The sequence below is a fragment of the Pseudonocardia autotrophica genome (assembly GCF_003945385.1).
In the GTDB taxonomy this organism is placed as follows: Bacteria; Actinomycetota; Actinomycetes; order Mycobacteriales; family Pseudonocardiaceae; genus Pseudonocardia; species Pseudonocardia autotrophica.
This window is the reverse complement of record NZ_AP018920.1, coordinates 513,383-624,793: the sequence shown is the minus strand read 5'-3', so window position 1 is coordinate 624,793 and position 111,411 is coordinate 513,383. Positions and strand designations below refer to the sequence as shown.

General features: G+C 71.7%; 115 protein-coding genes, 1 tRNA gene and 8 pseudogenes (2 of these 124 only partly in view). 66 read left to right on the top strand and 58 right to left on the bottom strand.

Annotation, left to right across the window (positions count from 1 at the left end):
* The 4 genes from Pdca_RS36650 to Pdca_RS03075 all read left to right on the top strand — a co-directional run.
* Positions 1–46 carry the final stretch of a nucleotide triphosphate diphosphatase NUDT15 gene (locus Pdca_RS36650; RefSeq protein ID WP_158092359.1) on the top strand. It extends 395 nt beyond the left edge of the window, so only the last 46 of its 441 coding nucleotides appear in the window; the start codon falls outside the window, past its left edge; the stop codon is at positions 44–46.
* A 44-nt stretch (positions 47–90) separates the two neighbouring features.
* Positions 91–435 carry a hypothetical protein gene (locus tag Pdca_RS03085; protein WP_085916535.1) on the top strand — a complete coding sequence of 115 codons (345 nt, stop codon included), beginning with the start codon at positions 91–93 and terminating at the stop codon, positions 433–435.
* Positions 436–1,376: 941 nt separating this feature from the next.
* Complete coding sequence (locus Pdca_RS03080) at positions 1,377–2,147, top strand: EAL domain-containing protein (RefSeq protein ID WP_158092360.1); 771 nt, start codon at positions 1,377–1,379, stop codon at positions 2,145–2,147.
* Between the two features lie 190 nt (positions 2,148–2,337).
* Complete coding sequence (locus tag Pdca_RS03075) at positions 2,338–2,727, top strand: DUF4870 domain-containing protein (RefSeq protein WP_085916538.1); 390 nt, start codon at positions 2,338–2,340, stop codon at positions 2,725–2,727.
* A gap of 301 nt (positions 2,728–3,028) precedes the next feature.
* Here the strand turns inward: Pdca_RS03075 and Pdca_RS36645 are convergent, their stop codons facing one another.
* Positions 3,029–3,220, bottom strand: coding sequence for a M15 family metallopeptidase domain-containing protein (locus Pdca_RS36645; RefSeq protein WP_232021393.1), 192 nt, complete (start codon positions 3,218–3,220; stop codon positions 3,029–3,031).
* 545 nt (positions 3,221–3,765) lie between these two features.
* Here Pdca_RS36645 and Pdca_RS03065 point away from each other — a divergent pair.
* From Pdca_RS03065 to Pdca_RS03055, 3 genes are read left to right on the top strand one after another with little or no spacing between them, the layout of a single operon-like run.
* Positions 3,766–4,431: a response regulator transcription factor gene (locus Pdca_RS03065; protein WP_085916539.1), complete on the top strand. Its 666-nt coding sequence runs from the start codon at positions 3,766–3,768 to the stop codon at positions 4,429–4,431.
* A gap of 11 nt (positions 4,432–4,442) precedes the next feature.
* Positions 4,443–5,555 (top strand): sensor histidine kinase, encoded by a 1,113-nt coding sequence (locus Pdca_RS03060; protein WP_197719903.1) that lies wholly within the window; start codon positions 4,443–4,445, stop codon positions 5,553–5,555.
* A 55-nt stretch (positions 5,556–5,610) separates the two neighbouring features.
* Entirely contained in the window at positions 5,611–6,378 is a 768-nt protein-coding gene (locus Pdca_RS03055; protein WP_174824410.1) for a hypothetical protein, read from the top strand.
* A gap of 122 nt (positions 6,379–6,500) precedes the next feature.
* Here the strand turns inward: Pdca_RS03055 and Pdca_RS03050 are convergent, their stop codons facing one another.
* Positions 6,501–6,986, bottom strand: coding sequence for a glyoxalase superfamily protein (locus tag Pdca_RS03050; protein ID WP_197719902.1), 486 nt, complete (start codon positions 6,984–6,986; stop codon positions 6,501–6,503).
* Positions 6,987–7,252: 266 nt separating this feature from the next.
* Here Pdca_RS03050 and Pdca_RS03045 point away from each other — a divergent pair, with 266 nt between their 5' ends.
* From Pdca_RS03045 to Pdca_RS03035, 3 genes are all read left to right on the top strand, one after another.
* Complete coding sequence (locus tag Pdca_RS03045) at positions 7,253–7,537, top strand: alpha/beta fold hydrolase (protein ID WP_125911232.1); 285 nt, start codon at positions 7,253–7,255, stop codon at positions 7,535–7,537.
* A gap of 122 nt (positions 7,538–7,659) precedes the next feature.
* Positions 7,660–8,454 (top strand): transposase family protein, encoded by a 795-nt coding sequence (locus Pdca_RS03040; RefSeq protein WP_125911231.1) that lies wholly within the window; start codon positions 7,660–7,662, stop codon positions 8,452–8,454.
* 7 nt (positions 8,455–8,461) lie between these two features.
* A complete protein-coding gene (locus Pdca_RS03035; RefSeq protein WP_166665892.1) occupies positions 8,462–9,049 on the top strand; it encodes an alpha/beta fold hydrolase in 588 nt (195 codons plus the stop codon).
* A gap of 128 nt (positions 9,050–9,177) precedes the next feature.
* Here the strand turns inward: Pdca_RS03035 and Pdca_RS03030 are convergent.
* Together Pdca_RS03030 and Pdca_RS03025 are read right to left on the bottom strand one after the other, a co-directional pair.
* A pseudogene (locus tag Pdca_RS03030) lies at positions 9,178–9,900 on the bottom strand (dienelactone hydrolase family protein).
* Positions 9,901–10,285: 385 nt separating this feature from the next.
* Entirely contained in the window at positions 10,286–10,921 is a 636-nt protein-coding gene (locus Pdca_RS03025; RefSeq protein WP_158092383.1) for a helix-turn-helix domain-containing protein, read from the bottom strand.
* Between Pdca_RS03025 and Pdca_RS03020 the strand changes: the two genes are divergently transcribed.
* Entirely contained in the window at positions 10,920–11,222 is a 303-nt protein-coding gene (locus tag Pdca_RS03020) for a DUF6506 family protein (RefSeq protein ID WP_085916771.1), read from the top strand. The genes Pdca_RS03025 and Pdca_RS03020 overlap by 2 nt on opposite strands.
* Before the next feature lie 164 nt (positions 11,223–11,386).
* Here Pdca_RS03020 and Pdca_RS03015 read toward each other — a convergent pair whose 3' ends face one another.
* Complete coding sequence (locus Pdca_RS03015; RefSeq protein ID WP_085916772.1) at positions 11,387–12,241, bottom strand: mycofactocin-coupled SDR family oxidoreductase; 855 nt, start codon at positions 12,239–12,241, stop codon at positions 11,387–11,389.
* Between the two features lie 92 nt (positions 12,242–12,333).
* Here Pdca_RS03015 and Pdca_RS03010 point away from each other — a divergent pair, with 92 nt between their 5' ends.
* On the top strand, positions 12,334–12,852 hold the full coding sequence (locus Pdca_RS03010; protein WP_085916773.1) for a nitroreductase family protein: 519 nt from the start codon (positions 12,334–12,336) through the stop codon (positions 12,850–12,852).
* A 518-nt stretch (positions 12,853–13,370) separates the two neighbouring features.
* On the opposite strand, the gene Pdca_RS03005 is transcribed toward Pdca_RS03010, so the two are convergent.
* Complete coding sequence (locus Pdca_RS03005; RefSeq protein ID WP_085916774.1) at positions 13,371–14,315, bottom strand: helix-turn-helix domain-containing protein; 945 nt, start codon at positions 14,313–14,315, stop codon at positions 13,371–13,373.
* Between the two features lie 254 nt (positions 14,316–14,569).
* Between Pdca_RS03005 and Pdca_RS03000 the strand changes: the two are divergent.
* A pseudogene (locus Pdca_RS03000) lies at positions 14,570–15,424 on the top strand (saccharopine dehydrogenase NADP-binding domain-containing protein); the annotation flags it as partial.
* Here the strand turns inward: Pdca_RS03000 and Pdca_RS02995 are convergent.
* The 3 genes from Pdca_RS02995 to Pdca_RS02985 all read right to left on the bottom strand — a co-directional run bounded on the left by Pdca_RS02995 (position 15,425) and on the right by Pdca_RS02985 (position 18,066).
* Entirely contained in the window at positions 15,425–15,631 is a 207-nt protein-coding gene (locus tag Pdca_RS02995) for a hypothetical protein (RefSeq protein ID WP_125911228.1), read from the bottom strand. It lies immediately after the preceding pseudogene.
* Positions 15,628–17,493 (bottom strand): vWA domain-containing protein, encoded by a 1,866-nt coding sequence (locus Pdca_RS02990; protein WP_158092384.1) that lies wholly within the window; start codon positions 17,491–17,493, stop codon positions 15,628–15,630. Before Pdca_RS02990 ends, Pdca_RS02995 begins: the two co-directional genes overlap by 4 nt.
* 297 nt (positions 17,494–17,790) lie before the next feature.
* Positions 17,791–18,066: a hypothetical protein gene (locus Pdca_RS02985; protein WP_125911226.1), complete on the bottom strand. Its 276-nt coding sequence runs from the start codon at positions 18,064–18,066 to the stop codon at positions 17,791–17,793.
* A gap of 282 nt (positions 18,067–18,348) precedes the next feature.
* Here Pdca_RS02985 and Pdca_RS02980 point away from each other — a divergent pair, with 282 nt between their 5' ends.
* Entirely contained in the window at positions 18,349–18,771 is a 423-nt protein-coding gene (locus Pdca_RS02980) for a helix-turn-helix domain-containing protein (RefSeq protein ID WP_085916778.1), read from the top strand.
* A gap of 77 nt (positions 18,772–18,848) precedes the next feature.
* Positions 18,849–19,556: an NsdA family TPR-like regulatory protein gene (locus Pdca_RS02975; protein ID WP_125911225.1), complete on the top strand. Its 708-nt coding sequence runs from the start codon at positions 18,849–18,851 to the stop codon at positions 19,554–19,556.
* Positions 19,557–19,713: 157 nt separating this feature from the next.
* Here the strand turns inward: Pdca_RS02975 and Pdca_RS02970 are convergent, their stop codons facing one another.
* The 4 genes and pseudogenes from Pdca_RS02970 to Pdca_RS02960 form a co-directional block, all read right to left on the bottom strand.
* Positions 19,714–20,940, bottom strand: coding sequence for an IS256 family transposase (locus Pdca_RS02970; RefSeq protein WP_125911224.1), 1,227 nt, complete (start codon positions 20,938–20,940; stop codon positions 19,714–19,716).
* Positions 20,941–21,015: 75 nt separating this feature from the next.
* Positions 21,016–21,233: pseudogene (locus tag Pdca_RS36640) on the bottom strand (hypothetical protein); the annotation flags it as partial.
* Between the two features lie 78 nt (positions 21,234–21,311).
* A complete protein-coding gene (locus Pdca_RS02965) occupies positions 21,312–22,169 on the bottom strand; it encodes an LLM class F420-dependent oxidoreductase (protein ID WP_085916924.1) in 858 nt (285 codons plus the stop codon).
* A gap of 46 nt (positions 22,170–22,215) precedes the next feature.
* A pseudogene (locus tag Pdca_RS02960) lies at positions 22,216–23,472 on the bottom strand (aldehyde dehydrogenase family protein); the annotation flags it as partial.
* A 124-nt stretch (positions 23,473–23,596) separates the two neighbouring features.
* On the opposite strand from Pdca_RS02960, the gene Pdca_RS02955 reads away from it, so the two are divergent.
* Positions 23,597–24,391 (top strand): transposase family protein, encoded by a 795-nt coding sequence (locus Pdca_RS02955; protein WP_125911222.1) that lies wholly within the window; start codon positions 23,597–23,599, stop codon positions 24,389–24,391.
* Positions 24,392–24,585: 194 nt separating this feature from the next.
* Here the strand turns inward: Pdca_RS02955 and Pdca_RS02950 are convergent, their stop codons facing one another.
* Together Pdca_RS02950 and Pdca_RS02945 are read right to left on the bottom strand one after the other, a co-directional pair.
* Positions 24,586–24,903: an EthD family reductase gene (locus Pdca_RS02950; RefSeq protein ID WP_085916514.1), complete on the bottom strand. Its 318-nt coding sequence runs from the start codon at positions 24,901–24,903 to the stop codon at positions 24,586–24,588.
* Positions 24,904–24,916: 13 nt separating this feature from the next.
* A complete protein-coding gene (locus tag Pdca_RS02945; protein WP_085916513.1) occupies positions 24,917–26,038 on the bottom strand; it encodes an NDMA-dependent alcohol dehydrogenase in 1,122 nt (373 codons plus the stop codon).
* A gap of 195 nt (positions 26,039–26,233) precedes the next feature.
* Between Pdca_RS02945 and Pdca_RS02940 the strand changes: the two genes are divergently transcribed.
* From Pdca_RS02940 to Pdca_RS02895, 10 genes are all read left to right on the top strand, one after another.
* Positions 26,234–26,860 carry a TetR/AcrR family transcriptional regulator gene (locus tag Pdca_RS02940; RefSeq protein WP_158092355.1) on the top strand — a complete coding sequence of 209 codons (627 nt, stop codon included), beginning with the start codon at positions 26,234–26,236 and terminating at the stop codon, positions 26,858–26,860.
* A 63-nt stretch (positions 26,861–26,923) separates the two neighbouring features.
* Complete coding sequence (locus Pdca_RS02935; protein WP_085916511.1) at positions 26,924–27,685, top strand: SDR family NAD(P)-dependent oxidoreductase; 762 nt, start codon at positions 26,924–26,926, stop codon at positions 27,683–27,685.
* Between the two features lie 85 nt (positions 27,686–27,770).
* Positions 27,771–29,408, top strand: a complete 1,638-nt coding sequence (locus Pdca_RS02930; RefSeq protein WP_085916510.1) for an AMP-binding protein — start codon at positions 27,771–27,773, stop codon at positions 29,406–29,408.
* 23 nt (positions 29,409–29,431) lie between these two features.
* The gene (locus Pdca_RS02925) at positions 29,432–31,348 is read left to right on the top strand and encodes a flavin-containing monooxygenase (protein WP_232021390.1); all 1,917 of its coding nucleotides are present in this window, start codon (positions 29,432–29,434) and stop codon (positions 31,346–31,348) included.
* 42 nt (positions 31,349–31,390) lie between these two features.
* Positions 31,391–32,704 (top strand): MFS transporter, encoded by a 1,314-nt coding sequence (locus tag Pdca_RS02920; RefSeq protein ID WP_085916509.1) that lies wholly within the window; start codon positions 31,391–31,393, stop codon positions 32,702–32,704.
* Positions 32,701–33,801, top strand: a complete 1,101-nt coding sequence (locus Pdca_RS02915) for a CaiB/BaiF CoA transferase family protein (RefSeq protein ID WP_085916508.1) — start codon at positions 32,701–32,703, stop codon at positions 33,799–33,801. Before Pdca_RS02920 ends, Pdca_RS02915 begins: the two co-directional genes overlap by 4 nt.
* Positions 33,798–34,580, top strand: a complete 783-nt coding sequence (locus tag Pdca_RS02910) for an aldolase/citrate lyase family protein (RefSeq protein WP_085916507.1) — start codon at positions 33,798–33,800, stop codon at positions 34,578–34,580. The genes Pdca_RS02915 and Pdca_RS02910 overlap by 4 nt, the downstream gene beginning before the upstream one ends.
* Positions 34,581–34,680: 100 nt before the next feature.
* Complete coding sequence (locus Pdca_RS02905; RefSeq protein ID WP_125911221.1) at positions 34,681–34,902, top strand: hypothetical protein; 222 nt, start codon at positions 34,681–34,683, stop codon at positions 34,900–34,902.
* Positions 34,903–34,913: 11 nt separating this feature from the next.
* Positions 34,914–36,941, top strand: coding sequence for a hydantoinase/oxoprolinase family protein (locus tag Pdca_RS02900; RefSeq protein ID WP_085916505.1), 2,028 nt, complete (start codon positions 34,914–34,916; stop codon positions 36,939–36,941).
* A 61-nt stretch (positions 36,942–37,002) separates the two neighbouring features.
* Positions 37,003–38,898, top strand: a complete 1,896-nt coding sequence (locus tag Pdca_RS02895; RefSeq protein ID WP_085916516.1) for a hydantoinase B/oxoprolinase family protein — start codon at positions 37,003–37,005, stop codon at positions 38,896–38,898.
* 199 nt (positions 38,899–39,097) lie between these two features.
* On the opposite strand, the gene Pdca_RS02890 is transcribed toward Pdca_RS02895, so the two are convergent.
* The 7 genes from Pdca_RS02890 to Pdca_RS02860 all read right to left on the bottom strand — a co-directional run bounded on the left by Pdca_RS02890 (position 39,098) and on the right by Pdca_RS02860 (position 44,486).
* The gene (locus Pdca_RS02890) at positions 39,098–39,709 is read right to left on the bottom strand and encodes a tyrosine-type recombinase/integrase (protein WP_085916504.1); all 612 of its coding nucleotides are present in this window, start codon (positions 39,707–39,709) and stop codon (positions 39,098–39,100) included.
* On the bottom strand, positions 39,643–40,107 hold the full coding sequence (locus Pdca_RS02885; RefSeq protein WP_085916503.1) for a hypothetical protein: 465 nt from the start codon (positions 40,105–40,107) through the stop codon (positions 39,643–39,645). The genes Pdca_RS02890 and Pdca_RS02885 overlap by 67 nt, the downstream gene beginning before the upstream one ends.
* Positions 40,108–40,599: 492 nt before the next feature.
* On the bottom strand, positions 40,600–40,860 hold the full coding sequence (locus Pdca_RS02880) for a hypothetical protein (protein ID WP_085916502.1): 261 nt from the start codon (positions 40,858–40,860) through the stop codon (positions 40,600–40,602).
* A 75-nt stretch (positions 40,861–40,935) separates the two neighbouring features.
* Complete coding sequence (locus tag Pdca_RS02875) at positions 40,936–41,469, bottom strand: hypothetical protein (protein WP_085916501.1); 534 nt, start codon at positions 41,467–41,469, stop codon at positions 40,936–40,938.
* 328 nt (positions 41,470–41,797) lie between these two features.
* Complete coding sequence (locus Pdca_RS02870; protein WP_085916500.1) at positions 41,798–42,202, bottom strand: hypothetical protein; 405 nt, start codon at positions 42,200–42,202, stop codon at positions 41,798–41,800.
* Positions 42,203–42,364: 162 nt separating this feature from the next.
* Positions 42,365–43,480, bottom strand: coding sequence for a flavin-containing monooxygenase (locus tag Pdca_RS02865; protein WP_085916499.1), 1,116 nt, complete (start codon positions 43,478–43,480; stop codon positions 42,365–42,367).
* A 112-nt stretch (positions 43,481–43,592) separates the two neighbouring features.
* The gene (locus tag Pdca_RS02860; protein ID WP_085916498.1) at positions 43,593–44,486 is read right to left on the bottom strand and encodes a helix-turn-helix domain-containing GNAT family N-acetyltransferase; all 894 of its coding nucleotides are present in this window, start codon (positions 44,484–44,486) and stop codon (positions 43,593–43,595) included.
* Positions 44,487–44,601: 115 nt separating this feature from the next.
* Here Pdca_RS02860 and Pdca_RS02855 point away from each other — a divergent pair, with 115 nt between their 5' ends.
* The 3 genes from Pdca_RS02855 to arsM all read left to right on the top strand — a co-directional run bounded on the left by Pdca_RS02855 (position 44,602) and on the right by arsM (position 48,188).
* On the top strand, positions 44,602–45,939 hold the full coding sequence (locus Pdca_RS02855) for an NAD(P)-binding domain-containing protein (protein ID WP_085916515.1): 1,338 nt from the start codon (positions 44,602–44,604) through the stop codon (positions 45,937–45,939).
* Positions 45,940–46,013: 74 nt separating this feature from the next.
* Positions 46,014–47,327 (top strand): MFS transporter, encoded by a 1,314-nt coding sequence (locus Pdca_RS02850; RefSeq protein WP_085916497.1) that lies wholly within the window; start codon positions 46,014–46,016, stop codon positions 47,325–47,327.
* Between the two features lie 21 nt (positions 47,328–47,348).
* Positions 47,349–48,188, top strand: coding sequence for an arsenite methyltransferase (gene arsM, locus Pdca_RS02845; RefSeq protein ID WP_085916496.1), 840 nt, complete (start codon positions 47,349–47,351; stop codon positions 48,186–48,188).
* A 59-nt stretch (positions 48,189–48,247) separates the two neighbouring features.
* Here arsM and Pdca_RS02840 read toward each other — a convergent pair whose 3' ends face one another.
* Positions 48,248–49,102 (bottom strand): hypothetical protein, encoded by an 855-nt coding sequence (locus tag Pdca_RS02840; RefSeq protein WP_085916495.1) that lies wholly within the window; start codon positions 49,100–49,102, stop codon positions 48,248–48,250.
* Between the two features lie 197 nt (positions 49,103–49,299).
* On the opposite strand from Pdca_RS02840, the gene Pdca_RS02835 reads away from it, so the two are divergent.
* The 3 genes from Pdca_RS02835 to Pdca_RS37920 are packed head-to-tail and all read left to right on the top strand — an operon-like array spanning position 49,300 to position 51,575.
* Positions 49,300–49,683: an ArsR/SmtB family transcription factor gene (locus Pdca_RS02835; RefSeq protein WP_085916494.1), complete on the top strand. Its 384-nt coding sequence runs from the start codon at positions 49,300–49,302 to the stop codon at positions 49,681–49,683.
* The gene (gene arsB / locus Pdca_RS02830; protein WP_125911220.1) at positions 49,680–50,804 is read left to right on the top strand and encodes an ACR3 family arsenite efflux transporter; all 1,125 of its coding nucleotides are present in this window, start codon (positions 49,680–49,682) and stop codon (positions 50,802–50,804) included. The genes Pdca_RS02835 and arsB overlap by 4 nt, the downstream gene beginning before the upstream one ends.
* 33 nt (positions 50,805–50,837) lie before the next feature.
* Complete coding sequence (locus Pdca_RS37920) at positions 50,838–51,575, top strand: arsenate reductase/protein-tyrosine-phosphatase family protein (protein WP_085916703.1); 738 nt, start codon at positions 50,838–50,840, stop codon at positions 51,573–51,575.
* Positions 51,576–51,680: 105 nt separating this feature from the next.
* Here Pdca_RS37920 and Pdca_RS36245 read toward each other — a convergent pair whose 3' ends face one another.
* Complete coding sequence (locus Pdca_RS36245) at positions 51,681–51,917, bottom strand: hypothetical protein (protein ID WP_197719900.1); 237 nt, start codon at positions 51,915–51,917, stop codon at positions 51,681–51,683.
* Between the two features lie 30 nt (positions 51,918–51,947).
* The gene (locus Pdca_RS36240) at positions 51,948–52,184 is read right to left on the bottom strand and encodes a hypothetical protein (protein ID WP_197719899.1); all 237 of its coding nucleotides are present in this window, start codon (positions 52,182–52,184) and stop codon (positions 51,948–51,950) included.
* A gap of 59 nt (positions 52,185–52,243) precedes the next feature.
* Between Pdca_RS36240 and Pdca_RS02815 the strand changes: the two genes are divergently transcribed.
* On the top strand, positions 52,244–52,549 hold the full coding sequence (locus Pdca_RS02815) for a hypothetical protein (RefSeq protein WP_085916702.1): 306 nt from the start codon (positions 52,244–52,246) through the stop codon (positions 52,547–52,549).
* Positions 52,550–52,594: 45 nt separating this feature from the next.
* On the opposite strand, the gene Pdca_RS02810 is transcribed toward Pdca_RS02815, so the two are convergent.
* Entirely contained in the window at positions 52,595–53,164 is a 570-nt protein-coding gene (locus Pdca_RS02810; protein ID WP_085916701.1) for a L,D-transpeptidase, read from the bottom strand.
* A gap of 520 nt (positions 53,165–53,684) precedes the next feature.
* Here Pdca_RS02810 and Pdca_RS02805 point away from each other — a divergent pair.
* The 4 genes from Pdca_RS02805 to Pdca_RS02795 all read left to right on the top strand — a co-directional run bounded on the left by Pdca_RS02805 (position 53,685) and on the right by Pdca_RS02795 (position 56,845).
* Positions 53,685–54,176 (top strand): hypothetical protein, encoded by a 492-nt coding sequence (locus Pdca_RS02805; protein ID WP_085916700.1) that lies wholly within the window; start codon positions 53,685–53,687, stop codon positions 54,174–54,176.
* A 169-nt stretch (positions 54,177–54,345) separates the two neighbouring features.
* Positions 54,346–55,383, top strand: a complete 1,038-nt coding sequence (locus Pdca_RS02800) for a PLP-dependent cysteine synthase family protein (protein ID WP_085916705.1) — start codon at positions 54,346–54,348, stop codon at positions 55,381–55,383.
* Positions 55,383–55,859: an MFS transporter gene (locus tag Pdca_RS36635; protein ID WP_232021389.1), complete on the top strand. Its 477-nt coding sequence runs from the start codon at positions 55,383–55,385 to the stop codon at positions 55,857–55,859. The genes Pdca_RS02800 and Pdca_RS36635 overlap by 1 nt, the downstream gene beginning before the upstream one ends.
* Entirely contained in the window at positions 55,745–56,845 is a 1,101-nt protein-coding gene (locus Pdca_RS02795) for an MFS transporter (RefSeq protein WP_232021616.1), read from the top strand. The genes Pdca_RS36635 and Pdca_RS02795 overlap by 115 nt, the downstream gene beginning before the upstream one ends.
* 88 nt (positions 56,846–56,933) lie before the next feature.
* On the opposite strand, the gene Pdca_RS02790 is transcribed toward Pdca_RS02795, so the two are convergent.
* From Pdca_RS02790 to Pdca_RS36620, 11 genes and pseudogenes are all read right to left on the bottom strand, one after another.
* The gene (locus Pdca_RS02790; protein ID WP_125911219.1) at positions 56,934–57,857 is read right to left on the bottom strand and encodes a F510_1955 family glycosylhydrolase; all 924 of its coding nucleotides are present in this window, start codon (positions 57,855–57,857) and stop codon (positions 56,934–56,936) included.
* 398 nt (positions 57,858–58,255) lie between these two features.
* Complete coding sequence (locus Pdca_RS02785) at positions 58,256–58,924, bottom strand: DUF305 domain-containing protein (protein WP_232021388.1); 669 nt, start codon at positions 58,922–58,924, stop codon at positions 58,256–58,258.
* Positions 58,925–59,011: 87 nt separating this feature from the next.
* Positions 59,012–59,458 carry a DUF6153 family protein gene (locus Pdca_RS02780; RefSeq protein ID WP_125911218.1) on the bottom strand — a complete coding sequence of 149 codons (447 nt, stop codon included), beginning with the start codon at positions 59,456–59,458 and terminating at the stop codon, positions 59,012–59,014.
* 53 nt (positions 59,459–59,511) lie between these two features.
* Positions 59,512–60,831, bottom strand: a complete 1,320-nt coding sequence (locus tag Pdca_RS02775) for an NADH-quinone oxidoreductase subunit N (RefSeq protein WP_232021387.1) — start codon at positions 60,829–60,831, stop codon at positions 59,512–59,514.
* 228 nt (positions 60,832–61,059) lie between these two features.
* Positions 61,060–62,565 carry a complex I subunit 4 family protein gene (locus Pdca_RS02770; RefSeq protein WP_085916694.1) on the bottom strand — a complete coding sequence of 502 codons (1,506 nt, stop codon included), beginning with the start codon at positions 62,563–62,565 and terminating at the stop codon, positions 61,060–61,062.
* Between the two features lie 9 nt (positions 62,566–62,574).
* Positions 62,575–64,407 carry a proton-conducting transporter transmembrane domain-containing protein gene (locus Pdca_RS02765; protein ID WP_232021386.1) on the bottom strand — a complete coding sequence of 611 codons (1,833 nt, stop codon included), beginning with the start codon at positions 64,405–64,407 and terminating at the stop codon, positions 62,575–62,577.
* A gap of 3 nt (positions 64,408–64,410) precedes the next feature.
* The gene (locus tag Pdca_RS02760; protein WP_307724086.1) at positions 64,411–64,629 is read right to left on the bottom strand and encodes an NADH-quinone oxidoreductase subunit NuoK; all 219 of its coding nucleotides are present in this window, start codon (positions 64,627–64,629) and stop codon (positions 64,411–64,413) included.
* Between the two features lie 79 nt (positions 64,630–64,708).
* Positions 64,709–65,269: an NADH-quinone oxidoreductase subunit J gene (locus tag Pdca_RS02755; protein ID WP_085916693.1), complete on the bottom strand. Its 561-nt coding sequence runs from the start codon at positions 65,267–65,269 to the stop codon at positions 64,709–64,711.
* On the bottom strand, positions 65,270–65,410 hold the full coding sequence (locus Pdca_RS36630) for a hypothetical protein (protein WP_232021385.1): 141 nt from the start codon (positions 65,408–65,410) through the stop codon (positions 65,270–65,272).
* Between the two features lie 56 nt (positions 65,411–65,466).
* Positions 65,467–65,691, bottom strand: a pseudogene (locus tag Pdca_RS36625) (NADH-quinone oxidoreductase subunit H); the annotation flags it as partial.
* A gap of 164 nt (positions 65,692–65,855) precedes the next feature.
* Positions 65,856–67,619 (bottom strand): IS1634 family transposase, encoded by a 1,764-nt coding sequence (locus Pdca_RS36620; protein ID WP_085916931.1) that lies wholly within the window; start codon positions 67,617–67,619, stop codon positions 65,856–65,858.
* Positions 67,620–67,980: 361 nt separating this feature from the next.
* Here Pdca_RS36620 and Pdca_RS02740 point away from each other — a divergent pair, with 361 nt between their 5' ends.
* The 4 genes and pseudogenes from Pdca_RS02740 to Pdca_RS37425 all read left to right on the top strand — a co-directional run bounded on the left by Pdca_RS02740 (position 67,981) and on the right by Pdca_RS37425 (position 69,570).
* Positions 67,981–68,670 carry a hypothetical protein gene (locus Pdca_RS02740; protein WP_145993365.1) on the top strand — a complete coding sequence of 230 codons (690 nt, stop codon included), beginning with the start codon at positions 67,981–67,983 and terminating at the stop codon, positions 68,668–68,670.
* A complete protein-coding gene (locus tag Pdca_RS02735; RefSeq protein WP_170205946.1) occupies positions 68,667–69,011 on the top strand; it encodes a hypothetical protein in 345 nt (114 codons plus the stop codon). The genes Pdca_RS02740 and Pdca_RS02735 overlap by 4 nt, the downstream gene beginning before the upstream one ends.
* Positions 69,002–69,451 (top strand): annotated as a pseudogene (locus tag Pdca_RS02730) (cell division protein FtsK); the annotation flags it as partial. The gene Pdca_RS02735 and the pseudogene Pdca_RS02730, both read left to right, overlap by 10 nt.
* Positions 69,448–69,570, top strand: coding sequence for a hypothetical protein (locus tag Pdca_RS37425; RefSeq protein WP_269462835.1), 123 nt, complete (start codon positions 69,448–69,450; stop codon positions 69,568–69,570). The pseudogene Pdca_RS02730 and the gene Pdca_RS37425, both read left to right, overlap by 4 nt.
* Positions 69,571–69,601: 31 nt before the next feature.
* Here the strand turns inward: Pdca_RS37425 and Pdca_RS02725 are convergent, their stop codons facing one another.
* The 3 genes and pseudogenes from Pdca_RS02725 to Pdca_RS38160 all read right to left on the bottom strand — a co-directional run.
* Positions 69,602–70,474 carry an IS3 family transposase gene (locus Pdca_RS02725; protein ID WP_085916922.1) on the bottom strand — a complete coding sequence of 291 codons (873 nt, stop codon included), beginning with the start codon at positions 70,472–70,474 and terminating at the stop codon, positions 69,602–69,604.
* A 53-nt stretch (positions 70,475–70,527) separates the two neighbouring features.
* Positions 70,528–71,679, bottom strand: a complete 1,152-nt coding sequence (locus Pdca_RS02720) for an IS30 family transposase (RefSeq protein ID WP_125911214.1) — start codon at positions 71,677–71,679, stop codon at positions 70,528–70,530.
* Positions 71,680–71,819: 140 nt separating this feature from the next.
* A pseudogene (locus tag Pdca_RS38160) lies at positions 71,820–71,990 on the bottom strand (transposase); the annotation flags it as partial.
* Between the two features lie 95 nt (positions 71,991–72,085).
* Between Pdca_RS38160 and Pdca_RS37740 the strand changes: the two are divergent.
* The 4 genes and pseudogenes from Pdca_RS37740 to Pdca_RS02700 form a co-directional block, all read left to right on the top strand.
* Positions 72,086–73,066 (top strand): annotated as a pseudogene (locus tag Pdca_RS37740) (replication initiator); the annotation flags it as partial.
* 92 nt (positions 73,067–73,158) lie between these two features.
* On the top strand, positions 73,159–73,611 hold the full coding sequence (locus tag Pdca_RS37735) for a replication initiator (RefSeq protein ID WP_331852685.1): 453 nt from the start codon (positions 73,159–73,161) through the stop codon (positions 73,609–73,611).
* Complete coding sequence (locus tag Pdca_RS37730) at positions 73,505–73,822, top strand: helix-turn-helix domain-containing protein (RefSeq protein ID WP_085913680.1); 318 nt, start codon at positions 73,505–73,507, stop codon at positions 73,820–73,822. Before Pdca_RS37735 ends, Pdca_RS37730 begins: the two co-directional genes overlap by 107 nt.
* Positions 73,822–74,985 carry a tyrosine-type recombinase/integrase gene (locus tag Pdca_RS02700; RefSeq protein ID WP_085913559.1) on the top strand — a complete coding sequence of 388 codons (1,164 nt, stop codon included), beginning with the start codon at positions 73,822–73,824 and terminating at the stop codon, positions 74,983–74,985. Before Pdca_RS37730 ends, Pdca_RS02700 begins: the two co-directional genes overlap by 1 nt.
* 67 nt (positions 74,986–75,052) lie before the next feature.
* Here the strand turns inward: Pdca_RS02700 and Pdca_RS02695 are convergent.
* Positions 75,053–75,125 (bottom strand) — tRNA-Lys (locus tag Pdca_RS02695).
* A 143-nt stretch (positions 75,126–75,268) separates the two neighbouring features.
* Complete coding sequence (locus Pdca_RS02690) at positions 75,269–75,484, bottom strand: hypothetical protein (protein WP_125911212.1); 216 nt, start codon at positions 75,482–75,484, stop codon at positions 75,269–75,271.
* Positions 75,485–75,578: 94 nt separating this feature from the next.
* On the opposite strand from Pdca_RS02690, the gene Pdca_RS02685 reads away from it, so the two are divergent.
* From Pdca_RS02685 to phoU (Pdca_RS02655), 7 genes are all read left to right on the top strand, one after another.
* A complete protein-coding gene (locus tag Pdca_RS02685) occupies positions 75,579–76,172 on the top strand; it encodes a superoxide dismutase family protein (protein ID WP_085913561.1) in 594 nt (197 codons plus the stop codon).
* A 154-nt stretch (positions 76,173–76,326) separates the two neighbouring features.
* Positions 76,327–77,388 carry a tRNA dihydrouridine synthase DusB gene (dusB, locus tag Pdca_RS02680; RefSeq protein WP_232021615.1) on the top strand — a complete coding sequence of 354 codons (1,062 nt, stop codon included), beginning with the start codon at positions 76,327–76,329 and terminating at the stop codon, positions 77,386–77,388.
* A 152-nt stretch (positions 77,389–77,540) separates the two neighbouring features.
* Positions 77,541–78,419, top strand: a complete 879-nt coding sequence (locus tag Pdca_RS02675; protein ID WP_085913562.1) for a GGDEF domain-containing protein — start codon at positions 77,541–77,543, stop codon at positions 78,417–78,419.
* An 84-nt stretch (positions 78,420–78,503) separates the two neighbouring features.
* Complete coding sequence (locus tag Pdca_RS02670) at positions 78,504–80,633, top strand: LCP family protein (protein WP_125911211.1); 2,130 nt, start codon at positions 78,504–78,506, stop codon at positions 80,631–80,633.
* 100 nt (positions 80,634–80,733) lie between these two features.
* Positions 80,734–81,390 carry a phosphate signaling complex protein PhoU gene (phoU, locus tag Pdca_RS02665; RefSeq protein ID WP_085913564.1) on the top strand — a complete coding sequence of 219 codons (657 nt, stop codon included), beginning with the start codon at positions 80,734–80,736 and terminating at the stop codon, positions 81,388–81,390.
* Positions 81,391–81,470: 80 nt separating this feature from the next.
* Entirely contained in the window at positions 81,471–81,668 is a 198-nt protein-coding gene (locus tag Pdca_RS02660; RefSeq protein ID WP_085913565.1) for a dodecin family protein, read from the top strand.
* Positions 81,669–81,750: 82 nt separating this feature from the next.
* Entirely contained in the window at positions 81,751–82,410 is a 660-nt protein-coding gene (phoU, locus tag Pdca_RS02655) for a phosphate signaling complex protein PhoU (RefSeq protein ID WP_085913566.1), read from the top strand.
* Positions 82,411–82,474: 64 nt separating this feature from the next.
* Here the strand turns inward: phoU (Pdca_RS02655) and pstB are convergent, their stop codons facing one another.
* From pstB to Pdca_RS02625, 6 genes are all read right to left on the bottom strand, one after another.
* Positions 82,475–83,254: a phosphate ABC transporter ATP-binding protein PstB gene (pstB, locus tag Pdca_RS02650; RefSeq protein ID WP_085913567.1), complete on the bottom strand. Its 780-nt coding sequence runs from the start codon at positions 83,252–83,254 to the stop codon at positions 82,475–82,477.
* 11 nt (positions 83,255–83,265) lie between these two features.
* Complete coding sequence (gene pstA / locus Pdca_RS02645) at positions 83,266–84,381, bottom strand: phosphate ABC transporter permease PstA (RefSeq protein ID WP_125911210.1); 1,116 nt, start codon at positions 84,379–84,381, stop codon at positions 83,266–83,268.
* A 1-nt stretch (position 84,382) separates the two neighbouring features.
* Entirely contained in the window at positions 84,383–85,327 is a 945-nt protein-coding gene (gene pstC, locus Pdca_RS02640; protein ID WP_085913568.1) for a phosphate ABC transporter permease subunit PstC, read from the bottom strand.
* Between the two features lie 142 nt (positions 85,328–85,469).
* On the bottom strand, positions 85,470–86,570 hold the full coding sequence (gene pstS, locus Pdca_RS02635; RefSeq protein ID WP_085913569.1) for a phosphate ABC transporter substrate-binding protein PstS: 1,101 nt from the start codon (positions 86,568–86,570) through the stop codon (positions 85,470–85,472).
* Positions 86,571–86,778: 208 nt separating this feature from the next.
* The gene (mshD, locus tag Pdca_RS02630) at positions 86,779–87,675 is read right to left on the bottom strand and encodes a mycothiol synthase (RefSeq protein ID WP_085913570.1); all 897 of its coding nucleotides are present in this window, start codon (positions 87,673–87,675) and stop codon (positions 86,779–86,781) included.
* Between the two features lie 31 nt (positions 87,676–87,706).
* A complete protein-coding gene (locus tag Pdca_RS02625; RefSeq protein ID WP_085913571.1) occupies positions 87,707–88,501 on the bottom strand; it encodes a winged helix-turn-helix transcriptional regulator in 795 nt (264 codons plus the stop codon).
* 214 nt (positions 88,502–88,715) lie between these two features.
* Here Pdca_RS02625 and Pdca_RS02620 point away from each other — a divergent pair, with 214 nt between their 5' ends.
* The 6 genes from Pdca_RS02620 to Pdca_RS02600 all read left to right on the top strand — a co-directional run bounded on the left by Pdca_RS02620 (position 88,716) and on the right by Pdca_RS02600 (position 91,858).
* Positions 88,716–89,543, top strand: coding sequence for an LmeA family phospholipid-binding protein (locus Pdca_RS02620; RefSeq protein WP_158092193.1), 828 nt, complete (start codon positions 88,716–88,718; stop codon positions 89,541–89,543).
* 15 nt (positions 89,544–89,558) lie between these two features.
* Positions 89,559–89,987: a thioredoxin family protein gene (locus Pdca_RS02615; protein ID WP_085913573.1), complete on the top strand. Its 429-nt coding sequence runs from the start codon at positions 89,559–89,561 to the stop codon at positions 89,985–89,987.
* Between the two features lie 19 nt (positions 89,988–90,006).
* Positions 90,007–90,144, top strand: coding sequence for a putative leader peptide (locus Pdca_RS37910; protein ID WP_408635049.1), 138 nt, complete (start codon positions 90,007–90,009; stop codon positions 90,142–90,144).
* A gap of 68 nt (positions 90,145–90,212) precedes the next feature.
* Positions 90,213–90,680, top strand: coding sequence for a DUF4395 domain-containing protein (locus Pdca_RS02610; protein ID WP_085913574.1), 468 nt, complete (start codon positions 90,213–90,215; stop codon positions 90,678–90,680).
* Between the two features lie 40 nt (positions 90,681–90,720).
* On the top strand, positions 90,721–91,557 hold the full coding sequence (locus Pdca_RS02605) for a sulfurtransferase (protein ID WP_085913575.1): 837 nt from the start codon (positions 90,721–90,723) through the stop codon (positions 91,555–91,557).
* Between the two features lies 1 nt (position 91,558).
* Positions 91,559–91,858: a DUF1416 domain-containing protein gene (locus Pdca_RS02600; RefSeq protein WP_085913576.1), complete on the top strand. Its 300-nt coding sequence runs from the start codon at positions 91,559–91,561 to the stop codon at positions 91,856–91,858.
* Between the two features lie 78 nt (positions 91,859–91,936).
* Here the strand turns inward: Pdca_RS02600 and Pdca_RS02595 are convergent, their stop codons facing one another.
* The 4 genes from Pdca_RS02595 to Pdca_RS02580 form a co-directional block, all read right to left on the bottom strand.
* Positions 91,937–92,587: a GntR family transcriptional regulator gene (locus Pdca_RS02595; RefSeq protein WP_197719898.1), complete on the bottom strand. Its 651-nt coding sequence runs from the start codon at positions 92,585–92,587 to the stop codon at positions 91,937–91,939.
* An 83-nt stretch (positions 92,588–92,670) separates the two neighbouring features.
* On the bottom strand, positions 92,671–94,290 hold the full coding sequence (locus Pdca_RS02590) for a flavin-containing monooxygenase (RefSeq protein ID WP_085913577.1): 1,620 nt from the start codon (positions 94,288–94,290) through the stop codon (positions 92,671–92,673).
* Between the two features lie 88 nt (positions 94,291–94,378).
* Positions 94,379–95,317, bottom strand: a complete 939-nt coding sequence (locus Pdca_RS02585) for an alpha/beta hydrolase (RefSeq protein WP_085913578.1) — start codon at positions 95,315–95,317, stop codon at positions 94,379–94,381.
* 149 nt (positions 95,318–95,466) lie between these two features.
* Complete coding sequence (locus Pdca_RS02580) at positions 95,467–97,026, bottom strand: FAD-dependent oxidoreductase (protein WP_166665891.1); 1,560 nt, start codon at positions 97,024–97,026, stop codon at positions 95,467–95,469.
* Between the two features lie 175 nt (positions 97,027–97,201).
* Between Pdca_RS02580 and Pdca_RS35260 the strand changes: the two genes are divergently transcribed.
* Genes Pdca_RS35260 through Pdca_RS02565 form a run of 4 tightly spaced genes read left to right on the top strand, consistent with a single transcriptional unit; the run spans position 97,202 to position 99,500 of the window.
* Positions 97,202–97,387: a hypothetical protein gene (locus Pdca_RS35260; RefSeq protein ID WP_158092195.1), complete on the top strand. Its 186-nt coding sequence runs from the start codon at positions 97,202–97,204 to the stop codon at positions 97,385–97,387.
* Complete coding sequence (locus Pdca_RS02575; protein WP_373865543.1) at positions 97,384–98,013, top strand: heme-binding beta-barrel domain-containing protein; 630 nt, start codon at positions 97,384–97,386, stop codon at positions 98,011–98,013. Before Pdca_RS35260 ends, Pdca_RS02575 begins: the two co-directional genes overlap by 4 nt.
* Positions 98,014–98,628 (top strand): 5-oxoprolinase subunit B family protein, encoded by a 615-nt coding sequence (locus tag Pdca_RS02570; RefSeq protein ID WP_085913580.1) that lies wholly within the window; start codon positions 98,014–98,016, stop codon positions 98,626–98,628. It begins immediately after the preceding gene.
* Positions 98,625–99,500, top strand: coding sequence for a 5-oxoprolinase subunit C family protein (locus Pdca_RS02565; protein WP_085913581.1), 876 nt, complete (start codon positions 98,625–98,627; stop codon positions 99,498–99,500). The genes Pdca_RS02570 and Pdca_RS02565 overlap by 4 nt, the downstream gene beginning before the upstream one ends.
* Positions 99,501–99,521: 21 nt before the next feature.
* On the opposite strand, the gene Pdca_RS02560 is transcribed toward Pdca_RS02565, so the two are convergent.
* The gene (locus Pdca_RS02560; RefSeq protein WP_085913582.1) at positions 99,522–101,279 is read right to left on the bottom strand and encodes a hypothetical protein; all 1,758 of its coding nucleotides are present in this window, start codon (positions 101,277–101,279) and stop codon (positions 99,522–99,524) included.
* Between the two features lie 43 nt (positions 101,280–101,322).
* Positions 101,323–103,149 carry a hypothetical protein gene (locus tag Pdca_RS02555; RefSeq protein WP_085913583.1) on the bottom strand — a complete coding sequence of 609 codons (1,827 nt, stop codon included), beginning with the start codon at positions 103,147–103,149 and terminating at the stop codon, positions 101,323–101,325.
* Between the two features lie 248 nt (positions 103,150–103,397).
* On the opposite strand from Pdca_RS02555, the gene Pdca_RS02550 reads away from it, so the two are divergent.
* From Pdca_RS02550 to Pdca_RS02535, 4 genes are all read left to right on the top strand, one after another.
* A complete protein-coding gene (locus tag Pdca_RS02550; RefSeq protein WP_269462833.1) occupies positions 103,398–103,904 on the top strand; it encodes a Fur family transcriptional regulator in 507 nt (168 codons plus the stop codon).
* Positions 103,901–105,076, top strand: a complete 1,176-nt coding sequence (gene ygfZ, locus Pdca_RS02545; protein WP_085913584.1) for a CAF17-like 4Fe-4S cluster assembly/insertion protein YgfZ — start codon at positions 103,901–103,903, stop codon at positions 105,074–105,076. Before Pdca_RS02550 ends, ygfZ begins: the two co-directional genes overlap by 4 nt.
* A gap of 223 nt (positions 105,077–105,299) precedes the next feature.
* Complete coding sequence (locus Pdca_RS02540) at positions 105,300–105,503, top strand: DUF3073 domain-containing protein (protein WP_085913585.1); 204 nt, start codon at positions 105,300–105,302, stop codon at positions 105,501–105,503.
* Between the two features lie 208 nt (positions 105,504–105,711).
* Positions 105,712–106,428 carry an NUDIX hydrolase gene (locus Pdca_RS02535; protein WP_085913586.1) on the top strand — a complete coding sequence of 239 codons (717 nt, stop codon included), beginning with the start codon at positions 105,712–105,714 and terminating at the stop codon, positions 106,426–106,428.
* A gap of 6 nt (positions 106,429–106,434) precedes the next feature.
* Here the strand turns inward: Pdca_RS02535 and purM are convergent, their stop codons facing one another.
* From purM to purL, 4 genes are all read right to left on the bottom strand, one after another.
* A complete protein-coding gene (gene purM, locus Pdca_RS02530) occupies positions 106,435–107,532 on the bottom strand; it encodes a phosphoribosylformylglycinamidine cyclo-ligase (protein WP_085913587.1) in 1,098 nt (365 codons plus the stop codon).
* A gap of 59 nt (positions 107,533–107,591) precedes the next feature.
* Positions 107,592–109,130: an amidophosphoribosyltransferase gene (gene purF, locus Pdca_RS02525; protein WP_085913685.1), complete on the bottom strand. Its 1,539-nt coding sequence runs from the start codon at positions 109,128–109,130 to the stop codon at positions 107,592–107,594.
* A gap of 106 nt (positions 109,131–109,236) precedes the next feature.
* On the bottom strand, positions 109,237–109,599 hold the full coding sequence (locus tag Pdca_RS02520) for a sterol carrier family protein (protein WP_085913588.1): 363 nt from the start codon (positions 109,597–109,599) through the stop codon (positions 109,237–109,239).
* Positions 109,596–111,411: the 3' portion of a phosphoribosylformylglycinamidine synthase subunit PurL gene (gene purL / locus Pdca_RS02515; protein WP_232021384.1), read on the bottom strand. The gene runs 515 nt beyond the window's last position; 1,816 of the gene's 2,331 nt are visible here — the last part of the coding sequence; its start codon lies beyond the right edge, outside the window — the gene reads right to left on this strand; its stop codon occupies positions 109,596–109,598. The genes Pdca_RS02520 and purL overlap by 4 nt, the downstream gene beginning before the upstream one ends.

Here is a 111,411-nt window from a genome sequence, read left to right as displayed (position 1 = left end):
CGGCACCGGGCTGGCGGGCTGGGACCTGCACCCGTTCGCTCGGTAGCGCTGCGGATCCGCGGGTGCCAGCGGATCCGGGATCGTCGGCGCATGCGGATCCCCGGCCCGGCCTCGGCGGCCCTGCTGACGGTGCTCGTTCTCGGGGCGGGCGTCGTGCTCCTCCTCGCCCACTGGCTGTTCCGGGTGCAGGAATGGGAGGGCGAGGTGCCCGCCGTCGTCGCCGGGTTCGGGCGCGACCACATGTACGTCGCGCTGGTCGAGCCCGCCCCGGACGGCACGCTCCCCGGATCGCCCTTGCCCGGCTGGCTGCCGGCCGACCCGCTCGACGGGGTGCAGCGGGGTGCTCCGCTGACCTGCCTGGTGCGGCAGACCTACCAGGTCAACCGGCACCTGGCCACGGGCGCGCGCACCGAGGTGCTCTCCTGCCGGGCCTGATGCGCTGCTCCCGCACCCGGCCGACGAGCTGCTGGGTCGCGACGAGCGTGCACGCCGGCAGCGCCGGCATCTCGTCGTGCTGACGATCGAACAACCGGACACGGCGGGCGCGCCGGTGGACACCGAACGCAGCTGAGCCGACCGAGCACGGAACTCGGCCGCGCACCGGCGTGAGGATCACCGGCCCGCCGTGTCACACGCCAGAGGAGAACCACCACCGGTCCTCCCGTCGGTCCCCCGGGGACCGCATGCCACGCCGAGTCCAGGAAGGACGACCATGGACCTGGGCGCGCACCTCCTCCCGACCGGGCGCACGACATGAACATGGGATGGGCGGACGATCCGGATGAGCCGGACGACGTCACCGACCCCGCCGGCGACCCGTACTGGCGCGACGAGCGGAGCGTTCCCCGTGTCGTGGGCTGCCTTCTCGCCACCGCCGCCGGGGCCGGACAGATCATCCGGCGGAGCAGCGCCGCCACCCTCCTGACCTGCTGGCGGGCACTCACCCTGCTGCGACGGGAGGAGCCCGAGCTCTGTACAGGGTCCGGCGGCGCCTGCTCGCTCGCCGGCCCGGGGAACCCGACGACGTACCCTCCGCACGGACCGCTGGTCTCCCGCCGGCGCCGGCGGCGGCGCCGGACCCACACGCGATCCGGGCCGGTACCCCGGCGGAGCGATTCGTCAGCCGACTGAGAGGCCCGGGCACCGATCGCCGGCGCACACCCGGGTGGGACGCCGGCGGCCGGTAACGGCCCGTCCGGCGCACCCGATGTGATCACCGCACCGTTCCGTTCCCGCTTCGACCCCGCATCAGGGGGATGCTTATGTGAGGATGTCGCGTCCGGTGACCGATGCACCGCGCGGCACGGCCGGACGGTGCAACCCGACGGCCGTCGGCGTCGCCCCACAGTCGTCGACGAGAGGCAGGAAGAGCGACGATGCACGAGGCGACGATCGATCTCCCCGGGCGCGCCGCGCTGATCACCCGGCGGCTGTGCCGGCCGGACTTCCTCGCACACGTCCGGTTCGCCTACCAGCCCATCGTGAGCCTGGCGGGCCGGACCACCGTCGGGTTCGAGGGCCTCGCACGCTGGACGGATCCGCAGCTCGGCGAGGTCTCCCCGGTCGACTTCGTACCGATCGCCGACGACACCGGCAGACTCCCCGGACTCACCACGCGCGCGCTGATGGACGGGATGCACGTCGTCCGCGGTGGCGGCTTCCTCTCGATCAACGTCGACGTCGCCGGGTTCTGCGACCCCAGCTTCCCGGGCCGCGTCCTCGACGCGTGCACCATGCGGTCGTTCCCGCCGGACCGGCTGCTCCTCGAGGTGACCGAGACCGGCGTGATCCGTGACCCCGTCTGGTTCCGCGCGGCGATGACGACGCTGCAGCAGGCGGGGGTCCGGATCGCCGCGGACGATCTCGGTGCGGGCCTGAGCACACTCGCGAGGGTCGTCGAGTATCCGTTCGACGTCGTCAAACTGGACCGCACGCTGATCCGGCTGATCCACACAGCACGCGGCCGTCGCGTGCTGTGCCGTGCGTTGGAGCTCGTGCACGAGCACGGCGCGGTGACCGTCGCGGAGGGCATCGAGGACATTGCGACCGCGGAGCGGTGCCTCGGCGCGGGGGTGGACCTCGGCCAGGGATGGTTGTTCGGCCGACCGGCGTTTCCCGAGGTCTCCGGCCACGCGCCGGTGGCCTGAGCGGCACCCCGCCACGAGTCGGAGGCGCGACCGGATCGGTGCACTCGTCCGGGTGATGGCGGCTCGACCCGGTGTCCGCCGATTCCCGATTCCGGGCCGGCGACTGGCAGGGTGGCATTCACCGACGGCCCCGTCCCGCTGTGCCGGCGCGCAGCCGACCGGGGCTCGCGGACCAGAAGAGAGGACCTCGATGTCGCAGCAGTACCCCGGCCATTCCGGGCCCCCGCCGTCCGACAGCAGCCGGATCGCAGCAATCCTCGCCCATCTCTCGGCGCCGATCGCCGCGGTACTCAGCGCAGGACTGCTGAGCCTGCTCGGCCCGCTGCTGGTCTGGCTGGTCAAGAAGGACGATCCGTTCGCGCGCAGGGCCGCGGCCGGGGCGTTCAACTTCAACCTGATGTTCTGGGTGCTCTTCATCGTCAGCTGGCTGCTGATCCTGACCGTGATCGGCGTGCTCGTCGCCGTCCCACTCATGATCGTTCTGTTCGTGGTGTCCGCGTGGTGCCACATCAAGGGAGCGATCAAGGCGTCGAACAACCAGTCCTACGACTACCCGTTCCAGCTCCGCATGTTGTCGTGAGCCCGCAGGGGCGGCGGGGACCGGCTCGGTTGCCTGCCGCTCGGGCCGCCAGGCCCGCAAAGTGTGCCGGCCCTGAGGAAGCCGAGCCGGGGCTTCCGAGATTCTGCGCGAACACGACGTGTTCGCCGATTCGGACGAAGGTCGCGGGACAGACCGTCCCGGCCCACCCGAGATCGCGCAGCCGGCGCAATCCGCCATCCCGGACACCGCAGAAAGGGCCGGGATCCACGGTTCTGATGAGCGGTCCGCGCTCTCCGGGCGTCGCCCCCAGGTGTCCCGCGCCGACGTCCGGGCCGGTCTGTCACCGCTGCATCCTCGGGTCGTGGGTCGGGTCGGCGTACCGGGCCGGGCAACCGTCGTCGACGGCGTCGGGGCGGAGTTCGAAGTGCCACGGCTCGTTGTCGTAGATCCGGCACAGCCCGTGGTCGGCGCCGTGGCGCGACAGCCATGACGCAGCATCGGGGTGTCCGATGTCGACGGCGTTGCCGGACACGTGCTGTGAGGTGTCAGCGGTGGCGACCCAGCGGGCGCTTCCCGCTGCGAGCCGTGCTGCGCGACGGCGTCGCGCAACAGCTGCCCCTGGAATGCCGGTGCCCGCCAGCCGCTGGTGACGTACACGGTGATCCCGTCGCCGGCCGCGTCGTCCGTCGCTTCCCGCAGCGCCTCGCGCAGATCCGGATCGAGGCGGGTGACGGCCGGGACGTCGTCGTCGACCGTGGTGCCGTCCGGGACGGCACCGTCATCCGTACCGAGCGCGCCGAGCCGGGGGCCGACGGCGGAGCTGTCGCCGTGTGGGGGCGGCCGGTCCAGGCTGCCCTCCCACCAGCGGGCCCCGGATGCGGCGGAGGAGGCGGGCGACGGGGCCGTCGTCACCCCGATGCCGAGGGCGCAGAGCGCTGTGACGGCGACGAGTGCCAGGATCGGGCGAACCGGTGAGTGCTGGGTCATGACGCGCAGTCAAGGCAGCCCGGTGTTGCCGCACCGTCTCCGGAAATCGATACGCCGACGACAGGTCGCGGCTCGTAACCTCTGGGAACTGTGCGCGTGCTGATCGTCGAGGACGAGCTCCACCTGGCCGAGGCCATCCGCGACGGCCTGCGCCGGGAGGCCATCGCCGCCGACATCGCCGGCGACGGCGACACGGCGCTGGAGCTGCTCGCGGTCAACGCCTACGAGATCGCGGTCCTCGATCGGGACGTCCCCGGGCCGACCGGCGACGAGATCGCGGCCCATATCGTCGCGTCCGACAGCGGCATGCCGATCCTCATGCTCACCGCGGCCGACCGGCTCGACGACAAGGCCGCAGGTTTCGAGCTGGGCGCCGACGACTACCTCACCAAGCCGTTCGCACTGCGCGAGCTCGTGCTGCGGCTCCGGGCGCTGGACCGCAGGCGGGCGCACGCCAGGCCTCCGGTGCGCGAGATCGCCGGCCTGCGGCTGGACCCGTTCCGCCGCGAGGTCCACCGGGACGGCCGCTACGTCGCGCTCACCCGCAAGCAGTTCGCCGTCCTGGAGGTCCTCGTAGCGGCCGAGGGCGGTGTCGTCAGCGCCGAGGAGCTGCTCGAACGTGCCTGGGACGAGAACGCCGACCCGTTCACCAACGCCGTCCGCATCACCGTGTCGGCCCTGCGCAAACGCCTGGGTGAACCCGGGATCATCGCGACGGTGGCCGGGGCCGGCTACCGCATCGACATCCCGGTGTGAGGGAGGGAGCCGTGACCCGCAGGCCCGGTATGAGCGTCCGGCTCAAGCTCACCCTCAGCTACGCCGGGTTCCTGCTGCTCACCTGCACCCTGCTCGGCGCCGTCTGGCTGTTCCTCCTCCCGCGCGAGGCGTCCGTCGGGTCCCTCGTCCCGGACCTCACCAACGTCCCGCGGATCTTCGACCACACGAACTTCGGACCGGTCGTGTTCAGCCCGGCGGCCGCGCTGATCCTCGCCTTCCTGCTCGTTCTCGGGCTGGTCGGCGGATGGTTCCTGGCCGGCCGCATGCTCGCCCCGCTGACCCCGATCGCCGAGGCCACCCGGGTGGCCGCCGGCGGATCGCTCACCCACCGGATCGAGCTGACCGGTCGCGACGACGAGTTCCACGAGCTCGCCGATGCCTTCGACGCCATGCTGGCGCGCTTGGAGGCGCACGTCGCCGAGCAGCGCCGGTTCGCCGCGAACGCCTCGCACGAGCTGCGCACCCCCTTGGCGATCACGCAGGCGTTGCTCGACGTGGCCCGCGCCGATCCCGACCACGACCACGACCACGACCACGACGAGCTCCTCGACCGTCTGCTGGCCGCCAACACCCGGGCGATCGAGCTCACCGAGGCTCTGCTGCTGCTCAGCCGTGCCGACGGGCGGGCTTTCACCCGCGAGCGGGTCGACCTGTCTCTCGTCGCCGAGGACGCGGTCGAGACGTTGCTGCCCCTCGCCGAACGGCGCGGCATCGACATCGAGGTCGAGGTCGAGGTCGCCGGCGACGCCGTGTCTGCCACCGGCTCGCCGGCGCTGCTACGCCAGCTGGCGATGAACTTGGTGCACAACGCGATCGTGCACAACGTGCCGGTGGGCGGGACGCTCCGGGTCGGTATCGGAGCCTGCACCGGTTCGGCGCTGTTCACCGTCGAGAACACCGGGCAGGAGCTGACCCCGCAGCTGACCGCCACGCTGGCCGAACCCTTCCGACGCGGCACCGAGCGGGTCCGCGACGAGCACGCCGGTGTCGGCCTCGGACTGGCGATCGTCCGGAGCATCACCGAGGCGCACGACGGCGAGCTGCGGCTCGCCCCGCGGGCGGGCGGTGGGCTCCGTGTGGAGGTGCGACTGCCCGCCGGATGAGCGAGAGCGGCTCCGCATCTGGTGCGGTCCGTCACCGGCTACGTAGCCTCGAGCCGTGCACAACCCGCTGCGGGGCCTCGACTCCACCGGCGCGGACCGCCTCGTCCCCTACCAGGACGCCGTGCTGGCCCTCGGCCGCGACGGCGACATGATCGAGTATCCGGACGACATCCGGGTCGACCGCATCGTCGGCACCGTCGGCCGCGCCGACGACTTCGACGCGGAGTTCCGGCTCCGCAACCCGGACCTGCAGGGGCGCTGGAACAGCGTCGCCGACCTGATGGCACGGCCCGACACTCCGTTGCCGCGGATCGAGCTGATGCGCCTCGGCGAGATGTACTTCGTCGTCGACGGCCACCATCGCGTCTCGGTCGCCCGCGCACGGGGACATCTCGTCATCCCGGCCCGGATCCGGTGGGTCTGCACCGTCGCCTACGCCATGGCCTGCCTGCGCGCGATGCACCTGCCGAGCAAGGCCGCCGAGCGGGAGTTCCTCGCCCGGATCCCGCTCCCGAACGACGTGCGCACCGAGCTCTGGCTGGACCGCTCCGCCGACTGGATGCGGCTGGCCGACGCCGCCGAGGCCTGGGGATATCGCGAGTCGCTGCACGGGGCGCCGCCGCGCGACCGCCGGGCACTCGCGGCGCGGTGGTGGAAGCACGAGGTGGTCCCGATCGTCCACCATCTCCGGCGCGCCGGGATCGGTGTCGGGCTCCGCGACATCCAGCTCTATGCCGCGGCCACCGCGACCCGTGACCGGCGCGGCGTGAGCGCCTGGCCGGCGCTCCGCGCGACGTCGGTCGATGCCCCGGGTGGCGGCTGACCCGGCTGCGGCGATCTCAGACCTGCGGTAGTCCCTGGTCCCGGGCGGTGTCGGTCATGGACGGAGCCCGGGTCAGGTCTGTTGGCAGAACCTCAGCGAGTTCCCGAAGGGGTCGATGACTGTCAGGGTCGGCCACCCGGTGCGTCCTGCTCCACACCGGGACGCACCGACGGATAGTCCTTCTGTTCCAGTTCCTCGTGGAGCGCGCCCACGTCGGCGACCGGGATCCAGACCGAGCTTCCGGGCGTTCCGTCGCCGTGGTGCTCGGACAGGTCGAGGCACATGTCGCCGCGGGAGAGGCGGACGTAGAGCGGCATGCCCGGCTCGAAGCGGTGCTCCCACTCGATGTGGAGACCGAGATAGCCCAGATAGAAGTCCCGGGCGTCCTCGAAGCGCTGCACCCGCAGGATGGGGACGGGCGTGCCGAGACCGGCCGCGTCGGCACGGGGTTCGCCGAGGGAGGCACCGGCGGTGTTCCAGTCCCGGTAGCCGAGCTGGTGGGCGACCGTTTCGAGGGCAGCGCTGTGACTGATCGTGATCTGCCGTTCGGCCAGATCGGCTCGCAGCATGCGTGCTGCGGCCTTGGCGTCGCTGGTGGTGAGGTCCATCGTCGGCCCGTGTCCCGGTGTCGCGTGTCCAGTGCCCGCGTTGCTGGACCGACACCGTGTGAAGGCAGACGGTCACGACCGTGATCGGCGTGTTCACCGTGCCTTGCGGCTGCGGGCGGCGGGCCACGCCGGGCCCGGCCCCGACGGTAGCGCTCGACCGATGACGTGGGCCAGTGGTGGCGGTGGCCTCCCCTGGTCCGCCGAGCCGTGTCGGATGTGCGCGGAGCCCACGGACTTTCGTACGGTGAGACGTGCATGACGGCACCATGATTCGCCTGAGCGATGGCGCGATGCTGTGGGTGGACGCCGAGGGCCGCCCCGAGGACCGGCTACCCGGGTTGGTTTTCCTGCACGGTGGCGCCGGAATGTGGGACTACCTGGGGCCGGTGGCCGACATGGCCGCCGGCCCGTTCCGGACGCTCCGCTACGACCAACGAGGCTGCGGACGATCCTCACCGAACGAGAACTACAGCCTGGCCCGCTATGTGGCAGATCTCGACGAGCTACGCGAACACTTCGGGTACGAGCGCTGGTACGTATTCGGTCATTGAACGTTTTCCAACCTGGTGATCATGAGGTCGGTCGGCCTGCGGCGTGGTGTCACTGAAGTAGGTGAAGCTCCTGGTAGATGGGTGATTGCCTAGATCAACCCGTCCCAAACAGGAGCTTCAGGGTGCTTGTCTACCCCTCGTCGATGCCCGTGTCCAACCGCGCCCTGCACACCCTCTCCGACGCACTACGCCGACACCGCAAGAACCTCGGCAGTAGGTGGCGCCGACTCCCGCCCGGGCAACAGGCCCTGCTGGTGCTCGCGTACCTGAACAAGGGCGAGACCTACACCGCTCTGGCCTGCGGCTTCGGGATCGGCACCACGACGGTGTTCCGCTACGTCCGCGAAGGCGTCGACGTCCTCGCCGCGGCGGCACCATCGCTGGACGAGGCGCTCGGCGTGGCCCGACGTAAGGCGTTCGTGATCCTCGACGGCACGCTGCTGGCGATCGACCGGGTCGGCATGGGATCGGGCTACGACCGGGCGTTCTACTCCGGGAAACACAAGCGCCACGGCGTGAACGTGCAGGTCCTCGCCGACCCGGCCGGTCGACTGGTGTGGGCATCACCCGCGCTGCCCGGTGCCCGCCACGACATGGGCGCAGCCCGCGAAAACGGTCTGATCGACGCCCTGTCCGAGCACGCGATCCAGGTCGTCGCCGACACCGCCTACCAAGGCGGCGGTCCGGCGATCCGGGTCCCACAGCGTCGTCGCCGCCTCGACCCGGACACCGGCCGCTACCGACCGCTGTCGCAGGCGCAGAAGCAGGTCAACGTCGCGCACGCACGCCAGCGCGGTCCCGGAGAACGAGCCAACGCCCAGCTCAAGTCGTGGCAGGTGCTCCGCAAGATCCGCAGCTGCCCGAAGCGAGCAACCGCACTGGTCCAGGCCGTGATGGTCCTGATCCAGGCTCGCTGAGATCAAGTTGGAAAGCGTTCATTCCTTCGGCGCCACCCTCGGTATCGAGTACGCGGCGACGCACGGGCACAGGGTGGCCGGCCTCATCTACTGCAGCGGGCTCGGCATCGGATGGTCGATCCACCGGGCCACCTACAAGGCCCGGCAGGCGCAGCGGCTCACCGCCGCCGAGCGGACACGATCGGACGAGCTGGCGGCGAGGAACCGCACGTGGGACGAGGAGGTCGAATGGCGCACCCTGTCGTGGCTGCCCGACTTCGTCGACCCCGGCAGGGCCCGACAATGGGCTGCCTCTGACGCGAGCACGCCGCTTGCGCTCAACCTCGCGTGCAACCGGGCCTTCAACGCGGAGACCAGCGCATGGACCGCCGACGACGAGATCAGCCGCTGGAGCGCCGTCACCTGCCCGGTGTGGATCGTTCATGGCGAGGGCGACCCGAGACCAGCTGACGGGCCCCGAACGCTCGCCTCGATCCTCCCGGACGCCGGGATCCATGAGATAGCCGACGCCGGCCACCAACCCTGGCGGGAACGCCCGGACGTGGTCGCGCAGATCCTCACCGCTGTCGCGGCACATGCATCGGGGCCTTCCTGAGGAGCAGTGGGGCAACGGCCGTCGGGCCGAGGAGCCGGCCCCGCACCGCCGGAGGCACCTCGAACGTCACTGTCCGGAAAACCGGTGGCCAGTTCGTGCTGCCCCGACGTGAACGCTCTCCGTCGGTCTCAGCTCCTGGTCAGAGTGCGGTCGAGGAGAGGGAGCAGGCGGTCCCAGTGGCGTTGCAGCGCCGAGGGGTTGAAGGCGTCGGTATCGGACATGGTGAAGCCGTGGACGGTTCCGGGGTAGATCTCGGAGGTGTGGTCGACGCCCGCAGCCGCCAGGGACTAGTTGAGCTCGCTGAGGTCCTCGGGAGTCAGGTCGCCTTCGGCGTGGCCGAAATGGACCTGTGCCGAGAGCCCGGCGTAGCTCTCGGGCCCGTCGGCGCCCACGGGAGCGTGGAATGCGGCGAGGGCCGCCACCTGGCCGGGACGGGCCGTGGCGGTCCGCATCGCCAGGAGGCCGCCTATGCAGTAGCCGGTCACCGCGACCGGTCCGGCACCCACCTCGGATCGAGTGGTGAGGAAATCGAGGTAGGCGCCGGCGTCGTCAACGGCGCGTTCAGCGGTGTGCCCCTCGATCAGCGGCATCAGCTGGGCGAAGACCGCAGGCCGGGCCTCTTCTCCGATGTGCTCGGGGAGATCGATGACCGGCGCCGGGCCGTGTCGGTAGAAAGGATTGGGAACGAGCACGTAGTAGCCGTGCTCGGACAGTTCACGAGCCATCTCGCGCACAACGGGTCGGATACCGAAGCCGTCCGCGTACATCAAGACCCCTGGGTGCGGCCCGGCACCGTCGGGGAAGGCGGCGAAAGCGTCGGCATGGCCGTCTGTAGTGGGGATGTGCAGCATGGTGGTGGGCATGAGATCTCCTGTCGTGGTCGACGTGTCGAGCTGCATCAGCGCGACAGGAGGCGGGGCCCGCGCAGTGCCAGGGCCTCGATCCGGCTGCGGGCCGGCAACGGCCCGTACGGCGCTCAGAGAAGCACCGGGTCACCGATCCGTGTGTGGCGAAATGCCGTCCCGGTAGACACGCCCGTAAGCGTATCCGTCGGACAGCGCCGACGCCACGGCGCCATTGTGGACCTGTGGATCTCCATCGGAGCCTGTGCGGCCGAATCTGAACGATTGCCGGTCACGTGCCGTGCCGATTCGCCCTCGGAATCAGATGCCTCCGTGGCGGCAACACCTTGACGCGGGAGGACCGAGCGAAGGCCGCACATCGCAGACCGTCCAACTACGGCGCGGAGTAGTCGATGACCAGGAAGTACATCGCCTCGTCGTCACCAGGATTCGAGATCCGATGCACCAGATCTCCGACGAAGCTGACGGCGTCACCGGCCTCCAGCTCGACCACCTCGGAGCCGACCGTGATCCGGAGCCGACCATGTTCCAGGGCCAGCCACTCACGCGACCCGGCGGCGTGAGCCGGGAACTCGGGCCCATCACAATTCGGGGGCGCGACGACCCGGACGACCTGGGTCGAGCGATCCGGGAGCGCAGGCGACAGCAGACGCCAGGTCCAGCCGTCCTCGACCTCCACTCGCTGGTCATCCGCCCGGATCACCACCGCCGACTCGCTGCGATGCCCATCGAGCAACTGCGCAACAGATGACCCCAACGCCCCGGCGACCCGATCCAGCACGAGCACCGTCGGCATCTTCGCGCCTCGCTCGATCTCGGACAGCATGCTGCGGCTGACCCCCGCAGCGTCGGCGAGCCCCTGCAGCGTCAGACCACGCCGCTGCCGACCCTCGCGAACGCGACGCCCCAGCTCGCTGACCGGCAAGCCGCTCGAGAAGCGGTCGACATCAGAGCTCCTCTTTGGTGGAATCACTCCGCGATAGTAGACACCGTCACAGGAGGAGAGCATGGCACTGGCACGCTGGGGTTTCCTGTACACGGCCGCGGGCGCCGATCCGGGACGCGACATCACCGTCGTCGACACCGGCTCGTGTCGCACCGTCCTCATCGGTATGGAGCGCCCCGATCAGGGCGTCGAGGCGGCACGGAGACTCGTCGAGCAGCACGACGTGCAGCTGATCGAGCTGTGCGGTGGCTTCGGTCCTGTCTGGACCGCCCAGATCCTTGACGCGACCGGGCACAAGATCCCGGTCGGTGCGGTCGCGTACGGCCCGGAATCGGTGGACGGGATCCACGACATCTTCGCTTGAGTGGATGCCTCGGAGATGTACGGCCGCTGGGGAAATGTCGCCCACGCGGAACGCCGGCGATCCGACATCCTCCCCGCTCTGGCCGCCGTCTCGGCGCGCCGTGAGGAGATCGCCGCACTCCCCCGCTCTCCGAGCGGTGCCGGGTGTGAGCGGAGCCCAGAGGTTCAGCGGACCAGCATGCCCGCGTCCACCGGCAGGGCGACGCCGGTGATGTAGCGGGCCTCGTCGGACGCCAGGAAGGTGACCGCGGCGGTGACATCCTCGGGCTGCACGAGGGAGACGTCGAGGAGGTTGGCGACGTCGTCGGTGGACTTGGGCTGTTCGGGCGGGGTGCCGCCGCCGAAGAGCGCCTCGACCGCGGGATTGAGGATCATCCGGGTCGCCACGCCGGAGGGGTTCACGCAGTTGACCCGGATGCCGTGCGGGGCGAGCCAGGTGGCGAAGGTGCGCATGAGCCCGACGACCCCGTGCTTGCCGGCCACGTAGCCGTCGCTGCCGCCCTGGCCGTCGCCGCCACGTCCGGTCAACCCGAAGACGGAGCTGGTGAGCACCATCGCCCCGCCCTTCCGCTGCTCGATCAGGTGGGGCGCGGTGGCCTGGACGGTGTTCCAGACCCCGGTCAGGTTGACGTCGAGCTGGTCGCGGAACGCCGCGGGACCGTCCCCGCCCTTCATCAGGCCGATACCGGCGTTGGCGAGCACGACGTCGGGCACCGCGAGTTCGGCGCAGGCCCGGGTGACCGTCGCTGCCAGGGCCTCCGCGTCCCGCACGTCGACCGGGAGCCCGATCGCGCGCCGTCCGACGCCGCGGACCTGTTCGACGGTCTCGTTCAGGTCGGCCTCCGTTGCGAGGTCGTAGGCGACGGTGTCGATGTCGTGGCAGATGTCGAGGGCGATGACGTCCGCGCCTTCGGCCGCCAGGGCCAGTGCGTGGCTGCGGCCCTGGCCGCGGGCGGCTCCGGTGATCAGAACGGTGCGGCCCTGGAAGCGTCCGGTGGTCCTCGGCTGGGGGGTGCTCATGCGACTGCCGACCGGCGGGGTGTGGCGGACTCATCGGTCGCGGTGCTCGGGCATCCCTTCCGGCGGCACGGGGGCTCGGTAGCGTCAGCGAGGTGACCGGGTCCGATCGAGAGCCGCTACGCCGTCTGGTCGCGGCTCGTGCCGTGCGCACCTTCAGCGATCAGCCTGTTGCGCCGGAGGTCGTGCGCTCGCTGATCGACACCGCGCGGTGGACCGGCTCGGCCCGCAACCGGCAGCCGTGGCGCTTCCGCATCGTCACGGACCGCCACACCTGCCGGGAACTTGCCGGGCTCGGCACCTACGCCCGGCATCTCGCCGATGCGCCGTCCGTGTTGGTGCTGTTCGCCGCGGACGACGGGCGTCGGGACACGCTGTTCGACGTGGGACGGATCGCGCAGAGTGTCGTGCTCGCTGCCGCCGACGTGGGCCTGGGGTGTTGTCCGGCGACGATCTATCCGGACTCGAACGTCGACCGAGCGGGGGAGATTCTCGGCGTCGAGAGTTCCTGGCGAGCACGTTGGTGTTTCTCACTGGGTCATCCGGGTCGGGCCGCTACAGGGACGTCGGCTGTGCCCGTCGGCCGACGCTCCGTCGAGGACCTGTTGATCTGACGCTCCGCGGATCCTCCGCCGCTCGCGGGCCGGGTTGCCTGGCACGGCCCCGTAAACGGGTCGACGAACCGCGAACTGCTCGCCGCGGACGGCACCCGCGTGTTGGACTCGGCCCGATGACGCGACTGCTGCTGATCAACGGCCTGCCCGGCGCACGGGGAAGTCGACCCTGGCCGGCCGTTATTGCGCGGACCGGCCGCTGTCGCTCTGCCTCGACATCGACGTCGTCCGGGGGCTACTCGGCGGCCGGCACGACCATCCCCTCGAGTCCGGGCTGCTCGCACGCCGAATCGCCCTGGCGATGATCCGCGAAGCCGTCCCGCAAGGACACGATGTCGTCGTCCCTCAGCTGCTGGCCCGAACCCGGTTCATCGCCGAGCTCCAGACCACCGCTGACCTGCTCCAGGCGGACGGACCAGCGAGGTGCGACGGTAGTAGGAGCACATCGGCCGGTCGACCTCGTTTCGCCGAGGCTCGGCCACCGGACCAGCGAGCCGGACCGTCCGACCCCGGCGGACTCAGGCGGGCCGGAACGTCGCCCGGTACACGGTGGGCGCGATACCCAGGGCGCGGTGGAAGTGGCGCCGGAGGGTGGCGGCCGTGCCGATTCCGCAGCTCGCGGCGATCTGGTCGACCGAGGCGTCGGTGCGTTCGAGCAGTTCCTGGGCGCGGGCGATGCGCTGGTGGTGCAGCCAGTCGAGCGGACCGGTCTGGCACTCGGCGTGCATTCGGCGGGCGAGTTGGCGGGTGCTGAGGTTGGCGTGTTCGGCCAGGTCACGCACGGTCAGAGGCTTGTCGAGACGGGCCCGGGCCCAGTCGAGGGTGGGGGTGAGTCCCTCGGAGCCGCGCGGCTCGGCAGGTGGGGTGATGAACTGGGCCTGCCCGCCGCGGCGATGCGCCGGCACGACCAGCTGTCGCGCGAGACCGGTGGCAGCAGCGGCGCCGAGGTCGCGCCGCACCAGATGGACGCACAGGTCGAGCGCCGCGGTCTTGCCCGCCGAGGTGAGGAGATCGCCGTCGTCGATGTAGAGCACCCCGGGTCGGACATCGATCCGGGGGTAGCGCTGCCGGAGCTCCTCGGCGTGCATCCAGTGGGTGGTCGCGGTCCGGTCGTCGAGCAGACCGGCGGCGGCGAGCAGGAACGCGCCCGTGCACAGCGAGGCGATCCGGGTGCCCCGCCGGTGGGCAGCGCGAAGTGCCTCGAGGAGCGCCGGGTCGGGATCGTCGTCGAGATCGTCCGACGACGGCACGACGATGGTGTCGACGTCGGCGATCTCGGCGTAGGACACGGTGGAACGGTGTGCCAGCCACGGGTGGGGCGCACCGTCGGCGGTTCCGACGACCAGCTCGTACCACGTGCCGGTGCGCGACAGCTCCGAGCGGTCGACGCCGAAGATCTCCGAGGCGATGGCGACCTCGTAGAGCATCGACGAGCCATGCATGAGGAGAGCCGTCCGCAGCATGTCCGAAACTATACGTACGTCGTCGTTTCAGACGCTCGTGTCGGGTTCGGCGTCACGCCGACGATGGTGGCGTGAATACAACCGAACGAGTCCTGGTCTACGGCGCCTCCGGTCACACGGGCCGCTTCGTCGTCGATGAGCTGCTGCGACGTGGCCTGACCCCCGTGCCGGCCGGTCGCAGCGCCGACGGTGTCGCCCGCATCGCCAGGTAGGACGCACTCGATCGACGGGTCGGGCGCACTGACGACCCCGGCGGACTCCGTCGGGCGATCGAGGGTGCTGCGGTGGTGATCAACTGCGCTGGACCGTTCCTCGACACCGCGCTCCCGCTCGCCCGCGCCGCCGTCGAGGCCGGTGCTCACTACCTGGATGTGACCGCCGAGCAGCCGGTCGTGCAGGCTCTGTACAACGAGCTCGACGCTCCCGCCCGGTCGGCGGGTGTTGCCGTGGTCCCGGCGATGGCCTTCTTCGGCGGTCTGGCCGACCTGCTCGTCACCGCTGCGCTCGGGGGCGGATCGCAGGCCGACGAGGTCGAGATCGCGATCGGCTTGGACCGATGGTGGCCGACGGCCGGCACCCGGGCCACCGGCGCCCGCAACACCGCGACCCGCCTCGTGATCCGCGACGGGACGCTGACCGCACTGGACGATCCCGCTCCGACGGGCACCTGGCCCTATCCCCCACCGTTGGGCGTCCAGCCGGTCGTGGAGCTGCCGTTCTCGGAGGTCGTCACCATCGGGCACCACCTGAAGGTCGGCGAGCTCCGCTCGTACCTGAACACCGCCCCGCTCGACGATCTCCACGATGCGCGGACCCCGGCGCCGCCCGCGGCCGACGAGGAAGGGCGCTCGGCCCAGCAGTTCGTCGTGGACGTCGTCGTGCGTCGCGGGACCGAGACACGCCGGATCGTCGCCACCGGGCGTGACATCTATGCGGTCACCGCGCCGATCGTGGTCGAGGGCGCCGTTCGACTGATCGAAGGGCGCCACCGCCACCCCGGCGCCGGCGCCCCGGCCGAGATGTTCGACGCGGCCGGCGTGCTCAGCGCCCTCGCTCGGAACGGTCGTTCGATCGCCGTGCGATCCGATCCATGCCTCGCCGGGGAGTGATCAGGATGCCGGGGCCGAGAGCAGGGTCCCCATCTGTTCGAGCTGTCCGACACCGGTCTCGACGTCGTGAACGACCGGGTCGAGTCGAACGTGGTCGGCGCCGGCGTCCCGGTGCGCGCGGACCTGGCGGGCGACGTCCGCCGGGGTGCCGAACGCCACCACGGCCCCGACCACGGTGTCGGCCCCGTCGCGGACGTCCTGGGTCACCGCCGCCGGCGCCACCTCAGCCAGGCGAACACACCGATCACCGGTATCGCCCCCGCGGCGACGGCGAACGGTAGGAACCACGCACCATCGCGGGTGTCTCCGCCGTCGTCGGCACGGCCGTCCGCATCGGCCTGGCCGGCCGCCGGGCCGGGCGTAGCCACCGCATAGGCCGGGCCCGGTTCGACGGCGCCGCCGACGCTGAGGTCCAGCCGCACCGGAACCGGCGCGGCCGATGCGCTGCGCTCGTCCCGCGGGGGTGAGACCTGGACGCCGATGTAGAACCAGCCGGGCACGCTCTGGGGCCGGACGGCGACGTCGGTCGACTCCCGGTTGAGGTAGCGGACCGGGTGCGTCGACAGCGCGGGCCGATCGTGCGGGAGGACGCTCGCCGCACCGTTGTAGGAGGTGAACACCTGTCCGATCTCCTCCCGGCTCGGCGCGTAGAGCACCGTCCGGGCGAACGAGACGTTCGCCGGCCCCCGGCCGGGGGTCTCGGCCAGCGTCACCCGGTAGGCCAGCGACTGCCCCCACTCCAGTCGAACGCGGTAGAAGACGAACTCGCCGCGCCGCACGACGTCGGTGTAGGCACCCGGCCCGGCGAGCTCGGCCGCCGAGCCGAACGTCGCGCCCGCGGGCACCGGGACCGGTTCGGTGCCCCCGGGGGTGAGCTCGGCGGCCGGGAGCACCCCGGGCGGGCCGGGATCGGTGACACCCGGCTCGACCGCCAGTGACAGCTCGACGGGCAGCCGGGCGGGGACCCCGGCGGACACCCGTCCCCACTCCAGGGAGAACACGTACCGGCCCGGGCCGGTACAGCCGTCCGGACCGGTGGCGGTCGGTTCCGCGCCGTCCCAGACGGTGGCGACGGTCAGCGGTGCCCCGTCGCTGGACCGGTTCTGCTGCTCGGTCGACGACCGGAGGCAGTCGCGTCCGGTGGCGCCGAGGGTGCGCAGGATCAGACTGTTGAAGTCGTCGATCGTGTCCACATCGGGCACCCGCGGGTACGCGACCGTCGCGCTGAACCGCGCGGTCGCCCCGGCCGGGACGTCGAGGGCGTAGAAGCGTGTCTCTCGTTGTCCGATCGTGTCGAGATAGTCGCCGGGGCCGGCGGTGGGCGCCGCGACGGCGTCGGGCCCACCGGTGATCGGTGCCCCGGTCGGCTCGTAGTTGCGCAGCGCGGTGGCCGCGACGCGGGGCAGGACCCGTTGCAGGTCGGAGCCCTCGGGTGCGTCGGTGTAGGTGCCGCCGGTCGTCCGGGCGATGCAGCCGAGCTGCTCGCGCGCAGGGTCGTCGACGCCGAAACCGACCGTGTGCACGACGAGATCGACGCCGCTCTCCGCGAGCGTGCGAGCGACCTCGCACGGCTCCGGCGGGGCGCAGGTGTCCTCGCCGTCGGAGACCAGCACGACCGAGCGCGGCCCCTCGGACGGCAGCTGCTCCGCCGCGACCTGCAGGGATCGGCCGATCGGCGTGTAGCCGCGCGGCGTGACCCGGTCGACCGCACCGAGCAGTTCACCGCGGTCCAGCGCCAGCGGTCCGCGCACGACCGAGACGTCCTGGCAGCCGCGGTCGCGCTCCTCGGGCGCGTTCCCGGTCCCGGTGCCGTAGACCGCCAGGCCGAGCGGGGCGCCGTCGGCGGTGCCGTCGACGAGCGCGTGCACCGCCTGCCGCGCCGCGTCGATCTTCGTGCCGCCCGACGGGTCCGGCCCGGTCATCGACCCCGAGCCGTCCAGCACGACCATCGTCGGAGCGAGCTCGCCCGGCGGTTCCGGAGCCGGAGCAGCCACCGCCGCCCCGGCCGCCGCGGGAACGAGCCCGGCGACCAGCAACAGCACCAGCGTGAGCCGGCACAGGAGCGGCACGGTCCGCATCGTCGGCTCCGACACGTTCGGCACCCACCTCGCCTGCCGGAACCCGTCTCGAGGGCCACCGGCCGGCGAACGGCAGCACTCCGGAAGAAGATCACACCGGGGTGGCGGGGTGCCGCTCGATTCCACATTTCTTGAAGCTTGCGCCGGAACTCCGGCGGGGAACCGCGCCGCGGGCCGTGGTCCCGCTGCGCAAGAAGCTGGTGACGTGTGTGGTGTACGTGCGCCGCGGCTCGTGGTGTCCGGGCCGGTCCACCGCCTCAGGTCCGGCGGCGGTCGGTCGGCGCGGCATCATCGCAGGACCGCCGCGGTCATCGTTGCGGCGCAACCGATCAGCAGTCGCGTCATCGGAGCGCCCCGTTCGGTGAGCCGGAACTCGGCGCGCCCGGCCGACGGGCGGCGCCGTACCCGCTGCCGTCGCGAGATGACCAGGCCACGACGGACCATGCGCACCAGTACCGTCCGCACGGCGGTCACAGCCAGCCCCGCCGACCGGGCGATCTCGGTCGCGTCCAGCCACTCCGGGCGATCCAGCAGGACCGGCACGACCAGGCGCTCGTGCTCCACGCCGACGCGGCACCGTTGACGCCCGCACACCACCGGGGCCGCAGCGCCGGCCGACAGGCCGACGGCCGCCGCGCACACGTGGCACCTACTGCGCACCTCCACCGCACTCACCTCCTCGGCGAACTCCGTTGCTGTTCATCGGCACCAGGAGACCCGTGACGACCTGCGGAAACCAGGAACCGAAACCTCCACCGCCCCCTACCGAAACCCCCACCGGAACCCAGCCCGGGCGCTAAACTCCACCGTCGAGAACCCGAGTGCCGGACAGGGGAGTCACCGGAGATGGCCCGCCCGAGAAGCCCACGGCTCACTCCGACGCTGGCCGACCGCAGGCGCGCGCTCGGGCTCACCCAGGAACAGGTCGGCGAACGACTCGGTGTGTCGGTCGAGATGATCAGGCGCCACGAACGTGGGGCCGCGCGACCGGGCGAACGCCTGCGGCGCGGCTACACCCGCCTGTACCGGGCGTCGGAGGTGGACCTCGGCCTGACCGAGCCACCGCCGGCCGGGGACGGGGGTGTGGTCACTCCGGAGCCGTCCATCCTGAACATGCCGGTGGCGATCCAGCCCGGTGACCGCATCGGCCCGGAGAACCTGACCGAGATCCACCGCCACATGCGCCAGCTCGTCACGCTGGACAACCAGTTCGGCGGGACCGACCTCGTCCGCGTCGCAGGCCGGTTCCTCCGGTCCCTGACACGCTAGGTCGGCGCCGGGCTGTTCGAGCCGGGGATCAAGACCGACCTGCTTGCAGCCACCGGGGAACTCGCCGAGATCACGGGATGGCTCGCCTACGATGCCGCTCGCCACGATCTCGTCCGGCGCATCAGGAATCGCTCTACTACAGCCGCCTCGTCGGTGACACCACCGTTGAACTGCTCACCGTCCAGAACGCGAGCATGCACGCCGGGTACCTGGCCCGTCCCTTCGAGGCCTTGCACCTTGCCGAATCGGTGTTGGAAGGCCCATACCGCCTGTCTCCTCGAGTGCGCGCCCTGTTTCTCGTCCGGAAAGCCCGTGCTCAGGCTCAAGGTCGCGACGACGCGGCACTCGTGACCTTCCGGGAAGCGATGTCGCTGTACGGCGACGGCGTCGGCCCGTCCGACCCACCGTGGGCATGGTGGGTGGACGAACGAGAACTCTGGTGGCACGAAGCGATGTGCCGCTCAGATCTCGGCGACGTCGCGGGCGCGCTGAACGCATTCGAGCGCTCCGCCGACGCGGTGCCGGACGGCGAGACGCGCAGCAAGTTCATCCACCGGGCGAACCTGGCCCGAGCGCAGGTCAGAGCACGATCATGGGATCAGGCGCGCGACACACTCGCGCACCTGCAACCACTGGCGCTACAAGTGGCGTCCGGGCGCACGGGGGCCGTCGTCACGTCGACGATCGAGGCCCTGCGCAAGCACGGGTCCGCCGCGCCCGCAGGCGTGCTGTGTCAAGCAGTCGCGCTCAGCGACACGATGGCTGACGAGTTCGGAGCGATGTAGATCGGTGGACGACAGCGCGGTCGCTCTCGCCGAAGTACCCGGCATCTGAGCGTCCTGCGCGACACCGTAGAAACGAGGGACGGATTCCAGAATGGGAACCGCCGGTGACGTCCCCTCGGGTGGTGTAAGTCGTTCGCGAGGGTCTCTGCAGGTCAGATCATGCCGTGATGAGTTCGGGCTCGGCTACCTCCTCCGCCGGGGTGGGGGCGAGCAGCGCCATGGTGGCCTCGCTGAGGTAGCGGCGGTCTCCTGCCTGCCATTCGTCGTGGGCTTCGACCAGCACGGCACCGGCCAGCCGGAGTAGGGCTTCGGGGTTGGGGAACACGCCGACGACGTCGGTGCGACGTTTGACCTCCTTGTTCAACCGCTCCAGGGGGTTGGTCGACCAGATCTTCTTCCAGTGCGCGGCCGGGAAGTCGGCGAAGGCCAGCAGGTCCGGGGCGGCGTCGCGCAGCATCGTCTCGACCTTCGCTGATTGGCGGCCGAGCATGGCCGCGATCACGTTGAGCTGGTCACGGACCATGTCGGCCTTGGGTTGGGCGAAGATCGTGCGGATCGCGGCGGCGACCATCTCGGCGTTGCCCTTGGGGACCTGGGCCAGGACGTTGCGCAGGAAATGCACCCGGCAGCGTTGCCACGCCGCGCCGAGCAGGACCGCGGAGATGGCCTGGGTGAGACCGGTGTGGGCGTCGGAGATCACCAGTTGCACTCCGCCGAGGCCGCGGGCTTTGAGGCTGCGCAGGAACGCGGTCCAGAACGCGCCGTCCTCGCTGTCGCCGACGGCGAACCCGAGGACCTCCCGCCACCCGTCGGCCCGGACGCCGGTGGCGATCACCACCGCCTGCGAGACGACGCGGTGGTCGACGCGGGCCTTGCAGTAGGTGGCGTCGAGGAACACGTAGGGAAACGCCTGGTCTGCCAGGGAGCGGTCGCGGAACGCTCCGACCTCGGTGTCGAGGTCGGCGCAGATCCGGGAGACCTCGGACTTGGAGATCCCCGAATCAGCGCCCAACGCTTTGACCAGGTCGTCGACCTTCCTCGTGGACACCCCGTGGAGGTAGGCCTCCATCACGACCGCGAACAGGGCCTGGTCGACCCGGCGGCGGCGTTCGAGCAGGGACGGGAAGAACGACCCGGTACGCAGTTTCGGGATCCGCAGTTCCAGGTCCCCGGCGGTGGTCGACAGGGTGCGGGTGCGGTGCCCGTTGCGTTGGGCGGTGCGGGACTCGGTGCGTTCGTGGCGGCCGGCGCCGATCGACTCGGTGAGCTCGGCCTCGATCAACGCCTGATAGATCGTCTCCGCGGCGACGCGGACACGGTCACCGACATCGGCGGTCTTGAGTGCGTCGAGGACTTCGAGCAGGGCAGACTGGTCCAGGGCCATCGCGTGATGTCCTTCCTTCTGCATGTTCCTTGGCGGGTTCATACAGAGACTCACGCGATGGCCCGTCCTACGTGCTCAGCCACGCCGGACAGGGGCCGCTACTTCCACCACCGGCGGGGACGCCACCGGAACCGCCACCGCAGGCAGTGTCTCGAACCCGACGGGAGTGAGACGTCCGAGGGTGTCCTGGCGTCGTCTGCGGTGGTGAGTGCTCGCGATCCAGGACACGATCACCAGCTGGAGCCTGGTGCGGTGGTCCAGCGACGGCAGTCGAGGACGTTCTTCTGCCGCAGGTCGATGACGATGCACGGCTGTGTTCAGGCGGTCATGCCGAGGTGCCCCAATGTGGGGGGCTGGCAATAGTGCCGATCTCATCCGTCTGTGTGCTCGGCCAGTTCCGCCATGATGTCCAGCTCGGCCAGCACGGGCGGCGCCGGGTCTGCGCCGGAAGACCCGGTGAGAGTGATGAGCAGCCGGTCGACGCCCGCTGCGGCGTAGTCCTCCGCCACGCTCCGTTCCGGCATCCCGCCGTAGAGGGTCACCGGGATCCTGCAGCGGCCGGTCTCGGCCGCACGCGAACGCAACTCGGCGATCCGGTTGCCGAAAGAACCCAGCTCGCGACGCGGGATGCGCAGCGGGAGCCATCCGTCGCCGTGCGACAGAACACGGTCGAGCACAGTGGGTCCGGTTCCGGCGATCAGCACCGGCACCGGCGCCGTCGGCTTGGGCCAGCACCAGACAGGGTCGAAGTCCACGAACTCTCCGTGATGCTCGGCCTCGTCCTGTGCCCAGAGGGTCCGCACGGCATCGAGGTGGTCGAGCATCCGTGCAGTACGCCACCGCGGGTCCACACCGTGGTTGCGCATCTCCTCGGCGTTCCAGCCGGGTCCGACGCCGAGTTCGACTCGGCCGGGTGCGAGGCGCTCGACGCTGGCGACCTGTTTGGCCAGGGTGATCGGGTGCCGCTGATTGACCAGTGTCACCGCTGTACCCAACACGATGCTCTCCGTCACCGCGGCCATTGCACCGAGCGCGACGAAGGGGTCGAACGTATGGCTGTACTCGCGGGGCAGCTCACCCCCGCCGGGCCAGGGCGATCGACGGTTCACCGGAATGTGCGTGTGTTCGGTGACGAAAAGTGCGGCGAGGCCGCGGTCCTCCACCGCCCTGGCCAACTGCACCGGATCGATCCCGTCCTCCGTGATGAACGCGGCAACCCCGATCTGCACGAACGGTCCCCTCCTGATCAGTGTTCGACGGTCAGTCCATACCGGGTCAGGCCGGAGTCCGGAAGACGGCCCGTTCGTGGGACAGCTCGCGGAACCCGTGCACGGAGTGATAACGCCCGATACCGCTCGCTCCGGTCCCGCCGAACGGGAGTGCGTCGTCGAAATAGTTGCCGGACCAGTTGTTGACCGACACACCTCCCGACGACGTGTGGGCGAGCACGGTCCGCACGAACTCGTCGTCCCGGGAGAAGACGCACATGCCCAGCGGCTTGCCGTGCGAGTGGATCAGCTCGAGGGCTTCGGACAGGTCGTCGTAGCCCACCACGGCCACGATCGGTCCGAAGATCTCCTCGCGCATGAGGTCGCTGTCGAGCGGGGCACCGCTGACCACCGTCGGCTCGAGCACCAACCGGTCGGCGTCGGAGCCGCCGCCGGCATGGACGGTCGCCCCCTTCGCGACGGCGTCGTCCAGGTAGCCGGTCACCCGCTCGAAGTTGCGCCGGTCGACGAACCGGGCTCCCGCGTCGGCCCGGAACTCCCCGTCGGTGTAGAAGTCGGCGCTGAACGCCGCGGCGATCCTGCTGATCAACTCGTCCTTCATGGCGTTCGGGACCAGGACGTAGTCCGTGCTCAGGCAGACCTGACCGCCGTTCATCGTCCGCCCGGTCGCGAGCTGGCGGGCGGCGAGCTCCAGATCCGCGGTGCCGTCGAGGATCGCGGGGTTCTTGCCTCCCAGCTCGAGCGTGACCGAGGCCAGATGCTTCGCAGCCGCCGTCATCATGACCTTGCCGACATTCGGGCTACCGGTCATGAACATGTGGTCGAACGGCTTCTCGAGCAGTGCGGTGGCAACCGGGATGTCACCCTCGAAGACCGCCACCTCCTCCTCGGGAAAGACGTCACGGATGATCCCGGCTACCAGCGCGCTGGTAGCCGGGGCCATCTCCGACGGCTTCACGACGACGGTGTTGCCCGCGGCGATCATCGCGACGAGCGGCTTGACGATCAGGTGGAAGGGGAAGTTCCAGGGACCGAACAACAGCACGGTGCCCTTCGCCTCGTAGGTCAGGAAGGCCTCCGCACCGGGGGTGGGCACCGTCAGCTCGACCGGTACCGGGGCCATCCACGACTCGAGCTCCGCCACGGTCTCGTCGACCGCCGCGAGCGAGACCTGCAGGTCGAACGGCTGGTCCTCGTACGGTCGGCCGAGATCGTCGAACAGCGCGCGGCCGATCTCGGGCCCGATATCGGCGAGCCTGTCCCGCAGCCGGGTCAGCCGCGCGATCCGGGTCCGGGCGTCACTGAACGTTTTCCAACCTGGTGATCATGAGGTCGGTCGGCCTGCGGCGTGGTGTCACTGAAGTAGGTGAAGCTCCTGGTAGATGGGTGATTGCCTAGATCAACCCGTCCCAAACAGGAGCTTCAGGGTGCTTGTCTACCCCTCGTCGATGCCCGTGTCCAACCGCGCCCTGCACACCCTCTCCGACGCACTACGCCGACACCGCAAGAACCTCGGCAGTAGGTGGCGCCGACTCCCGCCCGGGCAACAGGCCCTGCTGGTGCTCGCGTACCTGAACAAGGGCGAGACCTACACCGCTCTGGCCTGCGGCTTCGGGATCGGCACCACGACGGTGTTCCGCTACGTCCGCGAAGGCGTCGACGTCCTCGCCGCGGCGGCACCATCGCTGGACGAGGCGCTCGGCGTGGCCCGACGTAAGGCGTTCGTGATCCTCGACGGCACGCTGCTGGCGATCGACCGGGTCGGCATGGGATCGGGCTACGACCGGGCGTTCTACTCCGGGAAACACAAGCGCCACGGCGTGAACGTGCAGGTCCTCGCCGACCCGGCCGGTCGACTGGTGTGGGCATCACCCGCGCTGCCCGGTGCCCGCCACGACATGGGCGCAGCCCGCGAACACGGTCTGATCGACGCCCTGTCCGAGCACGCGATCCAGGTCGTCGCCGACACCGCCTACCAAGGCGGCGGTCCGGCGATCCGGGTCCCACAGCGTCGTCGCCGCCTCGACCCAGACACCGGCCGCTACCGACCGCTGTCGCAGGCGCAGAAGCAGGTCAACGTCGCGCACGCACGCCAGCGCGGTCCCGGAGAACGAGCCAACGCCCAGCTCAAGTCGTGGCAGGTGCTCCGCAAGATCCGCAGCTGCCCGAAGCGAGCAACCGCACTGGTCCAGGCCGTGATGGTCCTGATCCAGGCTCGCTGAGATCAAGTTGGAAAGCGTTCACTGCTCTTCACGGTCCACTGGTGCGCCTTCTGCAGCGCGAACACCCGATCGATCTCGGACTGGGTGCTGGGCATGGGATTCTCCATCATCGGCAGGTGGGTGAACAGGAGGGCGCGACGAGGGCGCGGTGTCGGTCCGCGCCCCCGCCGCACGACAGGGGGCCGGCCGGGCCGCTAGGGCCGCGGGACCTCGACGGTGACCTCGCCGAACTGCATCTCGCAGCCGGCGTCGGCGAAGTTGGCCAGGTCGGCCACGGCTCGCTGACCGACGTCGGAACCGAGCGATGCGATCGCGACGTCCTTCGACTCCCAGCCGATCACCGCGGCGAGGAAGAAGGGAGGTGTCGAGCCGTCGAGGGTCTCGCACACGTGCCAGTCGTAGAAGGCCGCGCCGGGAAGCTGTGCGGCGATCTTCGCGTGGGTGTCCCGGTAGTGGGCGACGAACGACTCGGGATCGGCAGGGTGGGCGTACACAGCGGTCAGCTGATACATGGCTGAGCTCCGATCAGTCGAAGAGGATGACGCCGCGGACGTTCTTGCCGGCGTGCATGTCCTCGTACGCGGTCACGATGTCGTCGAGCCGATAGGTCTGCGTGATCAGCTCGTCGAGCTTGAGCTGCCCGTTGCGGTACATCCCGATCTGCTTCGGGATGTCCGCGGCCGGGTTGCTCGCCCCGAACAGCGCGCCCTGGAGCCGCTTCTGCAACATGGTGAGCAGCCAGGGGTTGATCGGGATGCCCTTGGTGTCGTTCATGTCGCCGATGCCGGTCACGACCACCGTGCCCGCCTTCCGGATCGCGTTGAACGCCTGTGCGACGTGCTCACCGGTCGTGACCCCGATGGTGACGACGGCCTTGTCGGCGCCCTGCCCGTCGGTGATCGACTTTGCGAACTCGTCGGCCTCCTCGATCGACGAGAACGAGTGCGTCGCACCGACCTCCTCGGCGATCTCGCGCTTGAGGGCGACCGGGTCGACGGCGATGACCGTGCCGGCACCGGCGTGCGCCGCCCCCTGCACCGCGTTGATGCCGATCCCGCCGACACCCATCACGATCACGACGTCACCCGGGCCGACCTCGGCCGCATAGACCGATGACCCCCAGCCGGTGCCGACACCGCAACCGAGCAGGCACGCCTTGTCCAGCGGGAGATCCTTGTCGATCTTGATCGCGGACAGGGTCGATACCAGCGTGTGCTCGGCGAAGGTGCCCAACCCGCACAGCTGGCCGACGGGCTGCCCCTGGTAGCTGAACCGGAAGCTGTCCAGGTCGTCCCAGCGCGCACCGCGCAGGGTGTACGCGCCGAAGTTGCACAGGTTCGTCATCCCCCGCGCACACCAGGTGCACCGTCCGCAGCTGGGCAGAAACGAGAAGATGACGTGGTCACCGACCTCCCAGCCCGGAGTGTTCGGGCCGACCGACTCCACCACACCGGCGCCCTCGTGCCCGGCCACCATCGGGTAGTGCTCGACCGGGAGATCGCCGGTCTGCAGGTGGTCGTCGGAGTGGCAGAGCCCGGTCGCGGCGAGCTTGACGCGGATCTCGCCCTGGCGAGGGTCGTCGAGGTCGATGTCGACCACCTCGAACTTCCCCGGCGTTTCACGGATGATCGCGGCACGAGTCTTCACGGATGCCTCCTTGCATCGACAGTTCCCACCGGGCGGCCACCAGAGCAGCCCGCCGCATTTCATACCATCTAGTCGGAATGCTGCACAGGCCCTGGGGCGGACCGAACGCCTTGCCGGTGGTCGTGAGGAGGCGGGATACCATCCGGTCGGAACGCGCCGAACCGCGACCATCACCGGACGGCCAGGGAGGATTCCGTGCCCCGCAAGGCCCCCGAGCGCAGCTACGACCCCGTCGAGACGCGACGCGTTCTACTCGACGCCGCGCTGAACCTCTTCGCCGAGAAGGGGTTCAGCCGCGCCTCGATGCAGGACGTCGTGCAGCGGGCCGGGGTGACCAAGGGGGCCTTCTACCACCACTTCGCCACCAAGGAGGACGTCCTCCACATCATCCACGACGAGTTCATCGACCGGGCACTGGAATCTCAGGAGGCCGCTCTCGCCGGCTACGACTCCCCCACGGAGCAGCTGGCGCACATGGCGTACTCGACCACCCGCATCTGCATCGAGTACCAGAAGCACGTGATGGTGTTCTTCCGCGAGCTCCACGTCCTCGACGGCGAGGTCCGATCGGCGATCCTGGACAAGCGCCGCCGCTCGACCGCGATCTTCAAGGACGTGGTCCGCCGCGGAGTGGCCGGCGGCGACTTCGACGAGGGGATCGACCCCGACGTCGCAGCGCTGGGCATGCTCGGCATGTGGATCTGGCCCTACCAGTGGTACGGCGAGGGCGGGTCCCGCACCCCGGACGAGATCGCCCGCCAGCTCGCATCGATGTCGTTGCAGAGCGTCGGCGCGAAGGTGACCGCGGCGGCCGTCCTCTGACTCTGGCGGGTCGGCCCGCCGTTCGGTATCACTATCATTCCGACCAGATGGAATGGAGTGGCAATGACACCGGTACTCGAGGGACGCGTCGCGCTGGTGACCGGCGCCTGCGGTGGACTGGGGCGCGCGATCTCCGCGCGCCTGCGCGCCGCCGGAGCGCGTGTCGCACTGTCCGACCTCGACAAGAGCGCGCTCGACTCCGCCGTCCACGAGCTGGGGAGCGGTGACGACGTGGCCCCCTTCGCACTCGACCTCACCGACGACGCCCGAGCCGAGGCGCTGCCCGACCGGGTCCGGGACAGGTTCGGCCGCCTCGACGTCCTGGTGAACAACGCCGGGACCAGACAGGTCGCGCCGATCCTGGAGCTGACGCCCACGCAGTGGCGAGGAACCCTGGACATCGACCTCACCGCACCGTTCGTGCTCTCCCGCGCCGCGATCCCGGGCATGATCGACCAGGGCCACGGGAAGATCGTCAACATCGCGTCGATGGCCGGACACATCGCCTTCGGCGACCGGGCCGCCTACTGCGCGGCGAAAGCCGGCGTGATCATGCTGACCCGGACGATCGCCTACGAGTTCGGCTCTCGCGGCATCTGGTGCAACGCGATCGCACCCGGCGTCGTGGAGACCCCGCTGACCAGCGAGTACTTCCGGTCGGACGAGATGACCCGCACGATCCGCACGAACGCCCCGATGGGCAGGTGGGGCCAGGCCGACGAGATCGCGGGCCCTGTCCTGTTCCTGAGCGGCCCCGACTCGGACTACGTCAACGGGACCACCCTCTTCGCCGACGGCGGCTGGACCGCCGGCAAGGGCTACTGACCTTCACGGTCTTGCCGGGACCCCGGCACTCATCTACATTCATACCGACTAGTCGGTTTGTCCACGACGACGTGGAAGGAGTCGGATGACCACGATGCACGCGCCCGGTTCGGGTATCACGACCGGGCCGCTGGCCCGGATCCCGTTCCCCGAGCGCACCCTCAGCGACCTTCTCGGCCGGGAGGCCCGCCGCCGGCCCGACGACGTCCTGTTCACCCATGAACGACGGGACCACACCGTCGGTGAGCTCGACGCCCGAGTCGAGGCCGCCGCACGCAACCTCGCCGACCGCGGGATCGGCCCGGGCAGCCGGGTCGCACTCCTGATGGCCTCGACACCCGAGTACCTCGTCAGCTGGTTCGCGGTCGCCCGCCTCGGTGCCGTCGAGGTGCCGATCAACACCGCGTACCGGGGCGAGCTGCTGCGCTACCAGCTGAACACCGCCCGGGTGGACCTCGCGGTGGCCGACACCGGTCCGCTGCTGGACGCGGTCGAGTCCGTCCGGGCGGAGGTACCCACCCTCGGCGAGGTCCTGGGCTTTCCGGGCACGTACTCCGACGTCCTGGAGGCCGCACCGGTCCGGGGCCGGACACCCGGACCGGGTCCCGCCCCGGACGACATCGCGAGCGTCCTCTACACCTCGGGCACCACCGGTCCGTCCAAGGGCGTACTGCTCACCCACCACCAGCAGCTCGCGTTCGGCCACCTGTTCACCGAGATCACCGACCTCGGTCCGGACGACGTCCTGCTGAACTACTCCCCGTTCTTCCACATCTCGGGCAAGTTCGCGACGCTCGGCTGCCTGCTGACCGGCGCGCGGATGGTGCTGCGCTCCCGGCTGTCCATCGAGCGCTTCTGGGACGAGGCGCGCGAGTTCGGGGTCACCGCGTTCATCGCGATCGGCGGTGTGTGCCACATGCTCCACGGCCGCGCGCCACGGCCCGACGACGCCGACAACCCGGTCCGGGTCGTCTACGCCGTCCCGGCGCCGGCCGAGATCTACCACGACTTCGAGAAGCGGTTCGGGCTCACGCTCGTCGAGGCCTACGGGTCGACCGAGACGAACCTGATCGTCAACTCCGCGCTCGACGAGTCCCTCCCGGGCTCCTGCGGCCGGCCCAACCCGATCTTCGACGTCCGCGTGGTGGACGAGGACGGAGCCGAGGTCGACGCCGGGATCCCCGGCGAGGTCGTGGTGAGCTGCCCCGACCCGTTGCTGCTCTCCGCCGGGTACGACGGCATGCCCGAGATCACCGCCACGGCATGGCGGGGCGGCCGGTTCCACACCGGCGACCGCGCCGTGCGGGACGCGACCGGGGCGCTGTGGTTCAAGGACCGGATCAAGGACTCGATCCGCCGTCGCGGCGAGAACATCTCGTCCTACGAGGTCGAGCGCCTCGTCAACGGCCACCCCGCGGTCGCCGAGTCGGCGGCCGTCGGCGCCCCGTCCGAGCTCGGCGAGGAGGAGGTCCGCGCCGTCGTCGTGCTCCGCGCCGGCGCGAGCGTCTCGGCCGAGGACCTGTTCCTGCACTACGCCGAATCCATGCCCTACCACATGGTCCCGCGCTTCATCGACATCGTCGCCGAGCTACCGCGCACCCCGACCGACAAGGTCGAGAAGTACAAGCTCCGCACCCAGGGCGCCGGCGAGAACTCCTGGGACGCCGTCGCGGCCGGCTGGCGGATGACCCGCGAGGGCCCGGTCCGGGCCGACCGCGCCTAGAACCCGATCGAGGAGATCCATCCGTGCCTGTCCTGTGCACCCCTCAGCGCCCGCTCGACGAGGCCCGGCTGCGGACCGCGGTCGCATCGGCGAACCTGCCGACGCTGGCCATGGTGACCTTCCACCTCACCGGCGACCGTCGCTGGCTGCACCCCCCCTACCGCCCGGTGCGCAGCGCCGGTCTCGGCCCCAACGACGACGGTGGTCTCGACGAGGCCGTGGCCGCCGATCTGCGGGCCGCGGCGGTCGAGGCCCTCACCGCCTGGTCCCGCGGCGCGGAACCGGCGGTCCCCGACCCCGACCCGGACCTGCTGCGCACCATGCTCTCGACCGCCGTCGGGGAGGAGGTCCCGGACGAGTACGAGCGGCTCATGCGGGAGGAGATGGGGTTCACGCCCGACCCCGGTCCCCGCCCGGTCCGCCACGACCGCGACTTCTCGGTGGTGATCATCGGCGCCGGGATCTCGGGGATCGCGGCGGCGGTGCGGCTGCAGCGCGCGGGGATCCCCTTCGTCATCCTGGAACGCAACGACGACGTCGGCGGCGTATGGCTGACCAACACCTACCCCGGCGCGGGCGTCGACACCCCGAGCTACCTGTACTCGTTCTCCTTCTTCCCGCGGAACTGGTCGACCCACTTCGGCAAGCGCGACGAGATGGCCGCCTACCTCGCCGAGGCCGCCGACCACTTCGGCCTGCGCCGCCACATCGAGTTCGGCGTCTCGGTCGACTCCGCGACCTGGGACGACGACGACCAGCACTGGACCGTCACCGCGGGCGGGCGATCGTGGCGGGCACCCGCGGTGATCAGTGCGGTCGGGCTGTTCAACACCCCCAAGGTGCCGAACCTGCCCGGGCTCGACGAGTTCGAGGGACCGATCTTCCACACCGCCGACTGGCCGGACGACATCGACCTCACCGGGAAGCGGGTCGCGGTCGTCGGCACGGGCGCGAGCGCGATGCAGGTGGTGCCCGCGGTGGCCGGACGCACCGGCCACCTGACGGTGTTCCAGCGCTCGCCACAGTGGATCGCCCCCAACGCGGAGTACTTCGCCCCGGTCGGCGACGACGTGCACTGGCTGATGAGCCACGTGCCCTACTACCACGACTGGTACCGCTTCCGGCTGGCCTGGGTGTTCAACGACCGCGTCCACCCGTCGTTGCAGGTCGACCCCGACTGGCCGCACCCGGAGCGCGCACTCAACGCGGTCAACGACGGCCACCGTCGCTTCTTCACCCGCTACATCGAGCAGCAGCTCGACGGACGGCCGGACCTGATCGAGAAGTGCCTGCCGGACTACCCGCCGTTCGGCAAGCGGATGCTGCTCGACAACGGGTGGTACGCGGCCCTGCGCCGCGACGACGTCGACCTGGTCACCGCCGGCGTCGCACGGATCACCGCGACCGGCGTCACGAGCGACACCGGCGAGGAGTACGACGCCGACGTCGTGGTGCTCTCCACGGGGTTCGACGCGCAGCACTTCCTGCCCGGCATCGACGTCCGCGGTCGCGACGGCACCGCGCTGCACGACGTGTGGGGCGAGGACGACGCGGTCGCGCATCTGGGGATCAGCGTTCCGGGTTTCCCGAACCTGTTCCTGATGTACGGCCCGAACACCAATGCCGGCGCGGGCGGCAGCTTCATCTTCGTGGCCGAGGCACAGACCCGCTACATCGTCGACCTGATCACCACCATGACCGAGGACGGGATCGGCGCCGTCGAGGTCACCCCCGAAGCTCTGGACCGGTGGGTCACCGACGTCGACCGGCGGCACGCCCGGATGGTGTGGAGCCACCCCGGGATGACGACCTACTACCGCAACTCCCGGGGCCGGGTCGTCACGAACTCGCCCTACCGCGTCGTCGACTACTGGTCGATGACCCGCGACGCCGACCTCGCCGACCACCGGACCACCCCGGTTCCCGCCCGCGCCGTCTGACCGGCGAACCCGATCAACGACGATCACATCCGAGGAAGCCCGATGTCCCTGCGCAAGATCCTGATCGTGGCCGGAACCGGCTCGGCGATCGACTGGTACGACTTCTTCATCTACGGCGTCGCCGCGGCGCTCGTGTTCAACGTCCTGTTCTTCCCCACGGGCGACCCGGTCGTCGGCACGCTGCTGGCGTTCAGCACGTTCGCCGTCGGCTTCGCCGCCCGGCCGCTCGGCGGCGTCATCTTCGGCCACGTCGGCGACCGGATCGGCCGCAAACCGGCGCTGGTCACCACGCTGTTCCTGATGGGGACCTCCACCACCGTGATCGGCCTGCTCCCGACCTACGACACGGTCGGGGTCGCGGCGCCGATCATGCTGGTCGTCCTGCGGCTGCTGCAGGGCATCGCGGTCGGGGGGCAGTGGGCGGGCGGAGCCCTGATCGCCACCGAGAACGCGCCACCCGAGAAGCGCGGTCTGTACGGCAGCTTCGCCCAGGTCGGTGTGTCGGCCGGGCTGTTCCTGGCCACCGCTGTGTTCCTGGTGGTCGGCAATCTGCTCGACGAGCAGGCCTTCCTCGCGTGGGGCTGGCGCATCCCGTTCCTCATCAGCATCGTGCTGGTCGGCATCGCCACCTACGCCCACTTCGCACTCGAGGAGACGACTCCCATGCAGGAGGTCCGGGAGGGCGACGGTCCGTCCCGGTCCCCGGTCATCGAGGCGGTGGTGCACCACTGGCGGACCGTGCTGCTCGGCGCCGGCTCGATCGTGGTCATCGGCGCCAGCTTCTACCTCTACGGCACCTACCTCCTCTCCTACGGAACGACCGTCCTGGGCCTGCCACGCTCGCTGATGCTCGACGCCGTGCTCATCGGAGCGGTGCTGCAGTTCGTGGCCATCCCACTCTGCGGCGCCCTGTCCGACCGGATCGGACGGCGGCGGGTGTTCCTGAGCGGCGCCGTCGCACTCGGGATCTGGGTGTGGCCCGCCTTCCTGTTGCTCGGCACCGGCTCCCCGGCAGCGGTGATCGTCGCCGTCGCCGTCGGTCTGGTCCTGGTGGCGCTGGTCTACGGCCCGCAGGCAGCCCTGTTCGCCGAACTGTTCACCGCGCGCGTGCGCTACTCCGGCGCGTCGATCGGCTACCAGCTCGGAACCCTGATCGGCGGCGCCTTCACCCCGCTGATCGCCACCGGCCTGTACGTGGCGACGGGCAGCTTCGTGCCGGTCGCCGGCTGGATCGGGCTCACCGCGGTGGCGTCGTTCGTCGCCGTCGTCGTGATGTCGGAGACCGCGCGGTCCGAGCTCGACTCCGGGCCGCGCCGTGACACCGACGCGGCCACCGAGGAGGTGGGGCCGGCGTGAGCGGTCCCCTGAGCGGGCTCCGGGTCGTCGAGCTGGGCGGCATCGGTCCCGTCCCGCACGCCGCGATGATCCTCGGCGACCTCGGCGCGGACGTCGTCCGCGTCCAGCGCCCCGGCGGCTTCGAGATCGTCTCCCCGGACCGCGACCACCTGCTGCGCAGCAGGCGCACCCACCTGCTCGACCTCAAGGATCCCGACGACCGGGCCCGGGTCACCGACCTCGCCGAGCACGCCGACGTCGTCCTCGAGGGGTTCCGGCCCGGCGTGGCCGAGCGGATCGGCGTCGGCCCCGACGACCTGACCGCCCGCAACCCACGTCTGATCTACGGACGGATGACGGGCTGGGGACGGACCGGCCCGCTCTCCGACGCCGCCGGCCACGACATCAACTACATCGCGCTGAACGGGACCCTGCACGCGATGGGCCCGCACGACGGCCCGCCCTCACCACCGCTGAACCTGGCCGGCGACTTCGGTGGCGGTTCCATGCTGCTCGTCACCGGAGTGCTCAGCGCGCTGTGGGAGCGGGAACGCTCGGGGCGCGGCCAGATCGTCGACGCCGCGATGGTCGACGGGTCCGCGCTGCTGATGCAGTCGATCTGGGCCTGGCGCGGGATCGGGTTCTGGGACGACGCACGGGGCACGAACATGCTCGACGGCGGCGCCCCGTTCTACCGCACCTACCGGTGCGCCGACGGCGGGTACGTCGCGGTCGGGGCGATCGAGCCGCAGTTCTACGGCGATCTCCTCAAGGGGCTCGGGCTGGCCGGCGAGGCGTTGCCCGACCAGAACGACCGCACGGGCTGGCCGGAACTCACCTCGGTCTTCGCCCGCGTGTTCGCCGAGCGCACCCGCGACGGCTGGACGGAGGCGTTCCGTGGTCTCGACGCCTGCGTGACACCGGTCCTGTCCTTCGACGAGGCGGTCGCGCACCCGCACGCAGGGGAACGGAACGCCTTCCGCGAGCTCGACGGGATACCCCAACCGGCACCGGCACCGCGGTTCTCGCGCACCCGACCCGCCGATCCGACGCCACCGGTCCCGCCCACCCCGGTCGGGGACACCCTGGACCGGTGGAACGGGGGGACCACGTCATGACGGCCGCAGCGATCACCGGCGCCCTCGATGCCCGCGACCGTGCGATCGGCACCTGGCTGCTGATGGACAGCCCGGAGACCGGGGAACTGGCCGCCGCCGCGGGATTCGACTTCGTGATCGTCGACATGGAGCACGGCGCGCTCGACCTGCCCGCGGCGGTGCGGTGTGTCCGGGCCGTCCAGGGGCGCGGCGCCGACGCCGTGGTCCGTGTCCCGTCCACGGACCCGGCGGAGATCGGCCGGGTGCTCGACGCGGGGGCCCGCGGTGTGCTCGTCCCGGGCATCACCTCACCCGAGGCGGCCACGGCCGCAGCACGGGCGGCCCGGTTCGCCCCGCACGGCGACCGCGGCGCCTGTCCCTTCGTGCCCGCCTTCGACCACGGGCTCCGGAGCTGGGACGCACCACAGGACCTGCACGTCTGGTTGCTGATCGAGCACCCGGACGCGATCGAGACGATCGACGCCGTGGCCACTGCCGCGGCGGAGGCCGGAGCCACCGCGCTCGTGCTCGGCCCGTTCGATCTCGCCGTGGCGACGGGGCACGGCGGGGACCACCGTCACCCCGAGGTCCGGCGGGCACTCGCGGCCACTGTCGCCGCGGCGCAGGCGGCAGGGCTCGACTGCGTCGCGGTGACCCTGGAACCGGACGCCGACGCCAGCGCGGCCGCCGTGTCGTCCTGGCGATCGACCGGATGCCGCCTCGCCACCGTCCTGCTCGACCGGCACGTCCTCGGGCACGCCTACCGGTCGACGCTGCAGGCGGTACAGAGCTCCCCCTGACACGGGGTTGCGCATACCGGTCACACCACTATCGTGCAAACATTCCAACTGGTCGGAACTACACGTTCTGTCATCACTGTCGCCGACGAAGGAGCCGTTCATGCCCCCTTTCGCACGACCACAGGAACCGACGGTGTCGCTGGTCAAGACGCCCGTCGAGGGGACCTGCCCCCGGTGCGGTGCCGATGACCTGCGGCGCTACCCGGTGAATTCCGAGGGCGGCTGGTTCGAGGTCGTCAAGTGCCAGTCCTGCCTGCACTCCGTAAGCCGCGAGCGATGGCACCTGCTGGGTTCGCTGCAGCTGCTCTCCGACACCATCTGAGGGGCACCACCATGATCGCAGTCGATGTGGGCGGCACGTTCACCGACGTCGTCGCACTGGACGGCGGCCGGATCCGTACCGCCAAGGTCTCCACCGACGTCACCACCGCCTACGAGCCGGTGCTCGCCGGCGCCGAGGAGCTCGACGTCTCGCGCTCGGCGGTGTTCAACCACGCGAGCACCCACGGTCTGAACGCCGTGATCACCCGGAACCTGCCCAAGATCGGGTTCCTGACCACCGACGGGCACCGGGACATCCTCGACCAGGGGCGCACCTGGCGCCCGGCCGAGGCGATCCTCGACCCGCGCTGGCGGCGCAGCTTCGGCGACGCCGGCCGGCCGCTGGTGCCCCGGTACCTGCGCCGCGGCATCCAGGAGCGGATCATGGCCTCGGGCGAGGTCCTGTTCGAGCTCGACGAGACCCAGGCCCGCGCGCAGCTCGCCGTGCTGCGTCGCTGCGGCGTGACGGGCGTGGCGATCTGCCTGCTCAACGCCTACGTCAACCGCTCCCACGAGGAACGGCTGCGCGAGCTCGTGCGCGAGGAGCTCGGCGAGGTCGCCTGCTCGATCTCCAGCGAGGTCTCCCCGCTGGCGAAGGAGTACGCGCGGTCGTCGACGACGGTGATCGACACCTTCATGAAGATCATCTACAGCGACTACTCGGAGAAGCTGAACAAGGGCCTGGCCGAGCTCGGCTTCACCGGTCAGCTGAACTACGCGGACTGCGCCGCCACCCTCATCCCGGCCGAGCGCGCGATGGAGCAGCCCTTCCGGATCGTCTTCTCCGGCCCGGCCGCCGGCACCGTCGCGTGCGCGCACTTCGGCGAGCTGATCGGCGAGCGGAACCTGCTGTGCGCCGACGTCGGCGGCACCTCGTGCGACATCAGCGTGGTCACCGACGGCGAGCCGTTCGTGAACACGACGTTCGAGCTCGAGCACGACCTCATCGTGAACTCGCTGGCGATCGACATCTCCAGCATCGGAGCGGGTGGCGGCAGCCTGGTCACCGTCGGCACCGCGGGTGAGATCCAGGTCGGCCCCGGCAGCGCCGGCGCCGAGCCCGGACCGGCCTGCTACGGCCGTGGCGGCACCGAGCCGACCACCACCGACACCTGCCTGATGGCCGGGATCCTCGACGGAGACCACTTCGCCGGCGGCCGGTTCCAGCTCGACGTCGAGAGGTCCCGGGCTGCGTTCGAGGCGCTGGACTGCGACTTCACCCTGGCCCAGCGGGTCCGCTACGCCTACGAGATGGGCGTCAACAACATCGCCGAGGGCGTGTTCAACATCGCCATCAAGAACGGCGTCGACCCCCGTGACTACAGCCTGGTCGCCTACGGCGCGGCCGGCCCGATGCTGTTGCCCGCGGTCCTCGACCTGATCAAGTGCAAGCAGGTCGTCGTCCCGCCGTACCCGGGTCTGTTCTCCGCCCTCGGGCTGCTGTCGACCGACCAGGTCTTCACCGCGAACCGCAGCGCCTACACGGTGCTGACACCCGGGGCCGCGGGCACCGTCGACGCGCTCTTCACCGAGATGGAGGAGCAGCTGCGGGCCCGGATCACCCCGGGCCGCTCGGTCACCTTCGCCCGCAGCTTCGACGGCCGGCTCGTCGGCCAGAGCTGGGAGACCCCGTTCGTCGCCATGCCGGACGGCACCATCGACGGCCACTCGGTCAGCACCATGATCGAGAACTTCCACGAGGCATACCAGGGGCGCACCGGCAACCGGTTCGACGCGATCCCGGTCGAGGGCGTGACGTTCCGGGTCCGGGCCATCCTGGACACGGACAAGGTCGAGTACCCGGTCGTCCCGGCCCGCACCGACGCCGACGGCCCGCTGACCCCGATCCGCACGACCGTCCTGCGGTACCTGACCGACGACGACCAGGATGCCCCGGTCTACGACCGCGCCGCGCTCCGCGCCGGCGACGTCGTCGACGGTCCGGCCATCGTCGACGAGAGCCTGTCCACCACGCACGTCGGTGCCGGTCAGACCGCCACGGTCGGCAGCCACGGCGAGCTCGTCATCACGAGGAAGTGAGGACCCGGTGACGACCACCACCTCCGCACCCCACACGATTCCGACCGTATCGCTGCGCGACATGAGCGACACCGAGTTCACGCAGCGGTACGGCACCGACCGGTTCACCGCATCGGTGATCACGAACCGGCTGCACTACGTCGTCGAGCACATGTCGACCGGCTTCCTGCGCGAGGCGTTCTCCCCGATCATCCGCGACTGGTACGACTTCGCCTGCACCATCAGCGGGCCACCCGAGCAGGACTACCCGATGTCGGTGGTCAGCAACAGCCTGGTGGTCTTCCTCGGCACCATGGGCGACGCCGTCCGCAACACCGTCATCGAGTACGGCCCGGAGAACCTCCGCCCCGGCGACGTGCTGATCGGCAACGACCCCTACCGGACCGGGACACACGTCAACGACGTGCTGTTCATCTACCCGGTCTTCCGCGACGACACGATCGTCTCCTTCGTCAACATCCGGGCACACCAGCTCGACATGGGCGGCACGGTCCCCGGCGGGTTCTCCGGCACCAAGAACAACAAGTACGAGGAGGGCCTGACCATCCCGCCGGTACTGCTCTACCGGCAGGGCGAGCCGGTGCGATCGACGTTCAGCCTGATCTTCGACAACTCCCGGTTCGGCGACATCCTGCTGCCCGACTTCAAGTCGATCTACCAGCAGCTCCATCTCGGAGCACGGCTGATCGGCGAGAACATCGACCGCTACGGATCCGGCGCGTTCCTCGGCACCCTGCAGTACGCGGTCGACACCTCGGCCGAGCGGATGCGCGAGGCGATCGGACGGATCCCGGACGGCGACTACGTCGGCACCGGGCTCGTCGACGCCGACGGGCTGGACGAGACCGAGGAGTTCCGGATCAAGGTCACCCTGATCAAGCGGGGTGAGAACATCGAGGCGGAGCTGTCCGGGACCTCCCGCCAGGCCCGGACCTCGATCAACGCCAGCATGCTGGACTCCAAGACCGCGGTCGGGGTCGCGATCACGATGCTGCTCGCCCCGGAGACCCCGTTCACGAGTGGCACCTGGCGCAACATCGACATGGCCTGCCCACCGGGGTCGCTGTTGAACTGCATGCCGCCCGAGGGCGCCAGCATGATGTTCTGGGAGATCACCACCACGCTGGTCACTGCGGTGTTCGACGCGCTCAACCCGGTGCTCGGCGAGCGCGCCGTCGCCGGGGACTACGGCTCGCTGAATCTGCACAACGCCACCGGCGTCCTGGACGACGGGACCCCGTGGGCCACCGCCGCCCAGTGCGGCGGCGAGCACGGCCCCTGGGGCGCGACGAGCGACGGGGACGGCGACAGCTACACCGTGCTGTTCATGCTCAACAACCTCGACCCCGCGACCGAGGCGATCGAGCACGACGTGCCCGTGGTGCTGCTCCGCAAGGAGGCAGCCACCGACACCGCCGGTGCCGGGTTCCACCGCGGCGGGGCCGCGACCCTCCGGGACAGCCTCTGGCTCACCGACGCCTCGGCCTACAGCTCCCCGTTCCGCACCAAGATCCCCAGCGGTCTCGGCGCGAACGGCGGGGACACCGGTCGTCTCGGCGCGGTCTGGATCTTCCCGGCGGAGACGGCGAACATCCGCGAGCGCGGAAAGCTGATCCCGCACTCCCCGGAGGTCTACGCCGACACGGTCCCGGTGGGCGGCATGCTCGATGCCCGGACCAAGGAGCTCGACCCGGACGGCCGCTACTTCTACTTCGCGTCCCAGCCGTCGTGGGACACCAAGGCGGGAGCGATGTTCCGCTACCTCACCAACGGTGGTGGCGGGTGGGGCACGCCGTTCGAGCGTGACCCCGAGCGCGTCCTGCGCGATGTGCGGGACGGCTACGTCAGCGTCGAGGGCGCCGCCCGCGACTACGGCGTGGTCGTGCTCGGCGACCCGGAGAACGACCCCGAGGGGATCACGGTCGACACGGCCGCCACCCGTTCGCTCCGAGCTTGAGCCGGACCGCGCCACATCCGGCGCACACGGCGACGGCTTGTGGCCGTCGCCGTGTGTCGCCTGGGGTGGGCCAGCCCCGCCGAACCGACCCGTTGTCAGACAGAGGTCCTCGAAGTCGCCGCCCGAGGAGGGGGCGAACCAGCAAATCAGCGAACACCTGTTCACCAGAACCGCAGCCGCGAACTCCACGCCATGGCGCTCACGCGAAGTTCCGTATCGCGAACCGCACCGAGTCGGCCTTCGTCGCGACGGCGAGCTTGCCGTAGCGCTGGGTCGCCGAGTCCGGGAGCAGGTGCGTCGAGCCGTCCGGCGAGCGGGAGTACACGAATGCGTCTCGACCGAGCGTCGCGCCGACCTGCTCCGCATTGCACCGGCACAGGTCCTGGTGGGCGCGCAGCAGCCCGACGGCGTGCTCGTCGAGGGTGAGCCGGCGCTGCTGGTGGGTCTTGGTGTCCTTCTCCCAGACCTCACCGTCGCGCTGGCCGATGCTGCGCGCCAGCGTCAGCGCCCCCCGGTCGAGGTCGAGTTGCCGCCACCGGATGCTGCACAGCTCCCCGCGCCGCTGCCCGGTGACCATCACCAGCCAGACGAGCACACCCCACGCCGGGTCCCGCTCCCACGCCGCGGCCAAGATCTGCGCCGCCTCGGCCGCGCTGGGCGGCTGCGGGTTCGGCCGCGGCGCCGACGGCGGCTCGGCCTCGACGATCGGGTTCGTCGCGATCCAGCGCCAGCGCACCGCGCGCTTCAACGCGCCGCTGAGGATGAAGTGGATCTGCCGGATCGTTCCGGCCGGCAGGCGTGCGGACGGCATCGGGCATCGCACTCGTGGCCACGGTCGGTGCGGTGCTCGGTGAAGGGCCGGCGGTCGCAGTGCGCCCGCCCGCGGCGCAGCTCGGCGTAGAACGAGTCGAACAACGCCCCGTCGATCACGCCGACCTTCGTGGTGCCGATCAGCGGCCGGACGTGGCGGTCGGCGTACCCGCGGTAGGTCGACAGCGTATCGCGGTCCAGGTCGGCCAGCTCGAAGTGCTTGTCCAGCAACTGATCCACCGTCGCACCGGTGCGCGGGCTGCGCCGCTCGTCGACCTGGGTCGCGAGCCGCCGCATGACCTTCTCGGCCTCACGCTGGGCGCTCGGGCCGGCCGGGACGGTCTCGCGCAGGTAGCGCCGACGCTTCGACACCGGGGCGATCCCGGCACACACGGCCACGCACAGCGACCCCGCGCTACATCTGATTCCACAAGCCTTGCGTTCGAGCTGCGGTGCGAGGCTGTCGTCGCAGCTCATAAGGTGTGGGCCTCCGGGGGATCGAACCCCGAACCCGCGGATTAAAAGGACGCATGAACTCGCGCACACCATCATCTACCTGCGCCAATGGTCGCGCTGCGCGTAACTCCACGCATCACGAACCGCACCGGGTGCCGACGGTTCGCACCACGATTGATCCCACGAGCACCTCGCGGGCGGCCTCGCCGCTCGCCTCCATTCCTGGAAGGGAGCGATGAAGTATCGACGCGTCGATCACTCCGGGTGGTCGCCGTAAGCGACGGACGGAGATCCTCGCCCAGCGTGCGTACCAACGAAGAACCGATGAGACGCGAGCCACACTGGGCGGGATGACCGCCACAGGCGTCCACCCCGAGCGCACGGCCGGCGCGGCCCTGAGCGCACCGCGGCTCCGAGGCCCTCGGCGGCTCGCGGTCAGTGCGAGTAGTACTGGCGCGGCAGGACGTCGCGGATGATCGACAGGTCCAGCTCGCCGTCCTCGGTCACCCCCGGCCACGAGTACCCCTCCTGTTCCCCGACCTGAATCCGGTACTCCTGACGCCCCTCCAGCACTGCGCGCTCATACAGCGCGTCGACCGCGGCGTCGCGGGCGCTCTGCCAGTTCACCCCTGTGCCGTGGTCGGTCCAGACCACGTTCTCCACCCCGGACCGCAACACCCCAACCCGCCACTCCATGACCTGAGCCTGACGTGCGGCGGCCCGGCCGCGCCAGCGGCCGGGCCGAGTAATCCACATTCCCACCGCTGCGGCTCACACCGGCGGGTTATCTCCACAGGGCGCGGCCAGCAGGTCGGCGGCGATCCGCCACGCGCTGAGCATCGACGAGTACGCCGCCGCGTCGGCCAGCTCCCACGTGACCGGACCGACCTGGATCCGCAGCATCGTCGGCAACTCCCGCCCCGGCTGCGCGGTCAGCACATCAGCGTTCACCGTCGGCATCCCGGCGAAGCGGACCATCGCCGAGAGCAGCCACGGGCCAGACGCCATCGCGCCATGCCGCCCAACCGGCAGCACCTGCGACAGACCGCGGGCCATCGGCGCGGCCGCGGCCCACTTGTCCGCGATCGCCTGGGCCGTGAGGTGGGTGGACATGTAGGCCAGGATCGTGCCGAGGGAGATCCCGAGCTGCTGCTGCGGCGTGCCCGCGAACCGCATATCTACCCTGGTCGGCACCATCCCGGCGACCCGGACGGCGATGTTGCCGACCGAGGAGAACCCGCCCCGTGCGGCCTCCGCGGCCATCGCCCGCTCGGTGCTCGTGCTGGTCTGGTTCCTGCTGCCCATGCTGGCCTCCGATGAACGTGGGGCCTGTCGGCCCGGGTACCCGCTTGCGGGTGGCGGGGCGCTGTCCCCCGCTGCCCGTAAGGGCGACCCAGCACGGCCGGCGAGGCTCATGGTCCACGGGCAGCCCGAAGGGCTGTCGCGCAGCGACGCGGAGCGCCCTTGACCGTGAGACCGGCCGTGCAAAGCCACCGGGCCGGCAGGCCACGCCGTAGGCGTTCCGATCGACGCTCGGCCGCGCGGCCATGAGCGGGCCTGGTGTCGGACAGATGATCTTTTGACCCGTAGTCAGCAGTTCGTGGACGAGCTCGTGGACTGCGACCAGGATCGATCACCGCCTGGCCACCACGGCGGGCAGGCTCCGCTCGGTCTCCGTGTCCAGACAACGTCGCAACGAGGCGATGACGGCGTCCAGCAGCACGATCGTGGCACGCGGAGAAAGCAGCCGAGCAGCGAGGCAGGGATCGAGGTAGTTGACCAGGTGAAAGGGACAGCGGGCCGCGTTCAGGGCGGTGGCAAATCCTCGGCTGTAGCCGAGGCGGCCGAGCGTCCGCACCAGGGGAAGCAGCATCCGGACGACCCCGAATCCGAGGACCATGTGGAACAACAGCTGCCGGTTCGTCCACCGCGTGCCGTGGGTCGGGCGGTGCAGGTGCTCCCGCGAGGCCGTGGCGATGAGCTGGTGGAAATCGGCCTGGGCTCGCCGCATCTCCTCGCCGATGTCGTACAGATCCATGCGACCGCCTCCGGCGACCGATGCTACGGCCGTCGCGGCGGGCCGGGAGCACACTTGGGATGCGGGCGGAGCTGCTGGTGGTGCCGAACTGCTCCTCCCGGGAAGCAGGCGCCGTCAAGGGGTCCGCCATCAGCGTTCGACCCCCGGTTCGGGCCGGCCATCTCAGACGGCGGCCGACAGCTCGCAGCACCGAACGGCAGGCGGCGCCGTGCGGTGGCGGAGCAGGCGGGTGACGACGTAGCGCGCGTCGCGCCCGACCCCGCGCAGGGTGGCCGAGGCGAGGCTGCGCTGCCATTCGAGCCCGACGTAGCCGAGCCCGGGGTGCGAAGTCGACAGTCCACGGATCTGGCGTGGCCGGCCGTGGTGGTCGAGGGCGCCGAGGTCGGCGAGGTAGGGCAGGTCCGGTCGGTACCCGGTGGCCAGCAGGATGGTGTCGACCTGCTCGGTGCGCCCGTCGGGCCAGGTGACGCGGGTGCCGTCGATGTCGGTGAACATCGGGGTTCGGCCGGGTCGGCCGGCGTCGATGGTGGCGCGGTAGGTGCCGTCGTCGACCACGGGCACCGACGGCGTGCTGCGCAGGTAGGGCCCGACGGGCAGGTGGTCGAACCCGAGGGTGGTCGACCACCAGTGCATGTCGCGGCCGAGGATGACCTGCGGGGCGTACGTGACGGGTGCCCGGGTGGCGAGCGTGACTCGAGCGTGGCGGGTGAGTTCGACGCCGATCTGGGCGGCGGAGTTCCCGGCGCCGACGATCACGACGTGCTGGCCGGCGAACTGCTCCGGTCGGCGATAGTCGGCCACGTGCAGGGTCTGGCCGGTGAAGGCGTCGAGACCGGGTAGGGCGGGCCGGTACGGGTTACTGAAGCCACCGGTGGCGGCGATGACCAGCGGGGCGGTGAGCGTCTGCTCGCCGGCGTTGACCTGGTAGCCGCCGGGCGTTGCGGTGATGGTGTCGACCCGTGTTCCGGTGCGGATGTCGACGTCGAGGTGGGTGGCGTAGCGGCGCAGGTAGTCGGCGACCTCGTCGCGGTGGGGATACCGGTCGGGGTCGCCGGGGAACGGCAGCCCGGGTAGCGAGCTGTAGCGGGCCGGGGAGAACAGGGTGAGGCTGTCGTAGTAGTGCGGCCAGGAGCCGACGGGTTCGGGCCCGGCTTCGAGGACCACCGGCGCGAGACCGGCCCGGTGCAGGGCGTGTGCGGCGGCGAGCCCGGATTGGCCCGCACCGATGACGATCGCGTCGCACGAGCCGGACGTGCCGGGGTGAACAGAGCTGGACATGGCACCTCACAGGGACGGTCCTCCGTCGGGAGGAACGCGGGCAGGAGTGATCAACCGGCGACGCGTACGGGGTCGGCGGTGAAGGTTGTGGCGCGGGTGGGTCGCCGCGCGGTTAGTCGGGGTCGGTGGCGGTGCGGCGTTCGAGGAAGACGGTGTCGCGCCAGACGCCGTAGTGGCGGCCGATGCGTTCGCGCAGGCCGAGGGTGCGGTAGCCGGCGGACTGGTGCAGCGCGACCGAGGCCCGGTTCTCCGGGAAGATCGCGGTCTGCAGGGTCCAGAGCCCGGCGGCGTCGGCGGCGGTGACCTGCTGGTGGATCAGCGCCTTGCCGATCCCGCGCCCGCGGGAGCCGTCGGCGACATAGATCGAGGACTCGGCCACGCCGGCGTAAACCGGCCGCGTCGAGACCGGCGCAAGGGCCGCCCAGCCGACGATGTGGCCGTCGAGCTCGGCGACCCACCGGTGCTCGGGCAGCCATCGGCGGTCGAGCTCGCGTCGTTCGGGAACCTCGGTGTCGAAGGTGGCGTGGCCGGTGGCGATGCCCTCGGCGTAGATGCGCCGCACCGCGGCCCAGTCGCCGGCCTGCATGGCGCGGACGGTGACGTCGGCGGGCAGGTCGGTGGGGCAGCACGGGCGCGGCCCGAGCATGCCCATGACGGCGTCGGCGGCATGCGGGAGCCCCGTGCAGCAGGCCGGATGGACCGAGACGAGGGTGGCGGTCTTCTCCTTGTGCAGGCTCACGAACCCGACGTCGGCGAGCTTGCGCAGGTGGTGGCTGCAGGTGGACTGGGAGATCCCGAGCTGCTCGGCCAGTTCCCCGACCGCGACCGCTCGTGCGGCGACCGCGACCGCGTGCAGCAGCCGCACCCGGGTCGGCTCGGCCAGGCAGGCGAACCAACCGGCGTAGGTCTCGGCGTCGGCGACCGGCAGCTGTGCCGGCGTGGCCGACACGTCGGTCAGCACCGGCAGCGGTGTGCCGGTGCTCTGCTGGGCCGCGGTGGTGCTCATGCCGCCCAGTATCGACACACATCGATGGTTGCGTCAATCGATGACCGTCGATACAGTCCGGCCAGCGCATCGACGAACGTCGATGAAGACACGGTGCCGGTCCCTGGAGGTCGTGATGAGTGAGAACACGTTGCCGGTCGTGGTGGTCGGAGCCGGGCCGGTCGGGCTCGCCGCCGCCGCGCATCTGCTCGACCGCGGCCTGGAGCCACTGGTGCTCGAAGCGGGTGAGCAGGCCGGGGCGCAGGTGCGGCAGTGGCACCACGTACGGCTGTTCTCCCGATGGGCCGAGGTGGTCGACCCGGCGGCGGAGAAGCTGCTGGCCCCGACCGGATGGACGCACCCGGACCCGCAGACCTACGCGACCGGGCAGCAGTGGGCGCAGCACTACCTGCAGCCCCTCGCCGAGGTACTGGGGAGTCGGGTGCGGTTCGGCACCCGAGTGTCCGGCGTGGCCCGGCGCGGGCGGGACCGGGTGGTCGACGCCGGGCGCGAGACCGAACCGCTGACCGTGCACGTGCAGACCGCGACGGGAGAGGAGCGGATCCTCGCCCGCGCCGTGGTGGACGCCTCCGGGACCTGGGGCTCGCCGAACCCGCTCGGCGCGGACGGGCTGCCCGCCGCGGGCGAGCGCGCCGCGGCCGACCGCATCGCCTACCAGGTGCCGGACCTGGCCGACCCGGCTGTGCGGGCCCGCTACGCCGGCAAGCGGATCGCGGTAGCCGGCAGCGGGCACTCGGCACTGACCGCACTGGTGGCCTTCGCCGAGCTGGCCGAGGCCGCGCCGGACACACACGTGGACTGGCTGCTGCGCCGCGGACAGGTCGGCGACACCTTCGGCGGTGGCGAGGCCGACCAGCTGCCCGCCCGTGGAGCCCTGGGCCGGCGCGCCGCGGCCGCGGTCGAGGCCGGACACATCAGCACCGTGACCGGGTTCCGCACCAGCGCGGTCGCCCAGACTGGCGACGGGCTCGTGCTCGAGTCCCTCGACGGGCGCCGGCTCGCCCCGGTCGACGAGGTCGTGGTACTGACCGGGTTCCGCCCGGACCTGTCGTGGCTCGCGGAAGTACGGCTGGACCTGGACCCGACCCTGCAGGCCGCCCGGGCACTGGCCCCGTTGATCGACCCGAACGTGCACTCCTGCGGCACGGTCTACCCACACGGCGCCCGCGAGCTGACCCAACCCGAGCCCGGGGTGTTCGTGGTCGGGATGAAGTCCTACGGCCGCGCACCGACATTCCTGGCGATGACCGGCTACGAGCAGGTCCGCTCCGTCGCCGCCGCACTGGCCGGGGACCACGAGGCCGCCGAGCGGGTCGAACTGGTACTGCCCGACACCGGGGTCTGCGGCGGCGCAGGACTGTTCGACGACCCCACCGACGCCACCGCGGAGGCCGAGGGCGGCTGCTGCGGCCCGGCCGAACCGGTCGAGCAAACCGCACAGGCGCGAGACTGACCGACCGACCGCTGTCCAGCCCGGCGCGACCCGCTGCCGCAGGCCGTGCCGGGCCTGCCGGAAGGCCACCGCGAATGCCCCCTGTGGAAACGACTGCCACGCCCGGGACGCTGAGCCCGGGCGGGCTGCGCCGGGTGCTGGTCGTGCTGTGCGTGACCGAGATCGTCAGCTGGGGCGTGCTGTACTACGCCTTCCCCGTGCTGGCCCCGGCCATCGCCGCCGACACCGGCTGGTCGATCTCGATGATCACCGCCGGATTCTCCACCGGGCTGGTGATCTCGGCACTGGTCGGGATCCCGGCCGGGCGATGGCTGGACCGCATCGGGCCGCGCCCGGTCATGACCGCCAGCTCGATCTTGGGGCCGCCCGCTGTCGTCGGGATCGCATGGGCGCCGACCCTGCCGCTGTTCTTCGCCGCCTGGGTGCTGGCCGGGATAGCGATGGCCGGCACGCTCTACCCGCCCGCATTCGCCGCCCTGACCCGCTGGTGGGGACCCCGGCGGGTCCGCGCGTTGACCGCACTGACCCTGCTGGCCGGACTGGCCTCCACGATCTTCGCCCCGCTCACCGCGGGACTGCTCGGCGGGCTGGGCTGGCGCAACACCTACCTCGTCCTCGCCGGCGTCCTCGCCGTGATCACCGTTCCCGCGCACCTGTTCGGTCTACGCGGGCCCTGGCCCGACCACGACCCCACAGCCGAGAGCGACCAGGCCGCCGGTTCCGCGCACGCCCCGCGCGAGATCGTACGCAGCCGCGCGTTCTGGCTGCTGGTCCCGGCCATCGCGCTCGGCACGTTCTCCGCGTTCGCGGTCGTGGTCAACCAGGTCCCGCTGCTGATCGAACGCGGCCTGTCCACCACCGAGGCCGCCTGGGCACTGGGACTCGGCGGGCTCGGCCAGGTCCTCGGCCGCCTCGGCTACGGGCGCCTGGCCGCCGCGTTGTCGGTGCGGATGCGGGCCGTGGTGATCCTCGCCCTGTCCACTGTGGCGACCCTGCTGCTCGGGCTGCTGCCCGGCCCCGAGGTTCTGCTCGTCGCCGCGGCGATGCTCGCCGGCGCCGCCCGCGGCGTGTTCACCCTGCTGCAGGCCACCGCGATCAGCGACCGCTGGGGCTCGGCCCACTACGGACGACTCAACGGGCTGCTCTCCGCACCGGCGATGATCGCCACCGCCCTCGCGCCCTGGGCCGGTGCCGCGCTCGCCGTCGCCCTCGGTGGATACCCCGCCGTATTCGTCCTGCTCGCCGCCATCGCCGCCCTGGCCGCGCTCCTGGCCATCGGCACCGTTCCCCGCCCCATCAGTACCGACGACACCGTGCCCCGACACGCCGACGTCTCGTCCCCGCAGCCGACCACGACGACCGGCCCGGACGAGGTGGATCACCGCTGATCCGACCACGGAGGCACCGCCATGTCCCAGCACACCACCCCACCCGCCGACCGATCCGCTTCCTCGGAGCCGCCCATCCGGGAGCGGGTGCGTGAGCACTACGCCGCCGCCGCGCGCCATTCCGCCGCAGGAGACTTCGAGCAGGCGCTGCAGGCCGAGCAGCAGTTCGACCAGCCCGGATTCGAGGCCGGCTGCTGCGGCCCCACCGGGACCACCGCCATGTACGGCGGCGATCTCTACGGCGACAAAGCGACCGGGGCTCCGGCTGCCGCGGTGGCGGCGTCGCTGGGCTGTGGGGTGCCGACCGCGGTCGCCGACCTGCACCCGGGCGAGACGGTGCTCGACCTCGGCTCCGGCGCCGGCACTGACGTCCTGATCTCCGCGGGCCGGGTCGGGCCGCGAGGCCGGGCGATCGGACTGGACATGCACATGACCCCGCAGATGCTCGACCTGGCCCGCCGCAACGCCGCCGCGGCCGGCGCCGACAACGTCGAGTTCCTGGAGGGCTACCTCGAGCAGATCCCACTGCCCGACGACTCGGTCGACGTCGTCCTGTCCAACTGCGTGCTCAACCTCGCCGCCGACAAGACCGTCGTGCTCACCGAAGCCGCCCGCGTCCTCCGCCCGGGCGGGCGGTTCGCCGTCTCCGACATCATCACCGACACCGACATCGGCCAGACCACTCGCAACGACCCACAGCAGTGGACCGGCTGCATCGCCGGCGCACTCACCCACCGGCAGTTCACCCACGCGCTGCACACGGCCGGGTTCGTCGACGTCGAGATCACCGAGACCCACCGGGTCCACCCCCACGCGGTCGCCGCGATCGTGCGCGCTCGCACCCCCGAGGAGCTGGGGTGATCGCCCGGCGAATCCAGGGATCCCGAGGGCGCGGAGCCAGCGTGTGACCAGCAGGGCGGCTATCTGTCGCTCGGTCGCTGCCGGGCGTGCTCGAACAACTCGATCGCCCGTTTGATGAACAACGCCAGCGCCGCGGCGACCATCGATAGCCCTTCCTCGCCTCCGGCCGTGATGCGTACCGCGGCGCCTCCTCGGGCGAAGGGCCCCATGAGATCGCTGTGCCACAGCGCGGCCCACCGCAGCGCGTGCGCGTTCCCGCTGTGCATGCGCCAGTTCAACCGGTAGGCCGTGACCAGGGCGGCGTCGTCGGTGGACGATGCGCCGATGTAGTCCTTGGCCACGTGGTCGATCACGGTGGTGTCATCGGGCGCGCGTGCAACATCCTTGGCCGTCATATCCAGCGTTGCGCCAGCGGCGATGGCCTTGGCCATGAGGTCGTCACAGCGGTCGACCTGACGCTGCCAAATGGCCCGCCTCACCGGTGCGACCGGGGCCCCGGGGGTCGACTCGACCTCGTACAAGGCGGTGCGCTCTCGCGCAGCTTCCAAGTGCGCCATCCTCAGCCCTCGCCGCTGCCGTTCGTCGCGTTCGCCGGGGCTGAGCATCCACAAGGCGTGGGCCGCCGCGATCACCCCGGAGCGCGCGACGGTGTTCGGCGCCGTCGGAAACCCGGCCCCACCGTTCACCAGCGGGTACAGGAAGAACTCCAGGTGCTCGACCGCGTGCGCGATGCGGTAGGCGACCAGGTGGCTCGGCGGCGACTCCGGCAAGACCGCGTCGTCGAAGTCGAGGATGCTGCCCGGAGCCGCGACCTGTGGGGACTCGCGGTATCGCTTCCAGTACTCGCACTGCTCGGCAATCCAGTTCAGCCGCTGCTGCGCGGTGAGCCGCAACGGGGACGGCATGTCCGACATGTCGGAGACGCTAGCGACCGGTCCCGACAGACCCGGATCGCCCGGTGACAGCCGCCGCTCCGTGGCCGCTCTGGGAGCGGCGGGCAGGCGTCACACCCGCTCGCAGTGCGGGCGGGCGAGCTAGCTGATTCGATGTAGGTCGAAGTTCACACGCCGTCGGCTTGCGCTGTTGGTTCGATGCTGATGAAGATAGACGAGTGTCGAATCTGTCGCCGTTGTTGGTCTCGTCCGCGGCCACCCGCGCTGCGCTCAGCTCGGCGGAAGCCGCCGAGGTCGCCCCCGCGTTCAAGGCCCTCGGTGACCCCGTGCGGCTGCGGCTGCTGTCGTTGATCGCCGCCCATGAGGACGGGGAGGCGTGTGTCTGCGACATCTCCGGCGCGTTCGAGCTGACCGGGCCGACGATCTCGCACCACCTCAGGGTCCTGCGCGAGGCCGGCCTGGTCACCAGCGAGCGCCGCGCCACCTGGATCTACTACCGGGTGCACCCGCAGACCGTCGCGATGCTTGCCGACGTCCTCGTCCCCGCCGGTTCCCCCCTGCGCAGCACCTGTGCCCCCGATGGAAGTGAACTGCCCGCATGAGCGCCACCCCCGACACCACCGCCGGCCAGCCCGGGCCGTCCGGCGACCCGGTCGTCACGAAGCTGTCCACCCTCGACCGGTTCCTGGCGGTGTGGATCCTCGCCGCCATGGCCGTCGGCCTCGGCGCCGGACGACTGATCCCCGGCCTGGGCGAGGCCCTGGACGCCATCACGATCGACGGGATCTCGCTGCCGATCGCGCTCGGGCTGCTGATCATGATGTACCCGGTGCTGGCGAAGGTCCGCTACGACCGCCTCGACACCGTCACCGGCGACCGCAGGCTCCTGATCACCTCGCTGGTGCTCAACTGGGTCCTCGGCCCGGCACTGATGTTCGCCCTGGCCTGGCTGATGCTGCCCGACCTGCCCGAGTACCGCACCGGGCTGATCATCGTCGGCCTCGCCCGCTGCATCGCCATGGTCATCATCTGGAACGACCTGGCCTGCGGCGACCGCGAGGCCGCCGCCGTGCTCGTCGCGCTGAACTCGGTGTTCCAGGTCGTCATGTTCGGTGTGCTCGGCTGGTTCTACCTGATCGTGCTGCCCGGCTGGCTCGGCCTGCCCGTCACCGACGTGTCGTTCTCCACCTGGGACATCGTGAAGTCGGTGCTGGTGTTCCTCGGGATCCCGCTGCTCGCCGGATACCTCACGCGCCGGTTCGGCGAGAAGGCCAAGGGCCGGGCCTGGTACGAGGAGACGTTCCTCCCGCGGATCGGGCCGTTCGCGCTCTACGGGCTGCTGTTCACCATCGTGCTGCTGTTCGCGCTGCAGGGCGAGGCCATCACCTCCCAGCCGCTCGACGTCGCCCGGATCGCGCTACCGCTGCTCGCCTACTTCGCCCTGATGTGGGCCGGCTCCTACGCCCTCGGCAGGGCGGTCGGCATGGGCTACGAACGCACGACCACGCTCGCGTTCACCGCCGCCGGCAACAACTTCGAGCTCGCCATCGCCGTGGCGATCGGCACGTTCGGCGTGACGTCGGGGCAGGCCCTGGCCGGGGTCGTCGGGCCACTGATCGAGGTCCCGGTGCTCGTCGCGCTGGTGTACGTGTCGCTGTGGCTGCGCCGTCGCATGTTCTCCACCACCGACACATCGCTGTCTCGGTCGAGCAGGCCCCGATGAGCACCCGCTCGACCGGCGAGTAGCGGACATGTCATGGACGCCTTCTCGTCCGACCCCGCGCCGGTCGTCGCCGCCATCGCGCGACGGCGCCCGGCGGGCGGCCGCAACCTCGAACACTTCGCGCTCAGCAGCCCACACGCCCGGTTCTATCAGGCCGTCGACGAGCTGCGCCGCAGATTCCACGGCACCTTCGGTCCCGAGACGGTCCAGGCCGTGGTCGTGGACGTGTTCACCGAGCTGGCGCTGACCGCTCGCATCACCACCCACCTGCCTGTCCTCGCCGCCCGCCACGCCCACGAGCGGCTCGCGACAGCAGCCCGGTCCCAAGGAGCCACCATGACCACCACAGCCGCCGTCCCCGAAGTCCTGTTCGTCTGCGTGCACAACGCCGGCCGCAGCCAGATGGCCGCCGCCCTGCTGGCCCACCACGCGGCCGGCGCCGTCCGGGTCACCTCGGCCGGATCCGCCCCGGCCGACAGCATCAACCCCGCCGTGCGCGAGGTCATGGTCGAAATCGGCCTGAACCTCGACACCGAGTTCCCAAAGCGCCTCACCACCGAGGCGGTCGAAGCGGCCGACGTCGTGATCACCATGGGCTGTGGCGACGCCTGCCCGGTGTTCCCCGGCAAGCGCTACATCGACTGGGAGCTGACCGACCCCGCCGGCAAGACCGCCGAGCAGATCCGCCCCATCCGCGACGACATCGACACCCGGGTACGCCACCTGCTCGCCGAACTGACCGGCACCCCGACCAGAGCGACGACGTCGTGACCGAACACCTGGGTAGTGGGGCGCGGTTTGTTCTGCGTCGGCAACAGCGGCAAGCCCGACATGGCTGACAGGCTCCTGCGCCAGGCCGCTGGCGCCGCGTGGCGCTCATCCTGAGGAGATCGCACCGTTCCCGGAATCCGCTGGGGGCGTGAGCGCGAGCTGGCGTCGATGGTGGTCGAAGTGCTGGGTCCCGAAGTGGTAGACATCGAGCACGCTCATCCTCGGCGTGAAGTAGGGGTCCCACCCGGTCGGCACGTGCATGCTCCAGGCCAGGCTCCGCTCAGTCTCGGCGGCGAGGCCCCGTTGCAGAGTGCCAATGACGGCGTCCAGCAGGGCCGTCATGGCACACGGGGACAGCAGGCGAGCCGCGATTCAGGGACCGAGGTAGTTGATCGCATGGAAGGGTCGGCGCCCTGCGTTGAGGCTGGCGGCGAAGCGCTGGCTGTAACCGATTCGGCCGAGCGTGCGTACCAGGGGAAGCAGCGTCCGCACGACTCCGTAGCCGAGGACCATGTGGAACAGCAGTTCCCGGTTCGTCCAACGCGTCCCGTGCGTCAGGCGGCCCAAGTCGGCGGGCGACGCCTCCTCGCTGACCTGGTGCGTGTCCATGCGACCGCCTCCGTCACGATGCTACTGCCGCCACGGCGCGCTCGGGGCACACTGTTGTGATGCGGATAGAGCTGCTGGTGGTACCGAACTGCCCGCACGAGGACATCGCCTCCACGCGTCTCCGCCAGGCCCTCGACGACACCGGACATACCGGTACCCCTATCGAAGTCCGGACCGTGATCGCCGAGACCGTCGACGCAACCCCGCAGTTCGCGGGATCACCCACGATCCTGATCGACGGAGCAGACCCGTTCGCCGAGCAGGCCACCGGGCCAGGCGCATTCTCGTGCCGCGTCTATCGCTGCGAGGCCGGGTTATCGGGCGCCCCGTCGGTGGAGCAGCTGCGGAGGGCGTTGCCTCGCTGACACCTGCCGCGGCAGCGCGCTGCCGGCACGTTCATAATTGCTTGGTCAGCCGCTCGCCGGTGCTCCGGCGCGCGCTTTCTGCTCGACGGAGGCGTTGACGACCTGGACCTTGTCGCCCTCGGCGAGGTCGTTGAAGAACGCTTCTGCCTCGGGTAGATCGAGCTTCACGCACCCGGCCGACGCGCGTTCGCGATCCCCGCCGTGGAACGCGACCCCACCGTCGGCGAAAAAGACAGCCCACGGCATCGGCGCGGGGTTGCCGTCGGGGCCGGTGAACTCGCCACTGACATGGTCCTTGTTCTTGCGATACACGCGGAACGAGTGCCCGAGCGGGGTTTCCTGCCCGGCGCCGCCCGAGGCGATCGGGACCGGGCCTCGGGTGACTTGGCCGTCGCGGATCAGCCATGCTCGCTGCGTTTCGAGATCGACACACGCGCGGGTCGAGATCGAGCACGGAGTGCCGGGCGCCGCCGGCTCGGCGTGCGCCTGGGCGGCGACGTCACTGTTCTCGGTATCGGCGAGCGCGGTACCGGCGAGGCCGATCCCGGTCGCCGTCACCAGGCTCGCCACCATGAGCCGGCCGAACCGGGTCCGCAGCGTCGCCGTGCTCCGCATTCGCACTCCTCGTGGTTGGTCGCGCTACGCCACCGGGCGTGACGGGGCGGGTGTTCTCCTGTCACGTAAGACGTCCGGCAGCGTCCGAGGTTGTCACGCAGCGGTGCCGATCCTGTCGCCGTCCGTGACTCCACCGGAGAAGACGACCGGGCGCTGATCGGTGTGCACGGTGGCTGCGGCTCGACTCGGGGCGTGCAGATGCTCCGTGGGGCCACCGAACCGCCGCCCCGGACCGGCTGTGGCCGGGCGGCCTCGCTCCATGGCGCCCGTGGGCACTGGGACTTCGGCGGGTGTCGGTTCAGGCTCAGACGCGGCGACCTCGGCGAGGAACGGCCGCACGCGCTGGGCGCTGTCGGCGCGGCCGGAGCGGATCTACTCACCCGACCGCGTCCGCGCCGGCGACGCTTTCGTCGGCGAGTCCATCTCGGCGCCGTCATCGACGATGGCGAGCGGATCGCCGGGCATGGACCGCGATGCCGCGCCCCGGCGTGCCGATCCCCGTTGATACGGTCCGGTCACTGTGAGCGACCCCGTCGACGAGCTGAAGACCCGAGCACCGGGTGTCGGCGTTCGCCGGTTCGTCCTTTTTGTCGCTCTGGCCGCGGTCGCGCTGATCTGTGGACTGCACCCGGTCGCGTCGGCGCACGGGCCTGAGCTCGTGGTCGGAGGGCCACCGGCGCAGTCGGCGGAGCAGCAGCTGTTCGCGAGTGCCGCGGTCGATCAGTCGTCGTCGCACCATCACGACGAAGCCGGGACCGAGGGCTCCGGTGCGCCGCATCCCGACCACGATGCTCCGGTCTGCCATGACGCCGGCAGCCATGACGAGTCGACTCTGACCGCTCGCGGGGATCGCCCCGTCCTGCCCGATGCCGTCGCGGGAGCGGGCATCGACGTCCGTGTGGTGGCTGCACCTCGTGCACCCCCGTGGATGGTCGGCGCGGTCGAGACCACGCCCGCTCGCCCGGAAGGCGGGCGGCACCACCTGACGCTGGCACAGATCTCTCGGACGTAGAGGCCAGGCGACCTCGGGCTCTCACCCCTGGTCGCCGTCTCCTCCCGTCCCATCACCGCTCCCTGGCGCGGCGTGTCGCCGCGCCTGAATGAGGTCTGTCGTCATGTCTCTGCCCTTTACGACCCTCCCCCTCGATGGCCCAGGCGTCGCGCCCCGGCGTTGCGTGAAGTTGACCGACGTCGTCGGTTCCACCCCGACGGTGTGGATCGACGCGCCGTTCGCCTCCGGCGGGCGGGGCTTCTGGGCCAAGCTCGAAGGCACCAACCCCGGCGGGATCAAGGACCGCCCCGCCCTGCACATGGTCGAGCAGGCACGCGAGCGCGGTGATCTGCAGCCGGGTGGCCGGATCGTCGAGTCGACCAGCGGAACCCTGGGGCTGGGCCTGGCCCTGGCCGGGATCGCTTACGGGCACCCGGTGACGCTGGTGTCCGACCCGGGCATGGAACCGCTGATGTACCGGCTGCTGTGTGCCTACGGCGCCGAGGTGGTGACCGTGCAGAGCCCGGCGGCGTGTGGTGGGTGGCAGCAGGCGCGCCGCGAGCGCGTCGCCGAGGTGCTCGACCGGCATCCCGACGCGTGGTGCCCGGACCAGTACAACAACCCCGACAACGTGTCCGCCTACGCCCCGCTGGCAGACGAGCTGCGCAGCCAGCTCGGCCGCATCGACGTGCTGGTCTGCTCGGTCGGCACCGGAGGACACTCGGCGGGCATCTCGAGCGCGCTGCGCCGGCATCTGCCCGACCTCGAGGTCGTCGGCGTCGACACGGTGGGGTCGACGATCTTCGGGCAGCCCGCGCGGCCGCGGCTGATGCGCGGCCTGGGCTCGAGCATCCATCCGCGCAACGTCGACCACAGCATCTTCAGCGAGGTGCACTGGGTCGCCGCTCACGAGGCGGTGTCGGCGTGCCGGGCGATGGCGTGTGCCAGCTACTCCAGCGGAGGCTGGAGCGTCGGTGCGGTCGGCACGGTGGCCGGCTGGCTGGCCCGGACCCGACCGGAAGGCACCCGGATCGCCGCGATCTTCCCCGACGGGCCGCAGCGCTACTTCGACACCGTCTACAACGACGAGTTCTGCGAGGCGAAGGGGCTCACGATCAGCGGCCCGCCCGTGCACGACCCGGACGAGATCGACCGACCGGACGCGGTCGAGGTCCACCGCTGGACCCGCTGCACCACCGTGCTCGCACCCACCGGGCCGGAGAGCTGATGCGGGTCCTCGACAGGTACCGGTCGTTCGACCGGCCGGTCCAGCTGCTGCTGCTCAACCAGCTGACCATCAACCTCGGCTTCTACATGCTCATCCCGTACCTGGCCGATCACCTGTCCCAGGGACTGGGGCTCTCGGTGCTGGTCGTCGGGGTGATCCTGGGTGTGCGGAACTTCTCCCAGCAGGGCATGTTCCTGGTGGGGGGCAGCCTGGCCGACCGGTTCGGCTACAAGCCGATGATCGTGGCCGGGTGCGCCTTGCGGACCGGCGGGTTCGCGCTGCTCGGTCTGGTCGACAACGTGCGACCCTGGTCGTGGCCTCTGCCGCGACCGGGTTCGCCGGGGCGCTGTTCAACCCGGCCGTGCGCGCCTACATCGCCCGTGATGCCGGGGAACGCCGGGTCGAGGCGTTCGCGCTGTTCAGCGTGTTCTACCAGGCGGGCATCGTGGTCGGCCCGGTCGTGGGTCTGCTGCTGACCGGCATCGACTTCGCCGTGACCTGTCTGGTAGCGGCGGCGGTGTTCGCGGTGCTCACGGTGCTGCAGATCCGGGCGCTGCCGGCCCGTGGCGGCGACACCGACGGGGAACCGAGCGGATCGGCGACCGGTCCTGGGCCAGTGGCGCGACGTCGCCGCGACCCGCGGGTTCCTGCCCTTCTCCGTCGCGATGATCGGTACCTACGTCCTGTCCTACCAGGTGTATCTGGCGCTGCCGCTGCACGCCCGGACACTGGCCGGGCAGGGCGACCTGGGCACGGCGCTGGTGACCGCGCTCTACGTCGTCTCCGGCGGGGTCACCATCGCCGCGCAGATGAAGGTCACCGCGTGGTGTCGTGCGCGCTGGGGCCGGCCGGTTCGCTCAGTCGTGGCCTGGTCGTGCTCGGTGCGGCGTTCGTGCCCCTGCTGCTCGCCGATGCCCTGCTCGTCGTGCTCCCCGACGTCGGCGCCGTGGCCGCGACCGTGGTGGGGGTGGCGGCGTTGCTGATGACGGCGGCGCTGCTCGCGATCGGGACCGCCGTGGTGCTTCCGTTCGAGATGGACACCATCGTCGGGCTTGCCCGCAACCGGCTCGTCGCGACCCACTACGGCTTCTACAACACCGTGTGCGGGGTGGGGATCCTGCTCGGGAATGCGGGGACGGGCTGGGCGATCGATCTCGCCCGCTCCGCCGGGGCCCCGTATGCGCCGTGGCTGGTGCTGCTGGTGATCGGGCTGCTGTGTGGGCTGGCCCTGGCCGTGCTGTATCGGCGTGGCCTGCTCACCGCCCCCGACGACGACAGTGGGGCGGCGCCCAGTGAGCCCGCCGCCGATCCGGCGACCATCCGGCTGCGGGCGGTCGACCCGCACGACGACCGGCCGACGCGCCCGCTACCACGCGTCCGCCCAGGTGAACGCAGAGGGGCGGCAGCGTCGGCGCCGACACGCCCCCTGGCTGATCTGCCTGGCGCCGTCCGGCGCCGGTGACTCCTGCGGGGGTGGGGTCCACGACCCCACCCCCGAGGGCGGCAGGACGACCACATGCTGTGGCGTCTCGCCGATGGGCGATCGCCGGTCAGGCGAGACGCTGCAGTGTGGCGCCGCCGTCGGTGGAGCGCTCGACGCCGTCGTCGGTCACGACCGTCAGTCGGCCTCCGGGCTCGGCGGTGATCGCCTGCGGGGGGCTCGCGGTGCCGCCACGACGCTGCCAGGTCGTGCCCTGGTCGTAGCTGGCGTGCACCGTTCCATCCGGTCCGATCCCGTACACGGTGCCGTCGTCGGCCCATGCCAGGTAGGCCAGCAGCGGGCTGTCGGCGACGGTGGTGAAGGTGGCGCCGCCGTCACGGCTGGCCATGACTCCGTCCTCGGTGGTGGCCAGGATCCGGGTGCCGTCCCCAGGGGCCAGGGCGACGTCGAGGGCGGCCAGCGGGGCACGTTCCTGCCAGGTTCGTCCGCTGTCGCTGCTGGTCATCAGCAGCCCGCGGGTGGCGTCGAGGCCGACGACGGCCGTGCCGTCGACGTCGAGCGCGTGGAAGTCGACCTGGCCGTGCAGGCTGACCGGCTCCCACGTCGCACCGCCGTCGGTGCTGCGGACCAGGCCGAGCGGGTTCGGCGTGCTGGTGTCCTGGGGGGCGGGGTGGCCGCTGGCCAGATACGCCGCCGGCCCGGCGACGGTGAAGCCCATCAGATCCGGCCCACCGGCCGGCGGCGAGTCCTGCCGCGGGGCCAGTGTCCCCTCGCCGGTGAGGCCGAACAGACCGTGGTGGCCTGCGATGACGATGCCGCCGTCGGCGGGGTCGACCCCGACCCCGTGGACGTGACCGACCTGGTCGAACAGGCTCGTGGTGTCGGCAGCGGCGGGAGAGGTGCCCGGCTGAGCCGGTCCGCCACAGCCGGCCAGCAGCACGGCGATGCCGGCGGTGAGCAGGGCATGGACGGGGCGGTATCGAGTCCTGCGGCGGTGGGGGTTCGGGCGGGGTACGGGTTGTCTGTCGATCATCAGCAGCGGTCGTTCCTCTTCAGCCGGGTCGTGCTCCGGCAGCGCGGTGAGCTCGGCGGGCCGAGCCGTGAACAGGATGTGGAGACCGTCCTGGCTGCGCGGTCATCGACCGTCGCCACATGCCGCGCGGCGGTCCGCAGCGGGCGTGCGGGCAGACAGCGCTCGCACCGCGCACCCGAGCAGGCAGCGCAGAACCGCACGACCGGGCTCGGACGTGGCAGCCGCGATCACGGCAGGCAGCGGACCTCGAACAGCGGGCCGATTCGCGCTCTTCGCCATCGGACAGCCTCCATCGTCGATACGGGCGGGGGGTATGTCACGGCTTACCGTACATACCCCCCACCCGTATCGGCCAGGGGTGAGCGACCTTTCGGCGCCGGCTCCCCTGACCGGGGCTGTCAGCCGAGGAGCTCGCGCATCTCGGTGATCTCGGTTTCCTGGGCGTCGACGATCTGCTGGGCCAGTGCCGTCGCCTCGGGGTTGGTCCCGTTGGCGAGTTCGGTCTGGGCCATCTGCACCGCACCTTCGTGGTGGGCGATCATCATCTCGAGGAACATGCGGTCGAAGTCGGCGCCGTTGGCCTGCTTGAGCTGGCCCATCTGCTCGGGGGTCATCATCCCGGCCATGCCGCCGTGATCCATGCCGCCCTGTTCCATACCGCCTTGGCCCATACCGTTCTGGTCGGGGCCGTGGCCCATCGACTCGTGGTCCATCCCGGGCATGGCGCCGGGTGCGGGTGCGCCCCAGGCGGTGAGGAAGGCCTGCATCTTGGCGATCTCCGGGCCTTGGGCCTGCTCGATCTCGGTGGCGAGGCGGCGGACGTCGTCACTGCCGGCGCGGTCGGTGGCCAGCTTCGACATCTCCACGGCCTGCTGGTGGTGCGGGATCATGCCCTGGGCGAAGGCGATGTCGGCCTGGTTGTGCTCGGCCGAGATCGCCGCGCTGGGGGCGGCGGCGCTGGTTGGGGCGGGTGCCGGGTTCGCGGGCGCGGCGGCGCCGGTGGGGTCCCCGCTGCCGCAGGCGGTCAGGACGAGGGCAGCAGTCAGTGTCGTGGCCGCGGCGGCCACGTTGGTGATCTTCATGTGTGGTTCTGGCTCTCCGTGTCGGAACGGGTGATCGGGCCGGGTCCGGCGCTCTGTCGCGCCGGGGGCCGATCAGGTCCGCATCACGCAGAGCTGGGCGAGTCTTCGGGGGACGGGCGGTGGCCGCTGGGCCGGCATGCCGTGGGCCAGCTGCCGGGCCGGGGTGACCGAGACCGGGAGCGTCAGGCGTCCGAGGAACAGCCACGCCGCGAGCAGGGCGAGCCCGGCGGCGGCCAGCACCGCCAGGCACAGGTGCAGCAGGTGGGCGTCGTGCTCGCCGTGGTCGGCCGGCATCGGGTCGTGGTCGGCCGCGGCCGCCACCGGAGCAGACGGCGGCGCGGAGGCTGCGTCGGCTCGATGGTCGGTGGGTCCGGCCACGGACGCTGCGACCGCAACCTGATGCCCGGTGTCCGGGGCGGGGGCGGCCGCCGGGACGACAAGCGCGTGCATCCCGACGAGACCGAGCAGGACAGGCAGGACCAGCAGCACCAGCTGCAGTCCGTATCGCCTGTCGCTCATGTCGACCACGGTACCGGCGTCGCTGCGTGGCTCGTGCGGGCCGTGCGTGCCGCTCAGGGCGGTGTCCCGACCACGGCCAGGACCACACCGGCGCACACGCCGAGCAGCAACGACACCGCAGCGGTGCCGAGTGCCGTCCACCGCGCCCACGGGCGTGACCGGGTCCCCGATCGCTCGTGGACGACGTGGACGACGGAGCCGGTGGCGCCGTCTGTGTCGGTGTCGGTGTCGGTGTCTGTGTCGGGGGCGGTGAAGGCCGCGGCGATGACGCGCAGGTAGTAGAACAGCGAGGCGACGGTGTTGAGCACGGCGAGCACGACCAGCCAGACCAGGCCACCGTCGACGGCCGCGGTGAACACGACGAGCTTGCCGAACAGCACCGCGGTCGGCGGGGTGCCGACCAGCCCGAGCAGCGCGACGACGAAGGCGATCGCGAGCAACGGGTCGCGGCGCGCCAGCCCGCGGTGCCCGTCGATGCTGCGCTGGGCGGTGGCGGCGACCACGGCGAAGGCGGCCACGTTGGTGAAGGCATAGGCGGCTAGGTAGAACAGCAGCGCCGGCTGGGCCAGCGGTGCGCGGCCGGCGACGGCGACGGCCATGAGCAGGTAGCCGACCTGGGACACGGTCGAGTAGCCGAGTAGGCGCAGTATCGAGGTCTGGGCGAAGGCGGCGAGGTTGGCCAGGGTCATGCTCGCTGCGGCGAGGATCGCGACCAGCAGCGGCCAGTCCACGACGTCGGCGGGGATGGCGGAGTCGAGGAGCCGGTAGGTGGCGACCAGGGCGCCGATCTTCGGCAGCGTGGTGATCACGGCGGCGACCGCGGGTGGGGTGCCGTCGGCGACGTCGGGCACCCAGAAATGGGCCGGGACCGCGCCGGCCTTGAACGCCAGACCGGCGAGCACGGCGACGAGCCCGACCGCCGCGGCGCCGCCCGGTCCCCGGGTGATTCCCTCGGCGACGCCCGCGTAGCCGGTTGCCCCGGCCACGCCGAACAGCAGGGTCACTCCGGCCAGGGTGGTGACTCCGGCGAGCGCGCCGGCGAGGTAGTACTTCAGCGCCGCCTCGGTCGCGGTGCCCTGCTTCGCCCAGCCGGCCAGGGCATACAGCGGGACGCTGGCGAGCAGGAACGCCGCGAAGAGCAGGATCAGGTCGGCTGCCCCGCCGAGCAGCATCGAGCCCAGCGCGCCGAGCTGGACGAGCACCACGAACTCGGTCTCGCGGCGGTGCCCGGCGACGGTGTCGCCGCACAGCGCGATCAGGGCCAGTGTCGTGACGAGCACGATCGCCCGGGTCGTGTGCGTGGCGGTGTCGAGGACGTAGGTCCCGAACACCATCTCGGGCGGCCGGGTCGCGGCGAGGGCGGTGGCCGCCAATCCGATAGCGGCGGCGAGTGCGGCCAGTAGCCGGATGGTCCACTGGCGTCGGCGTGGGGTCCAGGCGCCGAGCAGCAGCCCGGCGACCGCGCCGAGCAGCAGCGCGATCTCGGGGAGCAGGGCGGTCGGGTCACCCGCGGCGCCGGCGTCACGGTGCGTGCGGGCCGTACGGGCGGGCGACGCCGGCCCGCCCGCCTGACGCCGGCCCGGACCATCATGTCCATGTGCTCACCGGGCGACCAGGTCGTTGACGGTACGAGCGGCCGGCTCGATCACGTCGAGCAACACCCGGGGCAGCAGGCCGAGGACGGTGGCGAGCACCAGCAGGGGCACGATCGCGAGCAGCTCCCGCACACCGAGGTCGGGGAACGGGCGCGGTGTGCCGGGCGCATCCGGCGTGCGGGTCGCGCCGGGCAGCATCCGCGCCATGGAGAGAAGGAACAGCGCCGCGGTGATCAGGACGCCGGTCACCGCGATGACCGTCGCGACCGGGGCCGCGCCCAGTGCTCCGGCGAAGATCTGGAACTCGGCGATGAACCCGGAGAACCCGGGCAGGCCGAGCGAGGCGAACGCGGCGACGGCGAACAGGCCGGCGAAGCGCGGCGTGCGGGTCGCGAGCCCGCCGTAGGCGGCCATGTCGTAGGTGCGGCCGCGGTCGTGCAGGGATCCGGCCAGCAGGAACAGCGCCGCGGTGATCAACCCGTGGCTGACCATCTGGTAGGTCGCGCCCGCGGTGGCCAGGGCGCGGGCCTGCTCGCTGCTGCCGGCGACCAGCCCGGCCGCGCCGAGCCCGAGCAGGACGTAGCCCATGTGGTTGACCGAGGTGTAGGCGATCATGCGTTTAAGGTCGGTCTGGGCGAGCGCGACCAGCGCACCCCAGAGCACCGAGACCACCCCGAGGACCACGGCCACCAGGGCGAACTGGCGCCAGCTCGCGGGCAGCAGGGGCATCGCGATCCGGACGAAGCCGTAGGTGCCCATCTTCAGCAGGATCCCGGCCAGGATCGCCGACCCGGCCGCAGGGGCCTCGGTGTGCGCGGGTGGCAGCCAGGTGTGGAACGGGAACAGCGGGGTCTTGACCGCCAGCCCGACCCCGATCACCAGCACGGTCAGCCCGGCGTACACGCCGCCACCCGCCAGGGGGTTCTGCTCGGCCAGCGCCGGGATGTCGAAGCTGACCCGCGGCCCGGCCAGGACGAGCAGGATGAACCCGAGCAGCAGCGCCAGCGAGCCCAGGAAGGTGTAGAGGAAGAACGTCAGCGCCGCCCGCCGCGCCGGGGCGCCGGTGCCCCACCCGGCGATCACGAAGTACATGAACACGATCGACAGGTCGAAGAACAGGAAGAACAGGATCAGGTCGAGCGCGACGAACAGGCCCGCGCTGACCGCCTGCAACGCCAGGAACAGCAGCACGAAGCCCTTCGGCCGGGCGATGCCGCGCAGCGTGTAGACCGCGGTCGCGGTGAACAGCACCGCGGCCAGCGCCAGCAGCGGCAGCGACAGGCCGTCGACGCCGAGGTGATACGAGACCCCGGCGCTGGGGATCCACGCGAGTCGCTCCACCGAGCCGTAGCCGGCGGCGGGCAGGCCGGCCCAGACCACGGCGATCAGCACGAGCTGCACCAGCCCGGTCGCGACCCACGCACCGGCGAACACCCGGGTCCCGGCCCGGGCCGGCACCACCGACAGCGCGACCGCGACCAGGGCGGGCCAGAACACGATCAACGACAGCAACGGGTCACCTCACAACGAGGACGAGGACGGCCAGCGCGGCGAGCAGGGCGAACCCCACCGATGCCTGCGCGTAGTACTGGTGCAGCTGCCCGGTCTGCGGGCGCCGGGCGGCCCGGCCGAGCGCGCGGGCGCCGTCGGCGATCCCGGCCACGGCACGGTCGACGCCGCGCTCGCCGTGCGCGGTGACCAGCGTGGCCAGCCGGGCGGTCGCGCGGGCCAGACCGGACGGGACGCGGGCGAGCCCGCGGTCGTCGACCCGGGCCAGCACCCCGGCCAGGACCAGCACCGGCCGGGCGAGACCGCGCTGGGCGAGCTCCTCCAGGTCGAGCCAGCGCACCACCACCCCGGGGCGAGGACCCGCTCGGCATAGCGTCGGGCCACCAGGACACCGATGCCGGCGAGTACGGCGGAGGCCGCGAGCTCCCAGGCCTGCGGGGCCGGCTGCGGGCGCAACGGCGCCGGCCCCAGCGCCAGCAGCCCGGCGGCCGCGGCAGCGACGGCGACGGCGAGCACGACGGTCGTCGCCACGGCCGGGCGGGGCAGGCGGGTCGGTCCGGTGTCGGTGACCGGCCCGGCGGTGGGGCGCCAGACCAACCACAGCGCACGTCCGGTGTAGAACGCCGCGGTCCACCCGGCGACCAGCCCGGCCACGTACAACACCGGCGAGACCGCCGGGGTCGCGGCCAGCACGGCGTCCTTGCCGACCCACAACCCGAACGGCGCCAGCCCGGCCAGCGCGAGCGCCCCGACGGTGAACGCGGCGCCGACCACCGGGTGCCGGCGCGCGGCGCCCCGCAGTCCACCGGTGAGGCTGCGGCTGCCCAGGGTGGCCAGCCACAGCCCGGCGACCAGGAACAGCAGGCTCTTCACGGCGGCGTGTGCCACAGTCTGCAGCGCCCCGGCTTGGGTCGCGGCGGTCCCGGCGGCCAGCACGATGAACCCGATCTGCGAGCAGGTGGACGCGGCGAGCAACTGTTTGAGGTCGTCCTGCACCGCGGCGACCAGGCCCAGCACCAGCGCTGTGGCCACACCCACCCACGCCACGAGTGGCGCCGCCCAGCCGGTCACCTCCAGCGCCGGGGCGGTGCGCAGCAGCAGGTAGCCACCGGCGGCGACCATGGTGGCCGAGTGCAGCAACGCCGAGGTCGGGCTTGGTCCGTGCATCGCCCCGGACAGCCAGAAACTGAACGGCAGCTGCGCGGACTTCCCGAGCGCCGCCAGCACGACACCCGCGACCGCGATGTGCAGCCAGCCGCCGTTCAGGCCCGGAAGGTCGGCGAGTGCCATCGTGCTCGCCCCACCGGCCAGCATCGCGCCCGCGGCGACATACAGCCCCAGGTCCGCGGCGCGCGTGGTCAGGAACGCGACCGTCCCGGCGCTGGTGCCCGCCCGGTCGTCGATGCGGTAGCCGATCAGCGCCCAGCTCATCGCGCCCATGACTTCCCAGGCCATGAGCAGCACGGGCAGTGTCGTGGCGGTGACGGTGGCCAGCATCGCCCCGGCGAAGATCAGCATCAGCCCGTGGAACCGGCCGGTCCGCAGCTCCGGCTCGGCCGCAGCGACGACGAGCGCGGCGACCAGCACCGCGGCGACCAGCACGACCAGCACCGCCGACAACCCGTCCACCGCGAACCCGGCCCGCACACTGGCAAGCAACGCCACCTCCGACGCCGGCCGGGTGAGCGCGGCGGCCACAGCGACCGCGAGGGTGAGCGCGGCCGACGCGACGCCGGTCGCGGTGGCACCGCGGGCCGGGCGCGCCACGAGTAGCGCCGCCCCGGCCACGGTCGGCAGGCCGATGAGCAGGGCGAGCAGCACGGCACCGGGCACGGTGCTGGGCACCGCTCAGCCCTCCAGCTCGGTGGCAGAGTCGGTCATGTCGACGCGCTTGGCCCGGTAGATCGCGGTGACCACGGCGAACCCCATCGCCATCTCGATCGCCATCGCGGTCACCACTGCCACCACGATCACCTGACCGTCGGCGGCCGGGGCGAGGAAGTACCAGAACGCGGCGGCGGCCAGGATGATCCCGTTGATCATCAGCTCCAGGCCCATCATCAGCATCAGATCGACTGCTGGGTCAGCGCGCCGAACAGCCCGATACACAACAGCGCGGCGGCCACGAGCAGGAACGCCTCGAGGATCATCGACCGACACCCCCGCCCGCCGGGTCGTCGGCCCGCTCGCCGTCCAGATCGTCGCCGAGCCGGTCGTAGCGACCGCGCCCGGTGGACAGGACCACGGTGGCCACGATCGTGGCGAACAGCGTCACGCCGAGCACCATCATCGTCAGCATGTGACCGCCCATCAAGGCCTCGCCCAGCGCGACGGTCGGGTCCGGCGCAGGCGTACCGCGGCGTTGCGGCCAGTCCACGACGAGGATCCCCGCGGCCAGCCCGGTGAACACCAGGCCCGAGATGACGGCGGCGCCGCGGGTGTTGTGGAACATCGACATCGGCATCAGCCCGGCCGGGTTCATCATGAACATGACCATGAACACCGCCATGATCACCATCTCGATGATCATCATCAGGATGATGACGATGCCGAGGTAGGCCAGCCCGGTCATCAACACCATCGCGGCGACCGCGAGGAACGACACCAGCAGGCAGAACGTCGCGCGCGCCATCGAGTCGACGCCGAACACCAGCACGCCGGAGGAGAGCGCCAACAGGCTCAGCACGCAGAACACGGCGAGAACCATTCACATCCCTCCCCGGGCCAGCACGACGATTGCGACCACGAGCGCCTGCACGATCGTCAGCGGCACCAGCACGACCCAGGAGATCTCCGCCCAGCGGTCCATCCGGATCGTCGGAAGCCGGTGGCGCAGCCAGACCAACACGCCAGCACCGCTGTGGTCTTGAGTCCCACCCAGGCCCAGGCGGGCAGCCACGGCCCGTGGCCGCCACCGAGGAACAACGGGACTGCCATTGCCGCGGCGGCCACGAGCAACAGCCGGCGGCCGGCCGCGAACAGCAGCCGGTCCACGCCGGACAGCTCCGCCGCCGCGCCCCCGGCGGTGTCGCGGGCCACCGGGGCGTCGAACGGCCCCCAGAACGCCATCGCGGCCGCGCTGAGCAGGTAGACCACGAATGCCGCCGGCATCAGCACGACGAACCACAGGCCCGCCTGGGCGTCGACGATGTCGGTGATCCGCAGGCTCCCCGCGGCCAGGCCCGGGTTCCGCAGCTGATGTTGGGGCTGGACACGGAATTTAGGGTGTGACCTGGGGGAACGCGAGAAGCTGCCTGGACAGGCGTGTGTCCAGGCGGTGGTGTTCGTGCTGGTCAGGGCGTCGTGGCCGGCCCGAGTTCGATGATCTTCTTCGGTGTGTCGATGCCCAGCTTGGTGAGGATGTCGCGTTGGGCGGCGGAGAGCTCGGTGCGTTGCCGGAAGGTGCCGGCGGGGCCTTCGAAGGTGCCGACGTGGAGTTCTTGCAGGTCGTCGCGGACCTGGTTCCAGGTGCGCCCGGTGGTGGTCTCGACGATCCGAACCAGCAGCAGCGCGAGCCAGCAGAGGATGACATGGGCGCGGATCCGGTCTTCGAGGCGGTGATAGACCAGCCGCAGTTCCAAGGTGGTCTTCATGTCCCGCCAGCCGCGTTCGACCTGCAGGAGCTGCTTGTAGCCCAGCGCGATGTCCTCCGCGGACAGGTGCGGGTCCGAGCAGCGCAGCAGGTACTTCCCGTCCAGGTTCGCCTCGGCGGTGATCTTCTTCTTGTCGACGCGGAGCAGGCCTTTCGGGGTGACGCGCAGGAACCGGTTCAGCCCTGGCATGGTCGAGATCCGCCCGCGCAGCTCGGCCCGCTTGGTCACGCTCAGCTGGTCGCTCTCGGCGATCAGGGCGGCCAGCTTGGTGGTCATGACCTCGCGTAGCGCGGCATCGCGCTCGGCCTGTTCGGGGTTGAAGCAGAGCACGAACCGTTCATCGGTAGCGATCTTGACTTCCTTGACCTGCAGGTTGTCCCGAACATGCTGGTAGCGGCCCTGCCGGGACAGCGCCGCGGTGGCCTCCGCCGAGCCCGAGCGGAGCTTCTCGCCGATGATGTAGTGCCCGCCGCCGCGACGCAGCTCGCGGCGGTTCGCCGCGGAGGAGAAGCCGCGGTCGGCGACCCACATCACTCGGGCCAGGGTCCAGTCCCGCATGTCTTCGCGGGCCTGGCGGATCAGCGCCGAGTCGGTGGTGTTGCCCGGCCAGCACCACACCCGGACCGGGATCCCGGCCCGGGTGACGGCCATGCCGATCACGACCTGGGGCAGGTCGTCACGGGAGTCCTTCGACTTGCCGTAGGTCCGAAACCCCACCCCGTCGCCTGCGGTATCCCCGCCGGACTTGTCGGTGCCGCTGTCAGCGTCGTTCTCGGTGCCGGTGTCACCCGACGGGTCGGGGGCCGGTCGGCCGCGGGTGTCACGAGTGATCGGGTCGTCGGGGCCCTCGGTCTCGAAATAGGTGGAGGTGGTATCGAAGAACAGCAGGTCGACCTCGTGATCGAGCAGGGTGGCGACCTGCCAGAACACCTCCCGCTCCAGCTCCGGTGCGATGTCGAGCAGCCAGTCCATCGCCCGGTAGCAGGCATCGTCGCTGGTCTCGGGCAGGCCGTCGATGTGCGCGCGCCGGGTGACCCACCCGGCCGCGGCCAGCTTCGTGCCCGGGTCCAGCGCCCGGTTCGCGACCAGCGCGAACAGCACCCGCTCGGTGCGCGGATCGCGCTTGCGCCCCTCGAGCAGCCGCGCCATGACGGTGTCGATCCCGAGCCGGCGCCACAACGCGTCGAGCACCAGCGTGCCGCCGACCGGGCGCGACGAGGTGAACGCCAACTCCGCCGGACCGGCACCGGACGAGGTCAGGGCGGTGGCCGGGTCGAGTAGCCGAGTCAACGACGCGACCAGACGCTTGATCGCGTCGCGGTCGAGCTGATCCTCGCGGCCGAAGCTGTGCAGCACCTTCGGCCGGGACGTCTTCGTGGCCGGGTCCCACTCGTTGTGGGTCAGCTGCAGGTACCGCACGGCCGTGCCGTCCCTGTTTCGCCGCGTTGACACCCGCACATGCACGTGTCCAGACGATACACGACAACACGCAGCTCACACGCTCGAACATCGATCGAACGTGTGTCCAGTACTTTCGTCGTTCCGGACCTACCGCGACCCACTGACCTGGGACGATACCGCGGCGTGTGTCCAGAATCGGCCATCAGCTGCGGAACGCGGGCTCCTGCTACCGCGCCCGCGATGGTCTGATCGAGATCGGATCGGTCACCTGGGCGCCGATGCGTTCGTCGGCGAAGCCACGGTCCTCGAGCTCGGCTCACGCATCGACGACGGCGGCCAACTCGGCCACACCTCCGCACTACTGAGTGGACAGGTGATACCCGCCGGCGAGCGCTGGCACGGATCACCGGCCCGCCCCGCCGGCGTGAACTACTCCACTGTCCCGCCCGCCAAGTGCGGACCGACCCGGAAGATCCTCTACACGCTGGTGCAGCTGACCCTCGTCCTGGGTGTCGCCGTGCCGCTGGCACTGGGCGGTATCGCGCTGCTGTTGCGCGAGATCCCACAGCTGACGGCGCTGCTGTTCCCCGGACCAGAGGCGTTCGTCCACTGGTACTTCTACGCCGAAATTCTCGCTCTGAGTTTCGTGCTGTTCTTCGGCGTCCTGCTGCTGGCGTTCCTGGTGATGATCACCCTTCCGCGCCTGATGGCGTACGCCGTCCGACCGGACCGGGTCTACCCGCTCTACGGGATCCACTACTTCCTGCACCAGACCGTCGCGCTGCTCACCAACAGCATCACGTTCACGATGCTGCTCGGGGACAGCTCCGCCATCCCGCACTACCTACGGGCCGTGGGCTACAAGCTCCGGCCCCTGGTACAGACCGGCAACAACTTCGGGATGCTGATCAAGCACGAGTCGCCGTATCTCACCAGGATCGGCACCGGCACCGTCGTCGCCGACGACCTCTCGATCGTCAACGCGGAGTACTCGCACGCCTCTTTCGTTTGTCGCAGACCACGATCGGCACGAGCAGTTTCTTCGGCAACCGGATCGCCTACCCGTCGCAGGGCAGGGTCGGGAACAACTGCCTGCTCGGCACCAAGGTCATGATCCCGATCGACGGACCGGTTCGCGAAGGTGTCGGCCTGCTCGGCTCCCCGAGCTTCGAGATTCCCCGCACGGTCGCCCGCGACGCACAACTCGAGCTCGGCGAGCAACGACTGCGGCGCGCGCTACGGGGCAAGAACCGGCACAACGCCGTCACGATCGCGCTGCACCTGGTCGTGCGCTGGCTCTACTTCTTCGGGATCGCACTGCTGATCCCCGCGATCGCGATCTGGGAGGTCACCCTCGGCGCAGCCGAAATCCTGGTCGCGCAGATACTGATCACCGTGCTCACCGTCGGCTGGTTCACCGCGGTCGACCGGTCGATGCGGCGACTGGGGCCCTGATCCGCTACGTCGGGGACCGCAAGACCCGGGAGGCGATCACCGAGCGGATCGCGCTGTTGACCACGCAGGGCCGCGCGCTGGGCTTCACCGTCCGGGGCTACGTGCAGGAGCCGACGAAGGACACCGTCCCGGTCCGGGAACTGTTCCCGCGACGGGTGTGCCTGCGGGTGGCGTCCAGGTCGCACGTTGGGATGGTGCTGGGTGAGCACGCCTACGACCGGGGTGCGTGGGCGAACCGGATCGGGGAGTCGGAGGCCGGCGTCGGCTACCTGTTCGGTGAGGGCATCCGCGAGCCGCTGCGTGTGCGGGCGGGGTGGGTGTCGGACGAGGCGATCAAGGCCCTGGAGGGCTTCGTGACCGGCGCCGTCCCGCGGACCACCGCTGCGCCGGTGCTGGCGCTGCCCTCCCCCGCCGGGCATCAGGCCGGAGGTGCCGCGTGACCGCCCCGGAGGCACCCACGGTCCCGGTCGACCAGGACAAGCTCACCCGAGCGCAGAAGGCCATGCTGGCGCTGTCCAGCGAGGTCGCCACGCAGCTCGCCGAGGACCACGGAGCCTGACCCAGTTCTCCGGACACGTCGGGTTGGGTGATCATGCCGCGGTAGCGGCGGTTCTGTGAAGGTGTTCGAACTCCGCCGAGGACCGGTCGGCGATGCTGGTGTGGCGGCGGCGCGGGTTGTACCAGGCCTCGATCCACTCAAAGATCGCCGACGAGAGTTGCTCGGATGAGTCCCAGTCGCGGGTGTCGAGCAGTTCACGCTGCATGGTCGACCAGAACGACTCGATCAGCGTGTTGTCCACGCTTGAGGCGACCCGGCCCATTGAGCCGAGAAGCCCGGCCTCGCGAAGCCGGTGCCCGAACACCCATGAGGTGTATTGCGATCCGCGGTCCGCGTGCAAGATCGCGCCGGGCTGCGGCTGGCGGCGCCACAGCGCCATCTGTAGGGCGTCGACGACCAGTTCGGTGCGCATGTGATCGGCGATCGACCACCCGACGATCATCCGGGAGAAGGCGTCGATTACTGCGCAGCAGTACACCTTCCCGCTGGCGGCCGGGTGTTCGGTGATGTCGGTGGCCCACAACTGGTCGGGCTCGTCGGCGACAAAGCGACGCTGGACCAGGTCGTCGTGTGGAGCCGGCAGCGGCCGGTCTCGCCCGCGTTTGCGGCGGTGGCTGATCCCGGCGATGCCCGCCACCCGCATGAGGCGGGCGACGCGTTTGCGCGCGCAGCGCACCCCGAGGCCCAGGCGCAGCTCGGCGTGCACTCTCGGTGCCCCGTAGCTGCGTCGCGACATCACATGGATCTCGACGATCGTCGCCGTCAGCGCGGCGTCGGCCGTGGCTCGTGCCGAGGGGGCGCGGCTCGACCAGTCGTAGAAGCCTGACCTGGACACGCGGAGGACCCGGCAGGTCACCGCGACGGGGATCCCGTCCGCGGCCAGTTCCTGGACCAGCGGGAACACTATTTTGGGAGGATGTTCTCCCGGGCGAAGTAGGCGCTCTTGGACTCAACCCGTCAGCGCAACAGTGCTTCGAATCTATCAGCCGGGGTGTCGAAGTCGAGGGTCTTACGGGGGCGCGTGTTGAGTCGGTGGGCAATCTCGTCGAGCTGGGCCTGGGTGACGTCGCCGAGGCTGGTGCCCTTCGGGAAGTACTGCCGGAGCAGCCGGTTGGTGTTCTCGTTCGTGCCGCGCTGCCAGGGGCTGGCCGGGTCGGCGAAGTAGACCTCCAGCCCGGTCCGCGCAGTGACGATCTTGTGTCGGGCCAGTTCCATCCCGCGGTCCCAGGTCAGCGAGCGGCGCAACTGCTCGGGCAGCCGGCACATCTGCTGCGACAGCGCCCAGGTGACGGTGTCCATGTCGCGTCCCTGCAGGGCGACGAGCACGGTGAACCGGGTGGTGCGCTCGACCACGGTGGCGATCTGGGTCGTGCCGCGCCCGAGCAGCAGGTCGCCCTCCCAGTGCCCGGGCACCGCCCGATCGGCGACCTCGGCGGGGCGCTCGCGGATCGAGACCGCGTCGGTGATCTGCGAGCGCCACTGCCCGGTGGTGGTGTTGTGCACGTTGCGCCGGATCGGCCGCCCCGACCGCAAGTGCTTCTGCAGGGTCTTGGCCAGTACGCCGCGGGTCTGCACGAACAGCGACTTGTAGATCGTCTCGTGCGACACCCGCATCCCTGAGCCCGGCTCGAAGTGCTTGGCCAGGTGCCCGGCGATCTGCTCGGGCGACCAGTCCTCGCCGAGTCTGTCAGCGACGAACCCGCGCAGCAGCGGACGCCGCGCGAGCAGGCACACCTTCGGGCGCCGTGCCCGGCGCCAGGCACGATCCTCGGCGTCGACCGCCCGGTACTTGCGCCGGCCCTTGTTGCGGGCGATCTCGCGGCTCACCGTCGAGGCGGGTCGGCCGATCTCGGCCGCGATCGCGCGCATCGACTTGTTCTGGCCCAGCCCGCGCGAGATCTCCTCGCGCTCGGCGGCAGTCAGCGTCCCCGGTCGGCGCCGGCGTGGCGGCGGAACATAGCCCCCGCTCGACTTGAGCACCGTGAACACTGAACCCGGGGGCCGCTCGATCGCCCGAGCGATGTCACTGATCGACTCCCCGCGCCCCCAGCGGACCCACAGATCAGTGCGGTCCTCATCGGACATCCCCGGCCTGCCCAAGCGTGCCATCGCCCACCCCTATCATGATCAACTACCTGTGGGGTGTTGCGCTGACCGGTTGAGTCCAAGCTGGCCCGCTTGAGGATCTCCACTTCCATCTCCAGCACCCGGTTACGGCGCCGCAGCTCGACCAGCTCCGCTCGTTCGCTCGAGCTCACGCCCTCGACCCGGCCGGTGTCGACGTCGTCGATGGCCATCCAGCGGCGCAGGCACGACTCGCTGATCCCGAGGTCCTTCGCAATCACGGCGATGGGCTGCTCGCCCTGACGGGCGAGCTCCACAGCACGACGGCGGAACTCAGGCGGACGGGGTGCACGCATCGGTCGGACTCCTCTCCAAGGCGATCATCGCCTCAGGGCAGGTGTCCGGGAAAGTGGGTCAGGCTCCCCACGGCGTCTGTGTCCGCCCGCTGGCCATGCGGCGGATCGACCAGAGCAGCGGGCGGGTCGACGTGGTGCCGGTGCCGTGCGGGTCGACGCGGGAGGACCAGTGCCGCCCGTGTTCGGAGAAGGCCCGACGGCTGCGGATGGTGCAGTGCCGGGAGGGCTGGCACCTCGAGGACGAACCCATCGCCAAGCCTGCTGACCCGACCGCGGCGCAGAAGGAGCTGATGACGGTGCGGGCGGACCTGCACGCCGCCTACACCGACGCCCGCGCCAAGGGCGACGAGGAGGAGTGCGAGGAGATCCGCGAGACGGTCGCCGAGGTGGACCAGGAGCTGCGCGCGCTCGGGGTCCGCGGCCGTCTCGCTCCGCTCGACCCGACACCGCAGACCGTGCGCCGCTCCACCCGCCGTCGGCAGGACGCACCGAACCTGCCCCGTCGTCCGGTGGAGGACCGCACCGTGGGCCGGGTGTTCGGCGGGAAGTACCGGCCCTCCACGTTCCTCACCCTGACCCTGGACTCGTATGGGCGGGTGGACAAGCACGGCGCCGCGCTCGACCCGGACAGCTACGACTACCGCCGGGCCGCCCGGGATGCGATCCACTTCCCGAAGCTGCTGGATCGGTTCTGGCAGAACACCCGCCGCTGCGTGGGCTGGGACGTGCAGTACTTCGGGACCGTGGAGCCCCAGAAGCGCGGGGCGCCGCACTTCCACGCCGCCATCCGCGGCACCATCCCCCGCTCCGAACTCCGAGCGATCACCGCCGCCACCTACCACCAGGTGTGGTGGCCGGCCCACGACGAGATCGTCTACAGCGGGGACCGGCTCCCGCGCTGGGACAACCACCACAAGGCGTTCGTCGACCCGGACATCCGGGCGCCGCTACCGACCTGGGACGAGGCCACCGACCCGGACGCGCTCGCGGCTCCGGCGCACACGGTGGTGTTCGGGCCGCAGGTTCACGTCAAGGGCATCCTCGGCGGGACGGAGGAGGCCGGCCGCCACATCGGCTACCTGACCAAGTACCTCACCAAGTCCGTCGGGCAGGCCGCCGGCCTCGACGCGAGTCCGCCACGTCGCGCCAGCGCGAGCACGCCCGCCGCCTGGCCGCCGAGCTGGCCGTCACGCCGTGCTCGCCGCGCTGCCCGATCTGGCTGCTCTACGGGATCGAACCCAAGGGCGCCCGCCCCGGAACGACACCAGGACATTGCAAGGGCAAAGCGCACAAGCCCGAACACCTCGGCATCGGCGGACGCCGTGTCCTCGTCTCCCGCAAATGGTCCAACAAGAGCCTGTCCGACCACCGGGCCGAGCGGACCGCGTTCGTTCGGCAACTGCTCGACCGGGCCGGGGTGCAGCCCGCCTACGCCGTCGACGACGGCCCGTTCAGCTGGGAGACCACCAGACCCGGGGACTCGGACGTGCCACCCCGCACCGTGCTCCTCCTCCATGCGATCAACCAACGCTCCCGATGGCGCGCGGACTACGACGCCGCCGTCCTGGCGACCAGCGACGCCCCGCCCGACCGTTCGGCAACTCGTGATCACGCGGCCTGACAGGAGACCCGACATGGACGACATGCAGCTCATCGCGCCGCTGTGGACGGTGCAGGACGTCTCGGAGTACCTCCGGGTGCCGGTGCAGACGCTCTACTCGTGGCGCCAGACCGGCTACGGGCCGCCGTGCCGCCGGGTGGGCAAGCACCTGCGGTACCGGCCGACCGACGTCGCCGCGTGGCTCGACGGCCTCGACGACGGGGTGGCGTGATGGCGCGCCCGCCGATGCCGCTCGGCAGCTACGGGGCCATCACCGCCTGGGAGGACGGCTCCGGGTGGGTCGCCAAGACCCGGTTCCGGGACTTCGACGGGGTTTCCCGCCAGGTGAAGCGGCGTGGCCGGTCCAAGGCTGCTGCCATCCGTGCGCTGCGCGCCGCGCTCGTGGACCGGCAGACCCCGGTGAAGGAGTCCGAGGTCGTGCCCGACACGCGGTTCGGCAAGGTCGCGGACCTGTGGCTCGCCGAGGTCGAGGAGGCCGTGGAGTCCGGTCGGCGCAGCCCCGGCACGCTCGACATCTACCGGTCGATCTACCGCCGCCACGTGCGGCCGGCCCTCGCCGACCTGCGGGTCCGGGAGATCACCACGCCGGTCGTGGACCGGGCGCTCGGCGTGATCAAGCAGCGCTCGTCGTCTCGGGCTCGAACGGCGAAGATCGTGATCTCGGGCGTCATGAAGCTCGCCGCCCGGCACGGCGCGATCGCCTACAACCCGGTCCGGGAGGTCGCCCGGATCGACTCCGAGCCCCGCCGGCCTCCGCGCTCCCTGACCGCGGCCGAACGCACGGCCTGGCTGGATGCGGTCGAGCAGAGCACGAAGGCGCGGGACTGGGACCTGCCCGACCTGACCCGGATGATGCTGGCGACAGGGGTCCGGATCGGTGAGGCCCTGGCGGTCGGCTGGTCGGAGGTCGACCTCGACGAGGGCGTGGTGGACGTCCGCTGGCGCCTGGTCCGCCGTACCGGGGTCGGCCTGCTCCGGCTGCCCTCCACCAAGTCGGGCCGCAAGGGTGAGCGCCTGGTCCCCATCCCCTCGTGGGGGCTGACGATGTTGAAGCGCCGGCGCCTGGCGATCGGCCCGGGGGTGGAGGCGGTGTTCCCGGACTCCCTCGGCGGCTGGCGAGACCCCGCGAACGTCCGCCGGGTCTGGCGCCAGGTGCGCGACAACGCCGAGCTGGACGGGCTCGTGAGCCACACGCTGCGTAAGACCGTGGCGAGCTTCCTGGACGACGCGAACGTGACTGTCCGGAAGATCAGTGACCAGCTGGGCCACTCCAAGATCAGCATGACGCAGGACCGCTACCTCGGGCGCAGGCTCACCGACCGTGAGACGGCCGAGGTCCTGGAGGGCATGTTCGACCGCGACGGGGACGGGTAAGTGGTCCCAAAGTGGTACTGCGATCTTGGTGAGATGATCAGCGCGACGCTTTGACCTGGTGATTGTGTGGGCCCCCGGGGGATCGAACCCCGAACCCGCGGATTAAAAGTCCGCTGCTCTGCCGATTGAGCTAGAGGCCCCAGAACCACCCCGACCGACGCCGGGGCGAGACCACCACCGGACGATCTGTCCCCCGGACGGTCCCGGCGATCCCGTGGCACATCGTACAGCTGGGCCGCACCGATCACGTCGATGCGACACCTCCGGACGGGGAGGGTGTTCGCTACTCGCCGCGGCTCTCGATGGTCTCGGTGAGCTCCCGTTTCCAGGCCTCCCGCTCCTCCGGGTGGTTGCGCCCCATGTCGGAGATGCAATCCGCGCAGCGTCCGACGATCGTCAGGAGTGCGCCCGACGAGCAGCGGACGCAGGCGACCGGCTCGGCGATGGCATCCAGCGGGTCCGGGAGGTTCTCGGTGCGCTCGACCACGTCGGTAGTCACGCGCATCACGGTAGCGGACACACGACCCGGTGGATCCGTGCCACGACGGCGTGGCGGATCCGCCCCGAAAGTCCGGTTCCACCACCATCGGGTCATGAGGTTCCGACGCACGACCACACGGCTCGCGCTGCTCGGCGCAGCCGCGCTCCTCGTCACCGCCTGCGGCGGCAACGGCGGCGACGACCAGCAGGCCCAGGCCACCGCCGGGCAGACCGTCCAGGTCTCGGCCACCGTCGCCGAGGGCGGCGAGGGACCGGCCTACACCTACGACACCGAACTGGTCCCCGCCGGCGCGACGCTCGAGGTGACGAGCGCGGAGAGCGAGGGCTCGACGACGACCACCCTGCGGGTGACCGGTCTCCAGCCGAACCGCACGTACGGCTCGCACGCGCACACCCAGCCGTGCACCGCCGAGGACGGCGCCGACGCCGGCCCGCATTACCAGTTCTCCGAGGACCCGGTCACGCCGAGCGTCGACCCCGCCTACGCGAACCCGCAGAACGAGATCTGGCTCGATCTCACCACCGACGAGACGGGCGCCGGTGAGTCGACGAGCACCGTCGCCTGGACCTTCCCGGACGACCGCCGCGCGGAGTCGGTGATCCTGCACGAGGAGCCCACCGCCACCCACGCCGGGCACGCCGGGACCGCCGGTGGCCGCCCGGCCTGCGTGACCGTCGACTTCTGATCCGTCCCCTCGGCGGGCGGGGCGCGGCGCGCGACACGCACCTGGGACAATCGTCCGCGTGACCGTGCAGTACGCCCCCGCCCGCCGCGGACGCGTGCTGCCACCGTTGCGTATCGGCCCCTACCAGGTCGACACGCCGGTGGTACTCGCACCGATGGCCGGTATCACCAACGCCGGCTTCCGCCGCCTGTGCCGGGAGCAGGGCGCCGGCTACTACGTGTGCGAGATGATCACCGCCCGCGGACTGGTGGAGAAGAACCCGCTCACCTTCCGCATGATCGCCTTCGACGGCGACGAGCACCCACGTTCGATGCAGCTCTACGGGGTCGATCCGGCCGCGATGCGCCGGGCGGCGGAGATGATCGTCCAGCGCGATCTCGCCGACCACATCGACATGAACTTCGGCTGCCCGGTCCCGAAGGTCACCCGGCGCGGCGGCGGCGCGGCACTGCCGTTCAAGCGGAAGCTCTTCGAGCGGATCGTGCGGGCCGCCGTCGAGGGGGCCGGCGACCGGCCGGTCACCGTCAAGATGCGGATCGGCATCGACGACGAGCACCACACCCATCTCGAGGCCGGCCGGATCGCCGTCGACTCGGGCGCCGTCGCGGTCGCCCTGCACGCCCGCACCGCCTCCCAGCGGTACTCCGGCGCCGCCGACTGGAGCGCGATCGCCCGGCTGCGCGAGGCCGTCCCGGCCCACGTCCCGGTACTCGGCAACGGCGACATCTTCTCCGCGCAGGACGCGCTGGACATGGTCGCCCGGACCGGGTGCGACGGCGTCGTGGTCGGCCGTGGCTGCCTGGGTCGCCCGTGGCTGTTCGGCGACCTGGAGGCGGCGTTCGCCGGGCGCGAGCTGCCCGCACCGCCGAACCTCGGCCAGGTCGCGGCGACGCTGCGCCGGCACGCGGTGCTGCTCTGCGAGCACATGGGCGACCACAAGGGCATCCGCGACGTCCGCAAGCACGTCGCCTGGTACCTCAAGGGCTTCCCGGTCGGCTCGGACCTGCGCCGCAGCCTGGGCATGGTCACCTCGATCGAGCATCTCGACGGGCTGCTGGCCGAGCTGGACCCGGACGAGCCGTTCCCCGCCGACGCCGACGGCCCGCGTGGCCGCCAGGGCTCCCCCGGCCGGGTGGTGCTGCCGGAGCACTGGCTCGACGACCCCGACGACCCGTCCGTCCCCTTCGGTGCGGATCTGGAGCACTCGGGCGGCTGATCGTCGAACATCCGCCACCCGGGGTCGACGAGTCCGTCCCCGGGCCGGGGGAATCGGACACGCCGAACGGGTACTGAATCCTCATGCGCCTCAAGCGTCACAATGGTCGCACCGATAGCACTGGTGACGATCGGCGAGACGGGAGGTGGACGGTGACCGACACGGCCTGGACGGTGCGCAACCTGGTGCGTTCCGCACGGCGCGCGGCGTTGCCGCCCACCGACGTCCCCGATCCCGGGATCGAGGACGTCGGCCCGACCACGCCCACCGCGCGGGCGGCGCTGCACACCGCCGCCGCGGAGCGGCTCGCCGACCACGACCGGTTCGAACAGGCCTACCTGCACCTGCGCGAGGCGGTCCGGCTACTGAACGGTGCCGCCACCGTGGAGGCCGAGCTGGACCGGCTACGGCGCGAGCACGCCGAGGCGCACGAGCAGAGCCGGCGGGACAGCCTCACCGCGTCCTACAACCGGCGCTACCTCGACGAGACGCTCGCCGGCCTGCTGACCGCGGGCACCGAGGAACAGGTCTGCCTCGCGCTCGCGGACATCGACCACTTCAAGCAGGTCAACGACACGCACGGGCATCCCTTCGGCGACCGGGTCCTGCAGCGGATCGTGCTCGAGCTCGGCCGGGCGCTGCCGCGCGGCGCGTTCTGCGCGCGCTACGGCGGCGAGGAGTTCGCCCTCGTCCTGCCCGGTCTCGGTCCGGACGAGGGCATCGCGGCCTGCGAGGCGGCCCGTGAACGGGTGGCCGCACACGACTGGTCCGAGCTGCACGAGGACCTCCGGATGACGATCAGCATCGGTGTCGCGCACACCGGCCCCGTCGACGGCGCCGTGGATCCACTGGTGGCCGAGGCCGATCTGCTGCTCTACACGGCCAAGCAGGCAGGCCGCAACGCCGTCGCACACCGGGCCGCCGGCGGGCGCGTCGTGCTCGCCGGTGCTGCATCCGGACGTAGATCGATCCCCCAACCGGACGCACATCGTGGCCGCCCCGGGCCACCGTCCCCACTGACGGCTGAATAGACTCACCGCGCAGGATCCGGTCGTCCGCGTCCCCCGACGCGCACGGCGAGCGCGCCGGGAACGGCTGCGCAAGGAGGAGGCCCGGTGCAGGACGGCGACGACGACGCCCACCGGCCCCGGCGTACCCGCCGTAGGGCCGGGGCGGACGACGCGCCGGGCACCCCCGACGGGTCACCGCAGCCGCCCGCGGCCGGCCCCGTCCCCCCGACCGGCGTACGACGAGTGCGCGGCGGCCGGGTACCCCGCCATCCCGGTGGGCCCGCACCGGCCGGGCCGCCGACCGGCCCCCGGGTTCCCCCCGCGGGCCGCGCGACCCCGGTGCCGCCGGGCCCGCCGACCGGTCCCCGCCCGGGCGGCGCGGGCTCCGAGGCGCCCGATCCCCGCAGCGCCGGGCCCGCCATCCCGGACCCGGGCACCCGCGGCCCCAGCGGCCCCGGCACCGGGACAGGCGGAGACCGGCGCAGCCGGGACCTGCACGACAGCGGCCCGCACAGGAACGACCAGCCCGGCCCGCACAGCAACGATCAGCGCAGCCCACACGGCAACGACCAGCCCGGCCCGCACGGTGGAGACCAGCACACCGGCGGCCGGCACGACAGCGGCTCCCGGCGCCGCCCCACCGCCCCGGACCCCACCGCGGCGAAGGACGGCACCGATCCCACCCGCGGCGCGGCCGACTCCCGGGACACCCAGATCGCGGCCGTCCCACGGCGCCTGCGCCGCCGCTACGCCGACGACGTCCCGGACACCCCCGCCGACGACGCGCCGACCGACGGGCCCGCCGCGGACCCCACGGAAGACCCCACAGCGGAACCCGCCGAGCGATCCGCCGAGCAACCCACAGGAAAACCCACAGGGAAACCCGCCGCGGCCCCGTCGTCACGGCAGCGCTGGATCCGGATCGGGGCCGCCGCGGCGGCCGCGCTCGTCCTCGTCACGACGGCGTTCGGGTTCGCCGGTCGGGGTGCGATCCACGACGGGGTCCGACCGACCGCCGCGCTGGCACCGGACTCGGACGCCGTGCTCGACGCCGCCACCCAGACCGGCGACCGGAACATCCTGGTCCTTGCCCTGCAGGCGGATCGTGCGGACTCCCCGGAGTCGGCCCGCACCGACACCGCGGTCCTCGTCCACCAGCCGGCGGGCGGCGGCCAGCCGGTGACGCTGTCGCTGCCCGCGACGCTCGAGGTCGCCCGGCCGCCGTGCGCCCGCTGGGACCCGGCGACCGGCGCCTACGGCGACACCGTCCCCGCCGAGTCGCGGACGGCGTTCGCGACCGCCTACGACGTCGGCGGCCCGGCGTGCACCGTCGGCGTCGTGCAGCAGCTCACCGGCATCCCGATGTCCGGCTTCGTCGCCCTCGACCTGGCCAGGACCCCGGAGCTGGTCGACGCGGTCGGCGGGATCCGGGTCTGCACCGAGCGCCCGGTGGTCGATCCGGTGCTCGGGCCCGTCGTCGAGGGCTCCGGCTCGGTCCCGCTCGACGGCCCCGTCGCCGCCCGGTTCGCCTCGGCCGCCGCGACCGGTGACAGCTCGCCCGCGAACCGGGTGCAGCGCCAGCAGCGGGTGCTCGCGGCCGCGCTGGGCGACGCACTCTCCACGACCTCGTTGCTCACCCCGGGCGCCCCCGGCCGCGCAGCCGATGGGGTCTCGGCCGCGCTCGTCGCCGACGGTGTCGACGCCGGCGAGATCCTCACCCTGGCCCGCGGTCTCAGCCGGGCCGGGACCGCAGGTGACGGGAGCACCCCGCTGTTCCTGGGCCTGCCGGTCTCCGAGGTCCCGAACACCCGCGGGCACCTGGAGCTGCAGCGCAGCGAGGCCCGGGCGCTGTTCGCCGCGCTGCGCAAGCACGAACCGCTGCCCGAGTCCGCGACGGCTCCGGCCGCCCGGTCCGCCGCCGCACCGGCCGGAGCCGGGACGGTCGTCGATCTCGTCGACGCCACCGGCACCCCGGGATCGGTCGACCAGGTCGCCGAGAACCTGCGGGAACGCGGCTACGAGATCGGTGCGATCAGCACGGGCGCCCCGGCCGAGGGCGCGATGGTCCACTACTCACCCGACAACACCGACGCCGCCGGCACGCTCGTCGGCGCTCTCCCGGGCGCCCGGCCGGCTCCGGACCCGACCGGCAGCGGGCGGCTGGAGCTCGTGGTGGGCGCCACCGGCGCCGCCCCGGTACAGGCCGTCCCGGCCGACGACGCCGACTGCTCCTGAGCCATCCTGTTCACCCGATCGGCGTGGAGTCGGACACCGTTCACCGTGGGTTCATCCACCGAGGCTGACCCGGGTCGACACCGGCTCTAGGCTCGGGGGCATGCGCGACACGTACCAGGAGCAGCTGGACGAGCTGGCGTCCGGTCTGGCGGGGATGTGCGACGACGTCGCCGCCGCCATGAACCGGGCGACCCGCTCGCTGCTCGACGCCGATCTACAGCTCGCCGAACAGGTCATCTCCGAGGATGTCCGGATCGACGGTGTCCGCGCGACCGCCGAGCACCGCGCCTTCGGCCTCCTCGCGCTCCAGGCCCCGGTGGCCACCGACCTGCGGGTGGTGGTCGCGGCGATCCACGGCGCGGGCGACATCGAGCGGATGGGCGATCTCGCCCTGCACGTGGCGCAGGCCGCCCGCCGCCGGCACCCGCAGTCGGTGCTGCCGGACGAGGTCAAGCCGTACTTCACCGAGATGGGCCGGGTCGGCGTGGCACTCGCCGAGAAGGCCGGCCGGGTGATCCGGAGCCGGGACCTGGAGGCGGCGACCGAGCTCGAGGTCGACGACGACGAGATGGACGACCTCCACCAGCACATGTTCACCGTGCTGATGGACCGCAACTGGACGCACGGGGTGTCCGCCGCCGTCGACGTCGCGCTGCTGGCCCGGTTCTACGAGCGATACGCCGATCACGCCGTGGCCGTCGCCCGGCGGATCGTCTACGTCGTCACCGGCCAGATGCCCGGGCCACTGGCCGTCTGAGGGTTGCCGCACGGCGCGCGGGTACGGCGCCGGGCAACGGTTCGCGTTTGGCCGCCGGACGGCCGGGGCACACTTGCCGCATGGAACACACGGGGTGTGTCGTCACCGAGGTGACCGGCACGTCGGACGAGAGCGTCGAGGAGGCGATCCGGAACGGCGTGGGCCGGGCCGGGCAGTCCCTCGAATGGTTCGAGGTCACCGGTGTGCGCTCGACGGTGCTCGCCTCGACCGAACGTTTTCAGGTCGACCTTCGGGTCGGTGTCCGGATGGCCGCCTGATCGGCCCACGCGCCACCCGTTCACCGAGCGTTCACCGCTCCCCTGCCGAGACAGCCATCCGGGCCGCTCTAAGGTCGTGAGCATGCGCAGGGAGACACTCGACGACAACCTGACGCAGCTGCAGGCCATGCTCGACGAGATGGGGCCGCTGGTCGTGACGGCGTTCCGCAACGCCTCCGACGCCCTGTTGAACAACCGCCGGCGGCTCGCCGAGCAGGTCGTGGCCCGCGACCACATCATCGACGGGCACCGGGCGGCGATCGAGCTGCTGGCCGTCGAGACGATGGCGCTGCACCAGCCGATGGTCACCCCGCTCCGGTCGGTGATCACCGCACTGCGCTGCTCGCAGCAGCTGGAGCGGATGGGTGACCTGGCCCGGCACATCGCTCAGGTGGTGGTCCGGGCCGGTGACGGTCCCGCGCTGCCCGAGCAGGCCGTCGAGCTGTTCACCCGGTACGGCACGCTCGTGACCGCGCTGGGTGAGAAGGCGGTCACCGTGCTCGGCACCCGCAACGTGGTGCTCGCCTGCGAGTTGGAGTCCGACGACGACGCCGTGGACGAGGTGCACCGCTCGGTCTTCGAGCTGATGTTCGGGCCCACCTGGGGCGCCGGTGTGCCCGCCGCGGTGGACGCCGCTCTGCTGGCCCGGTTCCACGAGCGCTACGCCGACCACTGCGTGCGCCTGGCCGATCACGTGGTCTACGCGGTCACCGGGGCGACCCCGGACGAGATCGCCCTCTGACCCGCAGACGGCTCGGCCCCGGCACCCCCGACCGGGGTACCGGGGCCGCAAGGCCGGAGCCGGCTCAGCCGAAGCGGCCGGAGACGTAGTCCTCGGTGGCCTTCTGGGACGGCTGGGAGAAGATCGTCTTCGTCTCGTCGATCTCGACCAGCTTGCCGGGCTTGCCGGTGCCCTCGATGTTGAAGAACCCGGTGAAGTCACTGACCCGGGCGGCCTGCTGCATGTTGTGGGTCACGATGACGATCGTGTAGTCGTTCTTCAGCTCGTTGATCAGGTCCTCGATCGCGAGCGTGGAGATCGGGTCCAGGGCCGAACACGGCTCGTCCATCAGCAGCACGTCCGGGCGCACCGCGATCGCGCGGGCGATGCACAGCCGCTGCTGCTGGCCGCCGGACAGCCCGGAGCCGGGCTTCTCCAGACGGTCCTTGACCTCGTTCCACAGGTTCGCACCGCGCAGCGAGCGCTCGACGGTGTCGTCCAGCTCCGAGCGCGACGCCCGGCTGTTGTTCAGCTTCATACCGGCGATCACGTTGTCGTAGATCGACATCGTGGGGAACGGGTTCGGCCGCTGGAACACCATGCCGATCTGGCGGCGCACGCCGACCGGATCGACGTTCGCCCCGTAGAGGTCCTGGCCGTCGAGCTCGAGCCGGCCCTCCACCCGGGCACCCGGGATGTTCTCGTGCATCCGGTTGATCGACCGCAGGAAGGTCGACTTGCCACAACCGGAGGGGCCGATCAGCGCGGTGACCGTCTTCGGGTTGATCGTCATGTCGACGCCCTCGACCGCGAGGAACGACCCGTAGTAGATGTTGAGGTTCTTGGCTTCGACGCTCTTACCCATGGCGGGATGTCCTATCGGGTCTTCGGGGCGAAAAACGTCGAGATCAGCCGGGCGACGACGTTCAGCACCATCACGATGAGCATGAGCACCAGGGCCGCGGTCCAGGCGCGGTCGAGGAACGGCTCGCGGGGCACACCGGGCACCGCGTAGGAGTAGTACGAGAACACCGGCAGGGTCGCCATCCGGCCGTCGAACGGGTTGAGGTTCACCCCGGTGGCGAGGCCGACGGTGACCAGCAGCGGCGCCGTCTCGCCGATCACCCGGGCGATCGCCAGGGTGATGCCGGTGGCGATACCACCGGCCGTCGTCGGGATGACGACCTTGAGGATCGTCCGCCACTTCGGCACGCCCAGTGCGAACGACGCCTCACGCAGCTCGTTCGGGACGATCTTGAGCATCTCCTCGGTGGAGCGCACCACGATCGGGATCATCAGCACGGTCAGCGCGACGGCGCCGACGAAACCGAACCGCACACCCGGGCCGAGCAGCAGCGCGAACAGCGCGTAGGCGAACAGGCCGGCGACGATCGACGGGATACCCGTCATGACGTCGACGAAGAAGGTGATCGCGCGGGCCAGCCGGGAGTTGTTCCCGTACTCGACCAGGTAGACCGCGGTGAGCAGGCCGACCGGGATGGACATGACCGCCGCCAGCCCGGTGATGATCAGGGTGCCCTGGATGGCGTGCAGCGCGCCGCCACCCTCGCCGACCACGCCGCGCATGGAGTTGGTGAAGAAGGCGACGTCGAACCGCTCCCAGCCCTGACTCACCACGGTGTAGAGCACCGAGACGAGCGGGATCATCGCCAGCAGGAACGCGCCGGTCACGATGACCGTCACCAACCGGTCGGCGGCCTTGCGGGCCCCCTCGACCACCCTCGACGCGGTGTAGGTGGCGACCGCGTACACGACGGCGGTGAAGAACAGCCACAGCCCGATGCCGGAGCCGAGCGCCACGACCACACCCGCCATGACGGCGGCGGTGGCGGCGAGGATGCCCAGTGGCGCCCACCGCGGCAGGCTGCCCTTGCGGCGCAGCACCGTGGGCGTGGCGGAGGCGGGGGTCTCCAGTCCGGTTCCGGTCACGGAGACCTCTTCGGTGCGGTCGGGTTCGGTTCCGGTGGACATCTCAGTTCGCTCCGGAGAAGTCGCGGCGGCGCTCGACGATGTAGCGGGCGAGCATGTTGACCAGGAGGGTGATCAGGAAGAGCACCAGACCGGACGCGATCAGCACGTTGACCGTCAGCCCGGAAGCCTCCGGGAACTGCAGCGCGATGTTCGCCGCGATCGTCGCCGGGTTCTCCGAGCTGATCAGGTTGACGGTGATCGCCCCGGACACGGAGAGGATCATCGCGACGGCCATCGTCTCGCCGAGGGCACGACCGAGACCCAGCATGGCGCCGGAGATGATTCCGGAGCGCCCGAACGGCAGGACCGCGAGCCGGATCATCTCCCAGCGGGTGGCGCCGAGCGCCAGCGCGGCCTCCTCGTGCAGCTTCGGCGCCTGCAGGAAGACCTCGCGGGCGACCGCGGTGATGATCGGCAGGATCATCACCGCCAGCACCAGGCCGACGACCAGCATCGTGCGTCCGGTGGTCGAGGGCGGGCCGGCGAACAGCGGGATCCAGCCCAGGTAGTCGGCGAGCCAGGTGGACAGTCCCACCGAGAGCGGGGCCAGCGTCCAGGCGCCCCACAGGCCGTACACGATCGAGGGAACCGCGGCCAGCAGGTCCACGATGTAGCTGAGGCCCTGGGCCAGCCTGCGCGGGGCGTAGTGGCTGATGAACAGGGCCACCATGACCGCCAGCGGTGTCGCCACCACGAGCGCGATCACCGCGCTGAGCAGCGTGCCGAAGATCAGCGGGGCGACATAGACGGCGAGCCCGCCGGGCAGCTCCGACTCCGACGCCGTGATCGCCGGGAAGGCCTCGATGAGCAGGAAAGCGGCGACCCCGGCCAGTACGACCAGGATCAGGATCCCGGCGCCTTTCGCGGAGCCGGCGAAGATGCGGTCACCGAGCTGCGAGACCGGTTTTCCGGCCGGGCGCTCAGGCGAGGCTTGAGTGGTGGTCACAGTGATCCCTGGAGGTGCGTACGTGCGCTGGACAGGGTCGGAACAGCACCCGGGACCCCGGGCGGCGCGTCCATGATGAACACCGCCCGGGGTTCCTGGCTAGATGACATACGACTCGATCTCCGGCCTCCGCAGGACCTGCTCAGCCACCGGCCGAGATGCGGTCGATCACGGGCGTGATCTCGCTGCGGAGGGTGTCCGAGAGCGGGGCGGAGCCGGCGGCCTGGGCCGCGGCCTCCTGGCCCTCGGTGCTGACGACGTAGCTCAGGAACGCCTTCGCCACGTCGGCCTGTGCCTGGTCCGGGTAGGTCGGGCAGGCCATCAGGTACGAGACGAGCACCACCGGGTAGGCACCGCCGCCGGCGGTCCGGTTGAGCTCGCAGGCGAACGACCCGTCGCCCTGACCCTCGACCCGCTGGGACTCGTCGAAGATCTGCGCGGCGGCCTCGGCGGTCGGCGCAACGTCCTGGTCGCCCAGCTTGACGTTGGCCTTGCCCAGGTCACCGGCCTGCGAAGCGTCGGCGTAGCCGATGGTGCCGTTGCCGGCGTTCACCGCACCGATCACACCGGAGGTGCCCTGTGCGGCCTCGCCGCCCTGAATCGGCCAGTTGCCGTCGGCCTCGTCGGTCCAGACGTCAGGGGCGGCCTGGTTCAGGAAGTCGGTGAGGTTCTCGGTGGTGCCCGACTCGTCGGAGCGGTGCACCGGGGTGATGGCCGTGGCCGGGAGCGTGGCGCCGGGGTTGTCCGCGACGACCGCCGGGTCGTTCCAGGTGGTGATCTCGCCCTTGAAGATCCCGGCGATGGTCGCCGGGGCCAGGTTGAGCTCCTGCACGCCGTCGAGCTTGTAGACGATCGCGATCGGCGAGACGTAGTTCGGGATCTCGATGACCGAGCCGCCGCAACGCTGGCGGGCCTGCTCCAGCTGCTCGTCGTGGAGGAACGCGTCGGAGCCGGCGAACTGCACGCCACCCTGGACGAACTGGGTGCGACCGCCACCGGAACCGACCGGGTCGTAGTTCACGGTCGCGCCCGGGTTGGCGTCGCTGAACCCGGCGATCCAGGCCTGCATCGCGGCCTGCTGCGAGCTCGCACCGGCACCCGAGATGGTGCCGGAGACGCCCTCGCCCTCGGCTCCGCCGCCACCCTCGTTCGCCGCGCCGCACCCGGCGACGAACAGCGCACATGTGGTGGCGACGCCGACGGCCGCCAGGCGCGCCCGGGGCGCGCGCCGCTTCGTCTTCACTGCAGGTTCCTCCGTGGTCGGCTGGTGCCGTTCGGGATGACGGCCCGGGGAGGCCGTCCGAGGGCAGACGCTAGGAGTCGTCGTTGGACGCAGCACCCACGGAAGATGAACGTGGAATGAACAGGGCCGCCGGTCGGGGGATCCCCGTCACACGATCGACGTCCGGTCACCACCCGGTGATCACTCCGGGGCGGGTGGTGACGCCCGTTCAGCGGGCGTAGTTCACGTCCGCGGCGTACACGTCGAACCCGAGTCGCTCGTACACCCGCACCGCGGGGGTGTTGTCCGCTTCGACGTAGAGCAGCACGGTGCCCAGTCCGCGGTCGCGCAGGTACTGCAGACCGGCCAGGGTCAGCACGCGGCCGAGGCCACGGCCGTGTGCGGCCGGGTCGACGCCGAGCACGTAGACCTCGCCCATCGCGGGCTCGTCACCGGTGGCCGGATGCACCTTGGTCCAGTGGTAGCCCAGCAGCGTGCCGGACGGGTCGGTGGCGATCAGGAACCCGTCGGCGTCGAACCAGTCCTCGGCCTGCCGGTCGGCGAGCTCGCCGCCGGTCCAGCCGCCCTGCTCGGGGTGCCAGTCGAAGGCGGCGTTGTTGACCCGCAGGAACTCCGCGTCGTCCTGCCCGGGGACGAATGAGCGGAGGATGACGCCGTCGGGGAGCTCGATCCCGGGCAACGCGGGCGCGTCCGGCCCGGTGAGCGGACGCCGCATCTGCCACAGCACCCGGTCCCGGCGGTAGCCGCGGGCCTCGGCGAGCGCCTTCGCGGCGTCGAGGTCGCCGTGCGCCCACACGTGCGGATCCGGTGTCGCCGCCTCCAGCGCCCGGACGAGGGCGGAGCCGATCCCGCGACGGCGCCGGTCCGGGTGTACCGCCAGCTCGGCGTACTCGCCGTCGAGCTGGGCGTAGCCGGCGACGGCCGGCCCGTCGGGGAGACCGGCGATCACGTGCAGCACACCGTCGCGGGGCTCGTCGGTGCGCAGGTTGCGCAGGAACTGGTCGGACAACGGTTCCGCACCGTCGTGGGAGCCGGCGGCGGCCAGCAATTCGTGCACCGCTGCGGCGGTGTCGGAGTCGAGTCGGGTGAGCACCTGCGGATCCACGCCGCGGACCCTAGTGCCTCGTCGCAGAACGTCAGCGTGACGAGAGCGCCCCCGGCGTGGTCCGGCCGGGGCCGGTGGGGCGGGCCGCGCCCGGGAGGCGACGGTCGACGGGCTCGGGATCGGTCTCACCCTCCGGGTCCGGTGGGGCGGTCAGCCCGCCACGGGACGGCCGGACGAACTTGTACCCGACGTTGCGTACGGTGCCGATCATCTGCTCGTGCTCACCGCCGAGCTTGGCCCGCAGCCGCCGCACGTGCACATCGACCGTGCGGGTGCCACCGAAGAAGTCGTAGCCCCAGACCTCCTGCAGCAGCTGGGCCCGGGTGAACACCCGGCCCGCGTGCTGCGCGAGGTACTTGAGCAGCTCGAACTCCTTGTAGGTGAGCTCCAGCAGCCGGCCCTTGAGCCGGGCCGAGTAGGTGGCCTCGTCGATCACCAGCTCACCGAGCACCAGTGCACCGCCGCCTGCGGCGGACTCCGCACCGGGCCGGGACCGCAGCAGCCGCAGCCGCGCGTCGACCTCGGCGGGGCCGGTGTCGGGAAGCAGGATCTCGTCCACCACCCACTCGCCGGAGACGGCCACCAGGCCACCCTCGTTGAGTACGGCGATCACCGGAACGTCGGTTCCGGTGCTGCCGAGCAGCCGGCACAGGCTGCGGGCGGCCACCAGGTCACTACGGGCATCGACCAGGACCGCGTCGTGCGGCCCGGCGTCGAGCAGTGCGGCCACCTCGGGCGCCGCGGTCCGGACGTTGTGCGGAAGCAGGGACAGGGCGGGCAGCACCGCTGCCGCGTCGGGAGCCGTGGTCAGCAGGAGCAGTTCCATGGACTCCTCCTCTCGCGCGATACGCAGACGATACCGCCACGTCATGCGCTGGTCAGCCGGATCGCGATCTGCCTCACGCTCGGAAGGTGTATCGATCCACTGATCGGTGCACCCCGACCCGCCCGTCCGGGGAGGTCGGGGGCCGGGCGCGGGCGCGGGCGGCCCGGTCTCTACCGTTCGGGGGTCCCGAACCCGCCACAGGGAGGCACCGCCCGTGGGAGGCACCGTGAAGCGGGCGCTCGCCGCCGTGCTGGCCGTGGCCGCCGTGCTCGTACTCGCCGATCTCGGCGCCGGTGCCGCGGCCGAGTCCGGTATCGCCCGGCAGATGCGCGACACCCTGGACCTGCCGGAGGACCCGGCCGTCCGGGTCACCGGGTTCTCCTTCCTCGCCCAGGCCGTGACCGGCCGCTACGGCCAGGTGGAGGTCTCGATGGAGCGGGTCCCGATCGGCCCGCTGCGTACGCCCGAGGTCGGGGTGGAGCTGTACGGGGTGCGCGCGCCGCTGTCCGCGCTGGTCGGCTCCGGGCCGGCCCGGTTCCGGGCGGCCGCAGCCGAGGGGACCGTCCGGATCAGCCCGAACGACATCCGGCGGATGGTCGTGGCGTCCGGCGGGCCCGCCGCCGGGGTCGAGCGGCTGACCGTCGATGTGGTCGACGCCAACGCGATCGACACCGCGATCCGGGCCGGGGCCGACCCGACGCTGCGCGGGACGGACCCGCGCACCGCCGCCCGGTTCGTCGCCGAGCTGCCGGTGGACGGCTCGGACACCCGGGTGGCCGTGCTGAGCACGCTCGTCGTCGCCGACGGGGTGCTGCGGATCGTGCCGCGCGACGTCCGCGAGCTGGACACCGACGAGGCCGTCCCGGACGCGGTGCGCGACTCGCTGCTGCGCGCGCTGGCGGTGGAGCTGGATCCCGGGACGCTCCCGCTCGGCGTCACACCGACGTCGGCGTCGATCCCGGAGTACAACGTCCTGGAGATCTCCGGTGCGGTCCGGGACCTCGACATCGGCGGAGACGGGGCCACCCGCTCCACGAGCTGACCCGGGGAGGCGCAGGTGCAGACCGGCGGACTGGTCGTACTGATCGTGGCCCTGGCGCTCGCGACGATCGCCGGGCTGGTGCTGCGCGCACGATCGGGACGGGTCCGGGCGACGACGCCGGGCCGGGCGGCCGGGGCCGGAGGCTGGGAACTGGCCGGGGTCGCACCGGACGGCAGGCGTGCCCTGCTGCTCCAGCTCTCCTCACCGGTGTGCACGCCGTGCCGGCAGACCGCGCGACTGCTCGGTGATCTCGCGGCCGCCGATCCCGGCCTCGCGCACGTCGAGATCGACGTGGCCGAGCGGATCGAGGTGGCCCGTGCGCTGGGCGTACTGCGTACCCCGACGACCGTCGTCTTCGATGCCGGCGGCGGCGAGATCCTGCGGATCTCCGGTGTGCCGCGGGCCGGCGAGCTGACCGACGCGCTGCCGTCCGCACCGGCCTGACCGGACACCCTCTCGCAGTGTGACGCAGCGACCCGGCCGCACGGGGTGTGCGGGTCGCTCCGGGTCGGTTACCCTCGCAGATGTGAACTGGCCGCTGACCCGACGCCGCGCAGTCGATCTGTGCCGCCTCGCCGGCTGCCTCTGTCTGGACTCCTGACCCGCGTGCCCTGAGCCGCGCGTCCTGACGGACGTCCCGGCCGAAACCCGGTTCCACCAGGAGTCTCCATGTCCGTCGCGGACAACGGACCCGCACGCACCGAGCCCCGGCTCGATCCACGTGGGGTCCGGTTCGCCGCCGCCGTCACCACCGTCGTACTGGCGCTGGTGCTGGTGAGCGGGAGCGGGCTGCTCGTCGGAGCACAAGCCGTCGTGTTCGGCGTCGGCGCCGTGGCCGGGATGCGATTCGCCCCCTACGGAGCGCTGTACCGGGTACTGCTCGCGCCACGGCTGGGACCGCCCACGGAGTGGGAGGACGCCGCCCCGGTCCGCTTCTCGCAGACCGTCGGGCTGGTGTTCACCGTCATCGCCACCGTCGGGTACCTGACCGGCCTGACCGCGCTCGGCGTCGTCGCCACCGCGGCGGCGCTCGTCGCAGCGTTCCTCAACGCGGCCTTCGGCTACTGCCTGGGCTGCGAGATGTACGGGCTCCTCGCCCGCCTGCGCAGTGGTGGCACCGCCACCGCGCGCCCCTGACCCGTTCAACTTCACGCGACACGATTCGGAGAGAACACACATGAGCCGCGAGGACGTCCTCGTCACCGCCGACTGGGCGGAGCAGAACCTGGAGACCGACGGGGTGGTGTTCCTCGAGGTCGACGAGGACACCACCGCCTACGACGGGGGTCACATCCCCGGTGCGGTCAAGGTCAACTGGACCGACGAGCTGCAGGACGCGGTCCGTCGCGACATCCCCACCAAGGAGCAGTTCGAGCAGCTGCTCTCCGCCAAGGGCGTCTCGAACGACGACAAGGTCGTGCTCTACGGCGGCAACAACAACTGGTTCGCCGCCTACGCGTACTGGGAGTTCAAGCTCTACGGCCACGACAACGTGGTGCTGCTCGACGGCGGCCGCAAGAAGTGGGAGCTCGACGGCCGGACCCTGACCACCGACGTCAAGGACCGCCCGGCGACCTCCTACACCGCCAAGGAGGCCGACAACTCGATCCGCGCGTTCCGCGACGAGGTCGTCGAGGCCATCGACGCGAAGAACCTGGTCGACGTCCGGTCGCCCGACGAGTTCTCCGGGAAGATCCTGGCTCCGGCGCACCTGCCGCAGGAGCAGTCGCAGCGCCCGGGGCACATCCCGTCGGCCATCAACATCCCGTGGTCGAAGGCCGCGAACGAGGACGGCACCTTCAAGTCCGACGAGGAGCTGGCCGCGCTGTACAAGGAGGCCGGCTTCGACGAGGGCCGGTCGACCATCGCGTACTGCCGGATCGGCGAGCGCTCGAGCCACACCTGGGTGGTGCTGCACGAGCTGCTCGGCCACGCGGACGTGAAGAACTACGACGGCAGCTGGACCGAGTACGGCTCGCTGATCGGCGTGCCGATCGAACTGGGAGCGAAGTGACATGTGTGGTGCACCTGACCAGACCGTGAGCCTGCCCGCGGGCACCGACCTGGAGAAGGAGACCGTGCTCGCCGGACGCGTGGTGGCCGGGGGCGACCCGGTCGGTGGCGCGTTCGTCCGGCTGCTGGACGGCACCGGTGAGTTCACCGCGGAGGTCGTGTCCTCGGCCTCCGGGGACTTCCGGTTCTTTGCCGCTCCGGGATCCTGGACCGTCCGGGCGCTGTCGCGCTCGGGCAACGGGCAGTCCGACTTCGTCGTCGACGGGCCGGGGCTGCACCAGACGGAGATCACCGTCGCCTGAGCTTGCGAAGGCGCGAGACAGCACCGCGAACGGGCCGCTGTGTGGGAGCCACTCCCGCGCAGGGGCCCGTTCGTGCCGTCAGGCCTGTTCGGTCGCGGCACCGAGCAGCGCCCGGCATTCCCGGTAGATCTGCCGGTACCGCTCGACGGCCCCCGCCCGGTCGTCGCGTTCGAGCAGGTCGAGGACGGCGCGGTAGCCGGTGGTCCACGGGGTCCACATCGCGCTGTCCGAGTTCAGCGCCATCATCCGCTGTGTCCGTGTGACGACGAGATCGACGTGGGTCTGCAGCTCCCGGTTGCCGCTCGCCAGGATCAGGATGGTGCTGAAGTCCGATCCTGCGGCGTTGGCGGCGGTCACGTCGTTGCGGGCCAGCGCGTCCTCGAGCTCGGTGAGCCGGGTGCGCAGCCGTCCGAGGTGGTCGTCGGTGATGTTCTCGATGCCCCACTCGACGCCGGCGCAGGCGAGCAGGCCCATCACGTCGATCAGGTCGACGGCGTTCTGCACGTTCAGGTCGGCGATCCGCCGGGTCCGGTTCGGCGCGACGTCGACGAGCCCCTCGGCGACGAGCTGGGCGATCGCCTCGCGGACCGGGGTGATGCTGACGCCGAGCCGGGCGGCGAGCTCGGCGTCCTTGATGACGGCCCCGGGCGCGAGCGTGCCCTGGACGATCTCACCACGGAGCTGGCGGGTGATCGCCTCGCGCCGGGTCGGCGGGATCGCGAAGGACACCGGGAAATCATGCTCTCCCTGGTCCGGCCGGTCGCCCCCGGGGCCGGTGCCCGATGCACCGGCCCCGGAGCCGTGCGGAGGGGTCACGTCGTCGCGAGGGCCTCGTGGAGCCGGAATCCGCGGTACCCGTCGGCGGCGATCGCGTCGCACTGCTCGCGGTAGAACCCGACCCCGCCGATGTAGGCCAGGAACACTCGCGGTTTGCCGGGCACGTTCGATCCCATGTACCAGGAGTCGGCGGTCGGGTAGAGCGTGGTGTTGCCGACCTCCTCGACGTGGGCGGCCCACCGGTCCTCGGCCTCGGCCGTCGCCTCGATCGCCGGGATCGACTGTTCGCGCAGCGAGACGATGCAGTCGGTGATCCAGTCGACGTGCTGCTCGATGGACACGATCATGTTCGACAGCACCGACGGGCTGGACGGGCCGGTGATGGTGAACAGGTTGGGGAACCCGGCGACGGCCAGTCCGAGGTAGGTGCGCGGACCTTCCGCCCACTTCTCCCGGAGCAGCACGCCGTCCCGGCCCCGGATGTCGATCGCGTCGAGTGCGCCGGTCATCGCGTCGAATCCGGTGGCGAACACGATGACGTCGAACCCGTACTCGCGTTCGGAGGTGCGCGCCCCGGACGGCGTCACCTCGATCAGCGGGGTCCGCCGGAGATCGACGAGCGAGACGTGCGGCCGGTTGAACGTCTCGTAGTAGCCGGTGTCCAGGCACGGGCGCTTGGTGCCGAACGGATAGCTGCGGGGGCACAGGGCCTCGGCCACCTCCGGGTCCTCGACCCGTTCCCGGATCTTCTGCCGGACGAACTCGGCGGCGGTCTCGTTGGCGGCCGCGTCGGTGAGGGTGTCGGTGTAGCCGGCCAGGATCGAGACGAGCGTGCCCTTCCGCCAGCCTGCCTCGTACGTCGCGTTCCGCTCGGTCTCGGACACCTCGTGTGCGGACCGGGTGGCGAGCTCCACCGGGACGCCGAAGCCGGAGGTGCGCTGTGCCTCCCGCCAGTCGCGGTAGCCGGCCTTCATCTCGTCGATCTCGGACCGTTCCAGCGGGCGGTTCCGGGCGGCGAGCGAGTAGGCGGGCGTGCGCTGGAAGACGGTGAGCTCGGCGGCCTGCTCCGCGATGACCGGGATCGACTGGACCCCGGAGGATCCGGTTCCGATCACCGCGACCCGCTTACCGGTGAAATCCACGCCCTCCCGCGGCCAGCGCGAGGTGTGGTAGGTCGCGCCCTGGAAGTCGGCGATCCCCGGGATGTCGATGTCCTTTGCCCGGGAGAGGCATCCGGTCGCCATGATCAGGTACTGCGCGTCGACGGTCTCGCCGGTGTCGGTGTCCACCCGCCAGCGGTTCGCGTCCTCGTCGAAGACCGCCGAGACGACCCTGGTCCGGAAGGTGATCCCGGAGCGCAGGTCGAACCGCTCCGCGACGTGCTCGATGTAGCTCAGGATCTCGGGCTGACCGGGGTAGCGCTCGGTCCACTCCCAGTCCTGTTCCAGCTCGGGGGAGAACGAGTAGGAGTAGGACAGGCTCTCGACGTCGCACCGGGCGCCCGGGTACCGGTTCCAGTACCAGGTGCCGCCGACGTCGTCGCCGGTCTCGAACACCCGGGTGCTCAGTCCCAGTTCCCGCAACCGGTACAGCTGGTAGAGCCCGGCCAGGCCGGCACCGACGATGACTGCGTCCACGTTCCGTTCGTTGGTCATGCTTGCTCCTGACGTGCGTCGTTGCAGATCGGAGTGCAGAGCGGAGTGCAGAGCGGGGGTGCGGTTCGCGTGGTGCGGGGTGGCGCGCTCAGGCCGGCTGGGAGCGGCCGGCGAGGTGCTTCTCGACCTGGTCGGTGACGTAGTCCAGGCCGGCCGCCGAACCGGGCAGGACGTTGACGAAGGTGAAGAAGCCGTGCATCTGGCCCTCGAACCGGCGGCTCTGCACCGCAACCCCCGCGGCCCGCAGCTTCTCGGCGTAGGCCTCGCCCTCGTCGCACAGCACGTCGTGCTCGGCGGTGAGCACGACCGCGGGCGGCAGGCCGGACAGGTCGGCCGAGCGCAGCGGTGATGCGTCCGGCCGGGAACGGGAGGCGGTGTCCGGGGCGTAGTGGTCCCAGAACCAGATCATCGAGTCCCGGCTCAGCATCAGCTGGTTGGCCGGATCGGTGTAGCTGGCGTTGTCCACGTCGGCGTCGGTGACCGGGTACACGAGCACCTGCAGCGCGATGTCCGGCCCGCCCTCGGCCTTCGCCCGCTGCGCCATGATCGCGGCGATGTTCCCGCCGGCGCTGTCCCCGGCGACGATCAGCGGCAGCCGCGGGCCCTGTGCCTCGAAGTGGCCGACGGTCCAGCGCAGCGCCGCCCAGGAGTCCTCGGCGGCGACCGGGTAGCGGTGCTCGGGGGCGAGCCGGTAGTCGACCAGTACGACGGCCGCACCGGTGCGGGCCACCAGGTTCCGCCCGAGCGTCTCGGACTCGTCGATCGAGCCGATCACCCAGCCACCGCCGTGGTAGTAGACGATCACCGCCCGCGGGTTCTCCGGCAGCAGGATCCGGATCGGGACGGTGCCGCCGTCGACCGGGACGCTCTCGTCGATCCGCTGGGCCACCTCGGGGCCCGGCCCGTACATGTCCCGCAGCATCCCGCCCAGCTCGCGGGCCTCGGCCGGGGTCATCTCGTGCAGCGGCTTGGCCCCGCTCTCCGCCATCTGGGCCAGGAATCCTGTCGTCGCGTCGTCGAGCGCCATGGTTCACCTCGTTGTGAATTCGTCAGCGATGCGGTCGCGCCGAAGCCGGCGGAACAACAAGATACGAATGCGATAGCGAGTTACGTCACATCTGAACGAGTGAAGAATGCATCCTGCATGCTGCAGCAAGATCGCCGATCGAGTGCCGGTCAGCGGGCCGCGTCACGACCGGCGAGATAGCCCTGGACCATGCCCCGCAGGTTGGACGTGCCGCTCTGCGCGGAGAAACCCATGTCGTTGCGTGCGGTCGCATTGCCCACCGCGTACAGCCCGGGGATCGGCTCGCCCGCCCAGGTGAGGACCCGCGCGGACGTGTCCACCTCCAGCCCCGCCGAGCCGAGCCCGGCCTGGACCCTGGCCAGCCGCGCGGCGTGGAACGGCGGCCGCACGATCGGCCCCAGTGTGGGGTTGCCGTCGCCGGTCCCGGTGGCCAGCCGGCTCATCCACAGCGACCAGGGACGCTCGCCGCGGCCGAACGCGTCGTCCCGGCCGCGGGCACGGGCCTCGTTGTAGCCGGCCACCGTCGCCGCGAGACCGTCGGCGTCGATGCCGGCGCGACGGGCGAGTTCCTCGACCGACGGCGCGCTGACGACGCGCTCCGGATCGACCTGCACGACGCCGCGCTCCGCGAGATCGTGATCGAAGACCAGCCAGGCGGGCCAGTTGGGCAGCCGCTGCGACGCCCCGTCGAACTGGTGGAGGCCCGCGTTGATCGCGGGATAGAAGCTCTCGTCGGCGAACCGGGCGCCCCGCGCGTTCACGATGATCTCGTGCGGGTGGACCACCCAGTGGGTGCGGTAGCGGGCCGTACCGTCCTCGTCGAGCTCGCCGGTCGGGAAGCCCACCTGCACGGTGTTGCGGGCCGCCGGGAGCGACCAGATCGACGCGCCGAGCGGGGCCGCCATGCCGAGATGGTCCCCGGTGATCCCGGGCGGGGAACCGGTGCCGTGGTCGTCGAGCACCCCTTCGAAACGACGGACGAGATCCGGGTTGCGGTCGTAGGCGCCGGTCGCCAGCACGACACCGGACCGGGCGACGATCTCCCGGCCGTCGGCGAGGACGACCCCGGTGACGGCACCGTCACGGGTGCGGAGCCGGGTCACCGCCGTCCCGGCCGTCAATCGTGCGCCGGCGTCGAGCGCGGCGCGCACGAAGTAGCCGGCCAGGGCCTGGCCGGTCACCAGTTCCGGGTCGGCCGTCCCGCCGCCCGGGGTGCCGGCGCCCATGTTCCAGACCGCGGTACGGCGCAGGCGCCCGGCCCACTCGCCGAGTGCGCCGGCCGGCAGCGGGACGGGTTCGAGGTAGCGGCCCTCGGCCGCGGAGTGCCCGGCCTCCGGGTAGTAGTAGTCGGGGAGATCCCGGATCACGCGCAGGTCCAGCCCGCGGCCGGTGAAGAGGTCGAGGGCCCCGTCGGCCGCGCCCAGCAGCGCCCGGGTCCGGGCCGGGTCGTTGTTGCCGCCGGCCACCCCATCGATGTAGCGAGCACCCTCCTCCGCCGTGTCGGACATGCCGAGCGCACGGGCCCACCGGTTGCCGGGTATCCAGATCTGTCCGCCGGAGACCGCCGTGACCCCACCGACGACCTGGGCGCGCTCCACGACGAGTGCGCGCGCCCCGGCATCCGCCGCCGCGGCCGCCGCCGCGCAGCCGCCGATCCCGGATCCGACACAGATCAGGTCGTACTCGTCGTCCACAGGGCCTCCGGTCACGGGCCGCCCGGTCCAGGGGCCGCCTGCTCGCCGACGTCGGATCTCCACCACACCACATCGCGTGCGTCCGGCGGGAGAGGTCGAAGTGCCCGGCTCCGGCGATCCGCGGCCGGGGACCGGTGCCCCCGGCACTCCCGGCGGGCGCCGCGCCGATGTGCCGGTAGGCTGGCGCGTCGTGCACTGGTTCTCCACCGGGCTGTTGATCGCCCTGTCCGCGGGGACCGCCGCCTGGGCCGGGTGGTTGCTCCGGCGCCTGTTCGTCGTCGAGCCCGCCACCGCCCCGGAGCCCGGGCGCACGGACCGTCGGGTCCCGGACGACGCCGATGACGACGACCACCACACCGAGGAGCGCGACTCGTGACCGATCCCGACGACGAGCAGCTGCAGACCACCATCACCGGCCCCGCCAACGCGGCGCCGGACTCGCCGCAGCGCAACCGGCCGCAGTGGACCGATCTACCGGTCGACGACGACACCGCCAACCTCCGCCAGGGCCCCGACCTGAACGAGGCGTGCCTGGGCCTGCTGCCGCTGGTCGGCACCTGGCGGGGCACCGGCGAGGTCGTCTACCCGACCATCGACGGCCCGTACCACTTCGGGCAGCAGATCACCTTCGCGCACGACGGCCGCCCGTTCCTGTCCTACGAGTCGCGGTCCTGGCTGCTCGATCCCGACGGCGGGATCATCCGGCAGGCCGCCCGCGAGACCGGCTTCTGGCGACCGCAGCAGGACGGCTCGGTCGAGGTGCTGATCGCCCACAGCAGCGGGATAGTCGAGATCTACTACGGGCCGAAGGGCGACATGCGGTCCTGGCAGATCGAGACCGACGCGGTCGCCCGCACCCCGTCGGCGAAGGAGGTCACCGGGGCGAAGCGGCTCTACGGCCTGGTGAACCAGGGCGACCTCGCCTACGTCGACGAGCGGGCGATGGTCGGCCAGCCGTTGCAGCCGCACATCTCGGCGTTGCTGCACCGCGTGGTCGGCTAGGTGGACGGCGCGACCGTCCGACCGTGCGGGAGCCGGGCACTGCTGTTCGAGGTCGGGTCGGCGCTGGAGGTGGCCGCGATCGTCGACGCCGTGCGTGCCGCCGGGCTGCCCGAGGTGTCCGAGCTCGTGCCCGCCGCGCGGACCGTGCTCGTCGAGGTCTCCGCCGGCGCATCCCTCGACCGGGTCCGGGCCGCCGTGGCCGACGCCGACCCGCGGGCCGGGACCGTGGGTACCGGTGTCCTGCACACGATCGAGGTCTCCTACGACGGCGCCGATCTCGATCTCGTCGCGGAGACCGCCGGAATCTCCCCCGACGAGGTGGTCGCGCTGCACAGCGGCGCCGAGTACACGGTGGACTTCTGCGGTTTCGCCCCCGGCTTCGGCTACCTGTCCGGTCTCCCCGAGCCGCTGCAGCAGCCACGGCTGGAGAGCTCGCGGACCGCGGTGCCGGCCGGCTCGGTCGGGATCGCCGACATCTACAGCTGCGTGTACCCGCGCCGCTCCCCCGGCGGCTGGCGGCTGATCGGTCGCACCGACACCGTCCTGTTCGATCCGGCCGCGGACCGGCCCGCGCTGTTCACCCCGGGCGACCGGGTGCGGTTCGAGGCCCGGTGAGCACCGCCCGGGCCGGCCTCGAGGTCCTCGCCGCCGGACCGCAGGCGCTCGTCACCGACCGCGGGCGGGCGGGCAACGCTCACCTGGGGGTGCCGCCGTCCGGCGCGCTGGACCGGCCCGCGTACGAGCTGGGGAACCGGCTGGTCGGCAATGCCGACGGCGCCGCCGGGCTGGAGCTGCTGGGTGGACGGCTGCGGGTCCGCGCCCGCGGCGATCGCGTCGTCGCGGTGACGGGCGCGCCGGCGCCGGTCCGGGTGGACGACCGGCCCGCGGGATCGCACATCGCGGTGCACGTCCCCGACGGCGCCGTCCTGGACGTCGGGGCGCCGGTCGCGGGGCTGCGGGTGTACCTCGCGGTGGCGGGCGGGTTCGAGGTCGCGCCGGAGCTGGGGAGTCGCAGCACCGACCTGTTGTCCGGGCTCGGCCCGGCCACGGTCGCCGACGGCGATCTGCTGCCCGTGGGCGGATGGTCCGGCGAGCTCCCGGCCGCCGGCCCGGTCCCGGTCTCGGTGCCGCCGGAGACGGTGCGCCTGCGGGTCCGGCTCGGTCCCCGCGACGACTGGTTCGCCGATCCGCGGGAGGCGCTGATCCGTCCGGTGTGGACGGTGTCGCAGGACGGAAACCGGATCGGGGTGCGACTGGACGGGCCACCGCCGGTCCGGCATCCGGACACGAGGGACCGTGAGCTGCCCAGCGAAGGCATGGTGACCGGCGCCGTGCAGGCACCGCCGGACGGGCCGCCGGTGGTGTTCCTGGCCGATCACCCGACGACCGGCGGCTATCCGGTGATCGCGGTCGTCGAGCCCGGCGACCTGCCGCTGCTGGCCCAGGCGGCGCCCGGTGCCCTGGTCCGGTTCACCGTGCTGGGCTGACGGGGCCCGGCCGGCGTCGGCTCAGCGACCGGCGTCCTCGCCGTCGAGGATGGTCCGGACGTCCTCCGGCGCCATCCCGGAGAGCCGCCCGATCTGGGTCGGGTCGAGCCCGCACTCGTCGAGGTGCCGGACGGCACCGGCCAGCTCGTCACGACGGCGGCGCAGCACGTCGCCGAGCTCCTCGATGCGGTGCTGCGAGTCGTCGAGGGTGCGGGTGGCGTCGACGGCGCGTACCGGGTCGGCCAGCAGCACCGCCAGCAACCGGTCCCGGGCGTCCTCGTCGCCGTCCGATGACGGCACCACCGACAGCGGGAGCTCCTGCTGCTCGCCCGGCACGGGCTCCGGAGTGGCGGGGTCGGTCTCGCCGCGGCGCATCCGCGCCCGCTGCACCGCCCGCGCCGCGAGTGCCTGCTGGACGGCCCGGGAGACCGGCTCGGACAGCGGCGCCGAAGCGGGCCGGGGCGGCTGGGGCGCGGCCGGTCCCCGGTCCTGTGGTGTGGCGGGACCGGTGACCGGCAGCTCGCCGGTGGGCAGGTCCTCGTGCGCGGGCACGGTGCGCTCCGCGGACCAGGGCGGCAGCGGTGCCGCGGCGAGATCGCCGGTCGCGGGCGGGCCGTCCGGGCGGGCCTGGGACGGCGTCGGCTCGGTCGCCGGGGAGCCGGTCGGTGGCCCGGTCACCGACGGCTCGGTCACCGACGGCTCGGTCACCGACGGCTCGGAGTGCTCGTCTGCGATGTGCAGGCGCGCGACCGGGGTGGCGGGGCCACCGGTGGCGCCGGCCGGTCCCCCGGGCGGTGCCACCGCTGCGTCGGCCGTGTCGGTCGTGTCGGTCGTGTCGGTCGTATCCGCTGGGTCCGCCGTGCTGACCGTGCTGCCTGTGCTGCCTGTGCTGCCTGTATCGGCTGTATCGGCTGTGCTCGTCGCGGAGGTGGCGCTCGCCCCGTCAGCGGTGAGAGCGTCGCGGCCTTCGGCGGTGGAGGCCTCACGACCGTCGGCGGTGGAGGCCTCACGACCGTCGGCGGTGGAGGCCTCACGACCGTCGGCGGTGGAGGCCTCACGACCGTCGGCGGTGATGGCTTCGCGACCGTCGGCGGACGTGCGGTCGATCGCCCGCTCCGCGCCACCGGTGCCCGCCTGCGCCGCACCGAGGGCGCCCAGCGCGGCCGCTCCGCCCAGCGGGGCCGCTCCGCCCAGCGGGGCCGCTCCGCCCAGCGCGGCCGCTCCGCCCAACGGGGCCGCCGTGGCCGGTGCCGCCGATCCCGGTGCGACCCGGGACCGCCCGGCGGGCTCCACCATGTCCCCGGACGACCGGACCGGCTCCGCCGGGTCGCGGCGGGTGCGGGCCCTGGTCGCGGCGTCGGGCCACTCGTCGGCGGGCGCGAGCAGCTCGTCGAGCGAGCTGCGCGGGGCCGTCTCCCTGGCGTGCCGTCCGGGTCCGCTGTGTCCGGTGCCGGGCGTCCCGGCATATGCCGGGGCCGCGCCGCCGGAGCGGACCGGCAGGCCCGGGAGGGGACCGGTGTCCCCGTCCCGTTCCGCGACGATGTCCGCGACGGTCCGGGGCCGCGCGGGAGGTAGCGGATCGGCCGGGCCACCCGCCGACTCCCCGGTCCAGTCCTCGGCGCACGGCGGCGGGCCGACGGTGTCCGGCGCCGCGACCGGCAGGGGTGCCGGCCCGCTGCGCGCGCGCCACACTCCCCAGAGGACCAGCACCACGAGCACTACCGCCCCCAGCGCCGCGGCGAGCGCGAGGGGCGGAACCGTGACCGAGCCGAGCTGCATGGGACCGGACCCTAAGGGGGCCCGGGCCCTTGCGCGTGCAACCTCAGGTGCTGCGCGTCCCCGACGAGGGCTGCGCGGTGCTCGGCCGGGCCGCGTCGGCGGAACCGTTCGTGCCGCTGTGCGAACCCGCGGACTGGCCGTTGGCCGGGCGACCGCCGGCCTTGTCCGCGGACTCGGATCCGCTACCGGCACCGCCCTGACCGTTGCCGGCCTGGCCGGAGCCGTTCCGGCGCGACTCCTGGTCGCCCTTGCCGCCGGTGCGCCCCATCGCCGGGTTCGCGGTGGTCGGCGGCTCCGAGGCGGCCGCGGACCTCGCGGACGAGGCCTTCTCGTCGTCGCTCCCGGGCTTCTCCGAACCATCCGATGGGGTGTCACCGGAACGACGGACGGCGCCGACCGCGACGGTCCGCTCGGCGTCCTTCTCGGACCCGGCCTTCGCGTCCTGACGCGGCACCGCGGTCGTCGCGGGCTCCGCCGGACGGGCGTCGGACGCCGGCCGGAACAGCTCGGCGGGCTCGGGCTCGTGCTCCTCGCCGCCCGGCCGGACCGCGGTGGTCCGCTCGGCGCCCTGTTCCTGCTGACGTTCCTGCCCCTGCTGCCCGGAGACTCCCGCACCGGGACGCGGAGCCGGCGACGGTCGCGGCGCCCCGCCGGGACGCGGGCCCGGCTGGCCCTGCTGACCGGGACGGCTCTGCTGCCCGGAAGCGTTCCCCTGACCCGGCTGGCCCTGCAGGTTCGACTGGCCCTGCTGGTTCGACTGACCCGGGCCGGACTGGTCCGGCCGGATCGTCTGGCTCCAGCCACCCTGCTGGCCCGGCCTGGACTGCTGGGCCGAGCCCTGCTGCCCCGGCCCACCGGCGCCCGCTGCCGCGGGCTTCGCGGCGTCGGACTGCTGATCGAATGCACCGGGCCTGCCCTGCGGGCGCGACTGGGCGCCGGAGTCGTTGCGGCCGCCCTGCTGCCCAGGTCCGCCCGGCGCTGCTGGGCCGGGCTGCGGACGCGGGCCGGGGCGCGGTGACGACCCGGGCTCGCCCTGGCCGGGGCCCTGCTGCGCGGCAGCGGGGCGGGCACCGTTCACCCCGGACGGGGACTGCGGCGTGCCCGGTCCGCGACCGGCCTGCTGACCCTGCTGCGCGGCGGCGGGCTGGTCCTTCCGGTCGGGCTGGGGCGCGGCACCGGATCCGGGCCGCACCGGCTGGGACGCACCGTTGCGCTGCTCGGGGGCGCCGTTGCGGGACTCGCCGGAGCCCGAGCGCGCGCCCGGTTCGGGTCGTGGCGCCTCGTCGGAGCCCTCGGCCGCGGCCGCGAGCGGCCGGCTGTCGGGCCGCGCCCGGTCGGCCGGAGCGCCACCCTGCTTGCCTGCGCCGGCGCGGAGCTCGTCGCGGCGACGGGTCAGCTCGCCGACCTCGGCGCGGAGCTTGTCACCCTGCTCGCGAGCCCGGTCGGCATCCGCCCGGGCACGATCGACCTGCTTGCGGGCCTCGGCCGTGACGCGCTCGGCGTCGGCCTTGGCCTTGGTCCGGATCTCCTCGGCCTCCTCCTCCGCCTTCTGCAGGATCGCCTGCATCCGGTCGGAGAAGTTGTCGGATCCGGTGTGCCGGTCCGGCTCGGAGCCGGGCCCCGGCTGCGGCGGCGCAGGCCGTGGCGGGCCCTGCCGCGGCGGACCGGGCGGCCCGGCGAAGCCACCGGGCGGCGGCATCGGCATCGGCGGCGCAGGCCTGCTGCGCAACGCATCGATGTCGGCCCGCATCCGGCCCATCACCCGCTGCATTCCGACGATGTGCTCGTCGACCTGCCTGCGGTCGTATCCGCGGAGCACGACGTCGAACCGCGGGGAACCGCCCGGGCGGTCCGCCCCGTCTGCCGTCATCGCTCACTCCTCACAGTTCGTCCGGCGCAGTGCCGGTGAGACACCACTGCGAGGCCCACGCAACCGGCGGCACCGGTCCGACCCCGCCGGTCAGGGTAGCCACGCGGGCGCCATCGCGGCGAACGCCGCAGCCCGCAATGATCAGTCACCGGCGTGGCGTCCCCCGCGAAGAAGGCTCCCGTGACACGATGCGCGGCTACCGTCCTCGCGACCGCAGCCTACCGGGCCGAAGCGAATACCATCATGGTGTGGACTCCTCGCTGAAGGGCACGCTGCACAAGCGCGGTCTGCGGATGACCCCCCAACGCCAACTCGTCCTGGACGCGGTGCGCGAGCTGGGGCACGCCACTCCCGAGCAGGTCTGCACCCGCGTCCAGGCCACTGCGCCCGCCGTCAACATCACAACCGTCTACCGCACGCTGGATCTGCTCGAGGGGCTCGGCGTCGTCCGGCACGCCCATCTGGGGCACGGCGCGCCGACCTACTCCGAGCACCGGCACCGGCACGTGCACCTGGTCTGCCACCGCTGCGGCCGGGTCGACGAGGCACCCACCGAGCTGCTGTCCGGTGTGGCCGAACGCACCCTCACGGACCTGGGTTTCCACCTCGACGCGACACACGTGGCACTGTCGGGGACCTGCGCCGACTGTGCCGCCGAGGAGGCCCAGGTCGCCCAGCAGCACGCCCTACAGACCGACACCGAGCACGACGACGCGGGTCCGGCGACACCGGGCGCCGTGAAGGGAGACCGGTGACCACGACCGGACCGGGGCCGCAGACGGCGCCCGACAGCACCGACCCCGCCGACCCCACCCGGAGCGCTGCCGACACCGACAGCGCCGACGGGACGGGACAGGCGGACACCGACGCCGCCGTTCCCGCCCACCGCGGCGACCCGCCCGCCGAGCAGCGCGCGATGGCCCGCTCGGCGGCCGTCGTCGACCGCAGTCACCGCGACGTGCTCGCGGTGACCGGCGAGGAACGGCTGTCCTGGCTGCACCTGCTGCTCACCCAGCACGTCAGCGAGCTGCCGCCGGGCACCGGCACCGAGGCGCTCGTGCTGGACATCCAGGGCCGGGTGCTGCACCACATGGGCGTCGCCGCCACCGAGGACACCGTCTATCTCGACACCGAGCCGGGCGAAGGCGCCCCACTGCTGGACTACCTGGGCAAGATGGTGTTCTGGTCGAAGGTCGAGCCGCGCGATGCCACGCCCGAGCTGGCCGTGCTCACCGTGGTCGGCCCGGACGTCCCGGCCGTGCTCGAACGGGCCGGACTGCCGGTCCCGGCCGCCCCGCACGGCGTGCTGGGGCTCGAGGACGGCGGGTTCGTCCGGCGCACCCCGTGGCCCGGAAAGGACGCGGCCGACGTCGTCGTCCCCCGTACGGAGAGCGGCACCTGGTGGTCCACCCTCACCGCAGCCGGGGCCCGGGCCGCCGGAACCATCGCGTTCGAGGCGCTGCGGGTCGAGTCCCGGTCCCCCCGGCTGCACCTCGACACCGACGAGCGCACGATCCCGCACGAGGTCGGCTGGATCGGGCCGGCGGTGCACCTGACGAAGGGCTGCTACCGCGGGCAGGAGACGGTCGCCCGGGTCGCCAACCTGGGTCGCCCGCCGCGCCGCCAGGTGCTGCTGCACCTCGACGCGGGCGACGAGGAGCTGCCGCGCACCGGCGACCCGGTGCAGCGCGACGGCCGCGCCGTCGGGCGGGTCGGAACGGTCGTCCAGCACCACGAGCTCGGGCCGGTCGCGCTGGCACTGGTGAAGCGCTCGGTCCCGGTCGATGCGGAGCTGACCGCAGGGGCCGAGGACCGCGTGTCTCCCGTCACGATCGATCCGGACTCCTACGAGCCGGATCCGGATCGCCCGCCACCCGGACGGGCCGCCCGGGAGCTCGCCGGGGGCGGGCCGGGCCGCCGCGGCTGACCTGCGACGTCCGGCGTCACCCGTTCGTGGTGTCCGCCGGGTGAACGGGTGCCGTCGCCGGACGGCACATGCCCGCCCACCCCTGTGACGACGACGGTGCCGCATCGCATGCCGCCGGGTGCGCAGGGTACGGTTGGTCTCACGACATTGATGAGACGAGAGGGGCCGCCGGGTCGTGTCAGGTGACCGGGCCGCCCCTTCCCTGTTGTAAGGGGGACCAGCCATGGGGCGCGGACGAGCCAAGGCCAAGCAGACGAAGGTGGCCCGCGAGCTCAAGTACAGCTCCCCCGCAATGGATCTCGACGCGCTGCAGCGTGAGATCGGGAGCGGGACGGCGGTTACTACCGACAACGGCGAAGAGGAGTACGGCGAATACTCCGACCTCGCCGCGAAGTACAACGACGAGGACGACCACCCTCGCCGCTGATCCGCGCACCGGCGCCCGGTCGGGAATCCCGGTTCCCCGACCGGGCGTCGACGCGTGCGCGACCCCCTCTCACCCGCTCGCCGCTGCGAGCGCAACGCCGGTCGTACCGGGCGGTTTCGCCCGACCGGCCGGATAGGGCAAGATCACCAACGCGCTCCTTCCGGGGGCGCGCTCACCGGTCCCCGTCCCTGTCCGAGGTGTTCACGACATGCGCGGCAACCTCTTCGCGGTCGCCGTCAATCTCGTCGTGCTCACGGTCCGCTCGGACCAGCTGCACCTGCTGCTCATCGAGCGCGGGGAGCCGCCGTTCCTCGGCGAGTGGGCCCTCCCGGGTGGTTTCGTGCGCCCGGAGGAGGACCTGGTGCACACCGCCAGCCGCCGGCTCGGCGAGGAGACCGGGGCCGCGACCGGCGACGCCGTCGTCGGCCATCTGGAGCAGCTGGCGAGCTATGCCGCCCCGGACCGGGACCCGCGTGGCCGGGTGCTGTCCGTCGGCTACCTGGCGTTCGTCCCGGACATGCCGGAGCCGACACCGGGCGGTGGCGCCGCGGCGTCGGCATGGTGGCCGGTCGAACGCATCCCGGCGCTCGCCTTCGACCACGAGCGGATCCTCGGCGACGGCGTCGAGCGGGCCCGGTCCAAACTGGAGTACACGACGCTCGCCGCGTCGTTCTGCCCGCCGGAGTTCACCGTGTCCGATCTGCGCCGGGTCTACGAGGCCGTCTGGGACGCCTCTCTGGACCCGCGGAACTTCCAGCGGAAGGTGACCTCCACCGAGGGCTTCCTGGTCCCGACGACGACGCTGGTCACCGGAGGCCGCGGCCGGCCGCCGCGACTGTTCCGGCGGGGCACGGCCACCGCGCTGCACCCGCCGATGCTGCGCGACTCACACCGCCCGAACGATCGGGCCGCGGCGGAGCGCTGATCCTGCTCAGAACCGCGGGTGCTCCCCGCGCAGCTGCACCCGGGCACCGAGCGTGCCGGAGTCGGCACCGTCGACGTCGCCGATCCGGGCGACCTCGCCGAGGATCCACGCCGGCACGTGCCGCGCGGTGAGGACCGCGAGCGCCCGGTCGACGTCCTCGGGCGGGAGCACGGCGACCATGCCGACACCCATGTTGAACGTCTTCTCCATCTCCGCCCGCTCCACCCGGCCGCGGCCCTGGATCAGCTTGAATACCGGAGCCGGGGTCCAGGAACCGCGCTCCACGGTCGCGGCCAGGCCGTCCGGCAGCACCCGCTCCAGGTTCCGCGCGAGCCCGCCACCGGTGACGTGCGAGAAGGTGCGGACACCGGTCTCGGCGGCGATCGCCAGGCAGTCCTTGGCGTAGATCCGGGTCGGGACGAGCAGTTCCTCGCCGAGCGAGTGGTCGAACTCCTCCAGCTCGCCCTCCAGCGGCAGCCGGGCGATGTCCAGCAACACGTGCCGGGCCAGTGAGTAGCCGTTGGAGTGCAGGCCCGACGACCCGAGCGCCACCAGCACATCGCCCGGGCGGACCCGCTCAGGGCGCAGCATCTTCTCGGCGTCGACGATGCCGACGCCGGTCGCGGACAGGTCGTAGCCGCCGGGCTCCATCAGCCCGGGGTGCTCGGCGGTCTCGCCGCCCAGCAGCGCGCAACCGGCCTGCTCACAGCCCTCGGCGATGCCGCGGACCAGTGTGGCGACCTTCTCCGGGACGAGCTTGCCGACGGCGATGTAGTCCTGCAGGAACAGCGGCTCCGCGCCGCACACCACGAGATCGTCGACGACCATCGCGACCAGGTCCTGGCCGATGGTGTCGTGCTTGTCCATCGCCTGCGCGATCGCGACCTTGGTGCCGACGCCGTCGGTCGACGCGGCGAGCACCGGCTCGGTGTACTTGCCGAACTTGGCGGCGAACAGGCCGGCGAACCCGCCGATCCCACCCATCACCTCGGGCCGGGACGCCTTCTCCGCGAACGGGCGGAACTGCTCGACCGCCCGCTCCCCCGCGTCGACGTCCACTCCCGCCGATGCGTAGCTGGCAGGGCCGGAATCGGTCGAGGGCATGGGTCGGTTCTCCAGTACGCGGGGTGTGTGACGGGCGTATCGCGGGGTGCTGACCGGGCCTACGGCCGGGACAGCGCCTCACCGGCACCGTATCCGACCGCGAGCGGGCCGGGCTCCGGGGCGGGCGCGGTCCGGGCCTGCTCCGCTGGCGGGATGTCCTCGAGCAGGTGCTTGCCGAGCTTCGCCTCGTCCGGGAGCGGGATCGGGTAGTTCCCGTCGAAGCAGGCGCAGCACAGCCGGGAGCGCGGCTGCTCGGAGGCGGCCACCATCTGCTCCACCGAGACGTACCCGAGGGAGTCCGAGCCGATCGAGCGGCGGACGCCCTCGGAGTCGGCACCGTTCGCGATCAGCTCGGCACGGCTGGCGAAGTCGATACCGTAGAAACAGGGCCAGCGCACCGGCGGCGACGCGATCCGCACGTGCACCTCGAGGGCGCCCGCCTCGCGCAGCATCCGGACCAGGGCACGCTGGGTGTTGCCGCGGACGATCGAGTCGTCGACGACGACCAGGCGCTTCCCGCGGATGACGGTGCGCAGCGGGTTCAGCTTCAGCCGGATGCCGAGCTGGCGGATGGTCTGGCTCGGCTGGATGAAGGTGCGCCCGACGTAGGCGTTCTTCACCAGGCCCTGGCCGTAGGGGATGCCGGATCCCTGCGCATAGCCGATCGCGGCCGGGGTGCCGGACTCCGGGACCGGGATGACCAGGTCGGCGTCGACCGGGTGTTCCTCGGCGAGCCGGCGGCCGATCTCGACCCGGGTGTCGTAGACCGAGCGGCCGGCGATCTGGGTGTCCGGCCGGGCCAGGTAGACGTACTCGAACACGCAGCCCTTCGGCTCCGGTGCGGCGAAGCGCTCGCTGCGTATTCCGTCTGCGTCGATCGCGATGAGCTCGCCGGGCTCGACCTCGCGGACGAACGACGCGCCGACGATGTCCAGCGCTGCCGTCTCGGACGCGACCACCCAGCCCCGCTCGAGCCGGCCCAGCACCAGCGGCCGCACCCCCTGCGGGTCACGGGCGGCGAACAGGGTCGTCTCGTCGGCGAAGGCCAGCGAGAACGCCCCGCGCAGCCGCGGCAGCAGCCGCAGCGCGGCCTCGAAGACGCCGAGATCCGCGGCCCCCGCGGCGAGCAGCTCGCCGACCAGGTCGGAGTCGGTGGTGGCGCGCAGCCCGGACCGGTTGCGGTTCTCCAGCTTCGCGACGTCCTCGCGCAGCTCGGCGGTGTTGACCAGGTTCCCGTTGTGCCCCAGCGCCAGGCCGGAGCCGGTCGCGGTGGTGCGGAACGTCGGCTGGGCATTCTCCCAGGTGGTCGCCCCGGTGGTGGAGTAGCGGCAGTGCCCGATCGCGAGGTGACCGCGCAGCGAGGACAGCGTCTGCTCGTCGAACACCTGGCTGACCAGGCCGAGATCCTTGAACACGACCATGCGCTTGCCGTCGGACACCGCGATCCCGGCGGCCTCCTGGCCGCGGTGCTGCAGTGCGTAGAGGCCGTAGTACGACATCTTCGCGACGTCCTCGCCCGGGGCCCAGACACCGAAGACGCCGCATTCCTCGCGGGGACCGGTCTCGTCGGGTTCGGGTTCGGGAGCGGTGTTCGGGATGCGGGCGGTGCTGACGTGGGTGTTCCGGGCGGAACTCAACGCGGCGCTCCTCGGCTGGCGGCGTACCGGGACCGTTCGTGATCGTACGCCGCGGCAGCAGGTTCCTTCAGGTTCGGGGAGCAGGGTCACTCCGCGACCCGATCACGGGCAGCAGGCCCGCCACCTCACCGGCCCGCGAACCGGACACCCGGAGCGAGCCGTCGGCGACGGCGTCGGTCCAGGAGATCCGGCCCAGCGCGAGCGCGATCCAGGTCCGCGGATCGGTCTCCACCACGTTCGGTGGGGTGCCGCGGGTGTGCCGGGGCCCGTCGATGCACTGCACCGCACCGAACGGCGGCACCCGCACCTCGACGCTGTGCCCCGGCGCCCGCCGCACCAGCTCGGCCAGCGACTCCTTCACCGCGGCCCGGCGGGTGGCCCGGTCGGGCTCCGGGCCACCGCCGAGCCAGTCGTGCAGCGCGCCGGTCACACCGAGACGGGGCCGAACCGGGCCGGCAGGGTCGCCTCCCAGGCGGTCCGCAGCTCGTCGAGCTCGAGCACCCCGGCGGCGTCGCCGAAGTCGAGTGCGGAGCCACCGGTCTCCCCGATCCGGACGGCCGGGACGCCGGCCTCGGCGGCCCGCACCAGCAGACCGTCGGCGGCGTCCGCGGCGGCGGTGACCAGGACCCGCCCGGCGGATTCGGAGAACAGCGCCGTGAACGCCTCGTCGTGCACGACGGCCACATCGATCCGGGCACCCCGGCCACCGGCCAGCGCGGCCTCGACCAGGCCCTGGGCCAGCCCGCCGTCGGACAGGTCGTGGCTGCCGGTGAGCTCGCCGTCGGCAGCGGCGGCCGCGAGCAGACCGGCGAGGCGACGCTCGTGCTCCAGGTCGACGGCCGGCGGGAGGCCGCCGAGGTGACCGTGCACCTCGTGCGCCCACTCCGAGCCGCCGAACTCGGAGGCGGTGGAGCCGAGCAGGATCACCGCGTCGCCGTCGGCGCCGGCGAACCCGGACCGGACCGCCCCGCGGACGTCGTCGATCACGCCGAGCACGCCGACCACCGGGGTCGGGAGGATCGCGGTAGAGCCGGTCTGGTTGTAGAAGCTGACGTTCCCACCGGTGACCGGGGTGCCGAGCACCGCGCAGCCGTCCGCGATGCCGCGGATGGCCTGCTGGAACTGCCACATGACGTGCGGGTCCTCCGGCGAGCCGAAGTTGAGGCAGTCGGTGACGGCCAGCGGCACCGCACCGGAGGTCGCCACGTTGCGGTACGCCTCGGCGAGCGCGAGCTGCGCGCCGGCGTAGGGGTCCAGCGCGACGAACCGGGCGTTGCAGTCGGTGGCGACCGAGATCCCGCGGCCGGTCTCCTCGTCGACCTGCACGACTCCGGCGTCGGCGCCGTGCGCGGCGACGGTGTTGCCGCGCACGTAGCGGTCGTACTGGTCGGTGACCCAGGCGCGGCTGGCCAGGTTCGGCGAGGCCGCCATCCGCAGCACCTCGGCACGCAGCTCGGACGGCACCTCCGGGCGCGGCAGCCGGTCCGGGACGTCGGCGTTCAGCGCGTCCTGCCGCTCGTCGTCACGGGCGACCGGGCGCCGGTAGACCGGCCCCTCGTGGGCGACGGTGCGCGGCGGCACGTCGACCACGGTCTGTCCGCCGGAGGTGATCACCAGCCGGTCGCCGTCGGTGACCTCGCCGATCACCGAGGCCAGCACGTCCCACTTGGCACAGACCGCCATGAACGCCTCGACGTGCTCGGGCTTCACCACCGCGCACATCCGCTCCTGGGACTCCGAGGAGAGGATCTCGGCGGCGGTCATCCCGGTGGCGCGCAGCGGGACGGCGTCGAGGTCCACGCTCATCCCGCCGTCACCGGCGCTGGCCAGCTCGGAGGTGGCGCAGGACAGCCCGGCGCCGCCGAGGTCCTGGATGCCGACGACCAGCCCGGCCGCGAACAGCTCCAGGCAGCACTCGATGAGGACCTTCTCGGTGAACGGGTCGCCGACCTGGACGCTCGGGAGCTTCTTGCGCCCGGTTCCGCCGCTGGAGGAGTCGAAGGTCTCCGAGGCCAGCACGGACACGCCGCCGATGCCGTCGAGACCGGTCGTCGCACCGAACAGGATGATCTTGTTGCCGGTACCGGAGGCGAACGCGAGGTGCAGGTCCTCGGTCTTCAGCGCACCCACACACAGCGCGTTGACCAGCGGATTCCCCGCGTAGGACGGGTCGAAGACGACCTCGCCCGCGACGTTCGGCAGGCCGAGACAGTTCCCGTAGCCACCGACCCCGGCGACGATG

What these genes read in the sequence shown, in the direction of transcription:
- Pdca_RS02780 (WP_125911218.1), bottom strand. Translation starts at nt 59,458, where the DNA reads ATGAGCGACAGGCGATACGGACTGCAGCTGGTGCTGCTGGTCCTGCCT.
- Pdca_RS03005 (WP_085916774.1), bottom strand. Translation starts at nt 14,315, where the DNA reads ATGCTGCGGACGGCTCTCCTCATGCATGGCTCGTCGATGCTCTACGAG.
- Pdca_RS02880 (WP_085916502.1), bottom strand. Translation starts at nt 40,860, where the DNA reads ATGGAGTGGCGGGTTGGGGTGTTGCGGTCCGGGGTGGAGAACGTGGTC.
- Pdca_RS02920 (WP_085916509.1), top strand. Translation starts at nt 31,391, where the DNA reads ATGTCCCTGCGCAAGATCCTGATCGTGGCCGGAACCGGCTCGGCGATC.
- Pdca_RS02860 (WP_085916498.1), bottom strand. Translation starts at nt 44,486, where the DNA reads ATGAGCACCACCGCGGCCCAGCAGAGCACCGGCACACCGCTGCCGGTG.
- Pdca_RS02605 (WP_085913575.1), top strand. Translation starts at nt 90,721, where the DNA reads ATGAGCCGCGAGGACGTCCTCGTCACCGCCGACTGGGCGGAGCAGAAC.
- Pdca_RS03080 (WP_158092360.1), top strand. Translation starts at nt 1,377, where the DNA reads ATGCACGAGGCGACGATCGATCTCCCCGGGCGCGCCGCGCTGATCACC.
- Pdca_RS02905 (WP_125911221.1), top strand. Translation starts at nt 34,681, where the DNA reads ATGCCCCCTTTCGCACGACCACAGGAACCGACGGTGTCGCTGGTCAAG.
- Pdca_RS02875 (WP_085916501.1), bottom strand. Translation starts at nt 41,469, where the DNA reads ATGGGCAGCAGGAACCAGACCAGCACGAGCACCGAGCGGGCGATGGCC.
- pstA (WP_125911210.1), bottom strand. Translation starts at nt 84,381, where the DNA reads ATGTCCACCGGAACCGAACCCGACCGCACCGAAGAGGTCTCCGTGACC.
- Pdca_RS02910 (WP_085916507.1), top strand. Translation starts at nt 33,798, where the DNA reads ATGACGGCCGCAGCGATCACCGGCGCCCTCGATGCCCGCGACCGTGCG.
- Pdca_RS02560 (WP_085913582.1), bottom strand. Translation starts at nt 101,279, where the DNA reads ATGCAGCTCGGCTCGGTCACGGTTCCGCCCCTCGCGCTCGCCGCGGCG.
- Pdca_RS02625 (WP_085913571.1), bottom strand. Translation starts at nt 88,501, where the DNA reads ATGGAACTGCTCCTGCTGACCACGGCTCCCGACGCGGCAGCGGTGCTG.
- pstB (WP_085913567.1), bottom strand. Translation starts at nt 83,254, where the DNA reads ATGGGTAAGAGCGTCGAAGCCAAGAACCTCAACATCTACTACGGGTCG.
- Pdca_RS02685 (WP_085913561.1), top strand. Translation starts at nt 75,579, where the DNA reads ATGAGGTTCCGACGCACGACCACACGGCTCGCGCTGCTCGGCGCAGCC.
- Pdca_RS02950 (WP_085916514.1), bottom strand. Translation starts at nt 24,903, where the DNA reads ATGTATCAGCTGACCGCTGTGTACGCCCACCCTGCCGATCCCGAGTCG.
- Pdca_RS02840 (WP_085916495.1), bottom strand. Translation starts at nt 49,102, where the DNA reads ATGTCGGACATGCCGTCCCCGTTGCGGCTCACCGCGCAGCAGCGGCTG.
- Pdca_RS02790 (WP_125911219.1), bottom strand. Translation starts at nt 57,857, where the DNA reads ATGATCGACAGACAACCCGTACCCCGCCCGAACCCCCACCGCCGCAGG.
- dusB (WP_232021615.1), top strand. Translation starts at nt 76,327, where the DNA reads ATGGCCGGTATCACCAACGCCGGCTTCCGCCGCCTGTGCCGGGAGCAG.
- Pdca_RS02700 (WP_085913559.1), top strand. Translation starts at nt 73,822, where the DNA reads ATGGCGCGCCCGCCGATGCCGCTCGGCAGCTACGGGGCCATCACCGCC.
- Pdca_RS02610 (WP_085913574.1), top strand. Translation starts at nt 90,213, where the DNA reads ATGTCCGTCGCGGACAACGGACCCGCACGCACCGAGCCCCGGCTCGAT.
- Pdca_RS02585 (WP_085913578.1), bottom strand. Translation starts at nt 95,317, where the DNA reads ATGGCGCTCGACGACGCGACGACAGGATTCCTGGCCCAGATGGCGGAG.
- Pdca_RS02540 (WP_085913585.1), top strand. Translation starts at nt 105,300, where the DNA reads ATGGGGCGCGGACGAGCCAAGGCCAAGCAGACGAAGGTGGCCCGCGAG.
- Pdca_RS37920 (WP_085916703.1), top strand. Translation starts at nt 50,838, where the DNA reads ATGGACGCCTTCTCGTCCGACCCCGCGCCGGTCGTCGCCGCCATCGCG.
- Pdca_RS02890 (WP_085916504.1), bottom strand. Translation starts at nt 39,709, where the DNA reads ATGCCGTCCGCACGCCTGCCGGCCGGAACGATCCGGCAGATCCACTTC.
- Pdca_RS02555 (WP_085913583.1), bottom strand. Translation starts at nt 103,149, where the DNA reads ATGACGGCAGACGGGGCGGACCGCCCGGGCGGTTCCCCGCGGTTCGAC.
- Pdca_RS02590 (WP_085913577.1), bottom strand. Translation starts at nt 94,290, where the DNA reads ATGACCAACGAACGGAACGTGGACGCAGTCATCGTCGGTGCCGGCCTG.
- Pdca_RS02895 (WP_085916516.1), top strand. Translation starts at nt 37,003, where the DNA reads ATGAGCGACACCGAGTTCACGCAGCGGTACGGCACCGACCGGTTCACC.
- Pdca_RS03025 (WP_158092383.1), bottom strand. Translation starts at nt 10,921, where the DNA reads ATGCTCTCCTCCTGTGACGGTGTCTACTATCGCGGAGTGATTCCACCA.
- Pdca_RS03045 (WP_125911232.1), top strand. Translation starts at nt 7,253, where the DNA reads ATGATTCGCCTGAGCGATGGCGCGATGCTGTGGGTGGACGCCGAGGGC.
- Pdca_RS02935 (WP_085916511.1), top strand. Translation starts at nt 26,924, where the DNA reads ATGACACCGGTACTCGAGGGACGCGTCGCGCTGGTGACCGGCGCCTGC.
- Pdca_RS37730 (WP_085913680.1), top strand. Translation starts at nt 73,505, where the DNA reads ATGCGATCAACCAACGCTCCCGATGGCGCGCGGACTACGACGCCGCCG.
- Pdca_RS02930 (WP_085916510.1), top strand. Translation starts at nt 27,771, where the DNA reads ATGACCACGATGCACGCGCCCGGTTCGGGTATCACGACCGGGCCGCTG.
- Pdca_RS03020 (WP_085916771.1), top strand. Translation starts at nt 10,920, where the DNA reads ATGGCACTGGCACGCTGGGGTTTCCTGTACACGGCCGCGGGCGCCGAT.
- Pdca_RS02755 (WP_085916693.1), bottom strand. Translation starts at nt 65,269, where the DNA reads ATGGTTCTCGCCGTGTTCTGCGTGCTGAGCCTGTTGGCGCTCTCCTCC.
- Pdca_RS02870 (WP_085916500.1), bottom strand. Translation starts at nt 42,202, where the DNA reads ATGGATCTGTACGACATCGGCGAGGAGATGCGGCGAGCCCAGGCCGAT.
- Pdca_RS03075 (WP_085916538.1), top strand. Translation starts at nt 2,338, where the DNA reads ATGTCGCAGCAGTACCCCGGCCATTCCGGGCCCCCGCCGTCCGACAGC.
- Pdca_RS36635 (WP_232021389.1), top strand. Translation starts at nt 55,383, where the DNA reads ATGCGGGTCCTCGACAGGTACCGGTCGTTCGACCGGCCGGTCCAGCTG.
- Pdca_RS36245 (WP_197719900.1), bottom strand. Translation starts at nt 51,917, where the DNA reads ATGACGGCCCTGCTGGACGCCGTCATTGGCACTCTGCAACGGGGCCTC.
- Pdca_RS03050 (WP_197719902.1), bottom strand. Translation starts at nt 6,986, where the DNA reads ATGGACCTCACCACCAGCGACGCCAAGGCCGCAGCACGCATGCTGCGA.
- Pdca_RS02660 (WP_085913565.1), top strand. Translation starts at nt 81,471, where the DNA reads ATGGAACACACGGGGTGTGTCGTCACCGAGGTGACCGGCACGTCGGAC.
- phoU (WP_085913566.1), top strand. Translation starts at nt 81,751, where the DNA reads ATGCGCAGGGAGACACTCGACGACAACCTGACGCAGCTGCAGGCCATG.
- Pdca_RS02815 (WP_085916702.1), top strand. Translation starts at nt 52,244, where the DNA reads ATGCGGATAGAGCTGCTGGTGGTACCGAACTGCCCGCACGAGGACATC.
- arsB (WP_125911220.1), top strand. Translation starts at nt 49,680, where the DNA reads ATGAGCGCCACCCCCGACACCACCGCCGGCCAGCCCGGGCCGTCCGGC.
- Pdca_RS02865 (WP_085916499.1), bottom strand. Translation starts at nt 43,480, where the DNA reads ATGTCCAGCTCTGTTCACCCCGGCACGTCCGGCTCGTGCGACGCGATC.
- phoU (WP_085913564.1), top strand. Translation starts at nt 80,734, where the DNA reads ATGCGCGACACGTACCAGGAGCAGCTGGACGAGCTGGCGTCCGGTCTG.
- Pdca_RS02735 (WP_170205946.1), top strand. Translation starts at nt 68,667, where the DNA reads ATGATCCCGATCGACGGACCGGTTCGCGAAGGTGTCGGCCTGCTCGGC.
- Pdca_RS03085 (WP_085916535.1), top strand. Translation starts at nt 91, where the DNA reads ATGCGGATCCCCGGCCCGGCCTCGGCGGCCCTGCTGACGGTGCTCGTT.
- Pdca_RS36240 (WP_197719899.1), bottom strand. Translation starts at nt 52,184, where the DNA reads ATGGACACGCACCAGGTCAGCGAGGAGGCGTCGCCCGCCGACTTGGGC.
- Pdca_RS02720 (WP_125911214.1), bottom strand. Translation starts at nt 71,679, where the DNA reads ATGGCACGCTTGGGCAGGCCGGGGATGTCCGATGAGGACCGCACTGAT.
- Pdca_RS02760 (WP_307724086.1), bottom strand. Translation starts at nt 64,629, where the DNA reads ATGCTGATGATGGGCCTGGAGCTGATGATCAACGGGATCATCCTGGCC.
- purM (WP_085913587.1), bottom strand. Translation starts at nt 107,532, where the DNA reads ATGCCCTCGACCGATTCCGGCCCTGCCAGCTACGCATCGGCGGGAGTG.
- Pdca_RS03015 (WP_085916772.1), bottom strand. Translation starts at nt 12,241, where the DNA reads ATGAGCACCCCCCAGCCGAGGACCACCGGACGCTTCCAGGGCCGCACC.
- arsM (WP_085916496.1), top strand. Translation starts at nt 47,349, where the DNA reads ATGTCCCAGCACACCACCCCACCCGCCGACCGATCCGCTTCCTCGGAG.
- Pdca_RS02855 (WP_085916515.1), top strand. Translation starts at nt 44,602, where the DNA reads ATGAGTGAGAACACGTTGCCGGTCGTGGTGGTCGGAGCCGGGCCGGTC.
- Pdca_RS02900 (WP_085916505.1), top strand. Translation starts at nt 34,914, where the DNA reads ATGATCGCAGTCGATGTGGGCGGCACGTTCACCGACGTCGTCGCACTG.
- Pdca_RS02810 (WP_085916701.1), bottom strand. Translation starts at nt 53,164, where the DNA reads ATGCGGAGCACGGCGACGCTGCGGACCCGGTTCGGCCGGCTCATGGTG.
- Pdca_RS02600 (WP_085913576.1), top strand. Translation starts at nt 91,559, where the DNA reads ATGTGTGGTGCACCTGACCAGACCGTGAGCCTGCCCGCGGGCACCGAC.
- Pdca_RS02980 (WP_085916778.1), top strand. Translation starts at nt 18,349, where the DNA reads ATGGCCCGCCCGAGAAGCCCACGGCTCACTCCGACGCTGGCCGACCGC.
- Pdca_RS02970 (WP_125911224.1), bottom strand. Translation starts at nt 20,940, where the DNA reads ATGGCCCTGGACCAGTCTGCCCTGCTCGAAGTCCTCGACGCACTCAAG.
- Pdca_RS02975 (WP_125911225.1), top strand. Translation starts at nt 18,849, where the DNA reads ATGGCTCGCCTACGATGCCGCTCGCCACGATCTCGTCCGGCGCATCAG.
- Pdca_RS02535 (WP_085913586.1), top strand. Translation starts at nt 105,712, where the DNA reads ATGCGCGGCAACCTCTTCGCGGTCGCCGTCAATCTCGTCGTGCTCACG.
- Pdca_RS02850 (WP_085916497.1), top strand. Translation starts at nt 46,014, where the DNA reads ATGCCCCCTGTGGAAACGACTGCCACGCCCGGGACGCTGAGCCCGGGC.